This window comes from Variovorax sp. Soil_C_33 (assembly GCF_057656935.1).
On record NZ_JBDGJK010000011.1, the window covers coordinates 54149 to 164583 of the forward strand.

Genomic DNA, 110435 nt, shown 5'->3' on the forward strand with positions numbered 1-110435 from the left:
CAGGCATTCGCCGAGGCTCACGAAGAGAAAAGGTGCGCCGACGCGCAAGGCGCCGCCGACGATGCCGGCCACGAGCGCGATCCATTGGTCGGCTGTCATACCGGCTCCTTGCGCATCTGCGGCTCGGCGGGACGCGGCATCCGGTTCCTGAGCAGCGTCTTCCAGTCGACCAAGCGCAGCCCCTCGCTCGCAAGAATCAGCACGAAGGCGATGCCCTGCAGCACCAGCACCGACGCATCGGGCAAGCCGAGCCGCCGCTGCAGCAGGCTGCCGGCGGCACCGAAGCCACCGAACAGGATAGCGACCGGAATGACGGCCACCGGGTTGTGGCGCGCGATGAAGGACACCAGGATGCCGGCATAGCCGTAGCCCGCGATCAGCGAGGCGTTGGCGTTGGTGTGCACCGCCGCGACTTCGACCGCGCCGGCCACGCCGGCACAGGCGCCGCCGAGGCCGCAAGCGGCCAGGATCAGCCGGTTCGCAGGCAGCCCGACCAGCTGCGCCGTGCGCGGATTGCCGCCCACCACGCGCACCGCAAAGCCCGAGGCCGTGGCGCGCAGCCAGAACCCCGAAGCCAGGCAGGCCACGATGCCGATCGCGAGCCCCCAGTGCACGTCCGAACCGCCGATGCCTCCGATCGCCAGCCCCTCCGCGAGCGAACGCGTCGCCGGCTTGTTGAGGCTGGCCGGATCGCGCAGCGCGCCTTCGACCCAGTGCTTGAAGAGCCCGATCGCGACATAGGCGAGCAGCAGGCTGCTGATGGTTTCGTTGATGCCGCGGTACTGGCGCAGCCAGCCCGCCAGCGCGATCCACAGCGCACCGGCCAGCGCGCCGGCAATGCACAGGGCCGCGGTGCCGACGATGTTGCCCGGCAGCGGCAGCACATAAGGCAGCGCCGCGCAGGCCAGGCCACCCAGCACCAGCGCGCCTTCACCGCCGATCACCACCAGCCCGGCGCGCGCGGGGATCGCAACGCAAAGCGCGGTGAGCATCAGCGGCGCGGCACGCTGCAAGGTGTTCTGCCACGAGAACCAGTCGCCGAAGGCGCCCTTGAAGAGGATGACCCAGACCTCCAGCGGGCTCACGCCGGCGAACCAGACGAACACGCCGAACAGCAGCAGCGCCGCCGCGATGGCGAACGCCGGGAGGGCCATCTCCTTCAACGCATGGCGCATGAGTTCTTATCCTGGTTGCCGGCCGCCGCCGGGCCGCCCCAAGGCGGCCGGGCCTCCCCCTCGGGGGGTGGAGTTACACGAGCGCAGCGAGTGAAAAGCCGGGGGGCAGACATTTCAGCCGATCGAGCCCACCACACCTTCGACGAGGTAGTTCATCTTTTCCAGCTCGAGGTCCGTCTGCTTGAGCGCCTTGCCGGCCGGAATGACGACCACGCCCTTGTTGTCCTTCAACCCGCCCTGGAAGATGTCGAAGGTGCCCGCGAGCATCTTCGCCTTGATGTCGTCGGCGTTCTTCTTCGCCGCGTCGCTCACCATCGAACCGTAGGCCGACATCTTCACGTAGCCTTCCTTCAAACCGCCGCGCAGGAAGTTGGGATGCGGCTTGCCGCTCTGCGCCGCCTCGACCGCGGTCTTGTAGGCCGTGAGCCAGTTCCACTCGGCGCCGGTGAGGTAGGCGCTGGGCGCCAGCTTGGCCTGGCTCGCGTGGTAGCCGCAGACCATCTTGCCGCGCTTGGCCGCGGTCTCGACCACCACCTTCGGGCCGTCGACGTGCATCGTGAAAACGTCGCAGCCCTGGTCGGCCAGGCTGTTGGTGGCTTCGGCTTCCTTGACGGCCATCGACCAGTCGCCGGTGAAGATCACGCTGCAGGTGATGCCGGGCTTGACCGAGCGCGCGCCCATGGTGAACGCATTGATGTTGCGCAGCACCTGCGGAATGGGCTTGGCCGCGACGAAGGCGATCTTGTTGCTCTTGGTCATGTGGCCGGCGATCACGCCATTCAGGTACTGGCACTCGTCGATGTAGCCGAAGAAGCTGCCGGCGTTCTTCGGATGCTTGCCCTCGGACCAGAGGCCGCCGCAATGCGAGAAGCGCACGTCGGGGTTCTTCGGCGCCACAGCCAGGATGTGCGGGTCGAAGTAGCCGAAGGAGGTGGGGAACAGCAGCTTGGCACCGTCCTGCGCGATCATCCCCGTCATGGTCTTCTGCACGGCCGCCGTCTCGGGCACGTTCTCTTCTTCCACCAGCTTGATACCGGGCAGCTTCTTGAGCTCGGCCGCGGCCTGCGCATGCGCCTGGTTGTAGCCGTAGTCGTCGCGCGGGCCGACGTAGATCACGCCCACGGTCAGCGGCTTCTGCGCGCTCGCCAACGCGCTCCATCCGCCCAACGTGCTGGCGGACGCGAGTGCGGCAAGGGACTTGAGGGAATCGCGGCGGTTGAACTGGCTCATGGTTGCTCCTGGAAGTGGGTGGGGACTGGGAGGGATGGATCAGGGAAGCAGGCTCACGTGCGCGGCCACCACGCGCCAGCCCTGGCCGGTGCGCATCCAGGTCTGGCTCTGGCGCCCGGTCTTCGCGCTGCCTTCGCGGCGGAACTCGATGTTGGCGGTAGCGAAGTCGCGGCCATAGGTGGTGATCACGGCGCGCAGCACGTCGCGTGCCAGGCCCTGCGAGGGCCGCGCGGCGCGGAAGACCTGGATTTCTTCGTAGCCGTAGAGGTTTTCGGTCGCGCCGTAGCGCAGCGTGTGCGGGCTGTTCCAGAACAGTTCATCGAGCACCTCGACCTTGTTGTGGACCAGCGCGTCCTCGTAGCGCGCGAAGGCGGCCGTCACTTCGGCCAGCACGTCGGGGAGGTTGATCTCGGGCGTCATCGTGTCGTTCTTCACGAGAGGGTGGCGACGGGCGCCTGCGCCACGCCGGCCGATTCGAGCGCCGCGGCCACGCGCAGCACCAGGTCTTCGCGCCACGGCGCGGCGATCACCTGCACGCCGATCGGCAGGCTCGGGTGCGCGCCCCACACCGGCACGGCGCACACCGGCAGGCCGATGCACGAGATGGGCTGCGTCAGCACGCCCATGTTGGGCCGCACCTGCGCGCGCCGGCCGTTGAGCTCGAACCATTCGGCGCCGATGGGTGTGGCGGCGCAGGGCGTGGCCGCAGCGAGCAGGATGTCGAAGCGCTCGAGGGCCCGCGCTGCCTGCTCGGCGTAGAGGCGCCGCACGCGCTGCGCGCGCGCCACCCAGGCCGCCGGCAGCAGCGCGCCGGCCAGGAAGCGGTCGCGCGAGAGCGGCTCGAAGTCCTGCGCGCGCGTGCGCAGATCGCTCAGGTGCAGCGCCGCGCCCTCCGAATTGGTGATCAGGAAGGCCGCGGCGCGCCCGGCCTCTACCATCGGCAGTTCGACAGTGCGGCTCGCGCCCAGCGCCTGGGCCACGGTGTCGACCGCGGCGAGCGCCTCGGGCTGTGCGCGCTGCCGGAACCAGCCGCCGAGCACGCCGACGCGCAGGCCCTGCACGCCGCGCGACAGCAGGTTGGCGACCGGCTCGACGGTGCGCTGGGCGCAGCCGGGATCGCGTGGCGCCAGTCGTTCCGGTCCCTGCATCGCGTCGTAGGCCAGCGCCAGGTCGCGCACCGAGCGCGCGAAGGGGCCGAGGTGATCCAGGCTCGAGACGAAGGGGTAGCTGCCGGTGCGCGGCAGCCGGCCGAAGGTGGGCTTGAGCCCGAACACGCCGTTGAGCGAAGCGGGCACGCGGATCGAGCCGTTGGTGTCGGAGCCGAGCGCGAGCGCCACCTGACCTGCGGCGACGGCGGCGCCGGAGCCGCCCGAGGAGCCGCCGGCGATTCGGTCGAGATCGTGCGGGTTGTGGGTCGCGCCGACGTGGCTGTTCTCGGTCGTGAAGCCGTAGGCGTACTCGTCCATGTTGAGCGCGCCGACCAGCACCGCGCCGGCGCTTTCGAGACGGCGCACCAGCGTCGCATCGCCGCGCGCCGGTTCGCGCTCGCGCTCGATCTTCGAGCCGGCCAGCGTGGGCAGGCCGGCGATGTCGAACAGGTTCTTGACCGCGAAGGGCACGCCGAGCAGCGGCAGCTCGCGCGTGCGCACGCCATGCGAGGAGGCCAGCGAGGCATCGACCTGCCCCGCGCGCCGCAGCGCGCGCTCGCGGACCACCTCGGTGAAGGCGTTGACGCGGCCGTCGGTCGCGGCGATGCGGTCCAGGCTGGCCTGCGCGAGCGCGACCGCGCTCACCGCGCCCGAGCGCACCGCCTGCGCCATCGCGGCGGCATCCTGCAGCAGCAAGGCGGCGGGTGTCATGCGCCGGGCTCCGGGGGCACGACCGGCGAGAAGTGGACCGCCGGCTCGGCGTGCGGGTCCAGCGGCACCGCCTCCACCACCGCGGCGAACTCGGCCGCCAGCGCAAAGTAGCGCAGCACCCCGGCACGATGGTCGGGCCGCAGCTTCAGATCGAGCGCGGCCGCCGCGGCATCGACGTAAGCCTCGATCTGCTTCGGCGTCATCGCCTGACCTCGCGCTGGAAGATCTCGAGACTCAGCTTCTTGGTGCCGATGAAGCTCGGCGCGCTCAGCGTCTCCAGCGTGCGCGGGCGCGCATCGGCGTAGTCGAGGATCTCGGCCACCCGGGTCGGCCGCTTGGTCAGCAGCAGCACCTGGTCGGCCAGGTAAACCGCCTCCTCCAGATCGTGCGAGACCAGGAGCATCGTGGTGCCGGTCTGCATGAACACTTCCTGCAGCTTCTCGCGGATGAAGAGCGTCATCTCGAAGTCGAGCGCGGAGAAAGGCTCGTCGAGGAACAGCACCTCGGGATTCGGCGCCAGTGCGCGCATGATCGAGGCCGTCTGCTGCTGGCCGCCCGAGAGCTCGTATGGGTAGCGGTGCAGGTCGAACTTGACGTCGAAGGAGGCGACGAGCTCCGCCATGCGCCGGTCGACCTCGGCCTTGGAGCGGCCTTCGAGCTTCAGCGGATAGGCGATGTTGTCGATGGTACGCATCCACGGGAACATCGCTTCGCGGTAGTTCTGGAACACGTAGCCGATCTTGGTGTCTTTCAGCGACTTGCCGTCGAACAGGATCTCGCCCGAGTCGATCGGGATCAGTCCTGCGATCATGTTGATCAGGGTCGACTTACCGCAGCCGTTGGGCCCGAAGACCGAGACGATCTTGTGCTTGGGAATGTCGAGGTCGAAGTTCTCGTATAGGGGCCAGCCCGCGAAGTACTTGGTGAGGCCGCGGATGGTGATGTGCGTGCCGGCCGGGCCGGGCGCGAAGGCAGGCTTCGGCACGTCGGCGTACACCGGGCCGTTGATGACGGTGTCGGTGACTGCTCTCATCTTCCGCTCCAGTGCACGATGCGGCGTTCTGCGAGCAGGAAGAGGATGTTGAGCGCGTAGCCCAGCGCGCCCGCCGCGAGGATCGCCGCATACATGCTCTTGACGTTGAGCACCTGCTGCGCATCGATGATGCGGTGACCCAAGCCGTTGTCGGAACCGATGAACATCTCGGCCACGATCACGATCACCAGCGCCATCGAAACCGCCGAGCGCAGGCCGACGAAGGAAGGCTGCAGGCTCTCCCACACCAGCACGTCCTTGAAGATCTGCCAGCGCGAGGCGCCCATCACGCGCGCCGCCATCACGCGCTGCTTGCGCGCATTGATCACGCCGTAGGCGCTGTTGAACACCACGATCAGCAAAGCGCCGAAGGCCGCGATCGCCACCTTGTTGACGTCGGACACGCCGAAGACCAGCAGGAACAGCGGGATCAATGCCGAAGACGGCGTGGAGCGGAAGAAGTCGATCAGGAACTCGACGCTGCGATAGGCGCGCTCGTTGCTGCCGAGCAGCACGCCCAGCGGCACGCCGATGGCCGCCGCGATCAGGAAGGCCTGCAGCGTGCGCCAGACCGTAACCGCGAAATCCATCAGCAGCGGGCCGCCCGCCAGGCCGGTGAGCAGCGCCGCGATGGTGTCGGCCGGCGTCGGCAGCAGGATCGCCTTGATGAAGCCGAGCCGCACCACCAGGTCCCACAGGATGAACAGCACGATGGGGCCGATGGCGGGCAGCCATTTGCTCCATGACGACTTCTTCGGCGTGGCTGCGGCTGCGGCGCCGGCGGTCCATGGTGCCGCAGCCGCGGGGCCGGTGCTCGGGGCGGCCATGGTCAGCCCTTGTAGAGCAGGCCGTCCACCGGCACCTTCTTCTCGAAGATGCCTTTCTCAGTGAACAGGTCGTAGAACTTCTGGAAGTAGGCGACGTCGCTGGGCTTGAACTCGTTGTAGAGCATGTACGAGGCCAGCGGCACCTCGGCCGTGAGCGCACCCTCGATCGCGGTGTAGCCCTTCATGTGATGCCGCGCGTCTGCCGGCTTGGTGCGCACCAGCTCGACGCCGCGCGCGTAGGCGGCGATGAACTTCTTCGCCGCGTCCGGGTTCTTCTTGATGAACTCGCTCGTCAGGCTGGCGGCGCCGCCGTGCCACGGCGCCATCGGGTCGCCGAGGATGTACTTGGCGACCACGCCGGCCTCGATCACGCGCGTGGTGCCGTTCATGCGGCCGACCGTGCCGGTCGGCTCCAGCGTGTAGCAGGCGTCGACCTGGCCTGCCACCAGCGATGCGACGTGCTGGCCGATCGGCAGCTCGGAGACCACAGCGCTCTTGGCACCGGCGCGCTCCAGCATGGTCTTGCACAGCGTCACGTTCTGGATGCCGGGGCCGGAGGCGACCTTCTTTCCAGCGAGCTCGGCCATGGTCTTGACAGGGTTGTCCTTGGCGACGATGAACTCGTCGAGCACGAACTTGGCGTTGCTCGGGTTGGTGCAGAAGATCTTGAAGAGGCCAGGCTGCGCGATCTCGCCGATGGCGAGGTTGGCCGAGCCGGTGCCGTTGGAGCTGCCGTCAGAGCGGCCCGAGAGCATCGCTTCCATCACCTGCTGCGCGCCGGCGAACTTGAGCGCTTCGACCTCGAGGCCGGCTTCCTTGAAGTAGCCGCGATCGATGGCCGCGAAGAAAGGCAGGCCCGCCGCGACCGGCCAGTAGCCGACGCGGATCTTCGGCGCGGCCTGGGCCAGCACCAGCGAAGGCGCTGCGAGCGCGGCGATGCCTGCGACGCCGGCTTGCAGCGCACGTCGGCGCGACGCAGCGGGTATCGGTTTGACAATGCTCATGAAACACTCCTTGTCCTTGCCTTGCGGGATTCGACGTAGCGGCGCCAGCCGCCCAGATGCGTGATGTCTTCGGCGCCTTCGAGCGCCAGCCCTTCGCAGAGAAAGCCCTGCACGCTGCTGCCGTCGGCGAGCGCCAGGGTGCCGATGCCGAGCGGCGCCGGAATCAGCGACACGAAGGAGCCGTAGTGCGCGAGCGGCATCTGCCAGACCTCGACCGCGATCGCCGCACCTTCCGTGCCCGCCACGCGCACCAGCCCGGGCTTGGGCGGCACGGTGCCGGGCAAGGCATAGAGGCGATAGTGCGGCGCGGTCGCCGTCTGCGACACGAGCGTGGCGCCGCGCTCGGTCAGCTGGCCGTTCAGCGGCATGCCCGACAGGTGGGCGCCAACCACCGCGAGCCTGACCACAGGCTCGGCCGCGATCAGCGGAAGCGCTTCGGGCGCGGGCAGCGGTGCCCCCGTCGCGCCCAGCGGCAGGCCGGTGGCATGGTGGAAGCGCTGGCCCAGTTCGGCCAGTTGGAAGTCGCTGCCCGCGCGGCCGATCAGCGTGATGCCGAAAGGCAGCCCGTCCTCACGCAGGCTGCTCGGCACCGAGATCGCCGCGTAGTCGAGCAGATTCACGAAATTGGTGTATTCCCCCAGGTTGCGATTGAGCGCGATCGGCGCGGCCCGCATCGCATCGGTCGTGTAGTGCGCGGGCGCGGTGGGCACCAGCAGCACGTCGATGTCGCGCCACATCGCGGCCGCGCGCTGGCCGAGTGCGTGCAGCTTCGTGCGCGCATCGACGAAGTCGGCCGCGCTGTAGCGCCGGCCCGCGGCCAGGATGCCGCGCACCGGTTCGATCACTTCGCTTTCATGCGCGTCGAAGAAGTGGCGCACGGCGGCATAGCGCTCGGCGACCAGCGCACTGTCGTAGAGCAGCGCGGCCGCTTCGGCCAGCGGCGCGTAGTCGATGGCCACGGGCATGCCGCCCAGGGCCTGCGTCTGCGCGACGGCGCGTTCGAAGGCTGCAGCCGACAGTGCATCGCCGAAGAAGCGCGGCGAGCGCGGCACGCCGAAACGCAAGCGCTCGGGCAAGGGTTCGGTCGCGAGCTTCACCCGGCGCGAATAGGGGTCTTCGGCGTCGAAGCCCATCGCCACCTGCAGTACGCGCGCGGCCATGCCCACGGTCCTTGCGAAGATCGACACGCAATCGACGCTCTGCGCCGCCGGCACCACGCCGCGCGCACTGATCAGGCCGCGCGAGGGCTTGATGCCGACGATGTTGTTGAGCCCGGCCGGCACCCGTCCCGAGCCCGCGGTGTCGGTGCCCAGGGCGAAGTCGACCTGGCCGGTGGCGACCACGTAGGCCGAGCCGGAGCTCGAGCCCCCCGACACATAGCGGGCATCGAAGCTGTTGGGCACGGCGCCATAGGGCGAACGGGTGCCGTTCAGGCCGCAGGCGAACTGGTCGAGATTGGTCTTGCCGGCCAGGCTTGCACCGGCATCGAGCAGCCGCTGCACCACATGCGCATGGGCGGCCGGCGTGTAGGCGAAGGCAGGACAGGCCGCCGTGGTGGGCACGCCGGCGGCATCGATGTTGTCCTTGGCGGCGAAACTGAGGCCGGCCAGCGACCCCTCGGCCGCGCCGGACAACGGCGGGTCGAGCCTCGCGATCCACGCCAGCGCGGCCCACCCGTCCGTCTGCTCTTGCGCCATGCCGCGAAGCGAGGCTTCTTCATGCACCATCATCAAGCATCCTGTCTTGTGTACAAGACGAGATGCAAGGGGCATGCCAGGGCGAGCGGATGCGGCGCCGCCCTCCCGGCCGCGGTCGAATCAGTGCTGACTGGCGGTCGAGCGCACGATGATTTCGCAGGCGTCCACGTCCTGCGCTTGCGCGATCGCCAAGGCGATGGACCGCGCGATGGCCGTGGGCGACTCGGTCGCGCCCGGCGAGATCACGGTGACACGAATGTCGCCGCCCGCCTCCTGGCGCAGCCGTTCGGAGATCGCGTGCACCGCGAACCCGGAGGCGCAATAGACGAACTGCCCGCTGCCCTGCGCGCGCATGCGCGGCAGGCCGGCGGCGATGCCGTGCAGCACGCCGCGCACGTTGACATCGCGCATGCCGTCCCGCTCGTCGACCTTGAGGCCGGCGTTGTTGACGATCACGTCGACGCGGCCGAAAGCCTCGGTCGCCTCGTCGATGAAGGACTGCATGCTGGCGCGCCGCGTGACGTCGAGCGCCTGGTAGCGCGCGCAGCCGCCGGCCTCGACGATCTCGTTGGCGAGGGCATTCAGCCGGCCGATGCGGCGCGCGCCGAGCAGCACGCGCGCGCCGCGCTGTGCCAGGAGCCTGGCGGTGGCTTCGCCGATGCCGCTGCTCGCGCCGGTGATGGCGACGACTTTTCCTTCGATGCCTGACATGTTGCGTTCCTTGCCTGCGGGGGAGTGGAACGAAGTCTAGGAACGAGGCGGCAGGAGGCGGTAGCCGATTCGACCGCGCTTCTTGCCTGATCCTGCAATGCGCGGCCCTCAAAGTACCGAGAGCGGCTCGAACGCAACGCCCTGGCCGGCGGCCCGCCTGATCGGCTCCGGGTCGACACCGGCGCGCAGCGCGCGCAGCAGCGCGGTGTCCATGTAGACACGCTCCTCGGCGATCTTTCCGTCCTTCAGGCGAAACTTGTCGACCCCGCGCCAGTCGAAGCGCTTGCCGCCGACCAGGCGCGTGCACTGCCATTCGATGATCACGATGTCGCCGCGCGAGGTCCAGTCCAGCAGCTGCCAGACGAGGTCGGGCGCGGCTTCACGCTGCACCTCGTTCAAGTGCCCGAGCTCGGCACCGGCGATCGGGCGATCGACCAGCGGCGTGCGCAGCACGCCGTCGGGGTGCCAGAGCGCGAGAAAGGCCTCGCCATCCCTCGCGGCCCATGCGGCGGCGAATCGGGTGATGAAATCGTGGATCTCTGCATCGGTCATGGATCGTCTTGTCCTGGTGATGTTGACGAAGCGATGATCGCGAAGCGCCGCGCATTTGCCCGGCCATATCCGGACATCATCATGAAAGGTCGATCGTGAAGATTCTCGTGACCGGCAGTTCCGGCCATCTCGGCGAGGCCTTGATGCGCAGCCTGCAGCACACGGCACACGATGCCGTCGGCATCGACGTGCTGGCGTCGCCATTCACCCGCCATGTCGGCTCGATCACCGACCGCGCTCTCGTGGCCCGCTGCATGCGGGGCGTCGATGCCGTGCTCCATACCGCGACGCTGCACAAGCCCCACGTCGCCACGCACAGCCGCCAGGACTTCGTCGACACCAACATCACGGGCACGCTGAACCTGCTGGAGGAAGCGGCAGCCGCAGGCGCCGGCGCCTTCGTCTTCACCAGCACCACCAGCGCCTTCGGGCGTGCGCTGACGCCGCCGCCGGGCGCGCCGGCGGCCTGGGTGACCGAGGAGGTGGCGCCGGTGCCGAAGAACATCTACGGCGCCACCAAGGTTGCGGCCGAAGACCTGTGCGAACTGTTCCAGCGCCAGCAGGGGCTGCCCTGCATCGTGCTGCGCACCTCCCGCTTCTTTCCCGAGGAGGACGACCAGCGCCATGTTCGCGAACGCTACGAGGACGCGAACGCGAAGGTCAACGAGTTCCTGCATCGCCGGGTCGACGTGGAGGACGTGGTCGAGGCGCACCTGCTCGCCCTAGAACGCGCGGCCGGGATCGGCTTCGGCCGCTACATCGTCAGCGCGAGCTCGCCCTTCACGCGCGACGACTTGCAGCAGCTGCGCACCGACCTGCCCGCGGTGGTGGCGCGCCATGTGCCGCAGTTCGAAGTCGAATACGCGCGGCGCGGGTGGCGCATGTTCCCCGAGATCGACCGCGTCTACGTCAACGAGCGCGCACGCGCCGAGCTCGGCTGGCGGCCGCGGCATGACTTCCGCGCGGTCATCGAGCGCCTGCGCGCCGGCGGCGACCATCGCAGCGCGCTGGCGCAGGCGATCGGTTCCAAGGGCTACCACGCGACCGTGTTCGCGGACGGCCCCTATCCCGTGGACTAGCCGCGCTTCGCCGCGCGGTAGAGCCCTTCGACCTTGGGCACGTTGGCCTCGAGCTTGGCGATGCGGTCGGGCCCGCTCGGATGCGTCGAGAGAAAGCTCAGCCCGCCCTGGTTCTTCGAGGCCTGCGCCATCTTCTTCCACAGAGAGACCGAAGCCTTCGGGTCGTAGCCGCCGCGCGCGGCAAGTTCGAGCCCGACCAGGTCGGCATCGGTCTCGTCGCTGCGGCTGAACTTGAGCGTGAGCAGCTGCGTGCCGGCCCGCGCCGCAAGGTCGCCGGCTTGCCCGAGGCCCAGCAGCTGGGCCGTGATCGACAGCGCGGCGCCCGTGCCCGCGCTCTTGGCGAGGCGGGCCCGCGCATGCTCGCGCAGCGCATGCGCCATCTCGTGGCCCATGACCATCGCGACCTCGTCGTCGGTCAGCTTGAGCTGGTCGAGGATGCCGGTGAAGAAGGCGATCTTGCCGCCCGGCATGCAGAAGGCGTTGATCTGCTTGCTGCCGATCAGGTTGAGCTCCCACTTCCAGCGCGCAGCGCGCTCGTTCCATTGCGCCGCGAAGGGGATGATGCGTGCCGAGATGGCATGCAGCCGCTGCAACTGCGGATGGCCCTCCGGGGCCAGCGCGCCCTTGGCCTTGGCCTGCGCCATCAGCTGGCCGTACTGCTGCACGCCCGCCTGCTCGACGTTCTCGGCCGGCACCAGGTTGCGCGCCACCGAGGACTTGCCGACCTCGACCTGGGCGAGCGCCGGCGTCACCGCGGCCGCGCTCGCGGCGAGCAGGAATGCGCGGCGGCCTTGCCAGGTTCCGGAGCGAGAAAAGCAGCGCAAACACATGGGGGAATAATAAGAGAGCCCCAAAGACCCTCATTCATGTCCGCACCCCCGGCTGACGAAGCCCCCCCTGCCCTGCCTTGGCGCGACGCGCTCAAGGTGTATCTCGAACCGGCCACGCTGCGCATGCTCGCGCTGGGCTTCTCCGCGGGCCTGCCACTGCTGCTGGTGCTGGGCACGCTGAGCTTTCGCCTGCGGGAGGCCGGCGTCGACCGCACCACCATCGGCTACCTGAGCTGGGTCGGCCTGGCCTACGGCTTCAAGTGGGTCTGGGCGCCGCTGGTGGACCGGCTGCCGATCCCGCCGCTGACCACGCTGCTCGGACGCCGCCGCGGCTGGCTGCTGCTGGCGCAGGCGACGGTGATCGCCGGCATCGTCGGCATGGCCTTCAACGACCCGCGCGCCGGGCTCGCGCCGCTCGTCTGGTGCGCGCTGCTGGTGGCTTTCGGCTCGGCCACGCAGGACATCGCGCTCGACGCCTTCCGCATCGAATCGGCCGCCACGCGCAAGCAGGCCGCGCTGGCGGCGGCCTACCAGACCGGCTACCGGCTGGCGATGATCTGGGCCGGCGCCGGCGTGCTGTGGATCGCGGCCTGGGCCGAGATCGCCGACAGCGCGGGCTACCAGAATGCGGCCTGGAAAGCCGCCTACCTCGTGATGGCGGCTTCGATGGCCGTCGGCGTGATCACGGTGCTGCTGTCGCCCGAGCCGGTGCGCGTGGCGCTGCCGAAGGCGAAGAACGCGGCCGAGTGGCTGCAAAGTGTGCTGATCGAGCCCTTCGCGGACTTCATCCGCCGCTACAAGTGGCAGGCGGCCCTGATCCTCGCGCTGATCGCGGTCTATCGCATCAGCGACGTGGTGATGGGCATCATGGCCAACCCCTTCTATGTCGACATGGGCTTCACCAAGGACGAGGTCGCGACGGTCAGCAAGATCTACGGCGTGGTGATGACGCTGGCCGGCGCCTTCGTCGGCGGCGTGCTGTCGATGCGCTTCGGCGTGATGCGCGTGCTGATGCTGGGGGCAGTGCTGAGCGCCGCGAGCAACCTGCTGTTCGCCTGGCTCGGAACGCGCGGGCACGATCTCACCGGCCTGGTGCTGGTGGTCTCGGCCGACAACCTGGCCGGCGGCATCGCATCGGCCGCCTTCATCGCCTACCTGTCGAGCCTGACCAACATCAGTTACTCGGCCACGCAGTACGCGCTGTTCAGCTCGCTGATGCTGCTCTTGCCCAAGTTCATTGCCGGCTACTCGGGCGTCTTTGTCGACCACTACGGCTACGGCGCCTTCTTCGTCGGCACTGCGGCGCTGGGCGCGCCGGTGCTGCTGCTGGTGGCACTGGCTTCCAGAGCCTTCAAAACGGCACCATAATGGCTCCATTTCGAAGGCATTTGCGTGGCCAATCTGTCGATCAAGGGCGTTCCTGACGACCTCGCCGAGCGCCTGCGGCAACGGGCCGCACGCAACCACCGCTCGCTGCAGGGCGAGCTGATGGCCATCATCGAGCAGGCCGCCGTCGAGCCGAAGCCCGAGGCCGCCCACATCTTTCAGCGCGCAAGCAAGTCCATCGAACAGATCGCGGCCGAGCACCGCGCCCGATTTCCGCAGCCCATCGCCAACGGCCCCGACGCGGTCGACATCATCCGCACCGAACGAGACGTCCGGTGAGCGCGCCGGCATCCGCTCCCCGCGCCGCCGAACCGTCGGTGCCCTACCTGATCCGGCCACCGATGGTGGTCGACTGCAGCGCGCTCAGCGCCGTGCTGTTCGACGAGCCGATGCGCGATGCCGCGCTGGCGCGCCTGGTCGGCCACAGCCTGCACGCGCCGAACCTGCTCGATCACGAGATCGCGAGCGTCGCGCTCAAGAAGCTGCGGCAGGACTGGCCTGCGGACTCCGTCGCGCTGGCGCTGGGCGACTACCGCGCCTACGACATCCAGCTGCACCCGGTCGACATCGCTGCGCAGTACGAGCTGGCGCAGCGCCACCAGACTTCGGCCTACGATGCCGCCTACCTGTGGCTCGCGGCCGAGCTGCGGGCGCCGCTCGCCACCTTCGACCCGAAGCTCGCCGCCGCCGCGCAGGCGCACCTGAATGGCTTGCCCTGAGCCGGGGAATTGACCGACATCGATCCGGAAGCCAACTGGTAGGCTTGCCGCACTTCATCCTCTCGACACATTCACGCACCGTGCCCTCCCGCATTCCTCCTCTCCAGATCAGCGCCTTCACCGCCACGTCGGCCGTCGGCGTCGGCAAGGAAGCCCTCGTTGCCGCCCTCGAACAATCAAAGAGCGGCCTGCGCGCCAATGATTTCGGCGCCACGCCCCTTCCCACCTGGATCGGCCGCGTCGGCGGCCTCGAAGAGCTCCGGCTGCCTGAAAACCTGGCCGGATGGGACTGCCGCAACAACCGCCTGGCCTGGCTCGGCCTGCAGGCCGACGGCTTTTTCGAAGCGGTGGCGGCGGCGCGCGAGCGCTACGGCGCGGCGCGCATCGCATTGGTGCTCGGCACCTCCACCTCGAGCATCGGCGAGACCGAACTGGCCTACACGCAGCTCGATGCCGACGGCGGCTTCCCGGCCGGTCAACGGCGGCCGCTGGTCCACACGCCCCATTCGCTCGCGATGTTCGTGCAGCAGGCGCTCGGGCTCGAAGGCCCGGCCGAGACCCTCTCGACCGCCTGTTCGTCGAGCGCCAAGGTCTTCGCTTCGGCCGAGCGGCTGATCCGCCTCGGCCTGGTCGACGCCGCCGTGGTCGGCGGCGTGGACACGCTGTGCGGCAGCGTGCTGTTCGGCTTCAACTCGCTCGAGCTGGTTTCGCCGCAGCCCTGCCGGCCCTTCGATGCGGCCCGCAACGGCATCAGCCTGGGCGAGGCCGCGGGCTTCGCCCTGCTCGAGCGCGGCGCCGGCAGGCTCGAACTGCTGGGCTACGGCGAGGCGAGCGACGCCCACCACATGTCCACGCCCCATCCCGAGGGCCTGGGCGCCGAGCGCGCGCTCGACGAGGCGCTGGCGCGCGCCGGCCTCGCGCCCGAGGCCATCGACTACATCAACATGCACGGCACGGCCAGCATGAAGAACGACGAGGTCGAAGGTGCGCTGATCGCGCGGCGCTTCCCGGCGGCCACGCATGCGAGCTCGACCAAGGGCTTCACCGGCCATACGCTGGGCGCGGCCGGCATCGTCGAGGCCGTGATCAGCCTGCTGGCCATCGAACGCGGGTTGAAGCCGGGCACCGTCAACACCACCGCGCTCGACGCCGACTGCGCCCCGCAGATCCGGCTGCAGCCCGCGCACGGCGAGGTGCGTTACGCGCTCTCCAATTCCTTCGGCTTCGGCGGCAACAACTGCTCGCTGGTGTTCGGCAAGGGAGCAGGCGCATGAGCAGGACGCCGACCCTCTACATCGAAGGCCCGGCCTTCTGGGCGCCGACGCTGCCGGGCTGGGAGACGGCGCGCGCCGTGTTCCGCGGCGAGGCACAGCCGGCCGATCCGCCGGCCAAGCGGCCGGCGCCGCAGTTGCTGGCGCCGGCCGAGCGGCGGCGCGCGCCCGACACAGTGGCGCTCGCGCTAGAGGTCGCGGCGGCCGCGATCGCCGCCTCGGGCCGCGACGCCGCGCAGCTGCCCTGCGTGTTCGCCTCGGCGCACGGCGACCTCGGCATCAACGACTACATGTCCAGCACGCTCGCCAGCGACCCCAAGCTGCTGTCGCCGATCAAGTTCCACAACTCGGTGCACAACGCAGCGGTGGGCTACTGGACCATCGGCACCGGCTGCATGGCGGCGAGCAATTCGGTGTCGGCCTACGAGAGCAGCTTCGCGACTGCCCTGCTCGAGGCGGCGGTGCAGTGCGCGGCCGACCAGGAGGCGGTGCTTCTGGCCGGCTTCGACGTGCCCGCCGTGGGCGCGCTCGCCTCGGTGATCACCAGCCGCGACCTGCTGGCCGTGGCCCTGGTGCTCGCACCGGCGCGCACCGAACGCACGGTGGCCTCCTTCGAATGGTCGCTCGCGAACGGCGCGCAGGAGGCTGCGCCGCGCCCGCCTTCCGATGCGGCGCGCGCGTTGAAGGCCAATGCGATGGCCGATGCGCTGCCCCTGTTCGAAACCCTGGCGCGCGGCAAGCCCGAGACGCTCGCCTTGCCGCTGTCGGGCACGCTGTCGCTGCAGCTGCGGCTCGAACCGCAAGGCTGAGGAAGCCGCCATGGACCCGACCCTCCGCCGGCACGACGTCGTGATCATGGGCGGGGGACTGGCGGGGCTTACGCTCGCGCTGCAGCTCAAGCAACGCTTCGCCGACATCGACGTCGTGGTGCTGGAGCGCCGCGCGCATCCCGTGCCGCATGCGGCGCACAAGGTGGGCGAATCCTCGGTCGAGATCGGCGCCCACTACTTCGACACGGTGCTGGATCTCAAACCGCACATGCACGGCGCCCAGCTGCGCAAGTTCGGCTTCCGTTTCTTCTTCAGCGAAGGCCGGCGCGACATCGACCAGGTGACCGAGATCGGCGCCAGCCGCTACCTCGCGGTGCCGAGCTACCAGATCGACCGCGGCATCTTCGAGAACTACCTGGCCGAGGAGGCGACGCGCCGCGGCGTGCGCTTCGTCGACAGCGCACTGGTGCGCCGCATCGACCTGGCCGAAGACCCGCGCGAGCCGCACCGGCTCAGCTGGACGCAGGACGGCGAGACGCACCTCGTCCAGGCGCGCTGGCTCATCGACGCCTGCGGGCGCGCCGGCATGCTCAAGCGCAAGCTCGGCCTCGCCGAGCCCAATGCGCACGAATGCAATGCCGTGTGGTTCCGCATCGGCGAGCGCATCACCATCGACGACTGGTCCGACAACGCCGAATGGCGCGCCCGCTGCGAGCCGCAGGCGCGCTGGCTCTCGACCAACCACCTGGTCGGCGCGGGCTACTGGGTCTGGCTGATCCCGCTGGCCTCCGGCTCGCATTCGGTCGGCATCGTGGCCGACCCGCGGCTGCATCCGATCGAGACCATCGACAGCTTCGACAAGGCGATGCAGTGGTTCCGTACCTGGCAGCCGCGCCTTTTCGACGAGCTCGACGGCAAGCGTCACCTGCTACAGGACTTCGCCTTCTTCCGCGATTTCTCCTACGGCTGCAAGCAGGTGTTCTCGGGTCGGCGCTGGGCGCTGACCGGCGAGGCGGGGCTCTTCCTCGATCCCTTCTATTCGCCGGGCAGCGACTTCATCGCGATGAGCAACACCTACATCACCGACCTGATCGCGCACGACCGCGCCGGGCACTCGGTGGATGCGCGCGCCCAGCTCTACGACCAGATCTACCATTCCTTCTACGAGAGCACGCTCGCGCTCTATACCGACCAGTATTCGCTCTTCGGCGACCCGGAGGTGCTGCCGGTGAAGGTGATCTGGGACTACACCTACTACTGGGGCGTGCTCTCGCAGATCTTCTTCCAGCAGCGGCTGACCGACCTGGCCCTGCTCGGCAGCCTGCGCGACGAACTCCAGCATTGCCAGCGGCTCAACTTCGCGGTGCAGGACTTCCTGCGCGCCTGGTCGGCCGTGAGCGAGAAACGCAATCCGGCCGTGATGCTGGACCAAGCCGCGCTGCCGTGGTTTGCCGCACTCAACCGCAGCCTGAACGACCGGCTCGACGACGAGGCCTTCCGCACCCGAATGCGGGCTTCAGTCGAGCAGCTGCGCGCGCTGGCCGGCGAGATCCTGGTGCGCGCCACTCGGGAGCATCCTGGCCTCGACGGCCTCGCCCTGCGCGCCGTGCTATCCGAGAAAATGACGGCCGCCTCGCCTGGCCCGGCGCCCGCCTCCATGCTCTTCGCGCCGAACTGACCGATACCAGTCGCTTCGAGGTTTACGCCAACTTTACGGAGCGTTCAAGCCTGCTTGGCGCCACAGGGAGAACCTACAGCCATGAGCACCCCCCAACTCCTGATGATCGAAGACGACGCCCGCCTGGCGCAGATGGTGGGCGAGTACCTCACCCAGTCGGGCTTCGGCTTCAGCCATGCCGCGGATGGCGCCAGCGGACTCGAGCTGCTGCAGCAGCGCTCGCCCGATCTCGTGATCCTCGACCTGATGCTGCCGGACACCGACGGCCTCGAGGTCTGCCGCCGGATCCGGGCCCTGCCCAACGGGCTGGCCAAGGTGTCGGTGCTGATGCTGACCGCCAAGGGCGACCCGATGGACCGCATCATCGGCCTGGAGATCGGCGCCGATGACTACCTGCCCAAGCCCTTCGAGCCGCGCGAGCTGCTGGCGCGCATCCGCGCCGTGCTGCGCCGCCGCAGCGAAACCACGAGCGAGGCGGCGGCAGCCACCGTGATGCGCTTCGGCACTTTGGAAATCGACCGCAACGCGCGCACGGTCACGGTGGGCGGGGCGCCGGCGGATCTCACCTCCTACCAGTTCGACCTGCTGGTCGCGATGGCCGAGCGCGCCGGCCGCGTGCTCACGCGCGACCAGATCATGGAAGCCGTGCGCGGCCGGGAGCTCGAGGCCTTCGACCGCTCGATCGACGTGCACATGGGCCGCATCCGTGCGGCGATCGAAGTCGACGCCAAGAACCCGAAGCGCATCCTGACCGTGCGCGGCGTGGGCTACGTGTTCGCGAAACAACAAGACTGATGCTGCGCAATCTCTACCGGCGCCACCTCTACGTCCGCATCTGGCTGGCGGTGGTGGCCGGCGTCGTCATCCTCACGCTCACCGCCAACTGGATCGTGCGCGAGGCGGCCGAGAACGAGCGCGAGCGACTGTCGGCGGTGCCGCGCGAAGTGGTGGTGCTCAACAACCAGGACCGCGCCATCGGCACCGGGAGCGCCGTGCGTGTGCCCGGCCAGGGGCTCGAATTCGACGTGACGCTCGAGGACGGCCGCGCGATGTCGCTGCGCGTGGCGCCACGCCCGCGCCCGAGCGGCACCAGCGGGCTGGCGGCCTGGCGCACGCCCTTCGGGCTGGGCTGGATGGTCGCGCTGGTCGGCATCGCCGTGGCGCTGGGCGTCTACCCGATCGTGCGCCGGCTCACCAAGCGGCTCGAAGCGCTGCAGCGCGGCGTGCAGCGCTGGGGCGAAGGAGACTTGTCGGTGCGCGTCGCCGAAGAAGGGCAGGACGAAGTGGCCGATCTTTCCAATCGATTCAACGGGGCAGCGGCGCGCATCGAGCAGCTGGTGCGCTCGCACAAGTCGCTGCTGGCCAATGCCTCGCACGAGCTGCGCTCGCCGCTCACGCGCATCCGCATGGGGCTGGAACTGATGGGCGAGCGGCCGAGCGAGGCGGCGCGCGAGGAGATTGCGCGCAACATCGCCGAGCTCGACCAGCTCATCGACGAGATCCTGCTCGCGAGCCGGCTCGACGCCAAGGAAGCCGACATGGGCACCATCGAAACGGTGGACCTGACCGGCCTGGCGGCCGAGGAGTGCGCGCGCGTCGATGCCGAGCTCGACGTGGCCGAGGACGCGAGCAGCGCCGCGCTGACGGTACGCGGCGTGCCTCGCCTGCTGCGGCGCGCGATCCGCAACCTGCTCGAGAACGCGCGACGCTACGGGGCCGGAGAGATCAGCGTGCAGCTCGACAGCACCAGCAATGCCGCCGAGATCCGCGTCAACGACCGCGGCCCAGGCGTGCCGGCCGCGCTGCGCGAGCGCATCTTCGAACCCTTCTACCGGCTGCCGGGCGCGAGCGAGCGCAACGGCGGCGTGGGCCTCGGCCTCGCGCTGGTGAAGTCGATCACCGAGCGCCATGGCGGCAGCGTCCGCTGCGAAGATCGGCCGGGCGGCGGCGCCAGCTTCGTCATCGCCCTGCCGAACTGAGGGCCCCCCGGCTTTTCACTGCGCTTCACTTCGTGTAACTCCACCCCCCGAGGGGGCGGCCCGGCGGCGGCCGCAGCCTGACCGGGGCGTCAGGAAACGGTGCGGCGGCGGCACCTAAAATCCGCCCCCATGCAGAGATCGCAAATCGTCCGCCCCGCAGCCATGTTCTGGGGGCTGACGGTCTTCATGCCGGTCGGCGTCCCCTACCTCGCTTTTTTCCTGCTGCTGGTCGCGCTGCTGGCAGCCGGCGACTGGCGCGAACGCGCCGTCCGCCTGCGCAGCAACCCGATGTGGTGGCCGGCCATCGTCTACGTGGTATGGACGCTGGTGGTGCTCGCGCTCGGGCCCCACTACCCGCAAACGCCATCGAACCTGGTGCACGGGCTGCGCATCGCGGCCACGCTGCTGATGGCGCTGGCCCTCACGCGCGAGGAGGGTCTGTGGGCACTACGGGGCTTCCTGCTGATGGCGCTGGTGAACATCGCGGTCATCGCGGCGCACCACGCGTTCGGCTTCCAGATCGTGGAAGCCTGGCGCGGCGTGGTGATGCCGGTCGGCAACAAGTCCATCAGCAACGCCCTGCTGTTCACCGTCGTGGGTGCCACGGCGGCCGTGTTCGGGCTCGCGGCACTGTCGGAACGCCATCGCTGGCAGGCCGTACCCGCATTCGCGATCACGCTGGCGGTGGTGGTGATCATCTTCTTCAAGCTGGATTCGCGCACCTCGCTGCTGGCCATGCTGCTGGTCATTCCGGCGGCCTGTCTTCACCAGTGGCGGCGCAGGCTCGGCGTGCTCTCGCTTGCCATGGTGCTGGGCGCAGCGGTCGTCGCCGCGGGCCTTTGGAGCTCGCCGGCCGTGCAGCGGAAGTTCGAGCTCGGCGTGCACGAGCTGGAGCAGGCGCAAGGCGGCGCGGTGTCCGAAGGCAGCTGGGTGGTGCGCTACTACATGTACCGCGACACGGGACGCATGATCATCGACCGGCCGTTCGCCGGCTGGGGCATCGGCGGCTGGACCGAGCAGTGGCACCTGCGCGGCCCCAAGCTGCTGGCCGACTACAACATGCCGCACAACGACTTCCTGTGGATGGGCTCACAGGCCGGCATCCCGGGCGCGCTGAGCCTGCTCGCCATCATCCTGACCGGCCTCTGGCTGGCCTGGCGGCGCGACGACCTGATCGGGCGCTACGCCTTCGTCGCGCAGCTGATCCTCCTGATCGCCACCAACGCGAACTCGGCGCTGCGCGATGCGCAGATCGGGCTCAGCCTGCTGTGGGTGGCGACGATCTACCTGCGGCTCGCGCAGGAGCCGGGCGATTCATGGCGCGGGCTGATCCCGCGCCGCGATGCGGTCGCTCTCAGTGGCGATGCGCCACGGCCTCGCCCGCTTTGAGGCGGTAGACCGTGCCGCAATAAGGGCACTTGGCCTCGCCGGTGCGCGCGACGTCGAGGTACACCTTGGGGTGCGCGCTCCACAGCTTCATGTCGGCCTTTGGGTTCGGGCAGAACACGCCGCCCTGGTGGTTCAGGTCCTTGGCCAGCAGTTCGATCACAGCGTTGGACATTGTCGTCAGACCTTCGTGAGCCAGTGGGCGTATTTGGGATTGCGGCCGTTCACGATGTCGAAGAAGGCGCTCTGGATTTTTTCGGTGACGGGCCCGCGCGAGCCGATGCCGATCTCGATGCGGTCGAGCTCGCGGATCGGCGTCACTTCGGCCGCCGTGCCGGTGAAGAAGGCTTCCTCGGCGATGTAGACCTCGTCGCGCGTGATGCGCTTCTGCACCACCTCGATGCCGAGATCCTTGCAGATGTGCAGGATGGTGTTGCGCGTGATGCCGTTGAGCGCGCCGGCCGACAGGTCGGGCGTGTAGACCACGCCGCCCTTGACCACGAAGATGTTCTCGCCCGCGCCCTCGGAGACGAAGCCGCTGGCGTCGAGCAGCAGCGCCTCGTCGTAGCCGTCGTCCAGCGCCTCCATGTTGGCGAGGATCGAGTTGCTGTAGTTGCTGACCGCCTTGGCCTGCGTCATCGTGATGTTGACGTGGTGGCGCGTGTAGCTCGAGGTCTTGACGCGGATGCCGCGCTTCATGCCCTCGTCGCCCAGGTAGGCGCCCCAGGCCCAGGCCGCGACCATGGCGTGGATGCGGTTGCCCTTGGGGCTGACGCCGAGCTTCTCGGAGCCGATCCACACCAGCGGGCGCAGGTAGCAGCTCTCGAGCTTGTTCTCGCGCACCACCTGCTTCTGGGCCTCGTTGAGCTGCTCGGGCGAGAACGGGATCTTCATGCGCAGGATCTTGGCGCTGTTGAACAGGCGCTCGGTGTGCTCGGCCAGGCGGAAGATCGCGGTGCCGTTGACGGTCTTGTAGGCCCGCACCCCCTCGAACGCGCCGCACCCGTAGTGCAGCGTGTGGCTCAGCACGTGGATCTTGGCGTCGCGCCAGTCCACGAGATCGCCGTCCATCCAGATCTTGCCGTCACGATCGTCCAATGCGGGGAGCGCGCTCATGTTCTTTGTCCTTTGGGGAAGGGGGTATGTCGCAAAAGCTTGCGATTTTACGGCGGCGACCGACTTCGTCCCGCCGACAATGCACGGCTTTGCCAATCAGTCAGCCAGAAAAGGGTTCGTTTCAGTGTCCGTCTTCAAGAACGTCATCGTCTACCGCATCGAAGCATCGTGGTCGCAGTCGCATGGCCAGGTCGAGCAGGCCCTCGACCCGCTGCGTTTCGTCCCCTGCAGCCCCTCGCAGGAAAAATCCGCCGGCTGGGTCGAGCCCCGCGGGGAGGAACACGGCCCGCTGGTCGAATCCATCGGCGGCCAGTGGCTGCTCGAATACATGATCGAAAGCAAGACGCTGCCGGCTTCGGTGGTGCGCCGCAAGGTCGAGGAGCGCGCCGCGCAGATCGAGGCCACCACCGGCCGCAAGCCCGGCAAGAAGGAAAAGAAGGAGCTCAAGGAAGACGTCACGCACGAGCTGCTGCCGCTGGCCTTCACCCGCCACGCGCGCATCGCGGTATGGATCGACCCGGCGGCGCGCCGGCTGGTGGTCAACGCCAGCAACGTGGCGCGCGCCGACGAGGTGGTGACCAGCCTGGTGAAGGCGCTCGAAGGCTTCGCCGTCGCGCAGATCAACACGCAGGTGGAGCCGGCCGCCGCCATGTCGGACTGGCTCTCGACCCAGGAGCCGCCGGCCGGCTTCACCATCGACCGCGAGTGCGAGCTCAAGGCCAGCGACGAGTCGAAGGCCGTGGTGCGCTATGCCAAGCACCCGCTCGACATCGAGGAGGTGCGCCAGCACATCGCCGACGGCAAGCGTCCGACCCGGCTCGCGATGACCTGGGACGACCGTGTGTCCTTCGAGCTGACCGAGGGCCTGCAGCTGCGCAAGATCGTGTTCCTCGAAGGCACGCTCGACGATGCGCCGGCCTCGGGCAAAGAAGACAACTTCGATGCCGATGCCGCGATCGCGACCGGCGAGCTGGGCCAGCTGGTGCCGGAGCTGATCGAGGCGCTGGGTGGGGAGATGAAGCTGGGCGCGGCGGCGGCCGATGCGGCGCCGTCAGCGACCGACTCGAAGTCCGAAGAGCTCGCCGACGAATCGGCGCCTTTCTAGGCGTCTGCCAGTCCTAGACCGGCGGCCGCAGCGCGTCGGCCGCGCCGGGCTTGACGGCATCGGCGCTCGGCGCATCGGCCTGCGCCGGCTCCTCGTCCGGCACCTCGGGCCGCACCAGCTGCCACTCGGTCAGCTTGCCGTTCGCGAAGGTGGCATCGACCCAGGAGCCGCCGCCGTCGGTCCAGCGGAAGACCTCGGGCTGCGCGTCCTTGGGCGAACGCTGCTCGCCGAGCGCGCGCGTCATCGCGATCACGTGCAGCAGGGTCGCCTTGGGCTTGAGCTTGGCATTGAGCATCACCGCGCTGGCGACCGAGCCGATGGGCCGGTCGGCGGCGCGCTTCAGGACCTGCATCGTGCGGTTGAAATGCATCAAGAGGAACATCACGATGGCGCCGCCGGCGAGCGCGACACCGGCCCATCCATAGGCGCGATAGGCGAGGCCGAGCAGCAGGAGGCCGGCGAGTGGAACGAGGACTTTGCCGAAATTCATGAGCGCTATTGTCGCTACTGCAGCTGCCGCACCACGTCCATCGCCTCTTCGATCCGCTCTACCGCGTGGATGGTCAGCCCCTCGATCTCCTTCGCGCCCTTGCGCGGCGCGTTCGCCTTCGGCACCACGGCCACGCTGAAGCCCAGCTTGGCGGCCTCGCGCAGGCGCTCCTGGCCGCGCGGGGCGGGTCGCACCTCACCGGCGAGGCCGACTTCGCCGAAGGCGATGAAGCCCTTGGGCAAGGGCTTGCCGCGCAGGCTGGAGGTGATGGCGAGCATCACGGCCAGGTCGGCCGCGGGCTCGCTGATGCGCACGCCGCCGACCGCGTTGACGAATACGTCCTGGTCCATGCAGGCCACGCCCGCATGGCGGTGCAGCACCGCGAGCAGCATCGCGAGCCGGTCGCGGTCGAGCCCGACCGACAGGCGCCGCGGACTCGGCCCGCCGTTGTCGACCAGCGCCTGGATCTCGACCAGCATCGGCCGCGTGCCTTCGAGCGTGACCAGCACCACGCTGCCCGGGACCGGCTCCGCATGCTGGCTCAGGAAGATCGCGCTCGGGTTGGCCACGCCCTTCAGGCCGCGCTCGGTCATCGCGAACACGCCGATCTCGTTGACTGCGCCGAAGCGGTTCTTGATGGCGCGCACCAGTCGAAAGCTCGAGTGCGTGTCGCCTTCGAAGTAGAGCACGGTGTCGACCATGTGCTCCAGCACGCGCGGGCCGGCGAGAGCGCCCTCCTTGGTCACATGGCCCACCAGCACCACCGCCGTGCCGCTGGCCTTGGCGAAGCGCGTGAGGTGCGCCGCGCACTCGCGCACCTGCGCCACCGACCCCGGCGCCGAGGTGAGCTGGTCGGAGTAGACGGTCTGGATCGAATCGATCACCGCGATCGCGGGCCGCGTGGCGTCCAGCGTGGCGAGGATCTTCTCGAGCTGGATCTCAGCCAGCACCTGCACCTGCGATTGCGGCAGTCCCAGCCGCCGTGAGCGCAGCGCCACCTGGGCGCCGCTCTCCTCGCCGGTGACGTAGATCGCGTTGCGGCCGGCGCGCTGCAGCGCATCGACCGCCTGCAAGAGGAGCGTCGACTTGCCGATGCCCGGGTCGCCGCCGATCAGCGTGACGCCGCCGTCGACGATGCCGCCGCCCAGCACGCGGTCGAGTTCGTCGAGCCCAGTCGGCGTGCGCTCGATGTCGGTGGCCTCGATCTCGGAGAGCGTGGCCAGCTCGGCCGAACCGGCGAGCGCCGCGAACTGCGTGCCGAAGCGATTGTTGGCGCTGCCGCCCGCGGGGCCGGCCACCTGCTCGACCAATGTGTTCCAGGCGCCGCAGCTGGGGCAGCGGCCCAGCCACTTGGGGCTGGTGCCGCCGCATTCGGAGCAGACGAAGAGGTTTTTTTCCTTGGCCATCGCCCGAGTGTAGGGAGGGCGCCGGCCCGGCTCAGGGAAAACCCCGCCGAAGCCGGCCCGGAAGGCACTTGCAATTAATTTAACATGTTAAATAATCGAGGCCTTCATGAGCACCCCCTTCGTCCACCGCAATCTGCCGCGCCTGCTGCTTCAGGCACGCGAAGCCGTCATGGCGCACACCCGCCCCAGCCTGCGCGAGCATGGCCTGAGCGACCAGCAATGGCGCGTGCTGCGCGTGCTGGGCGAGCTCGGCGTGGTCGAGACCGGCCGGGTCGCGCGCGAGGCGTTCATCCTCGGCCCCAGCCTGACCGGCGTGCTCGCGCGCATGGAGCGCGACGGCCTGATCCGCCGCGAGCGCGACCCGGCCGACCAGCGCCGCACCGTGGTCGAGGCCACGCCCAAGGGCACGCGCATGGTGAGCAAGCTCTCGCGCGCGATCGAGTCGCACTACGACTGGATGGAAAAGTCGCTCGGCAAGCAGAAGCTCTCGCAGCTCTATGTGCTGCTGGACGAAGTGATCGAACTGGAGCAGCCATGAGCTTCATGCCCACCGGCACCGTCTACGGCGTGCTGCTCAACTTCCGCGCCGAAGTCGAGGCACTAGCGCCGCAGATGAGCCAGCCGCCCTACAAGGCGCCGCCGCAGGCGCCCGTGCTCTACGTGAAGACGGCCAACACCTGGAGTCCGCACGGCAGTGCGATCGTGGTGCCGGCCGCGGTGCCCGAGGTCGAAGTCGGCGCCACCATCGGCATGGTCATCGGCGCCGACAGCGACGTCGAAGGCTTCGTGCTGATGAACGACCTCTCGATCCCGCATGCGAGCTTCTTCCGCCCGCCCGTCAAGTTCAAGTGCGTGGACGGCTTTCTCGGCATCGGGCCCGCCATGCGCGATGCGCAGGAGGTCGCCGACCCGGCGCAGTTCAGTCTCGAAGTGCGAATCGACGGCGAGCTGCGCCAGTCGGTGGATTTCTCGCAGACGGTGCGCAGCGCGGCGCAGCTGCTGGCCGAGGTCGGCGCCTTCATGACGCTCGCGCACGGCGATGTGCTGATGCTCGGCTGCGATGCCGGCCGGCCGCTGGCGCGGCCCGGCGACCGCATCGAGATCAGCGCGCCGGGTTTCGAAACCCTCGCCAACACGCTGGTGGGGGAACAATCATGAAGCACGCACGCATCACCTTCGAAGGCGCGGAGCACGACGCGACCGAGCGCGACGGCCGCCTGCTGCTCGCCGACGGCCGCGCGGTCGGCTTCGACGACGTGATGTGGCTGCCGCCGCTCGCGCCCACGCCGCGGCCGCGCACCATCCTCGCGCTCGGCCTCAACTACGCCGACCATGCCAAGGAACTCGCGTTCAAGGCGCCCGAGGAACCGCTGGTCTTCGTCAAGGGCGAGAGCACGCTCACCGGCCACCGCCGGATCACCTACCGCCCGGCCGGCGTTTCGTTCATGCACTACGAATGCGAGCTGGTCATCGTAGTCGGCAAGACCGCTCGCAAGGTGCGGCGCGACGATGCCTACGACTTCGTCGGCGGCTACACGGTGGCCAACGACTACGCGATCCGCGACTACCTCGAGAACTGGTACCGCCCCAACCTGCGGGTGAAGAACCGCGACACCTGCACGCCGATCGGGCCATGGCTGGTCGACGCGAAGGACGTTCCCGACCCGATGGCGCTCGCGCTCAAGACCACCGTCAACGGCAGGCTCACGCAGTCGGGCAGCACGAAGGACATGATCTTCGACGTGCCCTTCCTCATCGAGTATTTCTCGAGCTTCATGACGCTTTCGCCCGGCGACCTGATCCTGACGGGCACGCCCGACGGCGTGGTCGACTGCCGGCCGGGCGACGTGGTCGTGACCGAGATCGAGCGCATCGGCGCGCTCTCCAACACCATCGGTGCGGCCGCCTGAGCCTGCATCGCGAGAACACATCACGAAGGAGACGACATGGTCAAGAAGTCCTGGCTGGCGACGGCTTTGGTGGCATTGGGCGCATCCCTGTTCGCCGTCGGCGCGTCCGCGCAGTCCTATCCGAGCAAGCCGGTGCGCTGGGTGGTCGGATACCCGGCCGGCGGCGGAACCGATTTCCTCGCGCGCACCGCCGGCGCCCAGTTGTCGCAGCAGCTCGGCCAGCCGGTGCTGGTCGACAACCGCCCGGGCGCCGGCGCCATCATCGCCTCCGAGCACGTGGCCCGCGCATCGGCCGACGGCTACACCGTGTTCTCGGCCGACAACGGCGTGCTGGTCTACAACCCCGCGCTCTACAAGAAGCTGCCCTACGACCCCGAGAAGGACTTTGCGCTGCTCGGCATGATGGGCCGCTCGGCGCTGGTCATCACCGCCGGTCCCAATGCCGGCTTCGCCGACGCCAAGGCGCTGCTCGCCGAGCTCAAGCGCTCGCCGGGCAAGTACAGCATCGGAACGCCGGGCAACGGCAGCCCGCACCACCTCGCGCTCGAGCTGTTCCAGCGCGAGGCGGGCGTCTCCCTGCTCCACGTGCCCTACAAGGGCGGCGCGCCGGCCATGCAGGACCTGATGGCAGGCCAGGTGCCGCTGATCGTGCTCGACCTGCCCAGCGGCGTCAGCGCGGTCAAGGCCGGCAAGATCACGCCGCTGATCGCTCTGTCGGCCGAACGCATGCCGCAATTGCCCAACGTGCCGACGGCCAAGGAGCTCGGCTATCCCGCCGTCGAGGCCTATGCCTGGCAGGGCCTGGTGGCACCCGCAGCCACGCCCAAGGACGTGCAGGCCCGGCTCGGCGCCGAGCTGCAGAAGGCGGTGAGCGATCCCGGCGTGCGGCAGAAGCTCTTCGACGCCGGCTGGGATGCCACCCCCGCCGATGCGGCCGCGATGACGCGCTACACCGATTCGGAGCGCAAGAAATGGCACGCGCTAATCAAGGCGCGCGACATCAAGCTCGACTAGGACCCTCATGAAGATCGACCACCTCATAGCCGGCAAGCCGGTCGCCGGCCGCGACTACTTCCAGACCGTCAACCCGGCCACGCAAGAGGTGCTGGCCGAGGTCGCCGCCGGTGGCGAAGCCGAAGTCAACGCGGCCGTCGCAGCGGCCAAGGAAGCCTTTCCGAAATGGGCCGGCATGCCCGCGCCGCAGCGCGCCAGGTTGATCCGCAAGCTGGGCGACCTGATCGCCGTGCACGTGCCCGAGATCGCGCGAACAGAGACCGACGATTGCGGCCAGGTCATCGCGCAGACCGGCAAGCAGCTGGTGCCGCGCGCGGCCGACAACTTCTACTACTTCGCCGAGATGTGCACGCGCGTCGACGGCCACACCTACCCGACGGAGACCCACCTCAACTACACGCTCTTCCATCCGGTCGGCGTGTGCGCGCTGATCTCGCCGTGGAACGTGCCCTTCATGACCGCCACCTGGAAGGTCGCGCCCTGCCTGGCCTTCGGCAACACCGCGGTGTTGAAGATGAGCGAGCTCTCGCCGCTCACCGCCGCGCGGCTCGGCGAGCTGGCGCTCGAAGCCGGCATCCCGCCCGGCGTGCTGAACCTGGTGCACGGCTACGGCCGCGATGCGGGCGAGCCGCTGGTCGCGCATCCGGACGTGCGCGCGATCTCCTTCACCGGCTCGACCGCCACCGGCAACCGCATCGTCAAGAGCGCGGGCCTGAAGAAGTTCAGCATGGAGCTCGGCGGCAAGAGCCCCTTCGTGATCTTCGAGGATGCAGACCTCGAGCGGGCGCTCGACGCGGCGCTGTTCATGATCTTCAGCAACAACGGCGAGCGCTGCACCGCGGGTTCGCGCATCCTGGTGCAGCAGTCGATCTATGCCGACTTCGCAGCGAAATTCGCCGAGCGCGCGAAGCGCATCGCGGTCGGCGACCCGCTCGACGAGAAGACCGTCGTCGGCCCGATGATCTCGCAGGCCCACCTGGCCAAGGTGCGCAGCTACATCGAGCTCGGCCCGAAGGAAGGCGCGACACTCTTGTGCGGCGGGCTCGAAACGCCGCAGCTGCCGGACCGCGTGAAGAAAGGCAACTACGTGATGCCCACCGTCTTCGCCGATGTCGACAACCGCATGAAGATCGCGCAGGACGAGATCTTCGGCCCGGTCGCCTGCCTCATTCCGTTCAAGGACGAGGCCGATGCGATCCGGCTCGCGAACGACATCCAATATGGATTGAGCAGCTACGTCTGGACCGAGAACATCGGCCGCGCGCACCGCGTCGCGGCCGCGGTGGAGGCCGGCATGTGCTTCGTCAACAGCCAGAACGTGCGCGACCTGCGCCAGCCCTTCGGCGGCACCAAGGCCTCGGGCACCGGGCGCGAAGGCGGCACCTGGAGCTACGAGGTTTTCTGCGAGCCGAAGAACGTGGCCGTCTCGCTCGGCTCGCATCACATCCCTCATTGGGGAGTCTAGTCATGGGCACGCTCGCACTCGCCGCCAAGATCACGCACGTACCGTCGATGTACCTGTCGGAGTTCCCCGGCCCGAACTTCGGCTGCCGCGAGGCTGCGATCAACGGCCACAAGGAAATCGACCGCCGCTGCCGCGCGCTCGGCGTCGACACCATCGTGGTCTTCGACGTGCACTGGCAGGTCAACAGCGAATACCACATCAACTGCGGTCCGCAGTTCGGCGGCACCTACACCAGCAACGAGCTGCCGCACTTCATCAAGAACATGCCCTACGCCTACCCGGGCAATCCGGCGCTGGGCCACCTGATCGCCGACATGGCCAACGAGATGGGCGTGAAGAGCCGCGCCCACAGCGACACCACGCTCGAGCTCGAATACGGCACCCTGGTGCCGATGCGCTACATGAACCCCGACCAGCACTACAAGGTGATCAGCATCAGCGGCTGGTGCGACTGGCACGACCTCACCGAATCGGGCCGCTTCGGGCTCGCCGTGCGGCGCGCCATCGAGGAGCGCTACGAGGGCACGGTGGCGGTGTTCGCCAGCGGCTCGCTGTCGCATCATTTCGCCGACAACGGCCGCGCGCCCGAGTTCATGCACAAGGTCTACGACCCCTTCCTCGAGCAGGTCGACCGGCGCGTGGTCCAGCTCTGGGAAGCCGGCGAATGGAAGACCTTCGTCGGCATGCTGCCGATGTACGCCGACAAGTGCTGGGGCGAAGGCGACATGCACGACACGGCGATGCTGCTCGGCCTCCTGGGCTGGGATCGCTACGCGGCGCCGGTGGAGATCATCACGCCCTACTTCGGCAGCTCGGGCACGGGGCAGATCAACGCGATCTTTCCGGTCACGCCGCTGCCTGCAGCAGCCACCGCCTGAGGAAGAGAACAATGCCGCATCTCGTCATCCTCTACACCCCCAACATCGAGCTCGACACCGACATGCCCGCGCTCTGCCGCACCATGGCCGACGCCATGCTCGAACAAAGCGACGACGCGGGCAAGCCGGTCTACCCGATCGGCGGCACGCGCGTGCTGGCCTTCCCTGCCGCGCACTACGCCGTCGCCGACGGCAAGGGCGACTACGCCTTCGTCTACCTCAACGTGCGCATGGCGGCGGGACGCAGCGAAGCAGTGAAGAAGCGCATCGGCGACGCCTTGCTCGAGAAGGTGAGGCAGCACTTCGAGCCGCTGCTCGCGAAGCGGCACATCGGCATCACGCTGCAGATCGACGAAGCGCCCGGCCAGGTCTACGACGGCAAGTTCGGCAACCTGCATCCCCTGTTCAACAAATAACAAGCATGCTCGCGAAGAACGTCATCCAGCAGCTCGCCGCCGAACTGCACGAAAGCGAGAAGTCGCGCGTGCAGCTCACGCACTTCTCCCGGCGCTTTCCCCAGATGACCATCGAGGACGGCTACGCGATCTCGCGCGAATGGGTGAAGACCAAGCTGGCCGAGGGCCGCGTGGTGAAGGGCCACAAGATCGGACTCACCTCGCGCGCGATGCAGCTGTCCAGCCAGATCACCGAGCCCGACTACGGCACGCTGCTGGACGACATGTTCTTCGAGCAGGGCGGCGACATCCCGTTCACGCGCTTCATCGCGCCGCGCATCGAGGTCGAGCTGGCCTTCGTGCTCGGCAAGCGGCTGCAGGGGCCGCAGGTCACGATCTTCGACGTGCTGGCGGCCACCGACTACGTGGTGCCGGCGGTCGAGATCATCGATGCGCGCATCGAGCAGTTCGACCGCGAGACCAAGGCCCCACGCCGCGTCTTCGACACCATCGCCGACAACGCGGCCAACGCCGGCATCGTGACCGGCGGGCGGCCGGTGAAGCCCGACGCGGTCGACCTGCGCTGGGTCAGCGCCCTGCTCTACAAGAACGGCGTGATCGAGGAATCGGGCGTGGCCGCGGCCGTCCTCAACCACCCGGCCACCGGCGTCGCCTGGCTGGCCAACAAGCTCGCGCCCTGGGGCGAATGCCTGGAGCCAGGCGAGGTGGTGCTCGGCGGTTCGTTCACGCGCCCGATCACCGCATTGCCCGGCGACACCTTCCACGTCGACTACGGGCCGCTCGGCTCCGTCGCCTTCCGTTTCGTCTGAAAGCCCCAAATGCAAACACCTAAGAATCCCTTCAAGCAAGCCCTCGCCGAGAAGCGCACGCAGATCGGCCTCTGGCTCGGCCTCGCCGATGCCTACTGCGCCGAGATCTGCGCCGGCGCCGGCTTCGACTGGCTCCTGATCGACGGCGAGCATTCGCCCAACGGCCTGCGCAGCGTGCTGCAGCAGGCGCAGGCGATCGCCGCCTACCCCGGCGCCAACGCGATCGCGCGCGTGCCGGTCGGCCACGGCGACGTCGGCACGGCGCTGATCAAGCAGTACCTGGACCTCGGCCTGCAGACCATCCTGGTGCCGATGGTCGACACGCCCGAGCAGGCGCAGGCCATCGTGCGCGCCATGCGCTATCCGCCGCACGGCATCCGCGGCATGGGTGGTGCGCGCGCCTCGCGCTGGGGCCGCTATCCGGGCTATGCCAAGGAGGCTAACGAGCAGGTCTGCCTGCTGGTGCAGGCCGAGACGCGCGAGGCATTGGCCAACCTGGACGCCATCGCGGCTGTGGACGGCATCGACGGCGTCTTCATCGGTCCGGCCGATCTCTCGGCGTCGCTGGGCCACGTCGGCAATCCCAACCACCCCGAGGTGCAGGCGGCCATCGAAGACGCCATCGCGCGCATCCACCGCGCCGGCAAGGCCGCCGGCATCCTGACGCCCGACGAAGCGCAGGCGCGCAAGTACCTCGAGCTCGGCGCCCTTTTCGTCGCCGTCGGCCTCGACACCAATCTGCTGGCGCGCAGCACCAGCGCGCTGGCCGCACGTTTCAAGGACGACGCGCAGGCGCTGCCGGCGAGCAAGACCTACTGATTGGAGGTAAACGCGGAGTTGCGGCACGGCGGCTTGCTGGAAAAATACGCGCTCACCGTGCGCTTCAACCCCGAAGCACTACTCACCCCTGGAGACATCGCCACCATGAACTTCACCCGCCGCCACCTGCTGCAAACCACCGGTGCCTCGGCGCTGCTCGCGAGCATCGGCCGAGAGGCCTTCGCGCAAGCGCAGATCGAGACCGCCAAGATCATCACGGGCTTCGCCGCCGGCGGCACTTCCGACACGCTGTGCCGCCGCGTCGCCAGCAAGCTGGCGCCCGGCTATGCCAACACGGCCGTGGTCGAGAACCGCACCGGCGCCGGCGGCCAGATCGCCGTCACCTACGTGAAGAGCCAGCCGGCCGACGGCGCGACCATCCTGCAGACGCCGACCTCGATCCTCACCATCTACCCGCACATCTACAAGAAGCTGCCCTACGACCCGCTCGTCGACCTGACGCCGGTGACCGTCGCCTGCATCTTCGACTTCGGCTTCGCGGTCGGCCCGGCCGTGCCGGCCAGCGTGAAGACGGTGCCCGAGTTCCTCGCCTGGGCCAAGGCCAATCCGACCGGCGCCAACTACGGCTCGCCGGCCGCCGGCTCGACGCCGCACTTCATCGGCGCGCTGCTGGGCAAGAGCGCCGGCGTGGAACTCAAGCATGCGGCCTACCGCGGCACCCAGCCCGCGATGCTCGACCTGCTGGGCGGCAACATCTCCGCCGTGTCGGGGCCGATCGGCGACATCTCGCAACACCTGCCGACCGGCAAGGTGCGCATCCTCGGCGTCTCGGGCAGCAAGCGCAGCCGCTTCGCGCCCGAGGTGCCGACCTTCGGCGAGCAGGGTATCAAGGACATGGCGCACAGCGAGTGGTTCGCCTTCCTGCTGCCGGCCAAGGCCTCGCCCGAAGTGGTGGCCAAGCTGAACGCCGCGATGAAGACGGCGCTGGCCACCAAGGAAGTGATCGACGGCCTGTCGACCTTCGGCCTGGAAGCCATGTCCTCCTCGCCCGCGGAGCTGACCGAGCTGATCAAGAAAGACACCGCCAAGTGGGCGCCGATCGTGAAACAGGTCGGCTTCACCGCGGAAGGCTAGATAAGAAAAGGAATTGCCCATGACCACCCATCTCGCTGCGCCGGCCACACCGGCCCGCCTCGCCATCCACCCCGACGAGCAGGAGGCCCGCCTGCAGCTCGCCGCCTGCTACCGCGTATTCGCGATGCTGGGCTGGACCGAGATGATCTACAACCACATCACGGTGCGGCTGCCCGACAGCGTGACGGGTGGCGCTACCGGAGGGGCTCCGAGATCCCCGCAGTTCCTGATCAACCCCTTCGGCCTGCACTACAGCGAGGTCACGGCGAGCAACCTGGTCAAAATCGACCTGCAAGGCAAGGTGCTCGACGGCTCGCCCCATCCGGTCAACCCGGCCGGCTTCACGGTGCATGCCGCGATCCACGACGGGCTGCCCGATGCGCACTGCGTGATGCACACGCATACCACGGCCGGCGTGGCCGTGGCCTGCCTGCAGGGCGGCCTGCAACAGACCAACTTCTACACCGCGCAGCTGCACGACATGGTGGCGTACCACGATTTCGAGGGCATCACGATCCATGCCGACGAAGGGCCGCGGCTTCTGAAGAGCATCGGCGACAAGAAGGCCGTGATCCTGCGCAACCACGGCCTGCTGGCCTGGGGCCAGACGCTGCCGCAGACCTTTGCCATCCTCTGGACCCTGCAACGCGCCTGCGAGATCCAGATGGCGACCTTCTCCATGGGCGCGGCGATTCCGGTCGCGGAAGACATCGCGCGCAACTGCACGCGCGATGCACTGCAGTTCAATCCCAAGCACGGCGGCGGGCAGGACGTGTTCGACGCGCTGGTGCGGCAAGTCGACCGCATCGACGATTCCTACAAGCACTGAACCATGAAAGTCTGCATCTACGGCGCCGGCGCGATCGGCGGATGGATCGGCGCCGGCCTGGCGCAGGCGGGCAACCGGCTCAACGTGGTCGCGCGCGGCGCGACGCTCGAAGCCCTGCGGCGCGACGGGCTCTCGGTGATGCGCGGCGAAGAGCGCACGCGCGTGCCGGTGAATGCAGTGGCCGATCCTGCGGCGCTGGGCGAGCAGGACCTGGTGGTGATCGCCGTCAAGGCGCCGGCGCTGCAGGCCGTGGCGCAACAGATCGCGCCGCTGCTCGGCCCCGACACGATCGTGCTGACCGCGATGAACGGCGTGCCCTGGTGGTTCCTGCAGGGCGGCTTCGGCGGCAGCCTGGCCGGCACGCAGTTGCAGGCCGTGGACCCGGGCGGAAAGATCGGCGAGGCGATTCCCGCGCGGCACGTGATCGGCTGCGTGGTGCATGCGAGCTGCTCGCTCGATGCGCCCGGCGTGGTGCGGCATCACTTCGGCAACGGGCTGATCGTCGGCGAGCCCTCGGGCGAGGCGACGCCGCGCGCCACGAAGCTCGAGACGCTGCTGAAGCAGGCGGGCTTCGAAGCGCGCCTTTCCGCGCAGATCCAGAAGGACGTCTGGTACAAGCTCTGGGGCAACATGACGGTGAACCCGATCAGCGCGATCACGGGCGCCACGACCGACCTGATCTTGGCCGACGACCTGGTGCGCGGCTTCATCTCGGCAGTGATGCTGGAAGCCCGCGAGATCGGCGAGCGCATCGGCATCCCGATCGCGGAGACGCCGGAAGACCGGCACGCGGTCACGCGCAAGCTGGGCGCCTTCAAGACCTCGATGCTGCAGGACGTGGAAGCCGGCCGCGCGGTCGAGCTCGATGCGCTGGTGTCGGTGGTGCGCGAGCTGGGCCAGCTCGCCAAGGTCGAAACGCCTTTCACCGACGCGCTGCTGGGCCTCGCGCGCCTGCACGCGCGGCAGCTCCGCCTCTACTGAGGCGCTGCCTCAGCGCTCGAGAAGCACGCGCACCGCCTCGGTCAGCGAATTGACCTCCGGCATGAAGCGGTCGATCGCCGCGCCGAGCACCACCGCGCAGAACAGCGCGCCCAAGAGAGGCTTCCAGGTCAGGCGCACCGCCGCCGTGAGCCAGCCCTCGCGCGCCACGCGCACCGCGGCACGGGCCGACACATAGGAGAAGGCGAGCTCGATCGCGACCGCGAGCAGCGCCTCAGAGCCGAAGTAGAGCAACACCAGCGCGCCGGCGCCGAACACGATCGCCATGCCGATCAGGAAGATCGCGACCACGGGCACCACGATGAGCGCGCCCTCGTCGGCCCCGGCCGCGGCTTCGAGCGCGCCGCCGGCCAGGTCGCCCACGCCGCCCGCGTCAAGATCGGCCGCCGCGCCATGCCCCGAAGGCCAGTCGCCGATGCCGGGGTCCGGCACATCGAGGTCGACCTGCTTGTTCTGCCGCACCAGCATCGAAGCCCACCAGCGCAGCACCAGCAGGTAGCCCAGGTAGCCGGCGCCCAGCGTCACGAAATAGCGCAGCGCCAACGAGTCGACGCCGGCGCGCATCTGCAGGTACGACACCCCCCACATCAAAAGCAGCGTGAAGCTGCCGATCAGGAGGCCGTGCGTGCGCAGGTGGTAGTTGCGGTGCAGGTCGCGCTCGACCTGCGTTTCCCAGAGGCGTATCGAGCGCCAGTCCGAAAGGATCTTCAATCGACCGTCACCGGCACCCGCGGCGCGACGGCGCACATGAGCTCGTAGCCGACCGTTGCGGCGGCCTGCGCGACCTCGTCAATGGGCAGCAACGCGCCGTTCGAGGCGCGGCCCCAGAGCGTGACCTCGCTGCCGAATCCGGCATCGGACACCGGCGTGAGGTCGACGGTGATCATGTCCATGCTCACCCGGCCCACCATGCGTGTGCGCACGCCGTTCACCAGCACCGGCGTGCCGGTGTCGCAGTGCCGCGGATAGCCGTCGCCATAGCCGACCGCGGCCACGCCGACGGTGAGCGGACCGTCGGCGGTGAAGCGCGAGCCGTAGCCGATGGTGTCGCCGGCCTTCAGGGTCTGCACCGAGATCAGCCGCGTGGAAAGCGTCATTGCGGGCTGCAGCTGCCAGTGCGCCGCATCGTGTTCGGGGAAGTCGGGGGCGCTGCCGTAAAGCAGGATGCCGGGGCGCACCCAGTCGGCGCGCGTGACGGCCGCGTGGCGCAGCGTGGCGGCGCTGTTGGCGATCGAGCGCTCGCCCGGCAGGTCCTGCGTGGCGCGCTCGAACACCTCGAGCTGGTGGTCGATGCCGCGGCGGCCATCGGCATCGCTGAAATGCGTCATCAGCGAGATCTCGTCGACCTGCGGCAGCGCGTTCAGGCGCGTCCAGGCGGAACGGAAGCGCTCGGGCGCGAAGCCCAGCCGGTTCATGCCCGAATTCATCTTCAGGAACACGCGCTGCGGCACCTGTGTCTTGTGGGCGGCCAGCATGTCGATCTGCGCGTCGCAATGCACGGTATGCCAGAGATCGAGGCGCGAGCAGAGTTCGAGGTCGCGCGGCTCGAACACGCCTTCGAGCAGCAGCACCGGCCCGCGCCAGCCGAGCGCGCGCACGCGTTCGGCCTCGGCCAGGTCGAGCAGCGCGAAGCCGTCGGCGCCGCGAAAAGCATCGAACACCCGCTCGATGCCGTGCCCGTAGGCGTTGGCCTTGACGACGGCCCAGACGCGCGCTTCGAGCGCCGAGCGGCGCGCGCGATCGAGGTTGTGGCGAAGCGCCGCGGTATGGATGGTGGCGAGGATGGGACGAGGCACGATGAACCCGATGGCTGAGCTGAAAACATTCGCACGAACACGCCGTAAAAGCCGGCGTGTGGCGTCATTTTGACACTGCACCCCCATGCTATAACCGCGCATTCCGCCAGTACCGCGGCCTTTTTCAACTATCGCCAGCAGCCCCATTCTCTGGCCAGCCAGCCCATCGATGAAGCGCGGTTTCTACACCATCATGTCGGCCCAGTTCTTTTCGTCGCTGGCCGACAACGCGCTTTTCGTTGCGGCGGTGGAACTCATGCGAAGCGACGGCGCGCCCGAGTGGCAGCGCGCCGCGCTGGTGCCGATCTTCACCATCTTCTATGTCGCGCTGGCGCCGCTGGTCGGCGCCTTTGCCGATGCCTTGCCCAAGGGCCGGGTCATGTTCATCAGCAACGCGATCAAGGTGGTCGGCTGCCTGATGATGCTGTTCGGCACGCATCCGCTGCTGGCCTATGCGGTCGTCGGCCTGGGTGCCGCAGCCTATTCGCCGGCCAAGTACGGCATCCTGACCGAGCTGCTGCCGGCCTCCCAGCTGGTCAAGGCCAACGGCTGGATCGAAGGCCTGACCATCGCCTCGATCATCCTGGGCATCGTGCTCGGCGGGCAACTGGTGGGGCATGCGCTGTCGACCCAGCTGCTCGCGATCGACCTGCCCGTCGTCGACACCGGCATCGACACGGCGCCCGAGGCCGCGATCGCGGCGCTGATCTTCGTCTACATGCTGGCCGCGTGGTTCAACACCCGCATCCCCGACACCGGCGTCGAGATGCGGCCGCTGCGCGCCAATCCGCAGCACGGCTTCGTGCGCAACATGGCGGCGCTCCTGCCCGACTTCTGGCACTGCAACTCCCGGCTCTGGCGCGACAAGCTCGGGCAGATCTCGCTGGCCACCACCACCTTGTTCTGGGGCGCGGGCGGCAACCTCAAGTACATCGTGCTGGCCTGGGCGTCGCTCGCGCTCGGCTACAACACCGCGCAGGCCTCGTCGCTGACCGGCGTGGTCGCGATCGGCACCGCGGTCGGCGCGATCGTCGCGTCGATGCGCATGCGGCTCGACATGGCGACGCGCGTGATCCCGATGGGCATCGGCATGGGCGTGCTGGTGATCGGCATGAACTTCATCGGCAACATCTGGGTCGCGGTGCCTTTCCTGATCCTGCTCGGCGGCCTCGGCGGCTTCCTCGTGGTGCCGATGAACGCGCTGCTGCAGCACCGTGGCCACAACCTGATGGGCGCCGGCCGATCGATCGCGGTGCAGAACTTCAACGAGCAGGCCTGCATCCTGATCCTCGGCGCCTTCTACAGCGCCTGCACCGGACTCGGCCTCTCGGCCTACTCGGCCATCACCGCCTTCGGGCTCGTGGTGGCCGGCTTCATGTGGCTCATCAAGCGCTGGCACAGGAACAACCTCTCCCAGTACCCCGAAGAGGTCGAGCATCTCCTCGCCATCGCACGCAGCGACAAGCATCATTGAACCCACCCCCAGGCTTCGCCGGCCGCGGGCTGCGTACGCAGCGAACTGAACCAATGGAGTAGGACCGTGTTGCCTTCGCTCGCGCTCGTCTTCAACGCCTTCGTCTGGGGCGTCTCGTGGTTTCCCTTCCGGCAGATCGAGGCCCACGGCCTGCATCCGGTGTGGGCCACGGCACTGATCTATGCGCTGATCTTCGTGGCGATGGGATGGCTGCGCCGGCACGCGTGGCAGGCTTTCTCCGCGCATCCGGCGCTGGTGCTGCTCGGGCTGGCAGCCGGCCTCACCAACCTGTGCTTCAACTGGGCGGTGACGGCGGGCGACGTGGTGCGCGTGGTGCTGCTCTTCTACCTGATGCCGCTGTGGAGTGTGCTGCTGGGCTGGATCTTTCTCGACGAGCGCCCGACGCCCGCGGTGCTCGCGCGCGTGGCGCTGGCGCTGGTGGGCGTGGCAGTGGTGCTCAAGACGCCCGAGGTCGACTGGCCGGTGCCCGCAAGCCTCGCGGACTGGCTCGGCGTCGCGGCAGGCTTCAGCTTCTCGGTGACCAATATCCTGCTGCGCCGGCTGCGCGCAGCAGCCGCCGAATCGCGCGCGCTCGCCGTGTTCGGCGGCTGTGCGCTGGTGGCCGGCGCGACCGCGCTGGCCGGCACCGCGCTCGGCGCCATCGCGGCGCCGCCGCCGCTCGCAGCCGCGCCCGGCTGGCTGGGCTGGGCCGCCTTGCTGGGTGCGGGCTTCGTGGTCGCCAACTTCTGCCTGCAGTACGGCGCCGCGCGGCTCACGGCCAGCGCCACCTCGGTCATCATGCTGTCGGAAGTGCTGTTCGCGAGCGTCTCGTCGGTGGCGCTTGGCGCCGGCAGCATGGACACGCGCATCTGGATCGGCGGCGCGCTGATCGTGCTGGCGGCCTTGTGGTCCTCGTTTGCGCGAACGCCCAACGGCGAGGATGATCGTCGCTCCCCCCTCCTGAAGGACATGCCATGACCAGCGTCTACGACTTCGAAGCCCGGCAGATCGACGGCAAGGCCGTGCCGCTCTCCAAGTACAAGGGCAAGGTACTGCTGATCGTCAACACGGCCAGCAAGTGCGGCTTCACCCCGCAGTTCGAGGGGCTGGAAGCGCTGCACGAGAAGTACGCCGACAAGGGCCTCGCCGTGCTCGGCTTTCCCTCCAACCAGTTCGGCAACCAGGACCCCGGCAGCAACGAGGAGATCGGTGCCTTCTGCGTCCAGAACTACGGCGTGAGTTTTCCGATGATGGAGAAGATCGAGGTCAACGGCTCCGGCGCGGCGCCGCTCTACCAGTGGCTCACCAAGGAAGCACCGGGCCTTCTGGGCAGCACCGCGATCAAGTGGAACTTCACCAAGTTCCTGGTCGGCAAGGACGGCCGGGTGATCAAGCGCTATGCGCCGCTCGACACGCCGGCCTCGATGACGCGCGACATCGAGGCGGCCTTGGCGAGCTGAGTCAGAACCGGAAGTCCGCGGTCTTGGGGCCGCTGCCGACCGTCACGCTCTGGTTCTTCGTGGCGCCTTCGGTGGCTGCCTCGATGGTGTAGCGGCCGGCAGGCAAGTTGATCAGGCACACCGGCCCCGACGCGCGCATGGCGAGCGCCGTGGCGCCATTGGCATCCTTGATCGTGACCGCGACGTCGGCCAGGTAGGCACCGTCGGCGCGCGCGAACAGCAGCGACAGCGGATGGTCCTTCATCGCCGCGCGCATTGCGGTGGACTCGTCCGAGCCGATGCCGCCGCACGCGTACTGCACGGCGCCCTGGCTTCTCATGGCGGGCATGGGCGTGGACTGGGCCTGAGCGAGCCACGGTGCGGCGGCGCATGCGCAAAGAAGACTGCCGCGGACAAAGGATCGAAGGGCGGTCTGCATCGACGGCTCCCGGAGTGAACAGTCCGGCATGTTCGCGCCGCCGCCCGCGATGCCGGGTCGGACCGCGCCCCTTCCCCGTGTGCGCTCAGGCCGTGCCCAGCGCCTCGTCGAGCAGTTCCACCCAGTGCCGCACGGGCGTCTCGGTGCCGCTTTGCAGGTGCGTGATGCAGCCGATGTTGGCCGAGACGATGGTCGCGGGCTTCAACTGATTCAGGTGGCCGAGCTTGCGGTCGCGCAGCGGATAGGCCAGTTCGGGCTGCAATACCGAGTAGGTGCCGGCCGAGCCGCAGCACAGGTGCGATTCGTTCATCGCGATCTGCACGTCGAAGCCGAGCGCGCGCAGGTTCGCTTCAACGCCGCCGCGCAGCTTCTGGCCGTGCTGCAGCGTGCAGGGCGGGTGGTAGGCGACCACGCCCGGCGGCGCGTTGACGCGATCCTTGAGCAGCGGCACGAGCTCGGGCAGCAGCTCGCTCAGATCCTTGGTGCGCGCGCTGATGCGTTCGGCCTTCGGCGCATAGGCCGGGTCTTCGCGCAGGATGTGGCCGTACTCGCGCACGGTGACGCCGCAGCCCGATGCGTTCATCACGATCGCGTCGACCGCGCCGCCCTCGACATACGGCCACCAGGCATCGATGTTGGCGCGCATCTGCGCGCGGCCGCCGTCGTGGTCGTTGAGATGGAACCTCACCGCACCGCAGCAGCCCGCGCCGGGCGCAACGACGGCCTCGATGCCGGCGGCGTCGAGCACGCGCGCGGTGGCGCTGTTGATATTGGGCGCCATCGAGGGCTGCACGCAGCCGGCCAGCATCAGCATCTTGCGCGTGTGCGTGCGCATGGGCCAATCGCCGGCGGGCTGCGGTGCCGGCACCTTGGCCTTGAGCTTGGCCGGCAGGAGGCCGCGCACCGACTGGCCCAGCTTCATCGCGGGGCCGAAGAGGGGCGAAGGCAGCGCTTCCTTCAAGGTCCAGCGCAGCGCGCTTTCCATGGCCGGGCGCGGCACCTTCTCGTCGACGATCTTGCGGCCGATGTCGACCAGGTGGCCGTACTGCACGCCGCTCGGGCAGGTGCTTTCGCAGTTGCGGCAGGTGAGGCAGCGGTCGAGGTGCAGCTGCGTGCTGCGCGTGGGCGCCTTGCCTTCGAGCACCTGCTTGATCAGGTAGATGCGCCCGCGCGGGCCGTCGAGCTCATCGCCGAGCAGCTGATAGGTCGGGCAGGTGGCGGTGCAGAAGCCGCAGTGCACGCACTTGCGCAGGATCGCCTCGGCCTCGCGGCCGTCGGCGGTGCCCTGGAATTCGGGAGCGAGTTCGGTTTGCATGAGGCAATGCGTCAGTCCGCAGGATAGAGCCGTGCGCGATCGAAGACGGCATGGGGATCGAACTCGTGCATCAGCGCACGGTGGATGCGTGCGAGCGGCGGGCTCAGCGCGTCGAAGCGGCCCAGCACGCGGTGGCGACGCTCGGCCGAGGGCAAGAACAACGTCGCATGACCGCCGACCGCGCGGGCTGCCGCCCGCAGCTTCGGGCCCTCGTCGGGCGACGCGAGATACCAGCGCTGCGCGCCATGCCATTCGATCAGGGGCGAGCCCTCGAGCGCCAGAACGGGGGCGGTCTGGGGCACCGACAGGCGCCACAGATCGCGCGCAGCGCGTTCGCCGAACCATGGCGCGCGTTGATTGCGCACAGCCTGCCAGCCGGCCTGGGCTCGGGCCGAGTCCTGCCGTTCTCCGCCGAGCTGCGTGCAGGCGGCCGCCACCGCCGCCACCGCGCCGCGCAATCGCAGCCAGAGGCGGCCCGCACCGGCCTCTTCCAGCCATCGGCTCGCGTTGAGTGGCAACGGCTGGCCGCCCCAGCCGTTGAGCAGGCGCAGCGCATCGGCCTGGTTGCATTCGAATGCGAGGGTGGCCTCGGCCGGCGCAATGGGCAGCACCTTGAGGCTGACCTCGGCGATGACGCCCAGCGTCCCGAGCGAGCCGGCCAGCACGCGCGAAACGTCGTAGCCGGCGACGTTCTTCATGACCTGGCCGCCGAAGCCGAGCCGTTCGCCGCGGCCGTTGATCAAGGTGGCGCCGAGCACGTAGTCGCGCACGGCGCCGACGCTGGCCCGCGCCGGGCCGCTCAAGCCCGCCGCGACCATGCCGCCTACGGTCGCTGCGCTCCCTGCGGCGGTGCCGCTGTCCATGAGGCGCTCGCCCAAGGGCTCGGCGCGGGTGCCCCCTTCGCCGAGATGCGGCGGCTCGAAGGGCAGGCATTGGCCCTGCTGCGCAAGCAGCGCTTCGAGCTCGGCCAGCGGCGTGCCGGCACCCGCGGTGACGACCAGCTCGCTCGGCTCGTAGCTCGTGATGCCCGCGAGTGCGGCCGTGGAAAGCGGCTCACCCTGCGGCGGCTCGCCGTAGAAGTCCTTGGTGCCGCCGCCGCGGATGCGCAAAAGCGTGCCGTCGGCGGCTGCGGCGCGGATGCGCTCGGCGATCTGGCGAAGGGCTGGATCCATCGGGCGATCGTACCGCCCGCGGCCCAGGCCGGCCTGCATCCCCCTCGGGGGGCAGCGAGTACACGAAGTGACGGAGCGTGGCGGCTACATCAATCGGTGAAGAAATGGACGGGCAGTCCTGACACTTCGGTATGTATCGCCAGCACCTGGCCGGAAGCGGGCCGCTGCTCGATCTCGGCCGCGGGCCGGCCCTTGCGGGCGCTGGTGACGAACAGCGTGCGCAGATCGTCGCCGCCGAAGCAAGGCATGGTGGGGCACTGCACGGGTGTGGGAAGCGCATCCACCTGCTCGCCCGAAGGCGCGAAGCGCAGCAGCTGGCCGCCCTCGAACATGGCCACCCAATAGTGGCCCTCGGCGTCCATGGTGGCGCCGTCGGGCCGGCCTTCGTAGCGCAGCGGCGATTCGGGCGTCCAGCCGCCGGGCTTGGCGTCGAACTGCCGGAACACGCGCGGGCGCGAGAGCGCATTGGCCTCGGCCGCCCAGTCCCAGGCGCGCACGCTGTGCGCCGCGGTGTCGGCCCAGTAGAGCGTCGTGGCATCGAGCGAGAAGGCCAGGCCGTTGCCGGTGGTGGCCTCGTTCGCCATCTGCATGAGCTGCGGCGCATCGCCGCCTTGCGCATCGAGGCAGTAGAGCGCCGCGTTCGGCCGGTCCTTGGCCTCGTTCAGCGTACCGGCCCAGAAGCGGCCCCATGCGTCGCACTTGCCGTCGTTGAAGCGCATGGTGCGCGCGTCGTGGTCGACCTTGGCGATGACCGAGAGCGGGCCTCTCCACTCGCGCGCGCGGTAGATGCCGTCGCGCAGCGCGATCACCAGGCCGCCGCTCACGGCCGGCGCCATGCAGCCGGGCTCGGTCGGCAGATGCCATCGCTCGATGGAGTGGCTGCCGATCTCGCCACGGGTTCGCAACACGACACGGCCCGGGATGTCGAGCCAGTAGAGCGACCGTTCATGCGGATGCCAGAACGGGGATTCGCCGAGCTGGCAGAGGCTGTCGTCGAGCGTGGTCCACATGGCGCCAGCTTAGGGCAAAAAAAAGACCCGCTCGCGCCGAAGCGCTCGCGGGTCGAACATCCAAAGGAGATCTGCTTGCTTGAAATGATCCGCTTCAGCGGTTGTAGGCGGTTTCGCCGTGGGACGAGATGTCGAGGCCTTCGCGCTCTTCTTCCTCGCTCACGCGCAGGCCGATGGTGAGGTCGACGATCTTGAATGCGACGAAGGACACCACGCCCGACCACACGATGGTCAGCAGCACCGCCTTGAGCTGGATCCAGACCTGGGCGCCGATGCCGTTGGAGACAATGCTGGCCGTGACCCAGTCGCCCACCAGGCCGGGGCCGCCGAGCGCCTGGGTGTTGAACACGCCGGTTAGCAGCGCGCCGACGATGCCGCCGACGCCGTGCACGCCGAACACGTCGAGCGAGTCGTCTGCGCCGAACATCCTCTTGAGGCCGTTGACACCCCAGAGGCAGGCGAAGCCGGCGACGAAGCCGATGATGATCGCGCCCATCAGGCCGACGTTGCCGGCGGCCGGGGTGATGGCGACCAGCCCGGCGACGGCGCCCGAAGCGGCGCCCAGCATCGAGGCCTTGCCCTTCATCAGCGCTTCACCGATGGACCATGCGAGCACCGCTGCGGCGGTGGCCGAAAAGGTGTTCATGAAGGCCAGCACGGCGCTGGTGCCCGCTTCGAGCGCGGAGCCGGCGTTGAAGCCGAACCAGCCGACCCACAGCAGCGAGGCGCCGACCATGGTGAGCGTGAGCGAGTGCGGCGTGAAGGCTTCCTTGCCGTAGCCGATACGCTTGCCGACCAGGAAGGCGCCGACCAGACCGGCCACGGCGGCGTTGATGTGCACCACGGTGCCGCCCGCGAAGTCGAGCGCGCCCCATTGCCAGATCAGGCCGGCCTTGGCGTTCATGGCATCGACCACGTCCTTGCTGGCGTAAGCGTCCGGACCCATCCAGAACCAGACCATGTGCGCGATCGGCGTATAGCTGAAGGTGAACCACAGCGCCATGAAGAGCAGCACAGCCGAGAACTTGATGCGCTCGGCGAAGGCGCCCACGATCAGGCAGCAGGTGATGCCGGCGAAGGTGGCCTGGAAGGCGGCGAACAGCAGCTCGGGGATGTAGACGCCCTTGCTGAAGGTCGCGCCCGGCGAGAAGACGCCGGTGGCCGGATCGAATACGCCCTTCATGAAGAGCCGGTCGAATCCGCCGATGAAGGAGTTGCCCTCGGTGAAGGCGAGGCTGTAGCCGTAGATGAGCCACAGCACCACGATCATCGAGAAGGTGACCATGATCTGCATCAGCACCGACAGCATGTTCTTGCTGCGCACCAGGCCGCCGTAGAACAGCGCCAGGCCGGGGATGGTCATCATGATGACGAGCAGCGTGGACAGCAGCATCCAGCTGGTGTCGCCCTTGTTGAACGAGGGTGCCGGCGCGGCGGCCGGCGCCGCGGCGGCTTCGGCGGCGGGTGCAGCTGCGGCCGGTGCAGCAGCGGGAGCCGCAGGAGCTGCAGCAGGCGCGGCGGCCGGCGCCGCGGCTGCGGGCGCTTCGGCCGCGGGCGCCGCCGGCGGCGTCTGGGCAAAGCCGGCCGTGCCGGCAGCGAGCACGCTCAGGCCGAGCGCGAGAGAGACGAGCAATTTTTTCATGTCGATTTTTCTTTCGTGCCTTGAAGTCAGAGCGCTTCGCGGCCTGTTTCTCCGGTGCGGATGCGAACGACCTGCTCCAGGTTGTAGACAAAGATCTTGCCGTCGCCGATCTTGCCGGTGCGTGCGGCGCTTTCGACGGCCTCGATCACGCGCTCCACGAGTTCGTCGGCCACGGCGGCCTCGATCTTGACCTTCGGCAGGAAATCGACCACGTACTCCGCGCCGCGGTAGAGCTCGGTGTGGCCCTTCTGGCGGCCGAAGCCCTTGACCTCCGTCACGGTGATCCCTTGCACACCGATCGCCGAGAGCGCTTCGCGCACCTCGTCGAGCTTGAACGGTTTGATGATGGCTGTGACCAGCTTCATGATGTTTCTCCTACAGATGGAACGGAAGACCGCGCGTTGTTGTGATTAGAGCGTCTTGGTCAGCGTGACGATGAAGCGCGCCTTGTTGGGCGACCAGGTGGGCGCACCGAAGCCCAGGTCGGGGCCGGACACGAGCAGGTACGAGCTCTTCTTGTTGGCGCCCTGCACCGAGCCGGCCAGCGACAGGCCGTTGCCGAAGTCGTAGGAAGCGCCCACGTTGTAGTCCACGTAGCTCTTGTAGCCCAGGCTGCGGATGTCGCTGCTCATGCGGGTGTAGCCCAGCGCCGCCTTGAGCGTGACCTTGGGCACGATCTCCTTGGTGTAGGCGAGATTGAGGTAGCCGGTGTTGCGCCCCTTCAGGCCCGAGCCGTCGCGCTCGCCGGCGTAGTTGAAGTAGTCCTTGGAGACGGTGTGGGAGTACTTGAAGGTGAACGCGCCGATGGCCTCGTTGGCATAGGTGGCCGCGCCGTAGAGCTCGGTGGTGTTGCCGCGGGCGTTGCCCGGGTAGATGTAGGCGAGCGCACCGAAGTCGAGGTCGAACACGCCGGCCTTGAACTTGTAGCCGCCGTAGATATCGCTCTCGATGTCGTTGCCGGCGAGCCAGTTGACGCTGGAGTTCCAGTTCCCGATGTAGAAGCCGCTGTCGCCGAAGGCGTAGTCGAAGCCGCCCTGGATGGCGGGCTTGAAGCCCTTGGTCTTGGCAAAGCCGTTGCTGCCGAGCACGTCCTGATCCTGACCGCGGAACTTGTAGTTGCTGGTGAGCGCAACGTTGCCAGTGAGCTGCGCGCTCGCGATCAGGGGCAGGGCAGCCAGCGAGACCACGGCCAGGGCAGAGGCGGTTTTACGGTGCATCATCGAGAGACTCCTCGGAGGTTTTGGAATGGAATGGAAGCCATCTCAAAGCAGGGAGCGTGCCAAACCGCCCATTCCGCACTGAGAAGGGCCTGGGACAGGTGCACATTGCAACAATGAGCAAAAGATGGGCGCACCATCTTGGGGAAAGGGAGAGAAATGAGCTTGTCTTTGGTGCAAAGCCGTGCCTTGCTGGGCCTGGAGGCCGCCAGTCTCACGGTCGAGGTGCATCTGGCCAACGGCTTGCCCAGCTTCACGCTCGTGGGCCTGGCGGAGGTGGAAGTGAAGGAAGCGCGAGAGCGCGTGCGTTCGGCGATCCAGAACGCCGTGCTCGAATTCCCCAACAACAAGCGCATCACGGGCAACCTGGCCCCGGCCGATCTGCCCAAGGACTCGGGCCGCTTCGACCTGCCGATCGCGCTGGGCATCCTGGCCGCCAGCGGCCAGATCGACGCGCCGCGGCTGGCCGGCCACGAATTCGCGGGAGAACTTTCGCTGTCGGGTCAACTCAGGCCCGTGCGTGGTGCACTCGCCATGGCGCTGGCCTTGCACAGCCGCGGGATCGCGACCCGGCTGCTACTGCCGGCCGACAGCGCGCAGGAGGCCGCACTGGTGCCGGGCGCCGAGGTCTATGGCGCGGTCCACCTGCTCGACGTGGTGCGGCAGTTTCTTCCGGCCGGCAGCGCGGTGCTCGCGGACGCGCCCGCCGACGCGGGCTGGGCGCGCGTGCAGCCCGGCCCAGGCGGGCCGGATGTGCGGCATGCGGACCTGGCGGAGGTCAAGGGGCACACGGGCGCCAAGCGCGCGCTCGAGATCGCGGCGGCCGGCCAGCACAGCCTGCTGATGGTGGGCCCGCCCGGCTCCGGCAAGTCGATGCTGGCCCAGCGCTTCGCCGGCCTGCTGCCGGCCATGAGCGTCGACGAAGCGCTGGAGAGCGCGGCCGTCGCCAGCCTGCACGGCCGCTTCGCCGTCGAGCGCTGGATGTGCAGGCCGACCTGCAGCTCGCACCACACCTCGAGCGCGGTGGCACTGGTCGGCGGCGGCTCGCCGCCGCGTTCATGCACAGCGCGGCGGCGCGGCTGGGCTGGTCGGCGCGCAGCACGCACCGTGCGCTGAAGGTCGCCCGCACGATCGCCGACCTGGCCGGCGCCGGCGCAGTGCAGGCGGCGCACGTGGCGGAGGCGGTGCAATACCGCAGAGCCCTGCGCGCGGAAGGGTGAAGCTCAGCGCTTGAAGCGCCCGCCGCTGATGATGGACAGATCGACGTAGTCGATGCCCGAATGGTCCTGCGGCGAGTAGCTCACCTCGATGCCGCCGCCGACGTCGTACTGCAAGCTGTTGAGCACCGCCAGCAGCTTGGCGCGCGTGGGCTTGGGACCGGCGCGGCGCAGCGCCTCGACCATCACCTTGGTGGCGACGAAACCCTCGAGCAGCGCAGGCGACAGCTCGATGTCGCCCTTGGCCTTGGCAAGGTCCGCGGCCTCCTTGATCAGCGGATGCGCCATCGCGCGCTCGTAGGGCAGCACCTGCGTGACGATCACGCCGCCGCTCGCGTTGCCCAGCTCCTTGATGAAACCCGAGGCCGCATTGTTCGAAAGCGTGATGATCTGCGCCGCCGAGCCGGCCGCGCGCAGCGCCTTGATGCCCTCGGTGACCGCGGTGCCCGAGCCGATCCACAGCACGGCCTGGGCATTGGCCGCGGTCAGCTTCGGCACGATGGTCGCGTAGTCGGGCTTGTTGCGATCGGCCAGCGCCAGCACCGCCGGTTTCAGCTTGGCCTTGTCGAAGCCGCGGGTCGCGCCCTCCATGGCGTCCTTGCCGAAGGAATCGTCGGCCTGGACCACGGCGATGCGCTGAATGCCCACCGTCTGAAAATGCTGGATCGCCTTCTCGGCCTCGCGCTGGTAGGTCGAACGCACGTTGAACACATGCTTCTGCAGTGGCTTGTGCAGCGACATCGCGCCGGTCGAAGGGCCGATCAGCGGCGTGCCGGACTTGTCGAGCAGCGGGATGACCGCGAGCGCATTGGGCGTGCCGCGGTTGAGCAGCAGCGCGATCACCTTCTTCTCCTCGATCAGGATGCGCGAGTTCTCGGCCGAGCGCTTGGGATCGAGCCCGTCGTCCAGGCGGATCATCTCGATCTTCTCGCCATGAATGCCGCCTTGCGCATTGACCTGGTCGATCACCAGCTGGGAGCCGGCGATGGTTTCCTTGACGCTGGCCGCGACCGGGCCCGACATGTCGGCCGACTGCCCGATCAGGATCTGCGCGTTCGCGCCGATGCATCCAAGGGTCAGCGCGGCAGCACAACAGAGAACTTGCACGGTCTTCATGGCGCTCCTTCAAGCGAAAGCCGCGCGAGAACCGCAGCTCCAAAGTGTGTGCAATTGTTAACGGATGTGCGCCTCGCCCAGCGGGGGACAAACCCTTTCAGGAATTCGACTTACTTGGCGCGCCGCGCCTCAGAGCAGCCCGCGGCCGGCCAGGTTGCGCATCAGCGCACCGATGCCGAAGGACCAGCGCGCGGCCTGGTCCGAATGCACGACGCGGTTCTCCAGCGCGCCGAGCTCGGGCGCCGAGATGGTCACGCGGTCGCCGACCACGTGGGTGAAGCCCTGGCCCGGACCGTGGCGGTCCTGCGTGGGCGCGAACATGGTGCCGAGGAAAAGCACCAGGCCGTCGGGATAGGCATGGTGCGGGCTGATCGCCTGCGACACGATGTCCAGCGGGTCGCGGCTGATCAGCGCGAGCGAGCTTTCGCCTTCGAGTACGAAGCCTTCGGGGCCTGCCACGCGCAGCGCCACGGTGATGCGGCGCACCTGGTCGATGCCGAAGTGGGCGTCGAAGAGGCGGATGAAGGGGCCGATCGCGCATGAGGCGTTGTTGTCCTTGGCCTTGCCGAGCAGCAGCGCGCTGCGGCCCTCGAAGTCGCGCAGGTTGACGTCGTTGCCCAAGGCGGCGCCCAGCGTCTGGCCGCGGCTGTTGACCGCGAGCACGACCTCGGGCTCGGGGTTGTTCCAGACCGAGCCCGAGTGGATGCCGACATCGGCGCCGGTGCCGACCGCGGACAGCACCGGCGCCTTGGTGAAGATCTCGGCATCGGGGCCGATGCCGACCTCGAGGTACTGCGACCAGGCGCCCTGCGCGATCAGCACCTCCTTGACCTGCGCTGCCTGCGGCGAGCCGGGCACGATGCCCGCGAGGTTGTCGCCGAGCACGCCACCGAGCGCCGCGCGAATCGATTCGGCCTTCGACGCGTCGCCGCGCGACTGCTCCTCGATCACGCGCTCCAGCAGGCTGGCGACGAAGGTCACGCCGCTGGCCTTGACGGCCTGCAGGTCGCAGGGCGCCAGCAGCCAGGGTTGGTCGGGATCGCGCTTGGCCTCGTCGCTGTTGGCCAGCGCCGCATCGAGCGCGGCGATACGCGGCGCGTTGTTGTCGCGCAGGGCCTGCTGCACGGCGCCCGCGGCATCGTCGAGTTCGAGCAGCTGGCTCGTGGTGGGCGCGAGGCGCGTCAGGTCGTGCAGGCCGCCCTGATGCACCGCCACCGGCGTCGGCCCGAGCCCGGGCTGCCAGAGGCGTCCGATCAGGGTGGCGCGCCCGGCATCGCGAGGCAGGCTGGTGGCGGGTGAGAGGGTCGGGGGCATGCGAGGTCTCCAGGATGAACGGGCCGATGAGCCGGCCTCTGGTGGGCGATCGTACGGGACTGTCAGCGCGCCGGGGAGATTTGGCTCCCCGCGCGCGCCCGCGCGACGCTCTGCGGCAGGTCTTCCCAGGCTGCAGCCTGCGGCGCGAAGCGCGCGCGCATGTAGCCGGCCAGCTCGGCGATCTGCGCGTCGTCGAGCGCATCGCGGAAGGCCGGCATGAAGCCGATCTCGCGCGAGGCCGGCTCGCGCACGCCTTCGAGGATGGTGCGCAGCAGGTTGTCCGGCTTGTCGCTCGTGAGATTGCTGTTGAGCGCGAGCGGCGTGTTCACGCCCAGCAGGGTCGGCCCGTCGCCGTCGTGGTGGCAGGCGGCGCAGGCGCCGTCGAACATGCGCTGCGCGGGACCGAGCAGCTGGCCCTGTCCGGCAGCGGCGGTGGCGACCGCGCGCTGCGCCTGCGCATCGGCTTGCGCATCGCTGGCGGCCGGATTGAAGGAAGCGAGATAGGTCGCCATCGCGCGGATATCGTCATCGGGCACCACGGCCAGTTCGCGCACCACCTCGGCCATCGGGCCGCCGGCGATGCCATGGCGGGGGCTGTGGCCGTTGCGCAGGTAGCGATAGAGCGCATCGGCATTCCAGGGCGCGGCCGCCTTCGAGAGGCTGGTGAGTGCCGGCGCCTCCCAGCCCTCGACCATCGCGCCCGACAAGAAGGCGCTGCCGCCCTGCTCCGCGCCCAATGCATTGCGCGGCGTGTGGCAGGCGCCGCAGTGGCCCAGGCCGTTGACGAGGTAAGCCCCGCGGTTCCATTCGGCGCTTTGATCCGGCACCGGCTGCATCGGCGCCGGATCGTGGAAGAGCGCATTCCAGCCGGCCATCAGCGGCCGCAGGCCGAAGGGAAACTTGAGCTCGGCCTCGGGCGTGGGCGCGCGCACCGCGGGCAGCGACATGAAGTAGGCGTAGAGCGCCTGCAGGTCGTCGTCGCTGGTCTTCGCGAAGGCGGTGTACGGAAAGGCCGGGTAGAGGTGATGCCCGTCGCGCGAGATGCCTTCGCGCATCGCGCGCTGGAAGGCGCTGAAGGACCAGCGGCCCAGGCCGGTGTCGGCATCGGGCGTGAGGTTGGTGGTGTAGATGGTGCCGAAGGGCGTGTCCATCGCACGGCCACCGGCATTGGGCGCGCCGCCCGGCGCGGTGTGGCAGACGGCGCAGTCGCCGATGGCGGCGAGGGTGCGGCCGCGCTCGATGGTGGATTGGGTGTAGGCGGGGGCGCTGTAGTTGACGGGAGCGATTGTCGAGCGCCAGCCGAGCAGGCCCGCGATGACGCCGAGGCCGCCGATGATGAGCGCACTCGCCGTGGCCCATGCGGTCTTGCCCCTTCCCCCTTTGGGTGAAGGTTGGGATGGGGGCACGACGGCGCCACCATCGAACGCCGGGGTGCCCCCACCCCAGCCCTCCCCCAAAGGAGGAGGGAGTGAAGACGGGTTCAGCGCGGCGCGCACCACCTCCGGCGTGAACGGCGGCGCCCGAAACCGCACCCCCGTCGCATCGAAGATCGCATTCGCGATCGCCGCGGTCCCCGGCACCGAGGACGACTCGCCCGCTCCCAGCGGCGGCTCGCCGGGCCGTTGCATGTGCATGACCTCGATCACCGGCACGTCGCGGAAACTGACGATCGGGTAGCTGCCCCATTCGCGGCTCGCCACCACGCCCGGGTTGGGCGCCGCCTGCGGCGCGAATTGCACGCGCTCCTTCAGCGCGCGGCTGGTGGTCTGGATCACGTTGCCGTGGATCTGGTGTTCAACGCCCGCCGGATTGACCATCAGCCCCGCGTCGTGGCCCACCACCACGCGGCGCACATGCACCTCGCCGGTCTTGCGGTTGACCTCGACGTCGGCGACCCACGCGGACCAGGCCGCGCCGAAACCCGGCCACTTGCTGTGCACGTAGCGCGCGTACGCGAAGCCTTGGCCGAACAAAACGTCGCCGCCCGGCCCGAGTCCGCCGTCAACGTTTTCCTGCGGACCGGTGCGCATGCGCCAGCCGGCCTTCTGCGCGGTCTCGCGCACCAGCTCGGCCGCGCGCGGATCGTGCAGGTGGCGCAGGCGGAACGCGACCGGATCGACGCCCGCGGCGGTTGCCAGCTCGTCGACATAGGACTCGTGCGCGAAGGAGCTTGGCAGCGCCGACACGCCGCGCAGCCAGGAGGCGCGCACGATCGGCGCCATGTCGTTGACCTTGACGCGCAGGTTGCCGTACGCATAGGGCGGGCGCGCGGTGCGGTCGCCCATCTCGAAAGCCTGCGCAGCCGGCTCGATGGTGCGCGTGAGCAGGAGCGCCAGCGTGGGCGCGCCGTTCGAGGGGTAGGAGGTCTCGAAGTCATAGGCCGCGACACCGCCCTCGGCATCGAGCCCGCCCCGCACCTGCATCAGTTGTGCGGCACCCTTCGGTTCCCAGGCATGCTCCTGCTCGCGCGTGAGCTGCACACGCACCGGCGCGCCGGCCGCGCGCGCGAGCAGCGCGGCGTCCGCCGCGACGTCGTCGGCGCCGTTGCGGCCATAGCAGCCGGCCGCCTCCATGCGCACCACGTCGACCGCAACATCGTCCAGGCCCATGAGCTTCGCGAGATCGGCGCGCAGCACATGCGGGTTCTGCGAACCGGCCCACACGCGCAGCTGCACATCGCCGCCCTCGCCTTCGGGCTGCCAATGCGCGAGCGCGCACGAAGGCCCGATCGACGCATGCATCTGGTACGGCCAGACGTAGGTGCGCGGCATCGATTCGGCTGCGCCGGCGAGCGCGCCGTCGACATCGCCTTCGTCGACCAGCAGGCGCTGCGTGGCGGGGTTGGCGCGGATCGCGCCTTCCAGGTCGTCGAGCGAAGGCAGGCCCGGCCACTTCTTCCATGTCACGCGCAGTTCGCGCAGCGCCTGCTCGGCATGCTCCTCGCGCTCCGCGACGACGCCGACGAAATCGCGGATCGCCACCACGGCGCGGACGCCGGGAATGTGCGCGATCGAGGATTCGTCCACCGATTCGAGCGTGTTGCCGATGTAGTCGCCGTGGTCCGCGCCCGCATAGGGCGGACGCACGACGCGGCCGTGCAGCATGCCGCTCGCGCGCATGTCGTGCACGAAGACCGGCTCGCCCGCGAGCTTGGCCGGGATGTCGACACGCGGCACGGGCCTGCCGACGATGCGGTAGTCCTTTGGGTCCTTGAGGCGCGCGCCGCCGTCGAGCTGGAGCACGGTGCGCGCATCGGCCACCAGCTCGCCGAAGCCGACGCTGAAGGCGGGGTCGTCGCCGGCGTGGATGCGGCCCTCGCGCACCGCGAGCAGCGAGGGCTGCACGCCGAAGCGCTCCGAAGCCTGCGCGACGAGCCAGGCGCGCGCCTGCGCGGCCGCCAGCCGCAATGGCGCGGCATGGATCTGCAGCGAGGCGCTGGCGATGGTTGCGCCCTGGTTGGGCGCACGCGCGGTGTCGCCGAGCACCATGTGGATCTGCGCCAGCGAAACGTCGAGCTCCTCGGCGACCACCTGCGACAACGCGGTCCGGATTCCGGTGCCGAGATCGACGTGGCCGTTGAGCGCGGTCACGCTGCCGTCGTCCCACACGGCAAGCAGGATCTCGGGGCCTTCCGCGGGATTGCCCGACACGGTGGGCGGCTGGCCGTTGGCGACCGGCGGCGCGGGCGGCGTCTCGCGCACGACGATCAGCGCGCCGCCTGCCGATAGGAAGTCGCTGCGGCTGCGCGGCTGCTCGGCACGCCGGCTCACGAGTCGGCGTCCTTTCCGGCCATCAGCTCCGCAGCGCGCTGCACCGCGGCCAGGATCTCGACATGGGTGCCGCAGCGGCATAGGTTGCCCGAGAGCTCCGCGCGGATGCGCTCATCGCTCGGATGCGGCTCGCGCGCCAGCAGCGCCGCCGCCTGCATCACCATGCCGTTCAAGCAGTAGCCGCATTGCGCGGCCTGCGCGTCCTCGAAACCTTGCTGGACCGGATGCCACTGGTCGCGCGAGCCCAGGCCTTCGAGCGTGGTGACGGCGCGCCCGGCCACACCATGCGCCGGAATCACGCAGGCCCGCGCCGCCACGCCATCGACCCACACCGTGCAGGCGCCGCACTGGCCCAGTCCGCAGCCGTACTTGGGCCCGTTCAGGCCCAGGTCGTTGCGCAGCACGTGCAAGAGCGATGCCTCGCGCGGCACCGCAAGCGCATGCGCCCGGCCGTTGACCTGCAGGACGAAGGTCTCAGCGTTGCAGGCGTCCGTCACGTGTGTACATCTCCAGATCGACGAAGGTCGATCCATTGTGGTTCTTCGGCCCGTAGGCCACCGGGAACTCGCCGACGCGCGTTTCGCCCAGGCTCTCCAGCGCCGTGATGAAGCTCTCGCGCGTGAGGTGGCGGCCGGCACGCTTGAGCCCTTCGACGAACACGCGCGCGGCGATATAGCCCTCGAGCGCGGTGTAGCTGTCGGTCTTCTCACCGAACTCGGCGCGGTCGCGCCGGTAGTCGGCCACGATCGGCACGCGCACCGCCTGCGGCGGCGGCACGATGCTGGCGGTGACCAGCCCTTCGAGTTTGCCGCCCAGGCGCTGTGCCGAACCGGCCGCGTCGGTGATGCCGACCGAGAGCGTGTAGAGCGGCGCAGCCGCACCGCCGGCGCGGTAGTCGCGGATGAAGACCTCGCTCATGCGCCCGGCCATGATCATCACCACCGCGCCGGGCTTCGCCTTCGCCAGGCTCTCGCCGATCTCCTTGGCATCGGTCGCGGCGATGGCCATCGGCAGCGCCTGCACCACCTTGACCTTGTACTCGGCCGCGAGCTGCTCGCAGGTCGCGAGGTTCGACTTGCCGAAGGCGCTGTCCTGGAACACCACGGCGATGTTGTGGATGCCGATGGTCGACAGATGGCTGATGATCTTGCGCAGTTCCAGGTCGTAGCCCGCGCGCACATGGAACAGGTTGCGATTGAGCTTGGTACGGAACGAGGTGGTGCCCACCAGCGGCGCGAACATCGGCACACCGGCCTTGTCGGCGAGCGGCATCGCCGCCACCAGGTTGCCGGTGGCGACGAAGCCCATCAGCGCGAACACCTTGTCCTCGTCGATCAGCTTGGCCGTGTTGACCGCCGTGCGCTGCGGCTCGTAGGCGTCGTCGTAGGACAGCAGTTCGATCTTGCGGCCGTTGACGCCACCGCTCTTGTTCACGCGGTCGAAGTAGAGCTTGATGCCGGCGCGGTAGTCGTTGCCGAAATCCTGCGCCACGCCGCTGAAGACGGCCGACTGGCCGATGCGGATGCTGGTGTCGGTGACGCCGTGTTCGGCGGCGTGCGCGAAGATCGAGAAGAAGGCGAGCGCGGCAGCACAGCGCGCCGCCGCGGCGCGTCGGGAAATGCAGGCCATCGCTCAGGCCGCCGCTTCGATGTCGGTGGATTGGATGCGCTTGACGCCCTTGGCCGTCATTTCCTTCCAGGCCTTGGCCAGCGAGCCGTCGAGGTCGATGGCGCGCGTCGCGTCCTCGATCACGTAGGCCTCGAAGCCGGCCTTGCGCGCATCGAGCGCGGTCCAGGCGACGCAGAAGTCGGTGGCCAGGCCGCTCACGAACACCGTCTTGATGCCGCGCGCCTTCAGGTAGCCGGCCAGGCCGGTCGCCGTCTTGCGGTCGGCCTCCTCGAAGGCCGAGTAGCTGTCGATCCCCTTGCGGAAGCCCTTGCGGATGATCACCTGCGCGGTCGGCAGCTTCAGGTCTTTGTGCAGTGCGGCGTCCTCGGTGCCCTGCACGCAGTGGTCGGGCCACAGCACCTGGTTGCCATAGGCCAGCTTGATGCTGCTGAAGGGCTTCTGCCCCGGATGCGCGCTGGCGAAGGAGGCATGGCCCTGCGTGTGCCAGTCCTGCGTGACGACGATGTTCTCGAAGGCCGAGGAGAGCTTGTTGATCACCGGCACCACCTCGGCGCCGCCCTTGACCGGCAGCGTCCCGCCGTCGACGAAGCAGTTCTGCACATCGACCACGATCAGCGCCGCGTTGGACGCCGGCTTGATCTTCGCGGCCGCGAAGAGCGGCGCCGAAAGCCCCGCGAGCCCCAGGGCTGCGGCGGACTGGAGAAAGATTCTGCGGTGCGTGTTGTGCATGGTGTCGCTCCTCGGGTTGAAAGAATGCCGTGATCAGACGCTCAGGTACGCCCTGCGCACCTCGTCGTTGGCAGCGAGCTCGGCCATCGACGCCTGGTAGCGGATCTGTCCCTTCTCGAGCACGTAGGCGCGGTCGGATACGAGTTCGGCGAAGTGCATGTTCTGTTCCGACAGCAGGATGCTCACGCCCTGCGCCTTGAGCTCGAGGATCATGTTGGCCATCTGCTCGACGATCACCGGCGCCACGCCTTCGGAGGGTTCGTCGAGCAGCACCAGGTAGGGATTGCCCATCAGCGTGCGCGCCACGGTCAGCATCTGCTGCTCGCCGCCGCTCATGCGGCCGCCCGGGCGGTTCGGCATCTCGCCGAGGTTGGGGAAGAGCTTGAACAGGCGCTCGGGCGTCCACAGCGGCGCATCGCTGCCGTCGGCCCAGCGGCGCGCGGCCTGCTTGCCGACTTCGAGGTTCTCCATCACCGTGAGGTCGGTGAATACGCGCCGGTCCTCGGGCACGAAGCCCAGGCCCAGCTTGGCCGCATGGTGCGGCTCGCTCTTCGAGATGTCGTGGCCGAGGAAGCGCACCGCGCCGCGGCGCTTGGTCAGCATGCCGATCAGCGCCTTGAGCGTGGTCGACTTGCCGGCGCCGTTGCGGCCCATCAGCGCGACCACCTCGCCGCGCCGCACTTCGAGATCGACGTCGTAGAGGATCTGCGCGGCGCCGTACCAGGCGCACAGGGCCTTGGCTTCGAGAAGGACTTCGTGTGTCATTCAGCCCCCTCGCTCGGCACTGCGTGTCCTCGCTGCCCCCCGAGGGGGTGCGCTTGCTTGGGGCGGCCCGGCGCTGCGCTCATGCCGCCTCTCCTATCGCCGCGTTCACCGCAGCAGCCTTCTCGGCGATCTTCTCGAAGGTCTTGCCGCTGCCAAAGTACACCTCCTGCACCTTCGGATGGTCGCGGATCTCGAGCGGCTTGCCCTGCGCGATGAGGCGCCCGCGCGCCAGCACGATCATGCGGTCGGCGTACGCGAACACCACGTCCATGCTGTGCTCGGTGAAGAGCACGGCCATGCCGCGGTCGATGACGAGTTGCTTGGTCAATGCCATCAGCGAGTTGCGCTCCTTGGGTGCCATGCCGGCGGTGGGCTCGTCCATGAGCAGCAGCTTGGGACTGTTGGCCATCGCGATCGCGAGCTCGACGCGCTTGACGTCGCCGTAGGCCAGCACGCTGCAGGGCCGGTCGCCTTGGCTCTTCATGCCGACCTGGTCGAGCAGCGCCAGCGCCTCCTCGCGCTTGTGGTCGGCCGCGCGGCGCCAGGTCGAGAAGAGCCGGTGGTCGTGCGAGAGCAGCGCCATCTGCACGTTCTCCACCACCGTGAGCGAGGCGAAGGTCTCGGCGATCTGGAAGGTGCGGCCCACGCCCATGCGCCAGATCTCGCGCGGCTTGCGCCCCACGAGTTCCTGGCCGTCGAGCAGGATCGATCCGCGATCGGCCTTCAACTGGCCGTTGACCATGTTGAAGGTGGTGGACTTGCCGGCGCCGTTGGGGCCGATCAGCGCCAGCAATTCGCCTGGCGCGAGATCGAAGCTGATGCCGTCGACGGCTTTCACGCCGCCGAAGGATTTGCCGAGTTCGTTGACTTTGAGAAGGCTCATGCCTTCGCCTCCTTGAGTTCGGCTGCGTCGCCCGCATGCCGCCGTCGATCGAACAGCTGCTTGGTGAAGCCCGCGATCCCCTGCGGGAACAGCAAGACGAGCAGCAGGATGATCCCGCCCAGCATCGCGCGCCAGTAGTCGGTGTTGCGCGCCACCGTGTCGTGCAGCCAGGTGAAGGTGACGGCGCCCACCACCGGCCCTGCCAGCGTCTGGATGCCGCCCAGAAGCACCATCACCAGCCCGTCGACCGACTTGCCCACGCTCAGCGATTCGGGCGAGATGCTGCCCTTGGAGAACGCGTAGAGCGCGCCGGCCAGCCCCGCGGCGGTGCCCGCGATCACGAAGGCCACCCACTGCATGCGTTTGACGTCGATGCCGATCGCATCGGCCCTGAGCACCGAATCGCGCCCCGCGCGCAGCGCATAGCCGAAGGGCGAGAACAGCACGCGGCGCAGCCACAGCACGCCGAACGCGACCAACGCCAGTGTGAGCCAGTAGTACACGCGCTTGTCCGAAAGCCAGGCGGCCGGCCAGACGCCGGTGAGGCCGTTGCTGCCGCCGGTGAAAGTGTCCCACTGGTAGGTGATGGCCCAGGTGATCTGCGCGAAGGCGAGCGTGAGCATCGCGAGGTAGACGCCCGACAGCCGCACTGCGAACCAGCCGTAGACGAAGGCGCCGGCCGCTGCCACCAGCGGCGCGACGACGAGCGCGAGCTCCATCGGCATGCCGCTGGCGCGCACCAGCAGCGCGGCACCGTAGGCCCCGAGTCCGAAATACGCCGCATGGCCGAAGGAATGCATGCCGGCCGGCCCCATGATGAAGTGCAGGCTGGTCGCGAACAGCGCGGCGATCATGAGATCGATCATCAGCACCGTCGTGTAGGGCGAGTCGGCCGTGATGAAGGGCATGGCCGCGAGCACCAGGCCGAACACGGCGGCCGCGATCAGGTAGGCCTTGCTCGGGCGGCGCAGCGGCTCCTCCTGCATGCCCACGTAGCGGCTCGGCGCCTGCGGCCGGCCGAACAGGCCCCAGGGGCGCCAGACCAGCACCACCGCCATCACGAGGAAGTCGACCACCAGCGTGAGCTTGGAAAACGAGACGCTGATGCCGAAGACGTCGACCACGCCGAGCCAGATGCAGACCGCCTTGATCTCGGCGATCAGCAGCGCGGCGGCATACGCGCCGGGGATCGAGCCCATGCCGCCCACCACCACGACCACGAAGGCGGCGCCGATGGTGTTGAGGTCCATCTCCAGCGTGGCCGGCTCGCGCGGCAGTTGCAGCGCGCCGCCCAGGCCCGCGAGCAGCGCGCCGAGGGCGAACACGGCGGTGAACAGCCAGGCCTGGTTGACGCCGAGCGCGCTGACCATCTCGCGGTCCTGCGTGGCGGCGCGCACCAGCGTACCGAAGCGGGTGCGCGTGAGCAGCATCCAGACCAGGCCGAGCACCAGGGGGCCGACGACGATCAGGAACAGGTCATAGGAAGGGAACTGGCGCCCGAGGATCATCACCGAGCCGGAGAGGCCGGGCGCGCGCGGGCCCAGCAGTTCGTCGGGGCCCCAGAGCCACAGCACCGCGTCCTTGATCACCAGCACCAGCGCGAAGGTCGCGAGCAGCTGGAACAGTTCGGGCGCCTTGTAGATGCGGCGCAGCAGCACCACCTCGATCAGCGCGCCGAGCACGCCGACCGCCAGCGCGGCGATCACGAGCGCCGGCCAGAAGCCGAGCCCCGTGCCGAGACGCTCGACCAGCGTGTAGGCGATGTAGATGCCCACCATGAAGAACGAGCCATGCGCGAAGTTCACGATCCGCGTGACGCCGAAGATCAGCGACAGGCCGGCCGCCACGAGAAACAGCGACGACGCGCTCGCCAGCCCGTTGAGCAGCTGGACGATGAAACCTGAAAAGCTCATGACTCGTTCGCCCTCGCTCAATCGTTGGCGCGGGACTTCTTCAGCTCGGCGACCGGCGGCTGGTACTTGGCGTCGGCACCGTCGAGGTACACGTAGTTCACCATCACGCCCTTGCCGCCTTCGTTCTTGGTGCGGCCCACGAACGCGCCCATCGTCGACTGGTGGTCTTCGGGACGGTAGGTGATCTTGCCGAAAGGCGTGTCGACCTGCAGGCCCTTGAAGGCCGCGACCAGCTTGTCGGTGTCGGTGCTCTTGGCCTTGGCGATGCCGGCGGCGGCCGACTTGATCATGCTGTAGCCCACCACCGAGCCGAGGCGCGGGTAGTCCTTGAACTTGGCCTGGTAGGCCTGCTCGAACTTCTTGTGCTCGGGCGTGGTGATGCCGTACCAGGGATAGCCGGTCACGATCCAGCCGTTGGGCGCCTCGTCCTTCAGCGGGTCCAGGTACTCGGGCTCGCCGGTCAGCACGCTCACCACCTCGCGGTCCTTGAACAGGCCGCGCGTGTTGCCTTCGCGCACGAACTTCGAGAGGTCGGCGCCGAAGAGCACGTTGAAGATCGCGTCGGGCTTGGCATCGGCCAAGGCCTGCACCACGCTGCCGGCATCGACCTTGCCGAGCGGCGTGGCCTGCTCGGCCACGAACTCCACGTCGGGCTGCGCTGCCTTCATCAGGTTCTTGAAGGCCGCCACCGCAGACTGGCCGTACTCGTAGTTGGGATAGACCACGGCCCAGCGCTTCTTCTTGAGCTTGGCCGCTTCCGGAACCAGCATCGCGGCCTGCATGTAGGTGCCCGGACGCAGGCGGAAGGTGTACTGGTTGCCCCCCTGCCAGGTGATCTTGTCGGTCAGCGGTTCGCCGGCGAGGAAGAAGAACTTCTTCTGCTTCGCGAAGTCGGTCACCGCGAGGCCGGTGTTGGACAGGAAGGTGCCCGCCAGCATGTCGACCTTCTCGCGCGAGACCAGTTCCTCGGCCACACGCACCGCATCGCCGGGGTTCGCGTTGTCGTCGCGCGTGATGAGCTCGATCTTCTTGCCGTTGACGCCGCCGGCCGCATTGATCTCGTCGACCGCGAGCTCCATGCCCTTCTTGTAGGGCTCGAGGAAGGCGGGCTGCGCCTTGTAGCTGTTGATCTCGCCGATCTTGATCACGCCCTGCGCATGCGCGGGGACGAGTGCAGTGGCGAGCGAGGCGACGGCGGCCGCACTGAAGACATGACGCAGGGGGTTCATCGAAAGCTCCTTGGGGTCGAACAGAGTTGGAAACGCAAAACGGAGGGAAGACTCAGCGCAGGCCGTCTTCGCCCTTGATTTCTGAGGCCTGCAGGCCGCCGATGCGCGGCAGCGGACGGCCGCTGTCGGTGACCGCCACGGCCACCACGATCTCGTCGGCGCGCGGCGCATCCGACACGCGGGCCTCGACGGCGTCGAAATGGCTGCGCACGAAGGCCGCGTCCTTGTGGCCCAGCGGCACGTCGATGGCGGTGCCGAGGGTTCCGCGCTTCTTGGCCGAGGGCACCAGCGCCGCGCCCTTTTCCACCGCCACGCGCAGCGGCGCGCCGAGCTTGGGATGCAGGATGGCCGCAGCATGCTCGAGCTCGCCGGCCTCGCCGACGATCGCGGCCTTGCCGTAGCTTTGCGCACGGCCGGGCTCGATGCCCAGCGCGGCCACGGCCTTCTGGCCGAGCAGCGCGCCCAGTTCTTCGCCGATGGCGATCAGCTCGTCGAGCGATTCGCTGTAGCGGCCCGCATAGGGGTTCTCGATCACCGCGATGGCGACGGCGCGGCGCGTGGGCGGCTCGATGGCCTGGCCCATTTCCTTGCGGGTTTCGTCGACCTGGACGACGAGCTTGCGGATGTTGGCGCTCATGGTTTTCTTTCCTTGTCTCTGGATCAGGGATCGTGCGCTTCAGCGCAGGCCATCCCACTTGGCGATGTTTTCTGCCCGCAGGCCGCCCACGCGTTCGTGTACGCGGTAGCCGGTGCTCATCGCGAGGATGAACACGATCTCGTCGGACAGCGGCGCGCCGGGCACGCGCACCTCGATCGCATCGAACTGGCCGCGCACGTAGCTGGCATTGATGTTGGTAAGCGGCACGTCGAGTGCCGCGCCGGGCGGCCCAACCTTCTTGGTGGAAGGCACGATCGAGAGCGCGTTGCCGGGCTGGCCGGTCTTCTTCTCGTCGACCGTGCCCGAGCGGTAGGCGGCACGGTCGCCCTTCCAGCCGAGCAGCTCGCGCATCGCATAGCCGCCGGGCACGTGCCACAGCGCGCCATGCTCCAGCTCGCCGGCGGCGCCGACGATGGCGCCCTTGCCGTAGGTCGCGATCTGCTCGAGCGGTACACCCATCGCGGCGTGCAGCTTGTGCGCCATGTCGACGCCGACCGGGTCGAGCAACGCCATCATCGGCAGGATGTCGGGCTCGTAGCGGCCCGCGAAGGGATTGGTCAGCACCGCGCCGATGGCGCCGCGCACCAGCGGCGTTGCGGCGCGCGGTCCGAACTCGTGGTGGATGTGCTCGACATGGGTGAAAACGCGACGTATATCGATCATGAAAGGAAGCCCTGCTTTTCGTTAAGCAAATACTGAACCAACTGCAGCGGCGCGGGGCTGGCCCGCAATGGCCGAGCCACCCGACGCATGCAAGCTTAAGGGCTCGACCATCGCCCATTGCCCCTGACAAACCAGCACGACCGACCACACCAGGCCCATGCGCTGCAGCTCGGCCGCGCGGACCGCGCCCGCATCCAGTGCGCGGCGCACCTGCGCGGGCGCCAGCGGCTCCACCTCGGTCGTCACCGGGATGTCGCCCAGATCGCTGTCGTCCTTGCAGGCGCTGGCCGGCAGGCGGCGAATGCCCGGGTCGGCGACATCGACCGCGTTGGCGATCACGGTGGCCGCGGCATCGGCTTCGGCCGCGGTGGCCGCGAGCACGGTCACGCTGTCGGCGATGCCGAGCGAGAAGCTGCGGCCGCGCCAGCCGCTGGTGGCGACGCCGCGCACCGGCATCTCGGCGCCGATCTCGAACTGGCCGTCGGTCGCGATCGGGCCGCCGTCGCGCAGGTCGAAGCGCGCGAGATCGGCGAACAGGCCGACGCGCGCCGAATGGCCGGGCGCCAGATGCAGCGCGATGTCGCCGCCGTTGTTGATCCACGCGCGCTCGATGCCGGGGCGCCCGTAGCAGGCGATGAGTTCCTGCGCCACGGCACCGGCCACGGCGGCCATCGGCGTGATGAAGCCGGCACTGAACGGGGCGCAGGCCTGCCACATGCGTTGCGCAATCGGGCCTTGCAGCGCGCAGTCGGCGCCCACGGGCTGGCGCAGCAGGGGCAATTCGGCCACCAGCTCTTCGAGCACGCCGCCGAAGCGCCGCCATGCGAGCTCGTGCGCGACGGCCACCTCGACCGGGTCGCCATGCGCCTCGGCCACGATGTCGATCGGGCCGTGGTTGAGATGCCAGCGGCCGCCGTCGAGCGCGGTGCGTTGGGCGGTCATGGAATGAAGTCCTTAGCCGAGCATCGGCGGTTGGCCCAGGGGCCAGGGATTCGCATCGTCCATGCGAAGCCATTGGCGCGCCAGCGGCGCGCCGTCGTTCTGCCAGGCGCCGCGCGCCAGCGCCTGTTCGAGCGAGAACACATGCTCCATGTGGCCGCCGAGTGCAGCGTAGTCCTCGCGCCGCATGCTGAACTCGATGGGCGCGACGATCGCGGGCGTGGGCACGGTGCCGAAGCTGTTGTCGGGCATGCGCAGGACGTCGGCCATCACCGTGATGCCGCCGCCGGGCCACACATAGGCCGGTGCGCCGCCGCAGGTCACGTTGACCAGCGCGCGCTTGATGGCGCGCGTGAGCAGCACCGGGTTCTCGGTGACGCCGGCGCGCAAGGACCCGCCGGCGCCACCGAGGAAGAGCACGCTGCACAGCGAGGGCTCGCAGTTCTCGCCGATGCGCTCGACGACGCGGCGCACTTCGGCCGGCATCTCCTGCTCGACCGGCCGAAGCTGCTCGTCGAGCACGTACCACTGCGCGTGCTCCCCGGTGGTGGAAGTCATCAGGAGACGCAGGCCCGGCTTGGCCACACCCTCTTCCCAGCCCTCGATGATCGACAGCGGATCGTCGATGTCGGTGCCGCCCCAGCCGTTGCCGGGATTAGCCACCTGGAAGTAGCGCCCGGGCGTGGACTTGCGCCCGCGCATCTGAATGCCCGAGGGCGGCATGTCGAGGCAGCGGCCGGCCTGGTGCTCGGTCAGCACGCCGGTGATGTGGTCGTCGACCACCACCACCTCGTCAGCCTGGCTGAAGAGCTGGCGCGCGAAGATGCCGACGGCCGCCGAGCCGCAGCCCACGCGCATGCGCTTTTCCTCCACGCCATTGACGATGGGCGCGCGGCCGGCCTGGATCACCATGCTGGCGCCGCCGTCGATCACGCATTCGACCGGCTTCTTGTTGCCCAGCAGCTGCATCAGCTCGACCGTCATGCGGCCTTCCTTCTTGCTGCCCCCGGTGAGGTGGTGCACGCCGCCGAGCGAGAGCATCTGCGAGCCGTACTCGGCCGTGGTGACGTGGCCCACCACCTCGCCGCGATAACGCACGTTGGCCTGCTCGGCGCCGAGGAAGCGGTCGGTGTCGATCTTCACCTTGAAGCTGCAGTAGCTGAAGATGCCCTCGGTCACGACCGTGACCATGTCGACGCCCTGGGCTTTGGAAGCCACGATGAAGGGAGCGGGCTTGTAGTCGGGGTAGGTGGTGGAGGAGCCCACGCCGGTGACAAAGACCTCGTCGGCATGGAGGAGATCGCCCTTCCAGTCCGGGTCCGCCTCGGCGCTCGCCTGTTCGGCCGCCGGGCGTGCGAAAGGCACCAGCACGGGCGATTCGCTCGCCAGTTCGCGCCGCAGGAGCAGCACCGGATCGACGCGCACCAGCACGCCCTCGCGGTTGGCATAGCGGTCGCAGGCGCCGGTGCGCCCCTCGGAGATCTGGCACAGCACCGGGCAGGCGTTGCACTCGACCTTGCTGGCGCTCATGCGCTCGTTGCGCAGGGGCGAGCGGCCGCCGGCCTCGGGCAATACCGGCATGTCCATGCCGGGCAATCCGTCTGTCTTGGTGTGTTCGGTCATCGGGGGCTACTCTTTAAATCAGGGCCGATCGGATCTGCAACAACCGCGCCGGAAACCGGCTTGTATTGGGCTCACTGTTTGTGTAGTATTCCCTACACCTTCATGTTGCATTCACTACATTGAAGGCCAATGTAGCAAACAGAATCGACGCTGGCAATGGTGTTTTCGCGGCGTCGCCGACAATCGGCAGGTTCCCTTTTCATTCATAACCATCCCTGATTCCTATGAGTGCATTCAGCGAAGAACGCGTGTTGAGCGTCCACCACTGGACCGACCGCCTGTTCACCTTCACCACCACGCGCGACCCGGCGCTGCGCTTCTCCAACGGCCACTTCACGATGATCGGCCTCAAGGTCAACAACAAGCCCTTGCTGCGCGCCTACAGCATCGTGAGCCCCAACTACGAAGAACACCTGGAATTCCTCAGCATCAAGGTCGAGGAAGGCCCGCTCACCTCGAAGCTGCAGCACATCCAGGTCGGCGACAACATCATCGTGGGCCGCAAGCCCACCGGCACGCTCCTGATCGACTACACGCTGCCCGGCAAGCGCCTCTACCTGTTCGGCACCGGCACCGGCCTCGCACCCTTCATGAGCATCATCCGGGACCCGGACACCTACGAGAAGTTCGAGCAGGTCATCCTGGTGCACGGCGTGCGACAGGTCGACGAGCTGGCCTACCACGACCTGGTGACCGACCACCTGCCGAAGCACGAGTTTTTGGGCGAGATGATCGAGAAGCAGCTGCTCTACTACCCGACCGTGACGCGCGAGGAGTTCCGCAACATGGGCCGGATCACCGAGCTGATCGAGACCAACAAGCTGACCGACGACCTGGGCCTGCCGCCGCTCAATGCCGCGGAAGACCGCGTGATGCTGTGCGGCAGCCCGGGGCTCCTGGTCGACCTGAAGCACATCCTCGAAGCAAGAGGTTTCAAGGAAGGCAATACGTCGACCCCCGGCGATTTCGTCGTCGAACGCGCCTTCGCCGAGAAATGACAGCCCCCCGGCTTTTCGCGAGCTTCGCTCGTGTAACTCCACCCCCCGGGGGGGCGGCGCGGCTCGCCTTGGGGCGGCCCGGCGGCGGCCGCTACTGAGCCATGGCCACGCGCAAGGCGATCCTGCCCAAGCCGGCCACGCGCCGCACCGGCGTGCGCGAGGCCGCCGCGCAGGCCACGCGCGAGAGCATCCTGCGCGCGGCCACCAAGGTGTTCGCGAAGTACGGCTACGACGGCGGCAGCGTCGAGAAGATCTCGAAGGCCGCCAAGTCGTACGACCGCATGATCTATTACTACTTCGGCAGCAAGGAAGGCCTCTTCATCGCGGTGCTCGAAGGCATCTACCGTCGCATGGACGAAGCCGAGGCCGCGATCGACCTCGACGCCTCGCGGCCGGTCGAGGCACTGACGGCGGTGATCCGCTTCGTGCTCGGCTACTACCGCAAGAACCCCGAGTTCGTCACCCTGCTCAACACCGAGAACCTGCACAAGGGCCGGCACGTGGCGAAGTCGCTGCGCGCGCGCGAGTATTCGTCGCGCGCCATCGCGATCATCCAGAAGCTGCTCGAGAGCGGCGTCGCGCAGGGGCTGTTCCGCGACGACGTGGCGGCGCGCGATCTCTACCTGCTGATCGCCTCCACCGGCTACTTCTACACATCGAATCGCCACACGCTGACCGCCTTCCTGGGCGAGCCGCTGGAAACGCCGGAGGCGGTCGCGCACTGGGAAGACTTCGTGATCGAGACGGTGCTGCGCACGGTCGATGCGGGCGCTTCCGAGGAAGAGACAACCACCCCACCCCACGAGGCAAACAAATGGCAGAAGTCGCAACCGGCGCAAAGTCGGGCAAGGTCGTCATCCGGAACATAGGCCTGCTGCTGTCGGGCGACATCGACAAGCCTATCCTGGAGGCCGACACCATCGTCGTGAACGACGGGCTGATCGTCGCGGTCGGCAAGGAGAAGGACTGCGATCTCGAAGGCGCGCAGACCGTGATCGACGCGAAGAAGACCTGCGTCGCGCCCGGCCTGATCGACAGCCACGTCCACCCGGTGTTCGGCGACTGGACGCCGCGCCAGAGCCAGCTCGGCTGGATCGATTCGACGATGAACGGCGGCGTGACCACCATGATTTCCGCCGGCGAAGTGCACCTGCCCGGCCGGCCCAAGGACATCGTGGGCGTGAAAGCGCTGGCCATCACCGCGCAGCGCGCCTTCGACAACTTCCGCCCCGGCGGCGTCAAGGTGCTGGCCGGCGCGCCGGTGCTCGAGAAGGGCATGGTCGAGAGCGACTTCAAGGAACTGGCCGAGGCCGGCGTGGGCCTCCTGGGCGAGGTGGGCCTGGGCTCGGTGAAGGCGGGCTACGAGGCCAAGGAGATGGTGGCCTGGGCGCGCAAGTACGGCATCCAGAGCACCATCCACACCGGCGGGCCCTCCATCCCCGGCTCGGGCCTGATCGACAAGGACGTGGTGCTCGAGGCCGATGCCGACATCATCGGCCACATCAACGGCGGCCACACCTCGCTGCCCGAGGCGCACGTGTGCGAGCTGTGCGAGAAGTCCTCGCGCGCGATCGAGATCGTGCACAACGGCAACGAGCGCGTCGCCATCGCGGCGGCCAAGGCGGCGCTCGATCTGAAGTGCCCGCACCGCGTGATCCTCGGCACCGACGGGCCGGCCGGCTCCGGCGTGCAGCCGCTGGGCATCCTGCGCATGGTGGCGATGCTGTCCTCGATCGCGAACATCCCGGCCGAGCTGGTGTTCTGCTTCGCGACCGGCAACACGGCGCGCATCCGCAAGCTCAATTGCGGGCTGATCGAGGTCGGCCGCGCGGCGGACTTCGTGTTCATGGACCGCGCGCAGCACACGGCCGGCAAGACGCTGCTCGAGAGCGTGCAGCTGGGCGACATCCCGGGCGTCGGCATGGTGATGATCGACGGCATCGTGCGCTGCGGCCGCAGCCGCAACACGCCGCCGGCGACCGAGATTCCGGTGGTGGTGTCGGGGGTGCTGCACTGACCGCCACGGCCGCTATGGCTTTACCTCCACAGCAAATCCGGTCTTGACCAGTGTCGACAATCGCGCCGCATTCCAGTTGGTCAGGTGAATGCAGCCATTGGTTTCCTGGTGCCCGACGCGCGCGGGAGACGGCGTTCCGTGAATGCCCCAGTGCGGTTTCGAAAGTCCAATCCAGATGCTGCCCACCGGATTGTTGGGACCGGGCGGCACTTCGACCTTCTTCGCCTTCGCTGGCGCCTTCTTGAGGAGCCCGGGGTCGTAGGTGAAGGTCGGATTCTTCACTTCGTTGGTGATCCTCATCCTGCCGAGTTCCAAGGGATCAAGCCGCCCGCCGATGCTGATCGGGAAGCCGGCCAGCGACCTGCCGTCGCGGTCGAGCACGAAGAGCATGTGCTCGGACTTGTCGATCTCGATCGACGCCGCGGCTTTCACAACCGCTGGATCCGCGGCGCCGGCCACGTTGACAATCACGATCTCATCGCCGGCCCTGAAGCGCGCGCCCTTGTTCAGGTCCGCCAGCAGCTTCGGCGCCATGTGATGCTTTTCCGCCAACGCTTCCTCGACGGATTCGTAGTCGAGCGATTTCAGCTTTGCCCTGTCGGCCATGTCCTTCGGCGTCGCCGTGAAAGGCCCGGCAGCATCCCTCTCGGTGATGACGTATGCGGCGAACAAAGGCGCGGTGTCGTTTCTGAGGGCCGCCCAGGTGGCGGCGTCCACCTTGCCGGTGCGAGCGATGCCGCTCGCCGTCTGGTACGCGGCCACCACCCGCCGCATGTTGGCACCAAAGCCGCCGTCGATCTCGCCGGGCGAGAACCATGCGCGGTCAAGCAGGATCTGGGCACGAACCACCGCGGCGCCTCTGGCGCCCCGGGAAAGCACCGGCGTCGCAGTCGCCCCATTGAGCCGGTCCAATGCCCTGGATTCCTGCGCATCGAAGGGGCCGGTCCTGGCCGCGGCCGATGTCTTGGCAGCGCAGGCTGCCCACGATGCACCGGATGCAGCGAGTGCCCCCGCAATCAGCAGGAACTTGCGGCGAGGAGAGGTCATCGAGCGATGCCTGCGTGAGCAGATGGAAGCAGCAGCGTATCCGCACCGCAGGCAGTCACTGTCAGCGTGCGCCCCGTATGGGCGCCGTCCACAACCCAGCCCGCCCAAGTCGCGCGCGGCGCTGCCCGGTCGCGCGATGCCGTGCTACTCGTTGTGACCGTGATAAGCGACAGCAGCCCTCACCGCTCGCGCCTCGACTTGAATATCAGGTGCCGCGCCGAGAGGAAGTTGAGCACCAGTCCCGCCACGCTGCCGAGCGCGACGCCGGCCGCTGGCGCCCAGGGGCCGGTGAAGGTGTGCAGCACCAGCACGTAGACGCCGTAGTTGACGAAAGCGCCGCCCAGCATGGTCAGCAGATAGCCGAGGTACTCGCGCAGCATCGAGACGCCCGAATGCCGGGTCGCGAAGGCGTAGCGCCGGTTCAGGGCCCAGGTCGCGGTCGCGGCCGCCACGAAGGACAGCACGCGCGCGAAGTACCAGCCGAGCCAGGGCGCCGCGAGATACAGCACGCCCACATCGACCCCGAGGCCGGCGACGCCGGCGATCGCGAAGAACAGGAATTCGCGGCCCGCCTTCATGCGCGGCCGCGATGGCGCACGCCCGGGATCGAAAGGTAGCGCAAGCGCTTGGCCTCCTGCCGCCCGATGGTCACGGTATGCAGCACCACGCCGCAGACGAAGGCCAGCATCGCGCTCAGCATGGTGCCGGTCAGCAGCACCGCGGTGGGCAGCCGTGGCACCAGCCCGGTCTGCGCGTAGGTGATGGCCAGCGGCACGGCCGCCGCGATCGAGGCCAGCGCCAGCACGGTCGCGATGCCCGAGAAGAAGAGCAGCGGCCGCTCGCTCACGAACAGCTTGCAGATGGTCTTGAGGATGCGCCAGCCGTCGCGGTAGGTCGAGAGCTTGCTGTGCGAACCTTCCGGGCGCGAGCGGTAGCGCACCGGCAGCTCGGCGAAGGGCATGCGCAATTCCAGCGCATGGACCGTGAGCTCGGTCTCGATCTCGAAGCCCTCCGAGACGGCCGGAAAGGACTTGGCGTAGCGCCGCGAGAACACGCGCAGGCCTGAGAGCATGTCGGTGAGATGGCCGCCGAAGAGCCCCGCCACCGCGCCGGTCAGCAGGCGGTTGCCGAAGCGGTGCCCCGTTCGGTACGTGTGCGCGTCCTCGCCGTCGTCGACGCGCGAGCCGACCACCATGTCGAGGTTGCCGTCGACCAGCGTGTCGATCAGGCGGCGCAGCTCGCCGAGGTCGTAGGTGGCATCACCGTCGACCATCACGTAGATGTCGGCCTCGACGTCCGCGAACATGCGCCGCGCCACGTTGCCCTTGCCGCGCAGCGCCACGTGCGTCACGCGCGCGCCGGCGGCGCGGGCGACGGCCGCGGTGTCGTCGGTCGAGGCGTTGTCGAACACATGGACTTCGGCCTCGGGCAGGACCGCGCGGAACTCGTCCACCACCTGCGCGATGGCCAGTGCCTCGTTGAAGCACGGGATCACGGCAGCAATCCGCAGTGCGGTCAGTGCAGGCGGTACGGGCAGCGGGACGGGGCGCGGATCAGGGTGCTCGGTCATTCTTGTATTGCAGGATGCGATAGGCCTTGGCGCCGTCTTTCTCGTACATCAAGGCGAAATGATCGTCGAAACCAGGCTTGGTCGTGATCTGCGGCACCATCGTGTAGGGCATGACGATGGCCTCGAAGCCCAGTTTCGCGAGCTTGTGCGCCATCTCGGCCGGGGGAAGAGGAAGAAAGTCCGTGTAGCGCCACGGTCCCAGCGCGTCGCCCCAGATCGGGTTGGGCCCGTAGTAGATCGCCTCGCTCAGCGCGATCTGGTAGACGCGGCCAGTGGCGTGCTCGCGCAGGTAGTTCATGACGGCATAGCCGGGCACGTTGGCGCGCAGGAAGGCCTCCCGCGTCTCGGGCGTCGGCGACACCTTGGTGAGCGCGCGCGCGGTATGCCGGACCGACACCGCCGCGAGCGCCGCAAGAAAGACAACGACGAAGAGACTGCCCGCGCGCACCGGCCAGCCCACGCGGCCGGCCGCCGGCATCAGCCAGCGCAGCCCCGCCACGATCCAGCCGAGCAGCACCTGCCAGCCCAGCACCGCGATCAGCGCGATCAGCGGGAATGAGGCCGTCAGGTAGCGCGGATAGCGCGAGGTCAGCGCCCAGACGAGCACCGAATAGGCGCAGAAGATGATTGCCGCGTGCACGGCCGGCGAGCGCCGCCAGGCCTTGCTGAGAGGCGCGAGCACCACGGGCCAGATCAGGAGGCTGGGAAAGGCGGCATGGATGCGCACGTCGTCGATCTGGTTCTTGTAGTCGGCCAGGTTCCAGTTGCTGAAGCCGAACAGCTTGGCGCCGATGGGATTGAAGGGATCGCCCGTCATCACGGCGTTGCGCGCGTACCAGTAGATGCAGGGAAGGAGGAAGCACAGCAGCGCGACGGCCCAGACGCCCGGGCGCCGTTCGCGGCGGATCACGAACCAGGCCACCAGCGGCAGGAAGGTCAGCGCCTGGTACTTGGAGCCCGCCGCGAGGCCGAGGAAGAAGGCCGCCAGCGCCAGCCAGCGCGGGCCCTGCTCCGGCAGCGATTCGCGCCACCACCACAGGGCGGTGCAGGCCGCCAGCACGAACAGCGCGACGCCCGTGTCGATCAGGGCGTTCGAATAGTCGCCCATGCCGAGCCAGATGGCGGCGCCCGCGCAGCCCAGCACGCGGTTCAGGTGCAGCACGCCCAAGCGGTAGACCATCCACACCGACAGCCAGCCGGCCAGCGCGTTCAGGAAATGCGCCAGCACGTCGTCGCCGACCAGGAGCGCGGCGGCATAGAGCAGGTTGTAGTTGTACGGAAACCAGGGATAGCGCAGCCACTCATGGATACCGAGAGAGCCGCTTTGCGCCACCTCGCGCGCATACGGCAGGTGGTACATCAGCTCGTCGAAGGCGGCCGGCGGCGCCAGCGGCGCCAGCAGCGTCGGCAGCGCGACCAGCGCCAGCGCGACCAGGCCCGCCTTGTCGACCCATGACAGGGGCAGCCCGGGGTCGAAGGCGCGCACTTCCCGCCCCCACGCCGGGAATTGCACGCACGCCGCCGCGAAGCCGATCGCGACCAGCAGCAGCACGCTGGCGGTGTTGATCACGCCCGCGATGCCGAGCAGCTGGAACGCGCAGATGAAGACCCCGACGCCGAGCGCGGTGGCCATCGCGGTCTCGAGCCAGACGTCGTGGCGCACCGGCGAACCCATGCGCGACAGGATCGCCCGGCCGAAGCCCCAGCAGCCGGCAACAAAGATCGCCAGCGCCGCGTAATGCGCGGCAGCAAAGATCAGTTTCTGAATCATCAGAGATTGGGTGCCAGCAGCCTCTCGAGATCCGCTTCGCTTTGCTTGCGTCGCGCCGCCTGGTCCTGCAACTGGTCGTGCCCGATCTTGCCGACATTGAAATACGTCGACTCGGGATGGCTCAGGTAGAAGCCGCTGACGCTGGCGGCGGGCATCATGGCGAGGCTCTCGGTCAGGGTCATGCCGATGTCCGCGCAGTTCAGAAGGTCGAACATCGGCCGCTTCACGCTGTGGTCGGGACAGGCCGGGTAGCCGGGCGCGGGCCGGATGCCGCGGTACTTCTCGCCGATCATGTCCTCGTTGCTCAAGCCCTCGTCGGGCGCGTAGCCCCAGAGATCGGTGCGCACGCGGTGGTGCAGCGCCTCGGCGAAAGCCTCGGCCAGCCGGTCGGCCAGCGCCTTGAGCATGATGGCCGAGTAGTCGTCGAGATCGTCGACGAAGTACTTCTCCTTCTTCTCGACGCCCAGGCCGGCGGTGACGGCGAACATGCCGACATAGTCCTTCAGGCCGCTCTCGCGCGCCGCGACGAAGTCGGCCAGGCAGCGGCTCGGGCGCATGACGCCTTCGATTTCCTGCTTCTCGGTCTGCTGGCGCAGGCCCCACCAGGTGAGCGCCGCCTCGGTGCGCGACTCGTCGGTGTAGAGCACGATGTCGTCGTCGTTCTCGGTATTGGCGGGCCAGAAGCCGATCACGCCGCTGGCAGTGAGCCAGCGCCCTTCGATCAGGCGCTTGAGCATGCGCTGGCCGTCGGCATACACGCGCACGGCCTCGGTGCCGACCACCTCGTCCTTCAGGATCGCCGGGAACGCGCCCGCGAGGTCCCAGGTCTGGAAGAACGGGCCCCAGTCGATGTACTTCGCCAGCTCGGTGAGGTCGAAGTTCCGGAACACGCGCCGGCCGAGGAACTTCGGCACCGGCGGCAGGTAGTTCGCCCAGGCGATCGGCGTCTTGTTGGCGCGCGCCTTCGCGAGCGGCCACAGCGGCGTCTGCTTCTTGTTGGCGTGCTGGTGCCGCACCTTGTCGTAGTCGGCGTTGATCTCGTCGATGTAGGCGGCCGCCTGGTCGGACAGGAGCGACTGTGCCACGCTTACGCTGCGCGAGGCGTCGGGCACGTAGACCACCGGCCCTTCGTAGTGCGGCGCGATCTTCACCGCCGTGTGCACGCGGCTTGTGGTGGCGCCGCCGATCAAGAGCGGGATCTTCTTGATGCGGAAATGCTCGTCCTTCTGCATCTCGCCGGCGACGTACTGCATCTCCTCGAGGCTGGGCGTGATGAGGCCCGACAGGCCCACGATGTCCGCGCCCTCGACCTTGGCGCGCGCCAGGATCTCGTGGCACGGGACCATCACGCCCATGTTCACCACCTCGAAGTTGTTGCACTGGAGCACGACGGTCACGATGTTCTTGCCGATGTCGTGCACGTCGCCCTTGACGGTGGCGATGATGATCTTGCCCTTGGTGCGCACGTCGCGGCCCGCGGCCTCGTCCTGGCGCTTCTCTTCCTCGATGTAGGGAATGAGGTGGGCCACGGCCGATTTCATCACGCGCGCCGACTTCACCACCTGCGGCAGGAACATCTTGCCCTGGCCGAACAGGTCGCCGACGATGTTCATGCCGTCCATCAGCGGCCCCTCGATCACGTGCAGCGGCCGGCCGCCCTTGGCCAGGATCTGCTGGTAGGCCTCTTCGGTGTCTTCGACGATGAAGTCGGTGATGCCGTGCACCATCGCATGCGAGAGCCGCTGGTTCACGTGCACCGGATGCTCGGGCGTGCCGCGCCACTCGAGCTTCTTGCTCTCGTCCTTGGCACCGCTCTTGGCGGTTTCGGCCACTTCGACCAGGCGTTCGCCGGCGTCGGAGCGGCGGTTCAGCACCACGTCTTCCACGCGCTCGCGCAGCTCCGGCTCGAGGTCGTCGTAGACGCCGACCATGCCGGCGTTGACGATGCCCATGTCCATGCCGGCCTGGATCGCGTGGTAGAGGAACACGGTGTGGATCGCTTCGCGCACCGGGTCGTTGCCGCGGAAGCTGAAGCTCACGTTCGAGACGCCGCCCGACACCTTGGCGCCGGGCAGGTTCTCCTTGATCCAGCGCGTGGCGTTGATGAAGTCGACCGCGTAGTTGTTGTGCTCCTCGATGCCGGTGGCGATCGCGAAGATGTTGGGGTCGAAGATGATGTCCTCGGCCGGGAAGCCGATCTCGTCGACCAGGATGCGGTACGCGCGCTCGCAGATCTCGATCTTGCGTTCGTAGGTATCGGCCTGGCCCTGCTCGTCGAAAGCCATCACCACCGCGGCCGCGCCGTAGCGGCGCAGCAGCGTCGCGTGGTGCTTGAACTGGGCCTCGCCCTCCTTCATGCTGATCGAATTGACGATGCCCTTGCCTTGGATGCAGCGCAGGCCGGCCTCGATCACCTCCCACTTGGAGCTGTCGATCATGATCGGCACGCGCGCGATGTCGGGCTCGCTGGCGATCAGGTTCAGGAAGCGCACCATCGCGGCCTTGCTGTCGAGCATGGCCTCGTCCATGTTGATGTCGATCACCTGCGCGCCGTTCTCGACCTGCTGGCGCGCCACCGCCAGCGCTTCCTCGAACTGGCCGTTCAGGATCATGCGGGCGAAGGCCTTGGAGCCGGTGACGTTGGTGCGCTCGCCGATGTTGACGAAGAGCGTGCCCGCGCCGATCTGCACCGGCTCGAGGCCGGACAGCTTCATCGGGGGAACGAGGGCGGAAGAGGGATCGGAGGACATGGGCTCACCTGCGGAACGGGGGTCAGGCGAGCGTCGTTGCGAGCCCAAGCCTGACGCGGACTCTTCAGTGGAAGGTGCCGCGCTGCAACGCTCCTTGGGAGCCGCGGATTTTACGCCGGCTGGGCGGCCCCGGCCGCCGATGCGGGCAGGCCGAACAGCAGGTCGAAGGCCCAGTTGAAGACGAAGGTGTAGACCAGGAAGAACACCACCAGGCCCAGGTCCATCACCAGCGCCTGCCACAGGCTCACCTCCATCCACCAGGCGAAGATAGGCACCAGGAAGGCGACCAGGCCACCCTCGAAGCCGATCGCGTGGGCGACGCGGCGGCGCAGGCTGCGGCCGCGCACGGCCTGGCGCGACTCCCAGCGCTCGAACAGGGTGTTGAAAGCGAGGTTCCAGAGGATCGCGATGACCGAGGCGATGACCGCCACCACGCCCGAGTGGCCCATGCCCTGCCCCGACATCAGCGCCAGCCCGGCGCTGGCCGCGACGATGGCGAGACCTTCGTAGAGCGTGATGTAGACGACGCGGCGCTTGAGCCCTTGCATGAAATCTTCCTGTTTGGATTGGTTTGCCCCCTACTTTATGTGCGCTCCTCTGATATAAAAAGTGATCATCTTTCAGAATTATTGAAAGATCGTTGCCATGAGTTTCTCCAGCGACAACGTGCACGTGTTCCTGGCCGTGCTCGACCACGGCTCCTTTTCGGCCGCCGCGCGGGCGCTCGGCCGCGTGCCCTCGGCGGTGAGCATGGCGATCGCAAATCTCGAAGCCGAGCTGGACCTGCCGCTTTTCGACCGCAGCGGCCGCGAGCCCCAGCCGACGGCCGCGGCGCGTTCGCTGGAGCCGCAGGCGCGGCTGCTCGCGGCGCAGCTCAAGCAACTGCAGGTGCAGGCGCTGGCGCTGACCCAGGGCCTGGAGCACCGGCTCACGCTCGCGATCGCGCCCGAGCTGCTGGCCGCGCCTTGGAGCGCGCCACTGGCCGCGCTGGCGCAGGAGTACCCGCTGCTGGAAGTGGAGGTGCTGGCGGCGCCGCAGGCCGATGCGCTGGCGCTGCTGCACAGCGGCCGCGCGCAGCTGGCGCTGGTCTTCGAGCGGCCCAGCCTCGACGGCCGCGAAGGCTTTCAGGAAGTGGCCAGCGACACCATGGTGGCCGTGATGGCGCCCGACCATCCGGTGCTGGCCGCGGCCGGCGGCCGGCTGCGCGAGGAGCACTTGACGACGACGCGCCAGATCGTGGTGGCCGGGCGCGATCTCGCCACCAGCGACCCGCGCTTCGTGTTCGCGCGGCATGTCTGGCGCACCGACAACGCCTTGGCCGCGCTGAGCCTGATCACCGCCGGCCTGGGCTGGGGCTGGCTGCCGCGCAACTTCGCCCGCCCGCACGTGGCGGCCGGCGCGCTGGTGGAGATCCCGTTCGAGAACCTGTCGAACGGGCTCGACCTGTGGGTCGACGTGGTGTGGTCGCGCGAACGCCCGCTGGGGCTGGGCGCGCAGCGCTTCGTCGCGCTGATCGCGCGCAAGAAGAAGCCCTAGAGCGCTACAGGCCGCCGCTTGGCCTGCTGTCCCCCGGCGTCGTGCCGGGCGGCGCGCGGTTGATCCGGTCCAGCTGTCGTTGCCGCAGATCAGCGCCCGGCAACGCAACCGGCGGACGAGCGCCCGGCTGGCCGGAATTCATGGCCGGCGGACGCCCCGGATGCACGTCCGGCGGACGCCCCGGATGCACGTCCCGCGAACGGCCCGGATGCACGTTCGGCGGGCCGGCGTGCTCCGGCGGTCGGAAACCGCGGTCGGGGCGCGGCGGCCGGACACCGTGATCCGGCGGTGGATGCTGCCCTGGCGAAGGCCGCCAGCCCGGCTGCGGCTGCGGACGGAAGCCCGGTCCCGGATGCGCGTAGCCGGGGTCGCGCCACGGATTGGGCCGCCAGTCCGGCCGCGGAGCCGGCACCGGCCGCCAGCCGGCCACGGGCGGCGGCGGATGGTGGCCGCCCCACCAGCGCCGCTCGCCGTACCAGGGGCGGTCGCGGTAGTGGTTGCTCCAGTAGTTGCCGATCGTGAAACCGACGATCGGCACGCCGATGATGGCGCCATAGGTGGCCAAGGGCACGCGCCGGTCATCGTCGTAGGCGTAGTCGATGTTGGCGGCATAGACCCAGCCGCGCACGCCGTCGGGCAGGACCACGTCGCACCACGCATAGCCGCTGGTGCAGCCGAGCACTTCGAAAGGCTGGCCGTGGCCCAGGCGCGCCACCAGCGGGTAATCGCCCGAGGGGCCGGCACGCAGATTGACCGTGCCGCGGGCGAAAGCCTCCTGCGCCGCCGCGGCGACCGGCAGAACCAGGGCGATGGTGCCGATGCCGATCCATCGCTGGACGAGCTTGTTCATGGAATGTTCCTTTGCGCTCAGGCTACGCGCGCTCGACATGTTGTCAATCAGCCACGGCCTACCCTCAGCAACGGCCAGCCGCGCTAAAGCGTGCACCGCCCGGGTGCGTCTTTACTTCAGGCGGCTTCGGGGTAGGCCGCCGCGCGATGCAGCGCGCGGCCAGCCAGCGGTGCCACCGATCGCCCGATGGCGGCGATGTGGTCGGGCGTGGTGCCGCAGCAGCCGCCGACGATGTTGACCAGCCCGTCGGCGGCGAACTCGTGCAGGAGACGCGAGGTGACCTCGGGCGTTTCGTCGAAGCCGGTTTCGCTCATTGGGTTGGGCAGCCCGGCGTTGGGGTAGCAGCTGATGAAGGTGTCGTCGGCCACGCGCGCCAGCTCCTGGATGTAGGGCCGCATCAGCGCAGCGCCCAGCGCGCAGTTGAGGCCGATGGCCAGCGGCCGTGCATGGCGCACGCTGTGCCAGAAGGCGGTCACGGTCTGGCCGCTCAGGATGCGGCCGGAGGCATCGGTCACGGTGCCGCTGATGATGAGCGGCAGGCGCTCGCCGCTCGTCTCGAAGTACTCGTCGATCGCGAACAGCGCGGCCTTGGCGTTGAGGGTGTCGAAGATGGTTTCGACCAGCAGCACGTCGGCGCCGCCTTCGACCAGCGCCTCGACCTGCTCGTAGTAGGACGCGCGCAGCTCCTCGAAGCTCACGTTGCGCGCGCCGGGATCGTTCACGTCGGGGCTGATACTGGCGGTCTTGGGCGTCGGGCCCAGGGCGCCGGCCACGAAGCGCGGTTTGTCGGGCGTGCTGAATTTGTCGCAGGCGGCGCGCGCGATGCGGGCCGATTCGAAGTTCATCTCGCGCGCCAGCTCGGCCATCTTGTAGTCCTCCTGCGCGATGCGGGTGGCGCCGAAGGTGTTGGTCTCGATCAGGTCGGCGCCGGCGGCCAGGTAGCCCTCGTGGATGTCGCGGATCACGTCGGGGCGGGTCAGCGAGAGCAGCTCGTTGTTGCCCTTGACGTCGCGCGGGAAGTCCTTGAAACGCTCGCCGCGGTACTGCGCCTCGCTGAGCTTGAAGCGCTGGATCATCGTGCCCATCGCGCCGTCGAGGATGGCGATGCGTTCGGCCAGGATGCCGGGCAGTTGCCGGGCGCGGGTGTAGACGAGGGGCTTCATGCCCCGGATTGTAGAAAGCGCGCCATGGCCCGGCGCGCGGCCGGTTATCGCTGCTTCTTCTCGACGAAGTCGAGCACCGCTTCCAGCATGCGCCGCACCTGCGGCTGCACGCCGGCCGCGACCTCGGGCAGGTAGTCGAAGGGCAGCGTCTCCTGCATGTAGCTGGCCTGCGTCATCTCCAGCTGCACGGCATGCACGCCGGCCGCCGGGTTGCCGTACTGGCGCGTGATATGGCCGCCCTTGAAGCGCCCGTTGAGCACGCCGGTGTAGGCCGGGTTCGAGGTCGCGATGCCGAGCAGCGTGGCAGCCAGCGCCGGATCGCAGCTCGCGCCGTTGGCGGTCCCGAGGTTGAGGTCGGTCAGCCGGCCCTCGAAGAAGCGCGGCAGCACCGAGCGGATCGAATGCGCATCCCACAGCGCGATGGTGCCGTGGACGGCCTTCAGGCGGTCGAGCTCGGCCTGCAGCTGCCGGTGGTAGGGCCGCCAGACGGCATCGACGCGCGCTGCGATCTCGGCTTCGCCGGGCAGGTCGCCGGCGGCGTAGATCGGGGTCTTGTCGAAGGTGTCGACCGGGCACAGGCCCGTGGTGTCCTGGCCCGGATAGAGGTTCTGGTTGTCCGGCGGGCGGTTCAGGTCGACCACGTAGCGCGAATGCGTGGCGACTAGCACAGAGGCGCCGAGCTCGTCGGCGAAGTCGTAGAGGCGTTCGAGGTGCCAGTCGGTGTCGGGAACGCGGCGCGCCTCGTCGGTGAAGCACGCCGCCAGCGCGGCAGGCACATGCCTGCCGACATGCGGCATCGAGATCAGCAAGGGGCGCGTGCCCTGGCGGAAACGGAAAGCGGGCTCGGTGGTTTCGAAGGTCATGGTGTCCTGAGCAGTTGGGAGCGCGCGGCGACGAAGGCCGCGGCGGCTTCGGAATGAAGAGGATGGCGCCCGGCCGCGACGCGCGGCCGGCCCGCGACCCATACCGTGTCGACGGCGCTGGTGCGATGGCTGGCGAACACATGGGCCGAGAGCATCTCGGCGGCGGGCAGGCCGGCCAGCGACGGATGCTGAGCGTCGAGCGCCATGAAGTCGGCCTGCTGGCCGGGCGCCATGCCGGAGACTGCGCGGCCCGATGCCTGCGCCCCGCCCTGCACGGCCGCCAGCGTCATCGCGCTTGCCACCGAAAGCTGCGCTGCATCGGCGCCGACATTGCGCTGGCGGGTGGCCAGCCGCTGGCCGTATTCGAGCATCATCAATTCCTCGGCCGCGTTGACGCAGGCATGACTGTCGGAACCCACGCCCCAGCGGCCGCCGGCCGCGCGCCAGGCGCCGAAATCGAAGATGCCGTCGCCCAGGTTGGCCTCGGTGGTCGGGCACAGGCCCGCGACCGCGCCGCTCGCGGCCGCGCGCCGGTATTCGTCCGCATCCATGTGCGTGGCATGCACCAGGCACCAGCGCGCGTCGACCTCGGCATGGTCCAGCAGCCAGGCGACCGGGCGCTGGCCGCTCCAGGCCAGGCAGGCATCCACCTCGGCGGTCTGCTCGGCGATGTGGATGTGGACGGGCGCGGTGGCATCGATCGCGTCCAGGCCTGCCAGCGCCTCGCGCAGGCCCTCGGGCGGCACCGCGCGCAGCGAGTGCGGCGCCAGGCCGAGCCGCGCGCCCTGCGCCTCGCACAGCGGGCGCAGGCGCTCGAGCAGGCGCAGCATCGAATCGGTCGCACGGATGAAGCGGCGCTGGCCTTCGTTCGGCGGCAGGCCGCCGAAGCCGCTGGCCTGGTAGAGCACCGGCAGCAGCGTGAGGCCGATGCCCGCGCGCGCGGCGGCGCGCAGCAGCGCGAGTGCCAGCTCGGCATCGTCGGCATAGGGCCGGCCGTCGACGTCGTGGTGCAGGTAGTGGAATTCGCAGACCGAGGTGAAGCCGGCCTCGAGCATCTCGATGTAGAGCCAAGTCGCGATGGCTTCCACCTGCGCGGGCGAGATCTGTGCGGCGAAGCGGTACATCAGCGTGCGCCAGCTCCAAAAGCTGTCTTGCGCCGCGCCGCGGAATTCGGTGAGCCCGCCGAAGGCGCGCTGGAAGGCGTGCGAGTGCAGGTTGGGCATGCCGGAGATCAGGGGGCCCGCGGACACGGGCACGTCCCGCGGCGCCACGGCATCGGGCTGCACCTGCGTGAGCCGGCCCGCATCGTCCCAACTCAGCAGCACGTTGCGGCGCCAGCCGGCGGGCAGCAGCGCGTCCTTGGCGAAAAGAGTCTTCTTGCTCATCGGGCTTTTTCTATGCAATGCGTCCCTGCCGCACGATGCGCCTGGCGGCGCGCCGGCCGAACCAGTAAGCCAGTTCCGCCACGTCGCGGGCGTCCCACAGCACGAAGTTGGCCGGCGCGCCGACGGCGATCGCACCGTGCGTTTCCTGCAGGCCCAGCGCGCGCGCGGCATGCACCGTCACGCCGGCCAGCGCCTCGGGCACGGTGAGGCGGAACAGCGTGCAGGCCATGTTCATCATCAGGAGCAGGCTCAGCGCCGGCGAGGTGCCGGGGTTGTGGTCGGTGGAAACGGCCATGGGCACGCCCGCCGCGCGCAGCGCCTCGATCGGCGGCAGGTGGGTGTCGCGCAGCGTGTAGTAGGCGCCGGGCAGCAGCACGGCGACCGTGCCGGCATCGCGCATCGCAGCGATGCCTTCGGCCGAGAGATGCTCGACGTGGTCGCACGAGAGCGCGCCGTAGCGCGCCGCGAGCGCCGCGCCGCCCATGTCGGAGAGCTGCTCGGCGTGCAGCTTGACCGGCAGGCCGAGCGCCTGCGCGGCCTGGAACACGCGCTCGGTCTCGGCGAGCGAGAAGGCGATGCGCTCGCAGAACACGTCGACGGCATCGACCAGCCCTTCGGCCGCGAGCGCCGGCATCATCTGGTTGCAGACGAGCTCGATGTAGTCGCCGCTGCGCCCCGCGTATTCGGGCGGCAGCGCATGGGCGCCGAGGAAGGTGGTGCGCACGGTGACGCCATAGTCCTCGCCCAGCCGCCGCGCCACGCGCAGTTGCTTGCGTTCGTGCTCGAGCGAGAGGCCGTAGCCGGACTTGATCTCGATCGCGCACACGCCGTCGGCCAAGAGCTGCTCGAGCCGCGGCGCGGCCTGGGCATAGAGCATGTCTTCGTCGGCCTCGCGCGTGGCGCGCACCGACGACACGATGCCGCCGCCGGCCTTCGCCACGTCCTCGTAGCTGGCGCCCGCGAGCCGCATCGCGAACTCGTTGGCGCGCTGGCCGCCATAGACCAGATGCGTGTGGCAATCGACCAGGCCGGGCGTGACGAGTGCGCCGGCGCCCTCGTGCCGCGGCAATCCTGCGCACTCCGCCGGCAACGAGGCCGCGGCGCCGATCCATCGGATCATGCCCTGCTCGACCACGACGGCAGCCTGCGTGCCCTCGGGCAAGTCTGCATAGCGCAAGGCGCCGGGCGCAAGAAACAGGTCGGTCCACAACCCGTCGGCGGACGCAAGGGAGGCAGCGGGCGATGTCATTCTCAGGTCTCCGGGTTGTCCGTGCGGCCGTGGCATGGATCGAAGCGAACGGCCAGGAGCCGCGCATCGGCGCCGTCGGGCCTGGCATGCCACGCATGCGGCGCATCGGCCCACCACAGGCCTTCGCCCTCGGCGCAATCGATGGTCGACACGCCGTCGAGCTCCCACTGTCCGCGCAGCGCGAGCAGCATGCCGTGGGTCGCGCTGTCCAGCAGCGCCGCGCTTTCCAGCACCTGGAGCTTCGCATGCCAGCGCCCGCGGCGCACCATCGCGTTGAAGTCGCTCGACGCACCGCCCAGCAGCGAGCAGGCCAGCGGCACATCGCCGCTGAAGGCAAAGGGGCGGTGCAGGGTCGCAAGGCGGTGGTCGATCGCACCATCGGCCGAGCGCAGCTGCACGCCGTCGCCGGCCAGCAGCATGATCGTGCGGTCGACGCCCGGGAACACCGAGAACGGACCGCTCGCGGCAATGGTGGCGATGGACAGGCGCCACTCGAAACGCCCCAGCCCCGCGCCGGGCGGCCAGCAGGCGATCTCGCGCGTGCTGCCGCCGCCGTTCTTCCACGGCGTGACGGGCAAGGCGGCGGTGTCGAAGGCGTGCAGGCTCATTGCGTCGCGCTCACTCGGGCTTGATGTTCTTCTTCTTGATCACGTCGGCCCAGCGCGCGGTTTCGGTCTGGATCGTCGCAACGATGTCCTGCGGCTTGCCGCTGCCGGGCTCGAGGCCGAGCACGCCGAACTTCTCCTTCATCTCGGGCTTGGCCAGCACGCGCGCGCTTTCGGCGTTGAGGCGATCGACGACGGCCTTGGGCGTCGCAGCCGGCGCCATCAACGCGTACCACGACACCGCCTCGAAGCCGGGCAGGCCCTGCTCGGCGATGGTCGGCAGCTCGGGCATCGCGGCCGAGCGCTTGAGGCTGGCGACGCCGAGCGCGCGCAGCTTGCCGGACTTGACGTGCGGCAGCACGGCCGACATCGAACCGAACATCATCGTCACCTGCCCGCCCACCACGTCGTTCAGCGCCGGCCCGATGCCCTTGTAGGGGACGTGGATCAGCTGCACATCGGCATCGAGCGCCATCAGCTCGCCGGCCAGATGGGCCTGGCTGCCGGCGCCTGGCGATGCGAAGCTCAAGCTGCCGGGCTTCTGCTTCGCGAGCGCCAGCAGCTCCTTCACCGACTTCGCCGGCACGGCGGCATTCACGACCAGCACGTTCTCCACCGTCGCGAGCATCGCGACCGGCTGCAGCTCCGAGGCCTTGTACGGCAGCGAAGGAAAGAGGCTCGGATTCACCGCGATGTTGCCGACCGGCACGATGCCCAGCACGTAGCCGTCGGGCGCGGCCTTGGCGATCAGGTCGACGCCGATGTTGCCGGCGGCGCCGACCTTGTTCTCGACCACGAAGGGCTGGCCCATGATCTCGGTGAGCTCCTGTCCGAGCACGCGGGCCACCACGTCGGCCGGACCGCCCGGCGCGAAGGGCACGATCAGGTGGACCGGCTTGGCGGGATAACTCTGAGCTTGCGCGCCCAACGGCATGGCGAGCAGCAGCGGCAAGAGGAGGGCGAGACGGCGCTTGATCATCATCAGAGTTCCTCGAAGGGTGGAATGTCACGTTGGGCGATCGCCGCGAGGACTTCGTAGTCTGCGGGATCGGGCACGGCGAAGCCTGCAAGCAGCAAGCGTTCCGTGACGGCTGCAAGCTCGGGTGTCTTGGCTGCGGCTTGCAAAGCATCGCGCAGGCGCGCGAGCTCGTCGGGCGAGAGCGCCGCCGTCGCGACCAGCGGCGGGATCGGCATCGCCTCGGTGCTGGCGACGATGCGCACCTGTTGCGCCAGCGCCGGTTCATTGCGGCGCAGCAGGTCGTGGTAGTAGCTGTCGAGCGGTCCGACGTCGATGCGGCCCGCGGCCAGGGCTTCGATGACGCCGCGCGCGTGGATGAGATTTCCCACGGCGCGGGCGTAGAGCCGAGGGCCGTGCGTGGCGCGGTACGGCGCGAGATGGTTGCGAAACGCGACGCCGCCCGACATCGAGTCGGCCAGCGTGTAGCCCGCCACGGCGCCGAAGGTGTCCTCGAGCCGTTCGTACTTCGAATCGGCGCGCACCACGATGTCGGTGAAGTAGATCGGCCGGCCCGCGTAGCGCGCCGGCGACGGGATCGCCGCCGCGATCAACGTGGGCCGCGGCGCGCGCTGCGAGAACGGCAGGCCGCACATCATCGCGAGGCCCAGGTCGTCGCGCGCCCACAGTGCGGAGAGCGGGGCCGGGGCGTCGTAGTCGATCACCTCCCAATCAAGCCCGGCGTGCGCGAGCACCCACGCCAGCAGCGCTTTCCAGTCGGCACGCGCCGAGGCGGTGGCCGAGTACATGCGCGCGTTGGCGACCGGCGTCATCGATCTCAGCGAAAGCGCAGCTGCTGCCCGAGGCCCATGGTCTTCGCCTTCGCGAGCATGGCCGCGCCGAGCGCGATGTCCGACAGCGACAGGCCGCGGTGCCAGAAGAGATTGGTCTCGTCCTCGCTCTCGCGACCGGATTTGAGGCCGGCCACGATCTGGCCGAGCTCGGCATGCAGCGTCTTCTCGGACAGCTTGCCGCTGTCCACGTGCGCGCGCAGCGCGCCGAAGGGGCCGGCCTTGGCCTGGCCCCAGTCGTCCATCACCATCTTGTCCATGATGTCGGTCAGCGAGAGCTCGACCGCGCTCATGGTGCCGTAGGGAATCACGCAGGCGCCCTTCTTGATCCACTCGGTCTTAAGCATCGGCGCGGGCTTCTCGAGGCGCGAGGCCTCGACCACGATGTCGGCGCCGCGCACGCAGGACTCCCAGTCTTCGGTGACGGTGATCTTCATGCCGAGGTCCCGTTCCAGGCGGGCCGCGAAGGCATCGCGGCTCTCGGGCCGGCGCGAATGCACGCGGATCTCGTCGAAGTGGAAGATCGAATGCAGGAGGCGCACGTTCCAGTACGAGGTGCCGCGCGCGCCGATGTGGCCGAGGATCTTCGAATCCTTGCGCGCCAGGTGCTTGGCGCCGATGGCGGTGATCGCGCCGGTGCGCATGTCGGTGATGTCGGAGGCATCGATGATGGCCACCGGCACGCCGGTCTTCGGGTCGAAGAGGTTGAGCAGCGCGAGCTCCGAGGGCAGGCCCTTCTCGTAGTTGCGATAGAAGTCGCCCACCACCTTCACGCCCGCCACGCCGAGCGGCCGGATGTAGCCGCGCAGCACGTTGAAGTGGCCCGGGTAGTCCTTCTCGGGCACGAGGTGCATGCGCGGCTCGATGGTGGTCTGGCCGCGGCCCTGGGCCAGCAAGCCCTCTTCCACCGCGGCGACGATCTCGGCGTCGGTCATCGCCAGCGCCTGGACGTCGAGATGGTTCAGGTAGTGCAGGTAGATCTCGGACATGCTTTCGTCCTCACTTGACCATCGGCAGCTTCAACGCGTGCTTCTTCGCCGTGGCGACGGCCTGTTCGTAGCCCGCATCGGCGTGGCGCATCACGCCGGTGGCCGGATCGTTCCACAGCACCCGCTCGATGCGTTTCGCTGCTGCGTCGGTGCCGTCGCAGACGATCACCACGCCCGAGTGCTGCGAGTAGCCCATGCCGACGCCGCCGCCATGGTGCAGGCTGACCCAGGTCGCGCCGCCGGCGGTATTGAGCAGCGCGTTGAGCAGCGGCCAGTCGGACACGGCATCGGAGCCGTCCTTCATCGCTTCGGTCTCGCGGTTCGGGCTCGCGACCGAGCCGGTGTCGAGATGGTCGCGGCCGATCACGATCGGCCCCTTGAGCTCGCCCGACTTCACCATCTCGTTGAAGGCCAGGCCCGCCTTGTGGCGCTCGCCCAAACCGAGCCAGCAGATGCGCGCCGGCAGGCCCTGGAACGCGATGCGTTCGCGCGCCATGTCGAGCCAGCGATGTGTGTGCGTGTTCTCGGGGAACAGCTCCTTGATCTTGGCGTCGGTCTTGTAGATGTCTTCCGGATCGCCCGAGAGCGCGACCCAGCGGAACGGGCCCTTGCCTTCGCAGAACAGCGGCCGGATGTAGGCCGGAACGAAGCCGGGGAAATCGAAGGCGTTCTTGACGCCTTCGTCGAAGGCGACCTGGCGAATGTTGTTGCCGTAGTCGACGGTCGGGATGCCCATGGCCTGGAAGTCCAGCATGGCCTGCACGTGCACCGCGCAGGACTTGGCTGCCGCCTTGCGCAAGGTGGGGTGCTGCGTGGCATCGGCCTTCGCGGCCTCCCATTGCGCCAGCGTCCAGCCGATCGGCAGGTAGCCGCTCGCGAGGTCGTGCGCCGAGGTCTGGTCGGTCACGAGGTCGGGCTTGATGCCGCCCGCCTTGGCGCGCTTCACGAGCTCGGGCAGCACTTCGGCCGCGTTGCCCAGGAGGCCGATCGACACCGCCTCCTTGGCCGTCGTGTGCTGCTGGATCAGCGCAATCGCATCGTCGATGTCCTTGGCCTGCTTGTCGAGATAGCGGGTGCGCAGGCGGAAGTCGATGCTGGCCTGCTGGCACTCGATGTTGAGCGAGACCGCGCCGGCGAGCGTGGCCGCCAGCGGCTGCGCACCGCCCATGCCGCCGAGGCCGGCGGTCAGGATCCACTTGCCCGAAAGATCGTCGTCGTAGTGCTGGCGGCCGGCCTCGACGAAGGTCTCGAAGGTGCCTTGCACGATGCCCTGGCTGCCGATGTAGATCCAGCTGCCGGCAGTCATCTGGCCGTACATCATCAGGCCCTTGCGATCGAGCTCGCTGAAGTGCTCCCAGGTGGCCCACTTGGGCACCAGGTTCGAGTTGGCGATCAAGACGCGCGGCGCATTCTCGTGCGTCTTGAACACGCCCACCGGCTTGCCCGATTGCACCAGCAGCGTCTCGTCGTCGTTGAGCTCCTTCAGCGTCGCGAGGATCTGGTCGAAGGAAGCCCAGTCGCGCGCGGCGCGTCCGATGCCGCCGTAGACCACCAGGTCCTGCGGGCGCTCGGCGACCTCGGGGTCGAGGTTGTTCTGCAGCATGCGAAACGGCGCTTCGGTGAGCCAGCTCTTGCAGCTGAGCGTGCTGCCGCGCGGCGCGCGGACCACGCGGCTCGCGTCATGGCGGGGATCGCTCTTCTGGGCAACGAATGGGTCGGGTGCGTTCATGACGAAGTGTCCTTTAGATGACGGAACGGTGTGTGTGTGTCAGGCCCGGCTGGGCAGGATGGCTTGCAGGGCTTCGGGCCAGCGGCCCCGGCGCGCCCACTGGCGCATGGATTCGATGTCGGGCGCGAGGAAGCGGTCCTGGTCGATGAAGGCGACGCGCTCGCGGATGGCGGCGAATTCGGCTTCGAGCAGGGGCGAACTCTTGGGGCCTCTTTTCAACTCGATGCCCTGCGCGGCGGCCATCGCTTCGATGCCGACGACCACCGCCGTGTTCTCCACCATCTCGGCCAGGCGCCGGCCGGCGAAGGTGGCCATCGACACATGGTCTTCCTGGTTGGCCGAGGTCGGCAGGCTGTCGACGCTGGCCGGATGCGCGAGCGACTTGTTCTCCGACGCCAACGACGCGGCCGTGACCTGCGCGATCATGAAGCCGGAGTTGACGCCGCCGTCGCGCACCAGAAAGGGCGGCAGGCCCGAGAGCCCGCTGTCGAGCAAGAGCGCCATGCGCCGCTCGGAAATGGCGCCGATTTCGCTGACGGCGAGCGCGATGATGTCGGCCGCGAAGGCCACCGGCTCGGCGTGGAAGTTGCCGCCGGAGATCACGTCGCCGTTGTCGAACACCAGCGGGTTGTCGGATGCGGCGTTCGCTTCGGTGCGCAGCACGCGCGCCGCATGCGCGAGGTTGTCGAGGCAGGCGCCCATCACCTGCGGCACGCAGCGTACCGAATAGGGGTCCTGCACGCGCCCGCAATCGGCATGCGAGGGGATGATCTCGCTGCCTTCGAGCAGCGTGCGCACCGCGGCGGCCACCGCGATCTGGCCCGGCTGGCCGCGCGCGGCGTGGATGCGCGCATCGAAGGGCTTGATCGAGCCCTGGATCGCCTCGAGCGAGAGCGCGCCCGCCATCAGGCCGGCCGCGAACACGTCCTCGGCGCCGAACAGGCCGGCAAGCGCGAGCGCCGTGGATACCTGCGTGCCGTTGAGCAGCGCCAGCCCTTCCTTGGGGCCGAGCACGAAGGGCTTGAGCCCGATGCGCGAGAGCGCCTCGGCGCCGCCGATCACCTCGCCTTCGGGCGTCGTGACCTCGCCCTCGCCGATCAGCACGCAGGCCAAGTGCGCGAGCGGCGCCAGATCGCCCGACGCGCCCACTGAACCCTTGGACGGAATGCGCGGCAGCAGGCCGGCATTGCCGAGGGCGAGCAGCGCGTCGACGATCTCGGGCGCGATGCCCGAGTGGCCGCGCGCCAGGCTCACCGCCTTGGTGGCGAGCACCAGCCGCACCACGCCATCGGGCAAGGGCGTACCGGTGCCGGCGCTGTGCGAGAGCACGAGGTTGCGCTGCAGCTCGGCCAGGCGCTCGTGCGGAATGGTGGTCTGCGCGAGCTTGCCGAAGCCGGTGTTGATGCCGTAGACCGTGTCGCCGGCCTCGACGATCCTGCGTACCGTCGCCTGGGAGGCGAGCAGGCCGGCGCGCGACGCGGGATCGAGCGCCAGCTGCACGCCGCCGACATGGATGCGGCGCAGCGCGGCGAGGTCGACCTCGCCGGGCGTGAGCACCAGGGGCGGGAGGGAGAGAGAGGCGTTGTCCATGCGGATCCTGTCTATACAAGTAGTGCGGTGCGAGAACGAAGAGATGCTCTTCCCCGTTCAACCGAATGAGGGATTTCCGTCGGCGCGGAAGCGGCTGCCCAGCCGGTAGCGCGACGCGGGATGCAGGCAGCGCACCATCGTCACCGGCACGCTGCGCGTCCAGGTGCGGCGCGTGAGCAGCAGGCAGGGGTCGGTCACCGGCATCGCGAGGCGCTCGGCCTGCTCGGCCGTGGGCAGCACCGCATCGACCACGTGCTCGATCTGGTCGAAGGGCACGTTGCGCACCAGGTACTCGCTGGGCGATACCGCGGAGAAATCCTGCTCGAGGAAGGTCGGCACCGCGTGCGGATTGACGTGGCGGTCTTCGAGCTGCACCGGGATCTCGTTTTCCAGATGCAGGCACACGGTGTGAAAGACCGACTCGCCGGGGCGCAGGTCGAGCCACACGGCGACATCGGGCGAGGCCGCGATGCGCTCGGCCACCAGGAATTCGCAGCGGTAGTCGTGGCCGCGCACGCGGATCTCGCTCGCGATGTTGGCGATCTGCAAGAGCGTCGACTGCGGCTTGTCCTCGGCCACGAAGCTGCCCACGCCGGCCACGCGCACGATCCGGCCCTGCTCCACCAGCTCGCGCAGCGCGCGGTTGACCGTCATGCGCGCCACGCCGAACTGCGCGACCAGCTCGCTCTCCGAAGGCAGACGATGGCCGGCCGGCCAGGAGCCGTCCTGGATCTTGTGCGTGATGAAGGCCTTGACCTGCTCGTACAGCGCGAGTGCGGGCTGCGGCGGGCGGGCCTTGCGACTGTTCATCTCAATGCTCCACCGCCGCCATGGACTCCGCGCGGATCTCCTCCGTCAGTCGCGCCTTGATCTCCATGAACTCGGGCGAGGTCTTGATCGTGTAGTGGCGCGGATGCGGGAAGTCGACCGCGATCTCGCTCTTGATGCGGCCGGGCCGCGCGCTGAACACCGCCACGCGGTTGGCCATGAAGATGGCTTCGTCGATGTCGTGGGTGACGAAGAGCACGGTCTTCTGCGCTGACTCCCAGATACCGAGCAGGAGCTCCTGCATCAGCACGCGGGTCTGGTTGTCGAGCGCGCCGAAGGGCTCGTCGAGCAGCAACATCTTGGGGTCGTTGGCGAGCGCGCGCGCGATCGCGGTGCGCTGCTGCATGCCGCCCGAGAGCTGCTTGGGGAAATGGTTCTCGAAGCCGCGCAGGCCGACCTTGGCGATGAAGTAGTCGCTGCGCTCCTTCTGCTCGGCCTCGCTCATGCCGCGCTCGCGCAGGCCGAAGCGGATGTTCTGCGCGATGGTGAGCCAGGGGAAGAGCGTGTAGCTCTGGAACACCACGCCGCGGTCGGCGCCCGGGCCTTCGATGGTCTGGCCGTCGAGCAGCACGCGGCCTTCGGTCGGATAGTCGAGGCCGGCGACGATGCGCAGCAGGGTCGACTTGCCGCAGCCCGAGGGGCCGAGGATGGTGACGAAGTCGTTCTCGCGCACTTCGAAGTCGATCGGCAAGAGGGCCTGCGTGCTCTGGCCGCGCGTGCCGGTGAAGGTGCGGGACACGCCGCGGATCGAAAGCTGGTTCATCAGATCGTGCTCCATGCGAACAGGCGGCGGTTCAAGGCTTTGAAGGCGAAGTCGGAGATGAGGCCAATCACGCCGATGACGATGATCCCGAAGATGATCTGGCCGGTGTTGAGCAGCGCCTGGCTGTCGGTGATCATGTGGCCGATGCCCGAGGACGAGCCGATCAGCTCGGCCACGATCACGTAGGTCCAGGCCCAGCCCAGCACCAGCCGCAGCGTCTCGGCGATGCCCGGTGCGGCGCCCGGGATCAGCACCCGCGCGACGATGCCGCGGCTGTTGGCGCCCAGCGTGTACGCAGCCTCGACCAGGTCGCGGCGCGCGCTGCCGACGGTGACGGCCACCATCAGCGTGATCTGGAACACCGAGCCGATGAAGATGACCAACAGCTTCTGCGCCTCGCCGATGCCGGCCCACAGGATCAGCAAGGGAATGAAGGCCGAGGCGGGCAGGTAGCGGCAGAAGGAGACGAAGGGCTCGAAGAAGGCCTCGACACTCTTCCAGGTGCCCATCGCGATGCCCAGCGGCACGGCGACGATGGCGGCCAGCACGAAGCCGCCGAACACGCGCCACACCGTCATGCCGATGTCGTGGATGAAGTTGTACTCGGTGAAGAGCGAAACGCCTTCCTTGAGCATCGTGACCGGGCTGGCCAAGAAGGTCGGCGACACGAAGCCGCCGAGCGTGAAGAAGGTCCAGACCGCCACGAAGAGCACGAAGAAGCCCAGGCCCAGCAGCCAGCGCGCACGCGCGCTGACGGGTTCGAGCGGCGCGAGGGCGCGGCGCCGGCGCGGCGCCGGCTCGGTGGCGGCCGGGCCGGCAGAGACTGCCGGCTTGGAAGCGTTGATGACGGGCGTCGCGTCCATGCTTGCTGCTCGCTCTTACTTGATGAAGCGGGTGTCGAAGGTGACCGAGAGATCCTCGGGCGCCTTGCGGATCACGCCGGCCTCCAGCAGGATGCCTTGGGCGTCCTTCATGAAGGGCACGATCTCGCCGGCGAAGAACTTCTGGTTGGCCGCCTTGTCCGACCAGCGCAGGTAGGCCGAGGACTTGGCGAACTGCTCGCCGGACTGCTTGACGGCCGCGCCCATGATCTCGTTCGACTTGGCAGGATCGGCCTTGATCATCTCGATGGCTTCGAAGTACGAATCGGTCAGGGCCTGCGCCGCCTTGGCGTTGGCCTTGAGCCAGGTCGGCGCGCAGCCCACCGTGTCCATCACCATCGGGTAGTCGAGCGTGGTCGCGAGGATCTTGCCGGCCGCCGGGTTGGCGCGCACGGTGGAGAGGTAGGGCTCGTAGGTCATCGCGGCGTCGTTCTGGCCGGCCACGAAGGCCTGCGCAGCGGGCTGCGGCTCGAGCGAGACCAGCTTGACATCCTTCATCGTCATGCCGTTCTTGTTGAGCATCCAGGCCAGGCCGAAGTAGGGCGCGGTGCCCGGCGCGCTGACGCCGATGGCCTTGCCCTTCAGGTCTGCGAAGCTCTTGACGTCGTTGCGCACGGCCAGGCCGTCGGCACCATAGGACTTGTCCATCTGGAAGATCTGCACGATCGGCACGCCGTTGGCGTTCCAGGCCACATGGGTCTCGACCGTCGTCGCCGCGCACTGGATCGCGCCCGAGGCCAGGGCCAGGTGGCGGTCCTTCTGCGGAATCATCTTGATCTCCACGTCCAGCCCGTTCTTCTTGAAGATGCCGGCCTTGTCGGCCAGGGTGAGCGGCGCAAAGCCGGTCCAGCCGGACATGCCGAGGGCGATCTTGGTTTCCTGCGCGTGGGCGCTCGCCGCCATGCCAGCGACACACACGCCCGCCGCCAGCAGCGAGGCGATTTTTCCGACCGTCTTGACCATCAAGGTTCTCCTGTTGCGTTTCAAAAAATCTTCGATCGCCCCTGCTGCCCCATGACAGCGCTCAGCAGGGCGCCGAGTGTGATTCACTGCCATGCACCTGTATATACAGGTTAACCCGAAAATGCACCCCGCATGGCGTCGGTCGTTGCCCGCTCCCGGTGCGCGAGCGGACAGCCATGCACCAAGAAGCTGTCTAGACAGGGCTGCAGAACAGCGAACCCGAGCGCAACCGCAAAGCCCGTGCCAGCCGGATGTCGCCCGCCTTTGTGCGGGTTATTCAGGATTCGCCGGTCCGCTTGTCGGACAAAGATCGCGTCCTCCCAGCCCTTGCCCCCGCATGGAGGAAAAGTTGGCGATCGAGGCCCCCGCAAGCACCGGCGTGTTTCAGCGTCTGAGTGTCGAGCCCGCCTACAAGGCGGTGTCGATCGCGATCGAGCGCGCCATCCTGGACGGCAGCCTGCCGCCCGGCTCGGCGCTGCCGACCGAGCAGGAACTGGCCGAGCGCTTCGGCGTGCACCGCTCCACGGTGCGCGAGGCCATCCGCCAGGTCGAGCAGGAAGGCCTGCTGCAACGCCGCGAAGGACGGCGGCTGTTCGTCTACCTCCCCGGCGTGCAGGACCTGGCGCCGCGCGCCACCCGCCTGCTGCTGTTGCAGCAGACCACCTTCCAGGAACTCTGGGAACTGGCGATGTCGCTGGAGCCGCTGGCCGCGCGGCTGGCCGCCCTGCGTGCCGAGCCGCAGGACCTGTACCAGTTGAAGGACAACCTCGCCGCCGGCGACAAGGCGCGCGACCTGGCGGCGCAGGTGCGGCTGGACGTCGAATTCCATGCGCTCGTCGGCCGCGCCAGCCACAACCGCGCGCTGATGCTGGCGCGCGAGCCGGTCGGGCTGCTCTACAGCCCGACGCTGCTGCGCATCTTCAGCCACCTGCCGCAGGCCGAGACGCGCAACCGGGCCGCGCACCACCGCATCGTCGACGCCCTGATGCGGCGCGACGCCGACGCCTCGGCCGAATGGACGCACAAGCACATGGTCGATTTTCAACGCGGCTTCGCGATGGCCGGCCTGGACATGGCCACGCCGATTGCGGCGCCGCCCCCCGCGCCAAGACATCAACAGGAGACATGACATGACCCGACGCATCGAAGTGAAGCGCTATCTGCATCGTGCTGCGGCGCTGGCCGCGCTGGCCACGGGAATGGCCGGCGCCCATGCGCAGGAGACATTCAAGGTCGGCATCGTCAGCTTCCTGTCGGGCCAGGCGGCCGAAAGCTTCGGCATCCCCGCAGTCAATGGCGCCAAGGTGCTTGTCGATGCATTCAACAAGGGCGCGGCACCGGCGCCCTACAACAAGACCGGCTTCGGCGGCATGAAGATCGAGGCGGTGTACGTCGACGAGAACGGCGGCGCCACCAAGCAGGTGCAGGAACTGCGCAATCTCTACGACCGCGAGAAGGTCGATGCGGTGGTCGGCTACGTCAGCTCCGGCGACTGCCTCGCGGTGGCGCCCGCGGCCGAGGAGATGAAGAAGTTCCTGATCCTCTACGACTGCGGCACGCCGCGCATCTTCGAGGACAACAAGTTCTCGTACGTCTTTCGCACCGCCTCGCACGGGGCGATGGACAACGTGGCGCTCGCGCGCTATCTGAAGGCGCGCAACGTGAAGGCCGACAGCTTCAACATGATCAACCAGGACTACGCCTGGGGCCAGGACTCGAAGAAGGACTTCACCTGGTCGATGGAGAAGCTCTTTCCCAACGCCAAGCTGGGCGAAGACCAGTTGCCCAAGTTCGGCGCCGGCCAGTACGGCACCGAGATCTCGGCATTGATGGCCAAGCCGGCCGATGTCACGCATTCCAGCCTGTGGGGCGGCGACCTGCAGGCCTTCGTGCTGCAGGCCGGCCCGCGCGGACTCTTCAAGCGCACGCAAGTCGTGCTGTCGGCGGCCGACCATGTGCTGCCGGGCCTGGGCGAGAAGATGCCCGACGGCACGATCCTCGGCGCGCGCGGCGCCTACGGCCTGATGTCGCCGAAGTCGGCGCTCAACGACTGGTGGTGGGATCTCTACTCCAAGGCCTACAACACCTATCCGGTGCAGGCTCCGTACCGCATGGCGCAGTCGCTGATGGGGCTGAAGCTGGCGGTCGAGAAAGCGATGGCCGCGAACGGCGGCAAGAAGCCCAGCCACGAGCAGCTCGCCGCGGCGCTCAAGGGGCTGGAGTGGGACTCGCCCGCGGGCCGCATCCGCATGGCGCTGGGCGATGGCCACCAGGCCATGCAGGACACGGCGATCGGCAAGACGCGCTACGACGCCGCCAAGAAGATGGTGGTGCTGGACGACATCCTTCGCTTCCCGGCGGAGTGCGTCAATCCGCCGGCGAACATGAAGGCCGAGGAGTGGATCAAGGCCGGCTTTCCGGGCGCCAAGGGCTGCCCCTGAGGCCCGGCGGCTCCCATGAGCGCTCTCGTCACGATCCTGATCGACGGCCTGACTTACGCGTCGTGGCTGTTCATCGTCGCCCTGGGGCTCACGCTCGTGTTCGGCGTGCTCAAGATCCTCAACATCGCGCACGGCAGCTTCTATGCGCTCGGCGCCTATGCCGCGGCCAGCTTCGTGGGCTGGGGCGCCAGCCTGAAATGGGCGCCCGCGCTCTCGCTCGTGGCCATGCTGCTGGCCGCAGTGGCCGTGGCTGTGGTGCTGGCGCCGCTGACCGAACGCGGCCTGCTGCGCTTCTTCTATGGCCGCGACGAGGTGCTGCTGGTCTTGGTGACCTACGCGATGTTCCTGATCATGGAGGACCTCACCAAGCTGATCTGGGGCACCAATCCGTACTACGTGTCGGAGCCCTACGGCCTGTTCGGCAACCTCGACATCGGCATCCAGAGCTGGGTGGGCTACGACTTCGCGCTGGTGGCGCTGGCGGTGGTGGTCGGCGGCGCGGTGTGGTGGGGCCTGAACCGCACGCGCCAGGGCAAGATCGTGCTGGCGGTGATCCACAGCGCCGAGGTGGCGTCGAGCATGGGCGTCAACGTGTCGCGCGTCTACATGATCGCGTTCACGGCCGGCATCTTCCTGGCGGCGCTCGGCGGGGCCTTCACGGCGCCGATGATCTCGGTGCAACCTGGCGTCTCGGTGGGCGTGATCATCGTGTCCTTCGCGGTGGTCATCATCGGCGGCCTCGGCAGCATCGAGGGCGCGGCGGTCGGCGCGCTGATCGTCGGGCTGGCGCGCTCCTTCGCGGTGCACCTGGCGCCGGTGGCCGAGCTGTTCTCCATCTACATCGTGATGGCGGTGGTGCTGATGTTCCGGCCCGAGGGCCTGTTCCAGCGCACCCAGGCGCGCAAGATCTGACGCCATGGCAGCAGCGATCCTGAGACCGTCCGCCACGGCGCTTCCGCGCCGGGCCGCGACCCGGCGCCGGCGCAGCGTCGCGCTGGGGCTGGGCGCCTTCGCCGTGCTCGCCCTCGCGGGCTGGTTCAGTCCGCGCTGGCTCACCTTCCTGGTCACCATGGCCGCAGCCAACGGGCTGGTGTCGCTCGGCATCGTCGGCCTGATGCGCGGCGGCGTGGTGCCTTTCGGCCAGGGCATGCTCTTCGCCGCCGGCGGCTATACGGCGGCCCTCATCTACAACAGGCTGGGTTTCACCGATGCGCTGGGCCTGGCGCTGGCGGGCGGGGTGGCGGCGGCGCTGCTCGCCGCGCCCTTCGCGCCGCTCCTCTCACGCTACCGCGGCATCTTCTTCGCGATGCTGACGCTGGCGCTGTCGATGGTGGCCTACGGCCTCCTCATGAAGCTGGACATGCTGGGCGGCTCGGACGGATTCAACCTCGGGCGGCCCACGCTGCTCGGCAAGAAGCTGCCCGACGCGCACGCGGGCTACATCCTCTACCTGCTCACGATCGGCGTCGCGACGGCGATGGCGGTGCTGGCGCGGGTGTACTTCGACAGCACGCGCGGGCTGGTGACGCTGGCGGTTCGCGACAACGAGCTGCGCGTCGAATACCTGGGCGGCTCCGTGCGCCAGGCGATGACCATCAACTTCATCCTGGCGGCCTTCTGCGGCGGCCTGGGCGGCGCGCTGGCCGTGATGTCGCTCGGCCACATCGAGCCGCACTTCAGCTTCTGGACCACCTCGGGCGAGTTCGTCTTCGTCGCCATCCTGGCCGGCTGGCAGAGCGTGGCCGCGGTGTTCCTGGCCAGCACCGTGCTGGAAGTGGTGCGCTCCTTCTCCAGTGCCTACTTTCCCAACACCTGGCAACTGGCGCTGGGGCTGTTCCTGCTGTTCGTGATCCGCTTCCTGCCGCGCGGCATCGGCTCGCTGTGGATGAAGAGGGGCGAAGGATGAGCGCCGCCCGGCCTGCCGAAGGTGGTACGCCAATGACCGCGGTGCTCGAGGCGCACGGCGTCAACAAGCGCTTCGATGCGGTGGTGGCGGCGGCCGACATCCACATCAGCGTCGCCGCCGGCGAGCGTGTCAGCCTGATCGGCAGCAACGGCGCGGGCAAGACCACCTTCGTCAACATGATCACCGGCTATCTGAAGCCCGACGAAGGCCGCATCACGCTGGAGGGCCGCGACATCACCCCGCTGGCACCGCGCGCCATCACGCGGCTGGGCGTGGCGCGCTCGTTCCAGATTCCGCAGCTCTACGCCGAGCTGACGGTGCTGGACAACATGCTGGTGGCCAACGCCTGCCACGACCACCGGCGCCTGAGCTTCTGGCAGCCGGCGCGGCGCAGCGAGGCGCTCGAGCGCGCGGAGGCGCTGCTCGAGCGCTTCCGGCTCACCGAACACCGTGAGCGCCGCGTGGCCGAGCTGCCGGGCGGCGTGCGCAAGCTGCTGGACATCGCGATGGCGCTGACGGCGGCGCCGAAGCTGCTGCTGCTGGACGAGCCCACCAGCGGGGTCTCGGCCGAGGAGAAGTTCCCGATGATGGAAACCATCATGGCGGCGCTCGGCGAGGAGGCGATGACGGTGCTGTTCGTCGAGCACGACATGGACATCGTCGAACGCTACGCCAGCCGCGTGGTGGCCTTCTACAGCGGCCGCATCATCGCCGACGGCGCGCCGGGCGAGGCGCTCGCCACCGACGAAGTTCGCCGCTACGTGACCGGCGAATTGCTGAAGGAGTAGACGCATGCTGCAGATCGAAGACCTGCATGTCGCGATCCAGTCGGTGGAAGCCCTGCGCGGGCTGTCCCTCACGGTCGGCAACGGCGGCATGGTCGGGCTGGTCGGGCGCAACGGCGCCGGCAAGACCACGCTGATGCGCGCGGTGATGGGCCATCTGAGGCCCTCGCGCGGCCGCATCGTCTTCGACGGGCACGACCTGGCCGCGCTGCCGCCGCACGCGCGCGCCGCTTTGGGCATCGGCTACATGCCGGAAGACCGCGGCCTGGTGCCCGAGCTGACGGTGGAGGAGAACATCCTGGTGCCGGTGTGGGTCAACAAGTCGCTGCACGAGGCCGACCGGCTGGCGCTGGTGTACCGCGTGCTGCCCGAGCTGCAGGAAATGCGCGCGCGCCGCGCGCTGCTGCTGTCAGGCGGGCAGCAGAAGCTGGTGGCGCTGGCACGCGCGCTGGCCGTCGGCACGCGCCTGCTGCTGCTCGACGAGCCCTTCGAAGGGGTGGCGCCGGTGCTGTCGAAGCGCCTGAGCGAAGTGATCGGCGGCCTCAAGGGCAGCGAGATCTCCGTGCTGATCGCGCAGAGCGACCTCAACCACTCGCGCCGCATCGTCGACAGCGAGGTCGTCATCGAGCGCGGCGCCAACCTCGCGAGGGCCGTGGCATGAGCCGCCGGGCCGTTCCCAAGCCGAATACCGCAGCGCACAGCGCGGAGGTTGCGGAATGAACCACTGGCGGGATGTCGCGGTGCCGAAGATGCGCCACGAAGCCCTGTACGGCGACCGCGTCGTGCGCTGCTTCGCCGAGCGCCCGGCCAGCCTGCTTGCCATGTTCGAGCGTGCCCGTGGCGAGCGCGCGCAGCACGATGCGGTGGTCTGCGAAGGCCACCGGTGGAGCTATGCGAAGACGGGCGAGGCCGCCGATCGCCTGGCCGGCGCCTTCGCAGCCCGGGGCATCGCGGCCGGCGAACGGGTGCTGATGCTGATGGGCAACCGGCCCGAGTTCCTGTTCGTGCTGCTGGCCTTGCAGCGCCTCGGCGCCATCGCCGTGCCGGTGGGCGTGCGCGAGCAGCGCCCCGGCCTCGCCTACATCGCGCAGCAGTGCGGCGCCAAGGTGATCGTGTTCGACGACGCGCTGGCAGATCGCCTGCCCGATGACGCGGAGGCACCATCGCTGGCGCTGCGCTTCGCCACATCGGTGCTGGCCCCGATGGCCGACGCGGCGGCGCCGCCACCGCCGGCGGCCGCCGTGCAGGAGACCGATGTCGCAGTGATCCTCTACACCTCTGGCACCACCGGCCATCCCAAGGGCGCGCTGCTCACGCATCTGTCGATCGCGCATTCGGTGCTGCACTTCCAGGCCTGCATGGGCCTCGAGCCCGGGGACCGCTCGGCGCTGGCGGTGCCGGCCAGCCACGTGACCGGACTGATCGCGATCATCGCCGCCATGTGGCAGGTCGGCGGCGCGGTGGTCGTCGTGCCCGAATTCAAGGCCGAGACCTTCGTGCGCCTGCTGGCGAGCGAGCGCGTCAGCCACACGCTGATGGTGCCGGCGATGTACCAGCTGTGCCTGCTCAGCGAGGCCTTCGGGCGCGAGGACCTGTCGGCCTGGCGCATCGGCGGCTACGGCGGCGCGCCGATGCCGGTGGCGACCATCGATGTACTCGGGGAGCGGCTGCCCGGCCTGACGCTGATCAACGCCTACGGCGCCACCGAAACGACGTCGCCTGCGACGATGATCCCGCCGGGCCTGACCCACGCGCATGCCGACTCGGTCGGCGTGGCGCTGCCCGCGGCCGAGATCCGCGTGATGGACGACGAGGGCCGCGAAATGGCGCCCGGCGAAACCGGCGAACTCTGGATCGGCGGCCCGATGGTGGTGCCCGGCTACTGGGCCAACCCGGAGGCCACGGCCGCGTCGTTCACCGCCGGCTTCTGGCACTCGGGCGACCTCGGCGCGATCGATGCGCAGGGCTTCGTGCGCATCTTCGACCGCAAGAAGGACATGCTCAACCGCGGCGGCTTCAAGATCTACTCGGTCGAGGTCGAGAACGTGCTGATGGCCTGGCCGGGCGTCGCCGAGGCGGCGGTGGTCGGCAAGCCCTGCCCGGTGCTGGGCGAACGGGTGCATGCCTTCCTTTATGCGCCCGGCGTCGCCACAGACGACGCTGCGCTGCGACGCCACTGCGCGGAGCGCCTGGCCGACTACAAGGTGCCCGAGAGCTTCACCTGGAGCGCCGAGCCGCTGCCGCGCAATGCCAACGGCAAGCTGATGAAGCGGGTGCTGCGCGCGCAGCTCTGAATTCGTTTCTACAGGGAGTTGTTCAGACACGAGAGGAGAAGAAGCATGAAGTGCATCCGGATGGTTTCGATCGGCGCCGCGGCGCTGGCACTCGGCCTGGCCGCCACGGCGCAGACCTCCTGGTACCCGAGCAAATGGGGCGCGAACGACGAGATCGGCAGCGCCAACTACCTGAGTCCGAAGGTCGCGCTGGAGGCCGCCAAGCTGGTGAAGACCGGCAAGGTCTACTCGCTGGGCATCACGGTGAGCACCACCACGCCGGCATTCCCGCCGCGCACCTGCCAGATCTACATCGTGCAGCCGGGCCAGGTCGGCTCGGCGGAAGGGCTGGGCTCCTCGCACACCACCTACAACGACGACATCCTCAACTGCTGGACCGGCATCGGCACGCAGCTCGACGGTCTGGGCCACATCGGCGTGGGCGACCGCTACTACAACGGCGCGAAGTGGGGCGAGTTCGCCACCATGGGCGGGCTAAAGAAGCTGGGGATCGAGAAGATCCCGCCGATGGTGGCGCGCGGCGTGCTGCTCGACATGGCGGCGCACTACGGCGTGGAGGTGGTCCCGGAGGGGACGGCCTTCAACCGGGCCGAGATCGACGCTGTCGCCAGGAAGCAGGGCGTGGAGATCCGGCAGGGCGACGTGGTGATCTTCCACACCGGCTGGCTCAGCCTGATCGACAAGGACCCGAAGCGCTTCGGCTCGGTGGAGCCGGGTCTGGGCCGCGACGGCGCGCGCTACCTGGTGTCCAAGGGCGTCGTCGCGATCGGCGCGGACACCTGGGCATTGGAAGCCATTCCGTTCGAGAAGGACGGCGACAAGGAAGGCCCCATCTTCGGCGTACACCAGATCCTGCTGCCGATGAGCGGCACCTACATCCTGGAGAACATCAACACCGCCGAACTGGCCAAGGACAAGGCCTACGAGTTCATGTTCGTCCTCGGCCAGAACAAGTACCAGGGCGCGGTGCAGTCGATGATCAACCCGGTGGCAATCCGCTGACCGTGCACGACGCCGGGCAAGGCTGAGACAATCACGGCCACGCGTACCGGGAGGGCGCGTGCTGCTTGGGAGCCGCGTCGGCCTTCAAGGCCCGCACCGCGGGCGCAAGCAGCTATCAAAGTTGTAGCCATCTTGTCCGCCTTGCCATCCACTGCATCGTCCGCCGAGCCTCAGCAGATCCTGCAGGAGGTGTTCGGCTACACGGCTTTCCGCGGCCCTCAGGCGCCGATCGTCGACCACGTGGTGGCCGGCGGCGACGCCCTGGTGCTGATGCCCACGGGCGGCGGCAAGTCGCTGTGCTACCAGATTCCGGCCATCGCGCGCCAGCGCGCGGGTCGCGGCGTGACGGTGGTGGTGTCGCCGCTGATCGCGCTGATGCACGACCAGGTCGGCGCATTGCACGAAGCCGGGGTCGACGCCGCCTTTCTCAATTCGACGCTCGACTGGGAGCAGACGCAGGATGTCGAGCGCCGCATGCTGCGCGGGGAGATCACGCTGCTCTACGCGGCGCCCGAGCGCGTGACGACGCCGCGCTTTCTCTCGCAGCTCGATTCGCTGCAGGAGCGCGGCAAGCTCTCGCTGTTCGCGATCGACGAGGCGCATTGCGTGAGCCAGTGGGGCCACGACTTCCGGCCCGAATACCGCGCGCTGACGGTGCTGCACGAGCGCTATGCCGGCGTGCCGCGCATCGCGCTCACCGCCACCGCCGATGCGCTGACGCGGGCCGACATCGTCGAGCGGCTGCAGCTCGAAGAGGCGCGCCAGTTCGTCTCCAGCTTCGACCGGCCCAACATCCGCTACACCATCGTCGAGAAGAAGGATGCGACCACGCAGCTGTTGCGCTTCATCGAGCGCGAGCACGAGGGCGATGCGGGCGTGGTCTATTGCCAGTCGAGAAAGCGCGTGGAAGACGTGGCCCAGACGCTGCGCGACGCGGGCGCAAACGCCCTGCCCTACCACGCGGGCCTGGACGCCGCCGTGCGCCAGAAGCACCAGGACCAGTTCCTGCGCGACGAAGGCATCGTGATGGTCGCGACCATCGCCTTCGGCATGGGCATCGACAAGCCCGACGTGCGCTTCGTGGCCCACCTCGACATGCCGAAGAACATCGAGGGCTACTACCAGGAGACCGGCCGCGCCGGGCGCGACGGCGCAGCGGCCGATGCCTGGATGGCCTACGGCTTGCAGGACGTGGTGAACCAGCGCCGCATGATCGACGAGAGCCCGGCCGGCGAGGAGTTCAAGCAGGTGATGCGCGGCAAGCTCGATGCGCTGCTCTCGCTGGCCGAAGCCAGCGATTGCCGGCGCGTGCGGCTCCTGGGCTACTTCGGCGAGAAGAGCACGCCCTGCGGCAACTGCGACAACTGCGTCAACCCGCCTCAGGTGTGGGACGGCACGGACGCGGCACGCAAGCTGCTGTCCACCATCTACCGCGTGCAGCAGCAAAGCGGCATCAGCTTCGGCGCCGGCCACATCATGGACATCCTGCGCGGCAAGACGACCGAGAAGGTCACGCAGTTCGGCCACGGCTCGCTCAGCACCTTCGGCATCGGCAGCGAGTTCAGCGAGGCGCAGCTGCGCGGCGTGCTGCGCCAGCTGATCGCGACCGGCGCGCTGGCGGTCGATGCGCAGGCCTACAACACGCTGCAGCTGACCGAGGGCTCGCGCGCGGTGCTCAAGGGCGAGACGCAGGTGCTGCTGCGCGAGTCGGTGTCGTCGCCGGCCGAGCGCAAGCCGCGGCGCGAGAAGACCGCGCGCGGCGCGCCCTCGCCGGCCGCGGCCACGCTCGACGCCGCGGGCCAGGCGCGCTTCGCCGCGCTGAAGGGCTGGCGCGCCGAGGTCGCGCGCGAGCACAACCTGCCGGCCTACGTGATCTTCCACGACGCCACGCTCGCCGCCATCGCCGAGCGCGCGCCGGCCACGCTCGAAGACCTGCAGGGCATCAGCGGAATCGGCAGCAAGAAGCTCGAGGCCTACGGGTCGGACGTGCTGCGCGTCTGCGCGGCGTTTTAGGGCCTGCAAGCCCTACGGCCGCACCAGGAGCCGGCTTTCGCGCGCCGGCGAGCGCACCAGGTAAGGCTGGCCGGCAGCCTCGGCCTTGCGCAGCGCCATCTCTTCCTTGCTCGACGAAACCGGCGCCGGACAGGCGCCGCCGCTGCGCAACGCGAGCGCGGCCGCGAGCCGCGCCTCCGCCGGATCGCCGAGCGCATGGCCGAAGTCGTCGGCGACCGCGCAGGCGGGCGCGAAGCCGTCGCTGTAGTCGCCGAAGCCCTGCTGGTTCACGCCCTGGAACTGGATCGCGAAGTAGGTCGTGCCGCAGTTGTCCTGGGGAAAGAAGCCGTAGGGCTTGCCGCAGGTGGTGCCGCCGACCAGGGTCACGGTGACGCCGATGCCGCGCAGGCTGTTGACCACCGATTCGCTGGCCGAGCAGGTGTCGGGGCCGGCCAGCACGGTGACGCGCGACAGGCCCAGCCGCGGCAAGGCCTGGCCCGCCGGCACCGAGAAGCCGCGCGAAGTCGCATGGAAAGGCAGGGTGGCCTGCGAAGCTGCCAGGTTGAACGGATTCTTGTTGTTGAACTGCAGGCGCTCGAACACGGCACCGGTGGTCGCCGCGCCCGAGCTGACCATGGAGGCCAGCTCGCTGGCGATGTCGAGCAGGCCGCCGCCGTTGTAGCGCATGTCGATCACCAGGTCGGCGATGCCGTCGCTCTTGAGCTGGTTCACGGCGGCGACCAGCGGCGCTTCGGCCGTCGCGAGGTGGTCGTTGAAGAGCAGGTAGCCGACCGGGCCGCTGGCCGTGGCGATGGTCTTCACGTTCTGCACCGGCGCGCGGGTGATGCGCGCCGCGGTCAGCATCAGGGTGCGTTCGCTGCCGTCGGGCGCACGCAGCTTGAAGTTGTGCGCCTCGCCTTCGCGCGCCGGCGCGAGGCCGGCATTGAGCGTGGCGGTGTCGGTGCCGCTCGCGACGTCGACGCCGTCGATCTCGAGCAGCTGGGTCCCGCGCACGATCGCCGCCTGTGCCGCGGGCGAGCCGGGCTCGGTATAGGCCACGCGCACGTCGCGCGGCGGCGAGGCGCTCAGAAAAGCCAGCTCGGCGCCGTAGCCCACGCCGACGCCGTTCTGCGACAAGGCGCGGTAGGCGGCAGTGTCCTGGGTGAAGTGGAAACGGTCCTTGGCGCGACCGGCCGCAGTGAGCTTGGGCGTCTTGAGCACGCTGAAGTAGGCGATCGGCGTGGCGTAGTCACTGGCGGCCAGCGTGGTCGGCACCTCGTCGAACCAGAGGTAGGTTTCGTCGATCCATCCGCGCACCCAGCGCTTCTCGGCGGCGAGCGTGCCGGGCTGGTCAGGGAAGGCGGCGCCGGTGTCGGGATCGATGCCGGTGCGCGGGGCCGCGCACTGGCCGGCGACGCTGGAGGACGCGACGATGGGCTCGTCGCTCGAAGACGCAGGCGTCGATGCAAGCGGGAGGCCGCCACCACCACCTCCTCCGCCACCTCCGCAGGCCGTCAGCGCGGCGGCCGCGAGCATGGCCAGCGCTGCGCGCACGGGCAGTACACCCCTCATGAAACTCTCCCTCGCGCGCCGGTGCCCGGCGCCAATTGCATTGGTCTTGATTATTGGACGAAGCCGATGCCGCGCGATTCGCGCACTTCGGGCTTGATCCGGTGCTCGGCATCGAGCTGGTCGAGAAACTCGGTGGCCGAAAACTCGACCGCGAGGATATCCGTCTGGCGCTTCACGGCCGCGAAATCGCCCGGGCAGAGCTGCGGCAGCCGGGCCAGGCGCCGCGTGATCTCGCTCGTCATGCGCGTCGCGTCGCCGCCCAGCGCCTCGGTGACGAACATGCGCTCGCGCTGCTCGGAAGTCAGCGGCATGAACTTGATCTTGAAGGTGAAGCGGCGCAGCGCCGCCTGGTCGATCCGGTCGAGCAGGTTGGTGGTGCAGACGAAGATGCCGTCGAAGCGCTCCATGCCCTGCAGCATCTCGTTGACCTCGGTCACTTCGTAGGTGCGCTGCGCGCCGCGGCGGTCCTGCAGGAAGCTGTCGGCCTCGTCGAGCAGCAGGATCGCCTTCTCGGCTTCGGCCTCCTTGAACATGGCCGCCATGTTCTGCTCGGTCTCGCCGACGTACTTGCTCATCAGGTCGCTGGCCTGCTTGATGATCAGCGGCCGGCCGATGGCCTTGGCGATGTGTTCGGCCAGCGCCGTCTTGCCGGTGCCCGGTGCGCCGTAGAAGCACAGCGTGCCGTGGCCGCGCGCCTTGAGCGCCTCGACGATGCGCGGGATCTCGAAGCGGGTCTCGACATTGAGCATGCCGAGGTCGTAGGTGGTCACGCTGCGGCGCGCGCCGAGGCCGTCCGGCGTGCCCAGGGCCAGATCGGCATTGCGCAGCTGCCGCTCGATCAGGCTTTCGACCGACGCGCCTTCTGTCATGGCCAGGCCGGCGAAGCGCACCGCGGTGCGGATCTGCGCCGGCGTCAGGCCCTTGCGGCCGGCCAGCTTGGCGGTGAAGGCCTCGGACACCGAAACCCCCTCGAGCGTCTTGCGCACCAGCTGCTCGCGCGCGCCGGGCGGCGGCGACTTGAGCTCGAGGTGGTAGGCGAAGCGGCGCCGGAAGGCCGGGTCGATCTGCTCGATGCGGTTGGTCACCCACAGCGTGGGCACCGCATTCGATTCGAGGATCTGGTTGACCCAGGCCTTGCCGCTCACGCTGCCGCTGGTCGGGGCGGGCACTTGCTCGGCGCGTGCCATGAGCTGGGCGGCCTCGGTGCTGATCGGCGGGAACACGTCTTCGACCTCGTCGAACAGGAGCGCCGCCTGCGCGCTGCCCTTGAGGAACACCTGCGCGATCTGCAGCGAACGGTAGCGGTCGCGCCCCGACAGCGAATTGCCGTCGCGATCGGCGTACTCGACTTCGAAGAGCTCGAGCCCGGCGGCCTGCGCGGCCACCTTGGCGAGCTCGGTCTTGCCGGTGCCGGGCGGGCCGTAGAGCAGCACGTTGACGCCCGGCTCCTTGCGCGCCACCGCGGCGCACAGCAGGGTGATCAGCATCTGCGCATCGTCCTGGACGAAGGCGAAGTCCTGCACCGTCAGCGCACTCTTGGCGGAGGGCCGCGTGAACACCGCCATCAGCTCGTTGTGGTCGCGGTATTCGCGCATCAGCACCGGCGGCAGCTTCTCGCTGACCTTCATCAGGTCGGCCAGGTCGGTGATGTTGTGCTCGGAAATCAGGTTCTCGACCAGGCCGATGCGCTCGAGCCGGGAGCCCGCGCGCAGCGCCTCGCCCACGTCGGTTGCATTGACGCCGGCCACCTCGGCGATCGCGGCGTAGGCCTCGGGCGCGTTGTTGACCTTGAACTCGACCAAAAGCGAACGCAGGTCGCGCTGGTAGCGCGCCAGCGTGCCGTAGAGCAGCAGCGCGCGCTCGGCCTTGTTGAGCTGCAGCAAGCCGGCGAGCGCGTCAATGTTCTTCTCGACCAGGGTCGACTGCTTGCGCAGCGCATGCGTGAGCCAGTCGCGCGTGACCGAGAGCACGGAGAGCAGGTCCTTCGGCTGGTCCTTGGCGTATTCGTCGAGATAGAAGAACAGCGTGCCTTCTTCATACGGGCCGCGCCAGACGCCGTGGCGCTCGAGCAGCGTGCGGCCGTCGAAGTTCTCGATGCCCTTCCAGATCTCGTTGCCCGCACAGCGCCGCCCGAGGAATTCGCGCAGGCGCAAGAGCACCGGCGCGGGCCAGACCAGGTGCCGGCCGGTGAGCGAAAGAAGGCCGTTGAGATCGCGCCGCACGTTGAAGCGCGGCCCCTGCTTGGCTGCCAGCGTGAGCACGAAGTGCGAGCACATGAGCTCGAGCACCGGCGCTTCCTTGAGCCCGGGCGACGGCAATGCGTGCCCGCGCGAAGCAGCCGCCACCACGTCGACCCCGGAACGCTTGACCATCGAACAACCTCACGCTAGGAGAATGAGAACCTGAGCGCGACCATAGCGCAGAGTTTTGGCTTGGGGAAGACTCGGGAACGGTAAAAACCCTGATGTTGCGAATCCGTCCACAATGCCGCCCATGCTTGGAATCGAAGACATCGAACGCGCCGCCGTGCGCCTGCGCGGGCAGGTGCTCGACACGCCCTGCGTGGAATCGCGCACCCTGTCCGAAATCGTCGGCGCGCAGGTGTTCCTCAAGTTCGAGAACCTGCAGTTCACGTCGTCGTTCAAGGAACGCGGCGCTTGCAACAAGCTCGTCGATCTTTCGCTGGCCGGCACCCACGGCGTGATCGCCATGTCGGCTGGCAACCACGCCCAGGGCGTGGCCTATCACGCGCAGCGCCTCGGCCTCAGGGCGCTGATCGTGATGCCGCGCTTCACGCCGGGCGTGAAGATCGAGCGCACGCGCGGCTTCGGCGCCGAGATCGAACTGCACGGCGACACCCTGGACGCGGCGCGCGCCCATGCGCTGGCGCTCGCCGAGCGCGAGGGCCTGGCCTTCGTCCATCCCTATGACGACGAAGCGATCATCGCCGGCCAGGGCACGGTGGCGCTCGAGATGCTCGATGCGGTGCCCGAGCTCGACGCGCTGGTGGTCTCGGTCGGCGGCGGCGGCCTGATCGCAGGCATGGCGCTCGCGGCGCGGGCGCGCAAGCCGGGCATCGAGATCGTCGGCGTCCAGACCCGGCGCTTTCCGGCGATGGTCAATGCGGTCCAGGGGACGCAGCACGCCCAGGGCACAAGCACGATCGCCGAGGGCATCGCCGTGGGCACGCCCGGCGTGCTGACGCGCGAGATCATCGCCTCCCAGGTCGACGACCTGCTGCTGGTCGACGAGGGCGACATCGAACAGGCCGTGCTGATGCTGCTCGAAATCGAGAAAACGCTGGTCGAAGGCGCCGGCGCCGCCGGGCTGGCCGCGCTGATCCGGCATCCGGAGCGCTTCAAGGGCAAGCGGGTGGGGCTGGTGCTGTCGGGCGGCAACATCGACCCGTTGCTCCTGGCCGCGATCATCGAGCGCGGCATGGTCCGGGCCGGCCGGCTCGCGCGCGTGCGCGTCAGCGCACGCGACGTGCCGGGCTCCCTGGCCCAGATCACAGCCACTGTGGCGGAAGCGGGCGCCAACGTCGATGAGGTGCACCACCAGCGCGCCTTCACCATGCTGGCGGCGCAGAACGTCGACATCGAGCTGGTGCTGCAGACCCGCGGACGCGCGCACCTGTCGGCCGTGCTCGATGCGCTGAGGGGTGCCGGCTTCGAAGCGGAAGAGCAACGCTGAGAGCTCTGGCAAGCCCTAGATGGCCATCCGCGGGCCAGTCGGTAAAATGGCCTCAGTTTTGCGAACCCGAGGAACAACAATGTCCACCCCAACGCCTGTCGAACCCGGCCAAGACGCCGTCGTCGAAGCCGACGCCGTCGAATCGATCGTTCATCTGATGCCCCTGGTCCTGCCGGTGGCCGGCGGCGTGCTGATGCTGCTGTTGGCATCCATCGCCGTCTACATGGCCTGACATCCGGCTGCGGCGCCGGCGTACACCGCGCGCCGCGCCGCCATTCGAGGATGCGGGGCCCTCGCCAGGCGCCATCGATCCTCGCCTCCCGAGACGGGAAACGTTTTTTCCAACGGACCTCGCCTGTTCAGGCACCGAGCCCCGTTCGGAAAGACGATTTTTCAACTTAGGAGACACTTTGATGAACGCACCTCTCAAGGGTTTGACCGTGCAGGCGCCCTCGTATGTCAGGAATGCGAAGCTGATCGCCTGGGTGGCCGACATGGCCGCGCTGTGCAAGCCCGAGGCCGTTCACTGGTGCGACGGCAGCAGCGAGGAGTACGACCGGCTCTGCCAGCGCCTGGTCGACGCCGGCACCTTCAAGAGGCTCGACCCCGCCAAGCGCCCCAATTCCTTTCTTGCGAGTTCCGACCCGAGCGATGTCGCCCGCGTCGAAGACCGCACCTTCATCTGCTCCGAAAAGAAGGAAGACGCCGGCCCCACCAACAACTGGATGGCGCCGGCCGAAATGCGCGCCACGCTGCAGCCGCTGTTCGACGGCTGCATGAAAGGCCGCACGATGTACGTCGTGCCCTTCAGCATGGGACCGCTGGGCTCGCCGATCGCGCACATCGGCATCGAGCTGTCCGACAGCCCCTACGTCGCGGTCAACATGAAGATCATGACCCGCATGGGCAAGCCGGTGTACGACGTGCTCGGCGCCGACGGCGAATTCGTGCCCTGCGTGCACACCGTGGGCGCGCCGCTGGAACCCGGCCAGAACGACGTGGCCTGGCCCTGCAACAAGACCAAGTACATCGTCCACTACCCCGCCACGCGCGAAATCTGGAGCTACGGCTCGGGCTACGGCGGCAACGCGCTGCTGGGCAAGAAGTGCTTCGCGCTGCGCATTGCCTCGAACATGGGCCGCGACGAGGGCTGGCTCGCGGAGCACATGCTGATCCTCGGCGTGACCAACCCCGAGGGCAGGAAGTACCACGTGGCCGCTGCCTTCCCCAGCGCCTGCGGCAAGACCAACTTCGCGATGCTGATCCCGCCGGCCGGCTTCGAAGGCTGGAAGGTCACGACCATCGGCGACGACATCGCCTGGATCAAGCCGGGCGCTGACGGCAAGTTGCACGCGATCAACCCCGAGGCGGGCTATTTCGGCGTCGCGCCCGGCACCAACATCCAGACCAACCCGAACTGCATGGCCAGCCTCGACCGCGACGTGATCTTCACCAACGTGGCGCTGACCGACGACGGCGACGTCTGGTGGGAAGGCATGACCGACGAGCCCCCGGCCCACGCCATCGACTGGCAGGGCAAGGACTGGACCCCGGCCATTGCCCGCGAGACCGGCGCCAAGGCCGCGCATCCGAACGCCCGTTTCACCGTGGCCGCGACCAACAACCCGGCGCTCGACGACGCCTGGGACGACCCGAAGGGCGTGGCGATCGACGCCTTCATCTTCGGCGGCCGCCGCTCCACCACCGTGCCGCTCGTGACCGAAGCCCGCAACTGGGTCGAAGGCGTCTACATGGCTGCCACGATGGGTTCGGAGACCACCGCCGCGGCCGGCGGCAAGCAGGGCGTGGTGCGACGCGATCCGTTCGCGATGCTGCCCTTCGCCGGCTACAACATGAGCGACTACTTCCAGCACTGGCTGGACCTCGGCAAGAAGCTGGAAGGCCTGG

Annotated in this window: 106 protein-coding genes, 1 pseudogene and 1 riboswitch (2 of these 108 running past the window's edge); of the genes and pseudogenes, 44 read left to right on the forward strand and 63 right to left on the reverse strand. The window is 68.7% G+C overall.

Annotated features, from left to right (window positions below; translation table 11 throughout):
- The 12 genes from AC3A6B_RS17850 to AC3A6B_RS17905 form a co-directional block, all read right to left on the reverse strand.
- On the reverse strand, positions 1-99 hold the beginning of the coding sequence (locus AC3A6B_RS17850; RefSeq protein ID WP_487838007.1) for an ABC transporter permease. The gene continues 822 nt to the left of window position 1, outside the view; only the first 99 of its 921 coding nucleotides appear in the window; its start codon is at positions 97-99; the stop codon falls past the left edge of the window.
- Positions 96-1175 (reverse strand): ABC transporter permease, encoded by a 1080-nt coding sequence (locus tag AC3A6B_RS17855; protein WP_487838008.1) that lies wholly within the window; start codon positions 1173-1175, stop codon positions 96-98. The genes AC3A6B_RS17850 and AC3A6B_RS17855 overlap by 4 nt, the downstream gene beginning before the upstream one ends.
- Positions 1176-1289: 114 nt before the next feature.
- Positions 1290-2405: a BMP family ABC transporter substrate-binding protein gene (locus AC3A6B_RS17860; RefSeq protein ID WP_487838009.1), complete on the reverse strand. Its 1116-nt coding sequence runs from the start codon at positions 2403-2405 to the stop codon at positions 1290-1292.
- Between the two features lie 39 nt (positions 2406-2444).
- Complete coding sequence (gene hpxZ, locus AC3A6B_RS17865) at positions 2445-2825, reverse strand: oxalurate catabolism protein HpxZ (RefSeq protein ID WP_487838172.1); 381 nt, start codon at positions 2823-2825, stop codon at positions 2445-2447.
- Between the two features lie 11 nt (positions 2826-2836).
- A complete protein-coding gene (locus tag AC3A6B_RS17870; RefSeq protein ID WP_487838010.1) occupies positions 2837-4264 on the reverse strand; it encodes an AtzE family amidohydrolase in 1428 nt (475 codons plus the stop codon).
- The gene (locus AC3A6B_RS17875) at positions 4261-4467 is read right to left on the reverse strand and encodes an AtzG-like protein (RefSeq protein ID WP_487838011.1); all 207 of its coding nucleotides are present in this window, start codon (positions 4465-4467) and stop codon (positions 4261-4263) included. Before AC3A6B_RS17875 ends, AC3A6B_RS17870 begins: the two co-directional genes overlap by 4 nt.
- Entirely contained in the window at positions 4464-5297 is an 834-nt protein-coding gene (locus tag AC3A6B_RS17880) for an ABC transporter ATP-binding protein (protein ID WP_487838012.1), read from the reverse strand. Before AC3A6B_RS17880 ends, AC3A6B_RS17875 begins: the two co-directional genes overlap by 4 nt.
- Positions 5294-6124, reverse strand: coding sequence for an ABC transporter permease (locus AC3A6B_RS17885; RefSeq protein ID WP_487838013.1), 831 nt, complete (start codon positions 6122-6124; stop codon positions 5294-5296). Before AC3A6B_RS17885 ends, AC3A6B_RS17880 begins: the two co-directional genes overlap by 4 nt.
- A 2-nt stretch (positions 6125-6126) precedes the next feature.
- A complete protein-coding gene (locus tag AC3A6B_RS17890) occupies positions 6127-7128 on the reverse strand; it encodes an ABC transporter substrate-binding protein (protein ID WP_487838014.1) in 1002 nt (333 codons plus the stop codon).
- Positions 7125-8858, reverse strand: a complete 1734-nt coding sequence (gene atzF, locus AC3A6B_RS17895; protein ID WP_487838015.1) for an allophanate hydrolase — start codon at positions 8856-8858, stop codon at positions 7125-7127. Before atzF ends, AC3A6B_RS17890 begins: the two co-directional genes overlap by 4 nt.
- Before the next feature lie 87 nt (positions 8859-8945).
- Positions 8946-9536 carry an SDR family oxidoreductase gene (locus tag AC3A6B_RS17900; RefSeq protein WP_487838016.1) on the reverse strand — a complete coding sequence of 197 codons (591 nt, stop codon included), beginning with the start codon at positions 9534-9536 and terminating at the stop codon, positions 8946-8948.
- 108 nt (positions 9537-9644) lie between these two features.
- The gene (locus AC3A6B_RS17905; RefSeq protein ID WP_487838017.1) at positions 9645-10088 is read right to left on the reverse strand and encodes a nuclear transport factor 2 family protein; all 444 of its coding nucleotides are present in this window, start codon (positions 10086-10088) and stop codon (positions 9645-9647) included.
- A 95-nt stretch (positions 10089-10183) separates the two neighbouring features.
- Between AC3A6B_RS17905 and AC3A6B_RS17910 the strand changes: the two genes are divergently transcribed.
- Positions 10184-11167, forward strand: coding sequence for an NAD-dependent epimerase/dehydratase family protein (locus AC3A6B_RS17910; protein WP_487838018.1), 984 nt, complete (start codon positions 10184-10186; stop codon positions 11165-11167).
- On the opposite strand, the gene AC3A6B_RS17915 is transcribed toward AC3A6B_RS17910, so the two are convergent.
- Positions 11164-11997, reverse strand: coding sequence for a M48 family metallopeptidase (locus tag AC3A6B_RS17915; RefSeq protein WP_487838019.1), 834 nt, complete (start codon positions 11995-11997; stop codon positions 11164-11166). The two genes, AC3A6B_RS17910 and AC3A6B_RS17915, sit on opposite strands and share 4 nt — an antisense overlap.
- Before the next feature lie 36 nt (positions 11998-12033).
- Here AC3A6B_RS17915 and AC3A6B_RS17920 point away from each other — a divergent pair, with 36 nt between their 5' ends.
- From AC3A6B_RS17920 to AC3A6B_RS17960, 9 genes are all read left to right on the forward strand, one after another.
- The gene (locus AC3A6B_RS17920; RefSeq protein ID WP_487838020.1) at positions 12034-13365 is read left to right on the forward strand and encodes an AmpG family muropeptide MFS transporter; all 1332 of its coding nucleotides are present in this window, start codon (positions 12034-12036) and stop codon (positions 13363-13365) included.
- Between the two features lie 24 nt (positions 13366-13389).
- Positions 13390-13662 (forward strand): FitA-like ribbon-helix-helix domain-containing protein, encoded by a 273-nt coding sequence (locus AC3A6B_RS17925; protein ID WP_487838021.1) that lies wholly within the window; start codon positions 13390-13392, stop codon positions 13660-13662.
- Positions 13659-14102: a type II toxin-antitoxin system VapC family toxin gene (locus AC3A6B_RS17930; RefSeq protein ID WP_487838022.1), complete on the forward strand. Its 444-nt coding sequence runs from the start codon at positions 13659-13661 to the stop codon at positions 14100-14102. The genes AC3A6B_RS17925 and AC3A6B_RS17930 overlap by 4 nt, the downstream gene beginning before the upstream one ends.
- Before the next feature lie 80 nt (positions 14103-14182).
- A complete protein-coding gene (locus tag AC3A6B_RS17935; protein WP_487838023.1) occupies positions 14183-15376 on the forward strand; it encodes a beta-ketoacyl-[acyl-carrier-protein] synthase family protein in 1194 nt (397 codons plus the stop codon).
- Positions 15373-16182 (forward strand): beta-ketoacyl synthase chain length factor, encoded by an 810-nt coding sequence (locus AC3A6B_RS17940; RefSeq protein ID WP_487838024.1) that lies wholly within the window; start codon positions 15373-15375, stop codon positions 16180-16182. The genes AC3A6B_RS17935 and AC3A6B_RS17940 overlap by 4 nt, the downstream gene beginning before the upstream one ends.
- Positions 16183-16192: 10 nt before the next feature.
- Positions 16193-17821, forward strand: coding sequence for an NAD(P)/FAD-dependent oxidoreductase (locus AC3A6B_RS17945; RefSeq protein ID WP_487838025.1), 1629 nt, complete (start codon positions 16193-16195; stop codon positions 17819-17821).
- An 81-nt stretch (positions 17822-17902) separates the two neighbouring features.
- Positions 17903-18616 (forward strand): response regulator, encoded by a 714-nt coding sequence (locus tag AC3A6B_RS17950; RefSeq protein ID WP_126839552.1) that lies wholly within the window; start codon positions 17903-17905, stop codon positions 18614-18616.
- Positions 18616-19800: an ATP-binding protein gene (locus AC3A6B_RS17955; RefSeq protein ID WP_487838026.1), complete on the forward strand. Its 1185-nt coding sequence runs from the start codon at positions 18616-18618 to the stop codon at positions 19798-19800. Before AC3A6B_RS17950 ends, AC3A6B_RS17955 begins: the two co-directional genes overlap by 1 nt.
- A 129-nt stretch (positions 19801-19929) precedes the next feature.
- Entirely contained in the window at positions 19930-21189 is a 1260-nt protein-coding gene (locus AC3A6B_RS17960) for an O-antigen ligase family protein (protein WP_487838027.1), read from the forward strand.
- On the opposite strand, the gene AC3A6B_RS17965 is transcribed toward AC3A6B_RS17960, so the two are convergent.
- Entirely contained in the window at positions 21155-21361 is a 207-nt protein-coding gene (locus AC3A6B_RS17965; protein ID WP_214700791.1) for a zinc-finger domain-containing protein, read from the reverse strand. The two genes, AC3A6B_RS17960 and AC3A6B_RS17965, sit on opposite strands and share 35 nt — an antisense overlap.
- Positions 21362-21366: 5 nt before the next feature.
- Positions 21367-22302 (reverse strand): branched-chain amino acid transaminase, encoded by a 936-nt coding sequence (locus tag AC3A6B_RS17970; RefSeq protein ID WP_093104290.1) that lies wholly within the window; start codon positions 22300-22302, stop codon positions 21367-21369.
- A gap of 124 nt (positions 22303-22426) precedes the next feature.
- Here AC3A6B_RS17970 and AC3A6B_RS17975 point away from each other — a divergent pair, with 124 nt between their 5' ends.
- Entirely contained in the window at positions 22427-23407 is a 981-nt protein-coding gene (locus AC3A6B_RS17975) for a recombination-associated protein RdgC (RefSeq protein WP_487838028.1), read from the forward strand.
- Positions 23408-23420: 13 nt separating this feature from the next.
- On the opposite strand, the gene AC3A6B_RS17980 is transcribed toward AC3A6B_RS17975, so the two are convergent.
- Both AC3A6B_RS17980 and radA read right to left on the reverse strand, forming a co-directional pair.
- A complete protein-coding gene (locus tag AC3A6B_RS17980; protein WP_487838173.1) occupies positions 23421-23906 on the reverse strand; it encodes a glycerate kinase in 486 nt (161 codons plus the stop codon).
- A gap of 5 nt (positions 23907-23911) precedes the next feature.
- Entirely contained in the window at positions 23912-25303 is a 1392-nt protein-coding gene (gene radA, locus AC3A6B_RS17985) for a DNA repair protein RadA (RefSeq protein WP_487838029.1), read from the reverse strand.
- A gap of 106 nt (positions 25304-25409) precedes the next feature.
- On the opposite strand from radA, the gene hpaR reads away from it, so the two are divergent.
- The 12 genes from hpaR to AC3A6B_RS18045 all read left to right on the forward strand — a co-directional run bounded on the left by hpaR (position 25410) and on the right by AC3A6B_RS18045 (position 35519).
- Positions 25410-25841 carry a homoprotocatechuate degradation operon regulator HpaR gene (gene hpaR / locus AC3A6B_RS17990; protein ID WP_126839560.1) on the forward strand — a complete coding sequence of 144 codons (432 nt, stop codon included), beginning with the start codon at positions 25410-25412 and terminating at the stop codon, positions 25839-25841.
- Positions 25838-26461 carry a fumarylacetoacetate hydrolase family protein gene (locus tag AC3A6B_RS17995; RefSeq protein ID WP_487838030.1) on the forward strand — a complete coding sequence of 208 codons (624 nt, stop codon included), beginning with the start codon at positions 25838-25840 and terminating at the stop codon, positions 26459-26461. The genes hpaR and AC3A6B_RS17995 overlap by 4 nt, the downstream gene beginning before the upstream one ends.
- Entirely contained in the window at positions 26458-27213 is a 756-nt protein-coding gene (locus AC3A6B_RS18000) for a fumarylacetoacetate hydrolase family protein (protein ID WP_487838031.1), read from the forward strand. Before AC3A6B_RS17995 ends, AC3A6B_RS18000 begins: the two co-directional genes overlap by 4 nt.
- Positions 27214-27249: 36 nt before the next feature.
- Positions 27250-28227, forward strand: coding sequence for a Bug family tripartite tricarboxylate transporter substrate binding protein (locus AC3A6B_RS18005; RefSeq protein ID WP_487838032.1), 978 nt, complete (start codon positions 27250-27252; stop codon positions 28225-28227).
- 7 nt (positions 28228-28234) lie between these two features.
- Positions 28235-29692, forward strand: a complete 1458-nt coding sequence (hpaE, locus tag AC3A6B_RS18010) for a 5-carboxymethyl-2-hydroxymuconate semialdehyde dehydrogenase (RefSeq protein ID WP_487838033.1) — start codon at positions 28235-28237, stop codon at positions 29690-29692.
- A gap of 2 nt (positions 29693-29694) precedes the next feature.
- On the forward strand, positions 29695-30570 hold the full coding sequence (gene hpaD, locus AC3A6B_RS18015; protein ID WP_487838034.1) for a 3,4-dihydroxyphenylacetate 2,3-dioxygenase: 876 nt from the start codon (positions 29695-29697) through the stop codon (positions 30568-30570).
- A gap of 11 nt (positions 30571-30581) precedes the next feature.
- Positions 30582-30986, forward strand: a complete 405-nt coding sequence (locus AC3A6B_RS18020) for a 5-carboxymethyl-2-hydroxymuconate isomerase (RefSeq protein ID WP_487838035.1) — start codon at positions 30582-30584, stop codon at positions 30984-30986.
- Positions 30987-30991: 5 nt separating this feature from the next.
- Entirely contained in the window at positions 30992-31795 is an 804-nt protein-coding gene (gene hpaH / locus AC3A6B_RS18025; protein ID WP_487838036.1) for a 2-oxo-hept-4-ene-1,7-dioate hydratase, read from the forward strand.
- Positions 31796-31804: 9 nt separating this feature from the next.
- Positions 31805-32614: a 4-hydroxy-2-oxoheptanedioate aldolase gene (hpaI, locus tag AC3A6B_RS18030; protein ID WP_487838037.1), complete on the forward strand. Its 810-nt coding sequence runs from the start codon at positions 31805-31807 to the stop codon at positions 32612-32614.
- Between the two features lie 105 nt (positions 32615-32719).
- A complete protein-coding gene (locus AC3A6B_RS18035) occupies positions 32720-33709 on the forward strand; it encodes a Bug family tripartite tricarboxylate transporter substrate binding protein (RefSeq protein ID WP_487838038.1) in 990 nt (329 codons plus the stop codon).
- Positions 33710-33728: 19 nt separating this feature from the next.
- The gene (locus tag AC3A6B_RS18040; protein ID WP_487838039.1) at positions 33729-34538 is read left to right on the forward strand and encodes a class II aldolase/adducin family protein; all 810 of its coding nucleotides are present in this window, start codon (positions 33729-33731) and stop codon (positions 34536-34538) included.
- A gap of 3 nt (positions 34539-34541) precedes the next feature.
- Positions 34542-35519: a 2-dehydropantoate 2-reductase gene (locus AC3A6B_RS18045; RefSeq protein WP_487838040.1), complete on the forward strand. Its 978-nt coding sequence runs from the start codon at positions 34542-34544 to the stop codon at positions 35517-35519.
- 9 nt (positions 35520-35528) lie between these two features.
- Here AC3A6B_RS18045 and AC3A6B_RS18050 read toward each other — a convergent pair whose 3' ends face one another.
- Together AC3A6B_RS18050 and alr are read right to left on the reverse strand one after the other, a co-directional pair.
- Complete coding sequence (locus AC3A6B_RS18050) at positions 35529-36248, reverse strand: hypothetical protein (protein ID WP_487838041.1); 720 nt, start codon at positions 36246-36248, stop codon at positions 35529-35531.
- Positions 36245-37333, reverse strand: a complete 1089-nt coding sequence (gene alr, locus AC3A6B_RS18055) for an alanine racemase (protein WP_487838042.1) — start codon at positions 37331-37333, stop codon at positions 36245-36247. Before alr ends, AC3A6B_RS18050 begins: the two co-directional genes overlap by 4 nt.
- A 169-nt stretch (positions 37334-37502) precedes the next feature.
- Between alr and lplT the strand changes: the two genes are divergently transcribed.
- From lplT to AC3A6B_RS18070, 3 genes are all read left to right on the forward strand, one after another.
- Entirely contained in the window at positions 37503-38807 is a 1305-nt protein-coding gene (gene lplT, locus AC3A6B_RS18060) for a lysophospholipid transporter LplT (RefSeq protein ID WP_487838043.1), read from the forward strand.
- A 69-nt stretch (positions 38808-38876) separates the two neighbouring features.
- Positions 38877-39785: a DMT family transporter gene (locus AC3A6B_RS18065; RefSeq protein ID WP_487838174.1), complete on the forward strand. Its 909-nt coding sequence runs from the start codon at positions 38877-38879 to the stop codon at positions 39783-39785.
- Positions 39782-40267 carry a glutathione peroxidase gene (locus AC3A6B_RS18070; RefSeq protein WP_487838044.1) on the forward strand — a complete coding sequence of 162 codons (486 nt, stop codon included), beginning with the start codon at positions 39782-39784 and terminating at the stop codon, positions 40265-40267. The genes AC3A6B_RS18065 and AC3A6B_RS18070 overlap by 4 nt, the downstream gene beginning before the upstream one ends.
- A 1-nt stretch (position 40268) precedes the next feature.
- Here AC3A6B_RS18070 and AC3A6B_RS18075 read toward each other — a convergent pair whose 3' ends face one another.
- The 7 genes from AC3A6B_RS18075 to AC3A6B_RS18105 form a co-directional block, all read right to left on the reverse strand.
- On the reverse strand, positions 40269-40586 hold the full coding sequence (locus AC3A6B_RS18075; protein WP_487838045.1) for a carboxypeptidase regulatory-like domain-containing protein: 318 nt from the start codon (positions 40584-40586) through the stop codon (positions 40269-40271).
- Between the two features lie 184 nt (positions 40587-40770).
- Complete coding sequence (glcF, locus tag AC3A6B_RS18080) at positions 40771-42000, reverse strand: glycolate oxidase subunit GlcF (RefSeq protein ID WP_487838046.1); 1230 nt, start codon at positions 41998-42000, stop codon at positions 40771-40773.
- 11 nt (positions 42001-42011) lie between these two features.
- Positions 42012-43172: a glycolate oxidase subunit GlcE gene (gene glcE / locus AC3A6B_RS18085; protein ID WP_487838047.1), complete on the reverse strand. Its 1161-nt coding sequence runs from the start codon at positions 43170-43172 to the stop codon at positions 42012-42014.
- 89 nt (positions 43173-43261) lie between these two features.
- Positions 43262-44182, reverse strand: coding sequence for an SMP-30/gluconolactonase/LRE family protein (locus AC3A6B_RS18090; protein WP_487838048.1), 921 nt, complete (start codon positions 44180-44182; stop codon positions 43262-43264).
- Positions 44183-44276: 94 nt separating this feature from the next.
- Complete coding sequence (locus AC3A6B_RS18095) at positions 44277-45824, reverse strand: ammonium transporter (RefSeq protein ID WP_487838049.1); 1548 nt, start codon at positions 45822-45824, stop codon at positions 44277-44279.
- Between the two features lie 26 nt (positions 45825-45850).
- Positions 45851-46189 carry a P-II family nitrogen regulator gene (gene glnK / locus AC3A6B_RS18100; protein ID WP_093104326.1) on the reverse strand — a complete coding sequence of 113 codons (339 nt, stop codon included), beginning with the start codon at positions 46187-46189 and terminating at the stop codon, positions 45851-45853.
- A 45-nt stretch (positions 46190-46234) separates the two neighbouring features.
- Positions 46235-47041, reverse strand: a complete 807-nt coding sequence (locus AC3A6B_RS18105) for a TorF family putative porin (protein ID WP_487838175.1) — start codon at positions 47039-47041, stop codon at positions 46235-46237.
- Between the two features lie 159 nt (positions 47042-47200).
- Here AC3A6B_RS18105 and AC3A6B_RS18110 point away from each other — a divergent pair.
- Both AC3A6B_RS18110 and AC3A6B_RS18115 read left to right on the forward strand, forming a co-directional pair.
- A pseudogene (locus tag AC3A6B_RS18110) lies at positions 47201-48097 on the forward strand (YifB family Mg chelatase-like AAA ATPase); the annotation flags it as partial.
- Positions 48098-48099: 2 nt separating this feature from the next.
- Positions 48100-48261 (forward strand): magnesium chelatase subunit ChlI family protein, encoded by a 162-nt coding sequence (locus tag AC3A6B_RS18115; protein ID WP_487838050.1) that lies wholly within the window; start codon positions 48100-48102, stop codon positions 48259-48261.
- 3 nt (positions 48262-48264) lie between these two features.
- Here the strand turns inward: AC3A6B_RS18115 and AC3A6B_RS18120 are convergent, their stop codons facing one another.
- From AC3A6B_RS18120 to AC3A6B_RS18185, 14 genes are all read right to left on the reverse strand, one after another.
- Positions 48265-49374 (reverse strand): ABC transporter substrate-binding protein, encoded by a 1110-nt coding sequence (locus AC3A6B_RS18120; protein ID WP_487838051.1) that lies wholly within the window; start codon positions 49372-49374, stop codon positions 48265-48267.
- A 129-nt stretch (positions 49375-49503) separates the two neighbouring features.
- On the reverse strand, positions 49504-50688 hold the full coding sequence (locus AC3A6B_RS18125) for a fumarylacetoacetate hydrolase family protein (protein ID WP_487838052.1): 1185 nt from the start codon (positions 50686-50688) through the stop codon (positions 49504-49506).
- 62 nt (positions 50689-50750) lie between these two features.
- Positions 50751-54458 carry a molybdopterin cofactor-binding domain-containing protein gene (locus AC3A6B_RS18130; protein ID WP_487838053.1) on the reverse strand — a complete coding sequence of 1236 codons (3708 nt, stop codon included), beginning with the start codon at positions 54456-54458 and terminating at the stop codon, positions 50751-50753.
- On the reverse strand, positions 54455-54955 hold the full coding sequence (locus AC3A6B_RS18135) for a (2Fe-2S)-binding protein (RefSeq protein ID WP_487838054.1): 501 nt from the start codon (positions 54953-54955) through the stop codon (positions 54455-54457). The genes AC3A6B_RS18130 and AC3A6B_RS18135 overlap by 4 nt, the downstream gene beginning before the upstream one ends.
- The gene (locus AC3A6B_RS18140; RefSeq protein WP_487838055.1) at positions 54933-56087 is read right to left on the reverse strand and encodes an ABC transporter substrate-binding protein; all 1155 of its coding nucleotides are present in this window, start codon (positions 56085-56087) and stop codon (positions 54933-54935) included. The genes AC3A6B_RS18135 and AC3A6B_RS18140 overlap by 23 nt, the downstream gene beginning before the upstream one ends.
- Before the next feature lie 3 nt (positions 56088-56090).
- Entirely contained in the window at positions 56091-56816 is a 726-nt protein-coding gene (gene pncA, locus AC3A6B_RS18145) for a bifunctional nicotinamidase/pyrazinamidase (RefSeq protein WP_487838056.1), read from the reverse strand.
- Between the two features lie 33 nt (positions 56817-56849).
- The gene (locus tag AC3A6B_RS18150) at positions 56850-57581 is read right to left on the reverse strand and encodes an ABC transporter ATP-binding protein (RefSeq protein WP_487838057.1); all 732 of its coding nucleotides are present in this window, start codon (positions 57579-57581) and stop codon (positions 56850-56852) included.
- A 79-nt stretch (positions 57582-57660) separates the two neighbouring features.
- Positions 57661-58464 carry an ABC transporter ATP-binding protein gene (locus AC3A6B_RS18155; protein ID WP_487838058.1) on the reverse strand — a complete coding sequence of 268 codons (804 nt, stop codon included), beginning with the start codon at positions 58462-58464 and terminating at the stop codon, positions 57661-57663.
- Positions 58461-60377 carry an ABC transporter permease gene (locus tag AC3A6B_RS18160; protein ID WP_487838059.1) on the reverse strand — a complete coding sequence of 639 codons (1917 nt, stop codon included), beginning with the start codon at positions 60375-60377 and terminating at the stop codon, positions 58461-58463. Before AC3A6B_RS18160 ends, AC3A6B_RS18155 begins: the two co-directional genes overlap by 4 nt.
- A 17-nt stretch (positions 60378-60394) precedes the next feature.
- Complete coding sequence (locus AC3A6B_RS18165; protein ID WP_487838060.1) at positions 60395-61606, reverse strand: ABC transporter substrate-binding protein; 1212 nt, start codon at positions 61604-61606, stop codon at positions 60395-60397.
- Positions 61607-61658: 52 nt separating this feature from the next.
- Positions 61659-62243 carry an amino acid synthesis family protein gene (locus AC3A6B_RS18170; RefSeq protein ID WP_487838061.1) on the reverse strand — a complete coding sequence of 195 codons (585 nt, stop codon included), beginning with the start codon at positions 62241-62243 and terminating at the stop codon, positions 61659-61661.
- A gap of 39 nt (positions 62244-62282) precedes the next feature.
- Positions 62283-62927, reverse strand: a complete 645-nt coding sequence (locus tag AC3A6B_RS18175) for an amino acid synthesis family protein (protein ID WP_487838062.1) — start codon at positions 62925-62927, stop codon at positions 62283-62285.
- Positions 62928-62948: 21 nt separating this feature from the next.
- Positions 62949-63869: a UPF0280 family protein gene (locus tag AC3A6B_RS18180; protein WP_487838063.1), complete on the reverse strand. Its 921-nt coding sequence runs from the start codon at positions 63867-63869 to the stop codon at positions 62949-62951.
- 12 nt (positions 63870-63881) lie between these two features.
- Positions 63882-65489: a 6-hydroxynicotinate reductase gene (locus AC3A6B_RS18185; protein WP_487838064.1), complete on the reverse strand. Its 1608-nt coding sequence runs from the start codon at positions 65487-65489 to the stop codon at positions 63882-63884.
- A gap of 224 nt (positions 65490-65713) precedes the next feature.
- On the opposite strand from AC3A6B_RS18185, the gene AC3A6B_RS18190 reads away from it, so the two are divergent.
- The 3 genes from AC3A6B_RS18190 (at position 65714) to AC3A6B_RS18200 (ending at position 68504) form a co-directional block, all read left to right on the forward strand.
- Positions 65714-66487 carry a ferredoxin--NADP reductase gene (locus AC3A6B_RS18190; RefSeq protein WP_487838065.1) on the forward strand — a complete coding sequence of 258 codons (774 nt, stop codon included), beginning with the start codon at positions 65714-65716 and terminating at the stop codon, positions 66485-66487.
- Between the two features lie 101 nt (positions 66488-66588).
- The gene (locus tag AC3A6B_RS18195; protein WP_487838066.1) at positions 66589-67356 is read left to right on the forward strand and encodes a TetR/AcrR family transcriptional regulator; all 768 of its coding nucleotides are present in this window, start codon (positions 66589-66591) and stop codon (positions 67354-67356) included.
- Positions 67302-68504, forward strand: a complete 1203-nt coding sequence (locus tag AC3A6B_RS18200; protein ID WP_487838067.1) for an amidohydrolase family protein — start codon at positions 67302-67304, stop codon at positions 68502-68504. Before AC3A6B_RS18195 ends, AC3A6B_RS18200 begins: the two co-directional genes overlap by 55 nt.
- Positions 68505-68516: 12 nt before the next feature.
- Here the strand turns inward: AC3A6B_RS18200 and AC3A6B_RS18205 are convergent, their stop codons facing one another.
- The 6 genes from AC3A6B_RS18205 to AC3A6B_RS18230 all read right to left on the reverse strand — a co-directional run bounded on the left by AC3A6B_RS18205 (position 68517) and on the right by AC3A6B_RS18230 (position 76190).
- Positions 68517-69551, reverse strand: coding sequence for a L,D-transpeptidase family protein (locus AC3A6B_RS18205; RefSeq protein WP_487838068.1), 1035 nt, complete (start codon positions 69549-69551; stop codon positions 68517-68519).
- 179 nt (positions 69552-69730) lie between these two features.
- Complete coding sequence (locus AC3A6B_RS18210; RefSeq protein WP_487838069.1) at positions 69731-70129, reverse strand: GtrA family protein; 399 nt, start codon at positions 70127-70129, stop codon at positions 69731-69733.
- A complete protein-coding gene (locus AC3A6B_RS18215; protein WP_487838070.1) occupies positions 70126-71121 on the reverse strand; it encodes a glycosyltransferase family 2 protein in 996 nt (331 codons plus the stop codon). The genes AC3A6B_RS18210 and AC3A6B_RS18215 overlap by 4 nt, the downstream gene beginning before the upstream one ends.
- Complete coding sequence (locus AC3A6B_RS18220) at positions 71105-72892, reverse strand: ArnT family glycosyltransferase (RefSeq protein WP_487838071.1); 1788 nt, start codon at positions 72890-72892, stop codon at positions 71105-71107. Before AC3A6B_RS18220 ends, AC3A6B_RS18215 begins: the two co-directional genes overlap by 17 nt.
- On the reverse strand, positions 72892-75642 hold the full coding sequence (metH, locus tag AC3A6B_RS18225) for a methionine synthase (protein WP_487838072.1): 2751 nt from the start codon (positions 75640-75642) through the stop codon (positions 72892-72894). The genes AC3A6B_RS18220 and metH overlap by 1 nt, the downstream gene beginning before the upstream one ends.
- Before the next feature lie 21 nt (positions 75643-75663).
- Positions 75664-75742: riboswitch (S-adenosyl-L-homocysteine riboswitch) on the reverse strand.
- Between the two features lie 10 nt (positions 75743-75752).
- Positions 75753-76190 (reverse strand): PACE efflux transporter, encoded by a 438-nt coding sequence (locus tag AC3A6B_RS18230; protein WP_487838073.1) that lies wholly within the window; start codon positions 76188-76190, stop codon positions 75753-75755.
- A gap of 97 nt (positions 76191-76287) precedes the next feature.
- On the opposite strand from AC3A6B_RS18230, the gene AC3A6B_RS18235 reads away from it, so the two are divergent.
- Positions 76288-77178: a LysR family transcriptional regulator gene (locus AC3A6B_RS18235; RefSeq protein ID WP_487838074.1), complete on the forward strand. Its 891-nt coding sequence runs from the start codon at positions 76288-76290 to the stop codon at positions 77176-77178.
- Between the two features lie 4 nt (positions 77179-77182).
- Here AC3A6B_RS18235 and AC3A6B_RS18240 read toward each other — a convergent pair whose 3' ends face one another.
- The 15 genes from AC3A6B_RS18240 to AC3A6B_RS18310 all read right to left on the reverse strand — a co-directional run bounded on the left by AC3A6B_RS18240 (position 77183) and on the right by AC3A6B_RS18310 (position 92842).
- Positions 77183-78028, reverse strand: a complete 846-nt coding sequence (locus AC3A6B_RS18240; RefSeq protein ID WP_487838075.1) for an SH3 domain-containing protein — start codon at positions 78026-78028, stop codon at positions 77183-77185.
- Positions 78029-78144: 116 nt separating this feature from the next.
- Positions 78145-79191 (reverse strand): homocysteine S-methyltransferase family protein, encoded by a 1047-nt coding sequence (locus AC3A6B_RS18245; RefSeq protein ID WP_487838076.1) that lies wholly within the window; start codon positions 79189-79191, stop codon positions 78145-78147.
- Positions 79192-79235: 44 nt separating this feature from the next.
- Complete coding sequence (hutG, locus tag AC3A6B_RS18250; protein WP_487838077.1) at positions 79236-80054, reverse strand: N-formylglutamate deformylase; 819 nt, start codon at positions 80052-80054, stop codon at positions 79236-79238.
- A complete protein-coding gene (locus AC3A6B_RS18255) occupies positions 80051-81439 on the reverse strand; it encodes a formimidoylglutamate deiminase (protein WP_487838078.1) in 1389 nt (462 codons plus the stop codon). Before AC3A6B_RS18255 ends, hutG begins: the two co-directional genes overlap by 4 nt.
- Before the next feature lie 10 nt (positions 81440-81449).
- On the reverse strand, positions 81450-82688 hold the full coding sequence (gene hutI / locus AC3A6B_RS18260; protein WP_487838079.1) for an imidazolonepropionase: 1239 nt from the start codon (positions 82686-82688) through the stop codon (positions 81450-81452).
- A 2-nt stretch (positions 82689-82690) separates the two neighbouring features.
- A complete protein-coding gene (locus AC3A6B_RS18265) occupies positions 82691-83296 on the reverse strand; it encodes a HutD/Ves family protein (RefSeq protein ID WP_487838080.1) in 606 nt (201 codons plus the stop codon).
- Positions 83297-83306: 10 nt separating this feature from the next.
- The gene (locus AC3A6B_RS18270; RefSeq protein ID WP_487838081.1) at positions 83307-84275 is read right to left on the reverse strand and encodes a Bug family tripartite tricarboxylate transporter substrate binding protein; all 969 of its coding nucleotides are present in this window, start codon (positions 84273-84275) and stop codon (positions 83307-83309) included.
- Positions 84275-85081: a phosphate/phosphite/phosphonate ABC transporter substrate-binding protein gene (locus tag AC3A6B_RS18275; protein ID WP_487838082.1), complete on the reverse strand. Its 807-nt coding sequence runs from the start codon at positions 85079-85081 to the stop codon at positions 84275-84277. The genes AC3A6B_RS18270 and AC3A6B_RS18275 overlap by 1 nt, the downstream gene beginning before the upstream one ends.
- Positions 85082-85086: 5 nt before the next feature.
- Complete coding sequence (locus AC3A6B_RS18280) at positions 85087-86088, reverse strand: ornithine cyclodeaminase family protein (protein ID WP_487838083.1); 1002 nt, start codon at positions 86086-86088, stop codon at positions 85087-85089.
- 10 nt (positions 86089-86098) lie between these two features.
- Positions 86099-87817, reverse strand: coding sequence for a urocanate hydratase (hutU, locus tag AC3A6B_RS18285; RefSeq protein WP_487838084.1), 1719 nt, complete (start codon positions 87815-87817; stop codon positions 86099-86101).
- Positions 87818-87856: 39 nt separating this feature from the next.
- Positions 87857-89407, reverse strand: a complete 1551-nt coding sequence (gene hutH, locus AC3A6B_RS18290; protein ID WP_487838085.1) for a histidine ammonia-lyase — start codon at positions 89405-89407, stop codon at positions 87857-87859.
- A gap of 57 nt (positions 89408-89464) precedes the next feature.
- Entirely contained in the window at positions 89465-90217 is a 753-nt protein-coding gene (gene hutC / locus AC3A6B_RS18295) for a histidine utilization transcriptional repressor HutC (protein WP_487838086.1), read from the reverse strand.
- 1 nt (position 90218) lies between these two features.
- Positions 90219-90998 carry an ABC transporter ATP-binding protein gene (locus AC3A6B_RS18300; protein WP_487838087.1) on the reverse strand — a complete coding sequence of 260 codons (780 nt, stop codon included), beginning with the start codon at positions 90996-90998 and terminating at the stop codon, positions 90219-90221.
- Positions 90998-91861 (reverse strand): ABC transporter permease, encoded by an 864-nt coding sequence (locus AC3A6B_RS18305; RefSeq protein ID WP_487838088.1) that lies wholly within the window; start codon positions 91859-91861, stop codon positions 90998-91000. Before AC3A6B_RS18305 ends, AC3A6B_RS18300 begins: the two co-directional genes overlap by 1 nt.
- A gap of 15 nt (positions 91862-91876) precedes the next feature.
- Entirely contained in the window at positions 91877-92842 is a 966-nt protein-coding gene (locus tag AC3A6B_RS18310) for an ABC transporter substrate-binding protein (protein ID WP_487838089.1), read from the reverse strand.
- A gap of 349 nt (positions 92843-93191) precedes the next feature.
- On the opposite strand from AC3A6B_RS18310, the gene AC3A6B_RS18315 reads away from it, so the two are divergent.
- The 9 genes from AC3A6B_RS18315 (at position 93192) to recQ (ending at position 103283) form a co-directional block, all read left to right on the forward strand.
- The gene (locus tag AC3A6B_RS18315; protein WP_487838090.1) at positions 93192-93971 is read left to right on the forward strand and encodes a FadR/GntR family transcriptional regulator; all 780 of its coding nucleotides are present in this window, start codon (positions 93192-93194) and stop codon (positions 93969-93971) included.
- Between the two features lies 1 nt (position 93972).
- Positions 93973-95283 carry an ABC transporter substrate-binding protein gene (locus AC3A6B_RS18320; protein ID WP_487838091.1) on the forward strand — a complete coding sequence of 437 codons (1311 nt, stop codon included), beginning with the start codon at positions 93973-93975 and terminating at the stop codon, positions 95281-95283.
- A 15-nt stretch (positions 95284-95298) separates the two neighbouring features.
- Positions 95299-96195: a branched-chain amino acid ABC transporter permease gene (locus AC3A6B_RS18325; protein WP_487838092.1), complete on the forward strand. Its 897-nt coding sequence runs from the start codon at positions 95299-95301 to the stop codon at positions 96193-96195.
- A gap of 4 nt (positions 96196-96199) precedes the next feature.
- A complete protein-coding gene (locus AC3A6B_RS18330; RefSeq protein WP_487838093.1) occupies positions 96200-97189 on the forward strand; it encodes a branched-chain amino acid ABC transporter permease in 990 nt (329 codons plus the stop codon).
- A 32-nt stretch (positions 97190-97221) separates the two neighbouring features.
- On the forward strand, positions 97222-97977 hold the full coding sequence (locus tag AC3A6B_RS18335; protein WP_487838094.1) for an ABC transporter ATP-binding protein: 756 nt from the start codon (positions 97222-97224) through the stop codon (positions 97975-97977).
- Between the two features lie 4 nt (positions 97978-97981).
- Positions 97982-98635, forward strand: a complete 654-nt coding sequence (locus tag AC3A6B_RS18340; RefSeq protein WP_487838095.1) for an ABC transporter ATP-binding protein — start codon at positions 97982-97984, stop codon at positions 98633-98635.
- Between the two features lie 55 nt (positions 98636-98690).
- Positions 98691-100268 (forward strand): class I adenylate-forming enzyme family protein, encoded by a 1578-nt coding sequence (locus tag AC3A6B_RS18345; protein ID WP_487838096.1) that lies wholly within the window; start codon positions 98691-98693, stop codon positions 100266-100268.
- Positions 100269-100313: 45 nt separating this feature from the next.
- Positions 100314-101270, forward strand: coding sequence for a cyclase family protein (locus AC3A6B_RS18350; protein WP_487838097.1), 957 nt, complete (start codon positions 100314-100316; stop codon positions 101268-101270).
- 132 nt (positions 101271-101402) lie between these two features.
- Positions 101403-103283: a DNA helicase RecQ gene (recQ, locus tag AC3A6B_RS18355; RefSeq protein WP_487838098.1), complete on the forward strand. Its 1881-nt coding sequence runs from the start codon at positions 101403-101405 to the stop codon at positions 103281-103283.
- A gap of 12 nt (positions 103284-103295) precedes the next feature.
- Here the strand turns inward: recQ and AC3A6B_RS18360 are convergent, their stop codons facing one another.
- Together AC3A6B_RS18360 and AC3A6B_RS18365 are read right to left on the reverse strand one after the other, a co-directional pair.
- A complete protein-coding gene (locus AC3A6B_RS18360; protein ID WP_487838099.1) occupies positions 103296-104834 on the reverse strand; it encodes a S41 family peptidase in 1539 nt (512 codons plus the stop codon).
- A gap of 50 nt (positions 104835-104884) precedes the next feature.
- Positions 104885-107206, reverse strand: coding sequence for an ATP-binding protein (locus AC3A6B_RS18365; RefSeq protein WP_487838100.1), 2322 nt, complete (start codon positions 107204-107206; stop codon positions 104885-104887).
- Positions 107207-107327: 121 nt separating this feature from the next.
- On the opposite strand from AC3A6B_RS18365, the gene AC3A6B_RS18370 reads away from it, so the two are divergent.
- From AC3A6B_RS18370 to AC3A6B_RS18380, 3 genes are all read left to right on the forward strand, one after another.
- The gene (locus AC3A6B_RS18370; protein ID WP_487838101.1) at positions 107328-108527 is read left to right on the forward strand and encodes a threonine ammonia-lyase; all 1200 of its coding nucleotides are present in this window, start codon (positions 107328-107330) and stop codon (positions 108525-108527) included.
- Between the two features lie 79 nt (positions 108528-108606).
- Positions 108607-108759, forward strand: coding sequence for a hypothetical protein (locus AC3A6B_RS18375; protein ID WP_487838102.1), 153 nt, complete (start codon positions 108607-108609; stop codon positions 108757-108759).
- Between the two features lie 181 nt (positions 108760-108940).
- Positions 108941-110435: the 5' portion of a phosphoenolpyruvate carboxykinase (GTP) gene (locus AC3A6B_RS18380; protein WP_487838103.1), read on the forward strand. 356 nt of this gene lie beyond the right edge of the window; 1495 of the gene's 1851 nt are visible here — the first part of the coding sequence; the start codon lies at positions 108941-108943; its stop codon lies off the right edge, out of view.

Excerpts from the sequence above, each read along its gene's own strand:
- hutI (WP_487838079.1), bottom strand. The coding sequence starts at position 82,688 with ATGACATCGCCCGCTGCCTCCCTTGCGTCCGCCGACGGGTTGTGGACC.
- AC3A6B_RS17900 (WP_487838016.1), bottom strand. The coding sequence starts at position 9,536 with ATGTCAGGCATCGAAGGAAAAGTCGTCGCCATCACCGGCGCGAGCAGC.
- AC3A6B_RS18140 (WP_487838055.1), bottom strand. The coding sequence starts at position 56,087 with ATGGCCTGCATTTCCCGACGCGCCGCGGCGGCGCGCTGTGCTGCCGCG.
- AC3A6B_RS17880 (WP_487838012.1), bottom strand. The coding sequence starts at position 5,297 with ATGAGAGCAGTCACCGACACCGTCATCAACGGCCCGGTGTACGCCGAC.
- AC3A6B_RS17885 (WP_487838013.1), bottom strand. The coding sequence starts at position 6,124 with ATGGCCGCCCCGAGCACCGGCCCCGCGGCTGCGGCACCATGGACCGCC.
- AC3A6B_RS18305 (WP_487838088.1), bottom strand. The coding sequence starts at position 91,861 with ATGGACGCGACGCCCGTCATCAACGCTTCCAAGCCGGCAGTCTCTGCC.
- AC3A6B_RS18205 (WP_487838068.1), bottom strand. The coding sequence starts at position 69,551 with ATGACCTCTCCTCGCCGCAAGTTCCTGCTGATTGCGGGGGCACTCGCT.
- AC3A6B_RS18180 (WP_487838063.1), bottom strand. The coding sequence starts at position 63,869 with ATGACCGCCCAACGCACCGCGCTCGACGGCGGCCGCTGGCATCTCAAC.
- AC3A6B_RS18175 (WP_487838062.1), bottom strand. The coding sequence starts at position 62,927 with ATGATCGATATACGTCGCGTTTTCACCCATGTCGAGCACATCCACCAC.
- AC3A6B_RS18185 (WP_487838064.1), bottom strand. The coding sequence starts at position 65,489 with ATGACCGAACACACCAAGACAGACGGATTGCCCGGCATGGACATGCCG.
- AC3A6B_RS18000 (WP_487838031.1), top strand. The coding sequence starts at position 26,458 with ATGAAGCACGCACGCATCACCTTCGAAGGCGCGGAGCACGACGCGACC.
- AC3A6B_RS17855 (WP_487838008.1), bottom strand. The coding sequence starts at position 1,175 with ATGCGCCATGCGTTGAAGGAGATGGCCCTCCCGGCGTTCGCCATCGCG.
- AC3A6B_RS18325 (WP_487838092.1), top strand. The coding sequence starts at position 95,299 with ATGAGCGCTCTCGTCACGATCCTGATCGACGGCCTGACTTACGCGTCG.
- AC3A6B_RS18240 (WP_487838075.1), bottom strand. The coding sequence starts at position 78,028 with ATGAACAAGCTCGTCCAGCGATGGATCGGCATCGGCACCATCGCCCTG.
- AC3A6B_RS18090 (WP_487838048.1), bottom strand. The coding sequence starts at position 44,182 with ATGTGGACCACGCTCGACGACAGCCTCTGCCAGCTCGGCGAATCCCCG.
- hutC (WP_487838086.1), bottom strand. The coding sequence starts at position 90,217 with ATGAACAGTCGCAAGGCCCGCCCGCCGCAGCCCGCACTCGCGCTGTAC.
- AC3A6B_RS18220 (WP_487838071.1), bottom strand. The coding sequence starts at position 72,892 with ATGATTCAGAAACTGATCTTTGCTGCCGCGCATTACGCGGCGCTGGCG.
- AC3A6B_RS18365 (WP_487838100.1), bottom strand. The coding sequence starts at position 107,206 with ATGGTCAAGCGTTCCGGGGTCGACGTGGTGGCGGCTGCTTCGCGCGGG.
- AC3A6B_RS18035 (WP_487838038.1), top strand. The coding sequence starts at position 32,720 with ATGAACTTCACCCGCCGCCACCTGCTGCAAACCACCGGTGCCTCGGCG.
- AC3A6B_RS18200 (WP_487838067.1), top strand. The coding sequence starts at position 67,302 with ATGGCAGAAGTCGCAACCGGCGCAAAGTCGGGCAAGGTCGTCATCCGG.
- AC3A6B_RS18265 (WP_487838080.1), bottom strand. The coding sequence starts at position 83,296 with ATGAGCCTGCACGCCTTCGACACCGCCGCCTTGCCCGTCACGCCGTGG.
- AC3A6B_RS17970 (WP_093104290.1), bottom strand. The coding sequence starts at position 22,302 with ATGAGCGCGCTCCCCGCATTGGACGATCGTGACGGCAAGATCTGGATG.
- lplT (WP_487838043.1), top strand. The coding sequence starts at position 37,503 with ATGAAGCGCGGTTTCTACACCATCATGTCGGCCCAGTTCTTTTCGTCG.
- AC3A6B_RS18190 (WP_487838065.1), top strand. The coding sequence starts at position 65,714 with ATGAGTGCATTCAGCGAAGAACGCGTGTTGAGCGTCCACCACTGGACC.
- hutU (WP_487838084.1), bottom strand. The coding sequence starts at position 87,817 with ATGAACGCACCCGACCCATTCGTTGCCCAGAAGAGCGATCCCCGCCAT.
- AC3A6B_RS18280 (WP_487838083.1), bottom strand. The coding sequence starts at position 86,088 with ATGTCCGAGATCTACCTGCACTACCTGAACCATCTCGACGTCCAGGCG.
- glcE (WP_487838047.1), bottom strand. The coding sequence starts at position 43,172 with ATGGATCCAGCCCTTCGCCAGATCGCCGAGCGCATCCGCGCCGCAGCC.
- AC3A6B_RS17875 (WP_487838011.1), bottom strand. The coding sequence starts at position 4,467 with ATGACGCCGAAGCAGATCGAGGCTTACGTCGATGCCGCGGCGGCCGCG.
- AC3A6B_RS18320 (WP_487838091.1), top strand. The coding sequence starts at position 93,973 with ATGACCCGACGCATCGAAGTGAAGCGCTATCTGCATCGTGCTGCGGCG.
- AC3A6B_RS18255 (WP_487838078.1), bottom strand. The coding sequence starts at position 81,439 with ATGAGCAAGAAGACTCTTTTCGCCAAGGACGCGCTGCTGCCCGCCGGC.
- hpaD (WP_487838034.1), top strand. The coding sequence starts at position 29,695 with ATGGGCACGCTCGCACTCGCCGCCAAGATCACGCACGTACCGTCGATG.
- AC3A6B_RS18350 (WP_487838097.1), top strand. The coding sequence starts at position 100,314 with ATGAAGTGCATCCGGATGGTTTCGATCGGCGCCGCGGCGCTGGCACTC.
- AC3A6B_RS18095 (WP_487838049.1), bottom strand. The coding sequence starts at position 45,824 with ATGAAAAAATTGCTCGTCTCTCTCGCGCTCGGCCTGAGCGTGCTCGCT.
- AC3A6B_RS18105 (WP_487838175.1), bottom strand. The coding sequence starts at position 47,041 with ATGCACCGTAAAACCGCCTCTGCCCTGGCCGTGGTCTCGCTGGCTGCC.
- AC3A6B_RS17890 (WP_487838014.1), bottom strand. The coding sequence starts at position 7,128 with ATGAGCATTGTCAAACCGATACCCGCTGCGTCGCGCCGACGTGCGCTG.
- hpaH (WP_487838036.1), top strand. The coding sequence starts at position 30,992 with ATGCTCGCGAAGAACGTCATCCAGCAGCTCGCCGCCGAACTGCACGAA.
- AC3A6B_RS17940 (WP_487838024.1), top strand. The coding sequence starts at position 15,373 with ATGAGCAGGACGCCGACCCTCTACATCGAAGGCCCGGCCTTCTGGGCG.
- AC3A6B_RS18115 (WP_487838050.1), top strand. The coding sequence starts at position 48,100 with ATGCACAGCGCGGCGGCGCGGCTGGGCTGGTCGGCGCGCAGCACGCAC.
- AC3A6B_RS18360 (WP_487838099.1), bottom strand. The coding sequence starts at position 104,834 with ATGAGGGGTGTACTGCCCGTGCGCGCAGCGCTGGCCATGCTCGCGGCC.
- AC3A6B_RS17950 (WP_126839552.1), top strand. The coding sequence starts at position 17,903 with ATGAGCACCCCCCAACTCCTGATGATCGAAGACGACGCCCGCCTGGCG.
- AC3A6B_RS18120 (WP_487838051.1), bottom strand. The coding sequence starts at position 49,374 with ATGAAGACCGTGCAAGTTCTCTGTTGTGCTGCCGCGCTGACCCTTGGA.
- AC3A6B_RS18195 (WP_487838066.1), top strand. The coding sequence starts at position 66,589 with ATGGCCACGCGCAAGGCGATCCTGCCCAAGCCGGCCACGCGCCGCACC.
- AC3A6B_RS18370 (WP_487838101.1), top strand. The coding sequence starts at position 107,328 with ATGCTTGGAATCGAAGACATCGAACGCGCCGCCGTGCGCCTGCGCGGG.
- glnK (WP_093104326.1), bottom strand. The coding sequence starts at position 46,189 with ATGAAGCTGGTCACAGCCATCATCAAACCGTTCAAGCTCGACGAGGTG.
- AC3A6B_RS18040 (WP_487838039.1), top strand. The coding sequence starts at position 33,729 with ATGACCACCCATCTCGCTGCGCCGGCCACACCGGCCCGCCTCGCCATC.
- AC3A6B_RS17860 (WP_487838009.1), bottom strand. The coding sequence starts at position 2,405 with ATGAGCCAGTTCAACCGCCGCGATTCCCTCAAGTCCCTTGCCGCACTC.
- metH (WP_487838072.1), bottom strand. The coding sequence starts at position 75,642 with ATGTCCTCCGATCCCTCTTCCGCCCTCGTTCCCCCGATGAAGCTGTCC.
- AC3A6B_RS18340 (WP_487838095.1), top strand. The coding sequence starts at position 97,982 with ATGCTGCAGATCGAAGACCTGCATGTCGCGATCCAGTCGGTGGAAGCC.
- hutH (WP_487838085.1), bottom strand. The coding sequence starts at position 89,407 with ATGGACAACGCCTCTCTCTCCCTCCCGCCCCTGGTGCTCACGCCCGGC.
- AC3A6B_RS18345 (WP_487838096.1), top strand. The coding sequence starts at position 98,691 with ATGAACCACTGGCGGGATGTCGCGGTGCCGAAGATGCGCCACGAAGCC.
- AC3A6B_RS17915 (WP_487838019.1), bottom strand. The coding sequence starts at position 11,997 with ATGTGTTTGCGCTGCTTTTCTCGCTCCGGAACCTGGCAAGGCCGCCGC.
- AC3A6B_RS18270 (WP_487838081.1), bottom strand. The coding sequence starts at position 84,275 with ATGATGATCAAGCGCCGTCTCGCCCTCCTCTTGCCGCTGCTGCTCGCC.
- hpaR (WP_126839560.1), top strand. The coding sequence starts at position 25,410 with ATGAGCACCCCCTTCGTCCACCGCAATCTGCCGCGCCTGCTGCTTCAG.
- AC3A6B_RS18215 (WP_487838070.1), bottom strand. The coding sequence starts at position 71,121 with ATGACCGAGCACCCTGATCCGCGCCCCGTCCCGCTGCCCGTACCGCCT.
- hpaE (WP_487838033.1), top strand. The coding sequence starts at position 28,235 with ATGAAGATCGACCACCTCATAGCCGGCAAGCCGGTCGCCGGCCGCGAC.
- hpxZ (WP_487838172.1), bottom strand. The coding sequence starts at position 2,825 with ATGACGCCCGAGATCAACCTCCCCGACGTGCTGGCCGAAGTGACGGCC.
- glcF (WP_487838046.1), bottom strand. The coding sequence starts at position 42,000 with ATGCAAACCGAACTCGCTCCCGAATTCCAGGGCACCGCCGACGGCCGC.
- AC3A6B_RS18230 (WP_487838073.1), bottom strand. The coding sequence starts at position 76,190 with ATGCAAGGGCTCAAGCGCCGCGTCGTCTACATCACGCTCTACGAAGGT.
- AC3A6B_RS18300 (WP_487838087.1), bottom strand. The coding sequence starts at position 90,998 with ATGAACCAGCTTTCGATCCGCGGCGTGTCCCGCACCTTCACCGGCACG.
- pncA (WP_487838056.1), bottom strand. The coding sequence starts at position 56,816 with ATGCACAACACGCACCGCAGAATCTTTCTCCAGTCCGCCGCAGCCCTG.
- AC3A6B_RS18170 (WP_487838061.1), bottom strand. The coding sequence starts at position 62,243 with ATGAGCGCCAACATCCGCAAGCTCGTCGTCCAGGTCGACGAAACCCGC.
- AC3A6B_RS18045 (WP_487838040.1), top strand. The coding sequence starts at position 34,542 with ATGAAAGTCTGCATCTACGGCGCCGGCGCGATCGGCGGATGGATCGGC.
- AC3A6B_RS18210 (WP_487838069.1), bottom strand. The coding sequence starts at position 70,129 with ATGAAGGCGGGCCGCGAATTCCTGTTCTTCGCGATCGCCGGCGTCGCC.
- AC3A6B_RS18275 (WP_487838082.1), bottom strand. The coding sequence starts at position 85,081 with ATGACGCCGGTCGCCAACGCGCGCATGTACTCGGCCACCGCCTCGGCG.
- radA (WP_487838029.1), bottom strand. The coding sequence starts at position 25,303 with ATGGCCAAGGAAAAAAACCTCTTCGTCTGCTCCGAATGCGGCGGCACC.
- AC3A6B_RS18375 (WP_487838102.1), top strand. The coding sequence starts at position 108,607 with ATGTCCACCCCAACGCCTGTCGAACCCGGCCAAGACGCCGTCGTCGAA.
- AC3A6B_RS17995 (WP_487838030.1), top strand. The coding sequence starts at position 25,838 with ATGAGCTTCATGCCCACCGGCACCGTCTACGGCGTGCTGCTCAACTTC.
- AC3A6B_RS18335 (WP_487838094.1), top strand. The coding sequence starts at position 97,222 with ATGACCGCGGTGCTCGAGGCGCACGGCGTCAACAAGCGCTTCGATGCG.
- AC3A6B_RS17960 (WP_487838027.1), top strand. The coding sequence starts at position 19,930 with ATGCAGAGATCGCAAATCGTCCGCCCCGCAGCCATGTTCTGGGGGCTG.
- AC3A6B_RS18235 (WP_487838074.1), top strand. The coding sequence starts at position 76,288 with ATGAGTTTCTCCAGCGACAACGTGCACGTGTTCCTGGCCGTGCTCGAC.
- AC3A6B_RS17905 (WP_487838017.1), bottom strand. The coding sequence starts at position 10,088 with ATGACCGATGCAGAGATCCACGATTTCATCACCCGATTCGCCGCCGCA.
- AC3A6B_RS17955 (WP_487838026.1), top strand. The coding sequence starts at position 18,616 with ATGCTGCGCAATCTCTACCGGCGCCACCTCTACGTCCGCATCTGGCTG.
- AC3A6B_RS18075 (WP_487838045.1), bottom strand. The coding sequence starts at position 40,586 with ATGAGAAGCCAGGGCGCCGTGCAGTACGCGTGCGGCGGCATCGGCTCG.
- AC3A6B_RS18155 (WP_487838058.1), bottom strand. The coding sequence starts at position 58,464 with ATGAGCCTTCTCAAAGTCAACGAACTCGGCAAATCCTTCGGCGGCGTG.
- AC3A6B_RS18160 (WP_487838059.1), bottom strand. The coding sequence starts at position 60,377 with ATGAGCTTTTCAGGTTTCATCGTCCAGCTGCTCAACGGGCTGGCGAGC.
- AC3A6B_RS18005 (WP_487838032.1), top strand. The coding sequence starts at position 27,250 with ATGGTCAAGAAGTCCTGGCTGGCGACGGCTTTGGTGGCATTGGGCGCA.
- AC3A6B_RS17920 (WP_487838020.1), top strand. The coding sequence starts at position 12,034 with ATGTCCGCACCCCCGGCTGACGAAGCCCCCCCTGCCCTGCCTTGGCGC.
- hpaI (WP_487838037.1), top strand. The coding sequence starts at position 31,805 with ATGCAAACACCTAAGAATCCCTTCAAGCAAGCCCTCGCCGAGAAGCGC.
- AC3A6B_RS18245 (WP_487838076.1), bottom strand. The coding sequence starts at position 79,191 with ATGAAGCCCCTCGTCTACACCCGCGCCCGGCAACTGCCCGGCATCCTG.
- AC3A6B_RS18125 (WP_487838052.1), bottom strand. The coding sequence starts at position 50,688 with ATGCCCCCGACCCTCTCACCCGCCACCAGCCTGCCTCGCGATGCCGGG.
- AC3A6B_RS17965 (WP_214700791.1), bottom strand. The coding sequence starts at position 21,361 with ATGTCCAACGCTGTGATCGAACTGCTGGCCAAGGACCTGAACCACCAG.
- AC3A6B_RS17870 (WP_487838010.1), bottom strand. The coding sequence starts at position 4,264 with ATGACACCCGCCGCCTTGCTGCTGCAGGATGCCGCCGCGATGGCGCAG.
- atzF (WP_487838015.1), bottom strand. The coding sequence starts at position 8,858 with ATGATGGTGCATGAAGAAGCCTCGCTTCGCGGCATGGCGCAAGAGCAG.
- AC3A6B_RS18165 (WP_487838060.1), bottom strand. The coding sequence starts at position 61,606 with ATGAACCCCCTGCGTCATGTCTTCAGTGCGGCCGCCGTCGCCTCGCTC.
- AC3A6B_RS18310 (WP_487838089.1), bottom strand. The coding sequence starts at position 92,842 with ATGGTCAAGACGGTCGGAAAAATCGCCTCGCTGCTGGCGGCGGGCGTG.
- AC3A6B_RS18330 (WP_487838093.1), top strand. The coding sequence starts at position 96,200 with ATGGCAGCAGCGATCCTGAGACCGTCCGCCACGGCGCTTCCGCGCCGG.
- AC3A6B_RS17945 (WP_487838025.1), top strand. The coding sequence starts at position 16,193 with ATGGACCCGACCCTCCGCCGGCACGACGTCGTGATCATGGGCGGGGGA.
- hutG (WP_487838077.1), bottom strand. The coding sequence starts at position 80,054 with ATGACCTTCGAAACCACCGAGCCCGCTTTCCGTTTCCGCCAGGGCACG.
- AC3A6B_RS18020 (WP_487838035.1), top strand. The coding sequence starts at position 30,582 with ATGCCGCATCTCGTCATCCTCTACACCCCCAACATCGAGCTCGACACC.
- AC3A6B_RS18070 (WP_487838044.1), top strand. The coding sequence starts at position 39,782 with ATGACCAGCGTCTACGACTTCGAAGCCCGGCAGATCGACGGCAAGGCC.
- AC3A6B_RS18150 (WP_487838057.1), bottom strand. The coding sequence starts at position 57,581 with ATGACACACGAAGTCCTTCTCGAAGCCAAGGCCCTGTGCGCCTGGTAC.